Source organism: Nocardia sp. NPDC051833, from assembly GCF_040681225.1.
GTDB lineage: Bacteria > Actinomycetota > Actinomycetes > Mycobacteriales > Mycobacteriaceae > Nocardia.
Genome location: NZ_JBFAYK010000001.1, coordinates 2,111,967 through 2,223,625 on the forward strand (window position 1 = coordinate 2,111,967; position 111,659 = coordinate 2,223,625).

Here is a 111,659-nt window from a genome sequence, read left to right on the forward strand (position 1 = left end):
CGACTGTTCGATGAAGCTCTCTGCTGTACGTACCGTGGCCGCCTTGCGCACCACCGCCGTAGCTCTGACCGCCGCGCTGTCGGTGGCCGTGATCGCGGGCGGCGGCGCCGCCTCGGCCGAACCCGAGAAGCCCTCTGCCGTGTCGTCGATCGTCAAGGACGGGCGCACCTGGCACCTGAAGGTGTACTCGGCGGCCATGAAGAAGGACATCACCGTCGACGTGCAGCGGCCGGTCGACGAGTCCAAGCCCGCCCCCAACCTCTACCTCCTCAACGGCCTCGACGCCGGTGAGGGCACCGCCAGCTGGGCCGCGCAGACCAACGCGCTCGGCTTCCTGGCCGACAAGCAGGTCAATGTCATCCAGCCGGTCGGCGGCCGCGGCAGCTACTACGCCGACTGGCAGAAGGAAGACGCCCGCCTCGGCCTGAACAAGTGGAACACCTTCTTCACCCAGGAGCTGCCGCCGCTGCTCGACAGCACCCTCAACTCGACCGGCCTCAACTCGCTGGCCGGCCTGTCCACCTCCGGCACCTCGGTGCTGCAGCTGGCCGAGGCCAAGCCGGGCCTGTTCAAGTCCGTCGCCGCCTACTCCGGCTGCGCGCAGATCGCCGACCCGATGGGCAGGCAGTTCGTCAAGTTCTCCGTGGAGACCTGGGCCGGTGGCGACACCGAGAACATGTACGGCCCGGACAACGACCCGGCCTGGGTCGCCAACGACCCGGTCCTCAACGCGGAGAAGCTGCGCGGCACCAACCTCTACATCTCCAGCGGTAGCGGCCTGCCGGTGATGGAGGACGTGCGCTACTACACCGAGGGCAACGGCCCGATGGGCGTGGTCAACCTCGGCCTCGGCGTCGCGATCGAAGCCGCGACCAACGCGTGCACGCAGAACCTGAAGACCAAGCTGGACTCGCTGGGCATCCCGGCCACCTACATGTTCAACCCGGTCGGCACCCACTACTGGCCGTACTGGGAGCAGGCGCTGCACGAGTCGTGGCCGATGCTGGCCCAGGGCATGGGTATCTGATTCTCCCGTAGAACCGAAAAGGGAGGCGTCCGATCGGGCGCCTCCCTTTTTCGTCTGCTCAGGTCGTTCGGATGCTCAGGTCGGCAGTGCCGAAGGCCGGACCGAGAGCCCGGACCGGATGAAATAGGCGATCTCGTCGCAGATCTCGTCGACCGAGATCGCGTCACCGGGAACGGTGGCGTGCACCATCTCCTGCGCCAGTGAATTCACCGCGCCGATCAACGCGAGCGTGAACAGGTGCACACTGCGCGATTCCGCTTCCCCGCGCGCGGCGGCCCGCTGGGCCTCCCTGGTGAGCAGGCCGGAGACCGATCGCCGCTGCGCGCGCCGCCACTCCTCCACCGCCGGGCTCACCCCGACCACCTCGACGTAGAAAACCCTGGCCGCGCGACGATCCCGGCAGGTCACGGCGAGAAAAGCCCGGAAGCTCTCCACCACGCGCACCACCAGCGGCTGTTCGCTGGCGCGTTCCAGCGCCTCGTCGACCCGGTGCAGCGCGGCGGTGTTGAGCCGGTCGACCAGGGCGATCAGCAACGCCTCGCGGCTGCCGATGTCCTCGTAGAAACTGCGGGTCGACACATTCGCCGTCGCGCACAGGCGCTCGATCGAGGTCGACGAATAACCCTGGGTACCGAATAGTTCCAGTGCGGCATCGGTCAACCGGTTTCGCCGCATGGCTACTCGCTGCTGGCGCGACAATCCACCGTAACTACGACCACTATCGGTTTCATCCACACGCCGAACCACCCGTGCATGCTAGCGCGCACCCGGCGGGCATCCGGGCGAATCGGAAATTGGTACTGCCACGAATTCCGCTGGCACAGCGGAATTGTCGCGCCGGTAACTCAGTCCTGTTCCGGCGCCGGTTCGCCCTCGTCCAGCGGTTCGGCCAACGGCCAGCCACCGGCGGCCAGATGCGAGGCCACGCGCGAGACGTCGTCCGGCGCGGGCTGCTGCTTGGCGAAATCGGCGATCGCCGCCGCGATCTCGGCCTCGCTGATCGATTCCCGGTTCGGATTGGCCTCGATCAGCTTCTCGCCGATGACGACCACCTCGTAGTCGGTGAGGTGCCGGTGCAGAACCGCGAACAGCGCGACATAGTCCGATTGCGGGATGCCCTGCGGATATCCGGCGCGCAGCCAGCCGAGCACCCGCGAGAGCAGATTGCGCCGAACGGCGGGCGTGGGAGTCGGATCTGTCATCGCGTCCTCGCTCATGCTGTTTCCTTTCCGCATGCTCGGGCGCCCTGCGTGGTCACGCGGGCTGCCTCCTCCGGGCGCTGACCGCTCATGCGGCCCCGAACAGATGGATGCCGAACTGATGGGCGATGAAGGCCTTGGCGGTGAACAGGATTCCGGTGATCACCACCATGACGATGACGACCACGCAGATCAGCGCACCGGCCAGCGCCGGGTAGTTGCGGCGGACGCGACCGTCGGCGTCGATCGTCTCCGCCTGGGCCCACCACCGCACGGCGAAGGCGAAGACCGCGGGCACGCCGGCGCCGAAGACCAGCGCGGCCAGCACCACTTCCCACAGTGAACTCAGATTCGTGATCACGGATTGCACGATCGCTCCTTTACCCGGCGTGGTGCTGTTCGACCGACGACGGCGTCGCCGCGGGCGGCACACCCTCGGGCCACTCGTTGACATTGTGGGTGCCGACCGGGTCGCGGCGCGACCGCAGATAGATGCCGAGCGCACCGCCGATCAGGATCGCGAACACCACCAGCACGCCGGGCAGGCCACCGATGAGGTGCGCGATGGCCCAGCAGATCGCGCCGACGATGCCCGCCATCGGCAGCGTCAGCAGCCAGGCGACGGCCATCCGGCCCATCACCCGCCAGCGCACCTCGGCGCCCTTGCCGATGCCGGTGCCGAGGATCGAGCCGGTCGCGGTCTGCGTGGTCGACAGCGGCAGGCCGAAGTGCGCCGAGGTGAGGATGATCGCCGCCGAGGTGGACTCGGCGGCCATTCCCTGCGGCGACTCGATCTCGACCAGGCCCTTGCCCAGGGTCCGGATGATCCGCCAGCCGCCGAGGTAGGTGCCGAGGGCGATCGCCACGGCACACGCCGCCATCACCCACAGCGGCATGTGGTCGTCCTTGTCGAGCGTGCCGTAGGCCACCAGCGCCAGGAAGATGATGCCCATCGTCTTCTGCGCGTCGTTGGTGCCGTGGGCTAGCGAGACCAGCGACGCCGACCCGATCTGGCCCCAGCGGAAGCCCTCGTTCGCCTTGTCCTCGTCGACGCCACGGGTGATCCGGTACACCAGGAAGGTGGCGATGGCCGCGACCAGCGCGGCGATCACCGGGGCCAGGATCGCGGGCAGCACGATCTTGATCAGCACACCCTCCGAGCCCGACGCCCAGATCACGCCGTTCCAGCCGAGCGCGGCGATCGTGGAGCCGATCAGGCCGCCGAACAGCGCGTGCGAGGAACTCGACGGCAGCCCGAGCAGCCAGGTCAGCAGGTTCCACAGGATGCCGCCGACCAGGCCGGCGAAGACGATGACGAGCAGGTCCTGCCCGCCCACGTCGTTCAGCTGCACGATGCCCTTGGCCACAGTCGCCGCCACCGATACCGACAGGAAGGCGCCGATCAGATTCAGCACGCCGGAGAGCGCCACCGCCACGCGCGGCTTCAGCGCCCCGGTGGCGATCGAGGTCGCCATGGCATTGGCCGTGTCGTGGAATCCGTTGGTGAAGTCGAATGCGAGAGCTGTGACGATGACGATCAACAGGACCATTAGTTCGGCGCTCACCCGAACAGTGTGTCGTATGCCGATACCGGATTGCCAAACTGTTGCAGGTAAGTCCCCGACGGGTCAGCTCACGACCCCCAGCGCGCGCACCGCGTCGATGGTGTCGGCCTGCTCGGGCTCCTTGTCCGGCCGGTAGCGCAGCACCCTGGCGAAGCGCAGGGCGACACCGCCCGGGTACCTGGTGCTGGCCTGGACACCGTCGAGCGCGATCTCGACGACGAGCCGAGGGCGCAGGAACACGGCGTGCCCGTCGGTGTGGGTCTGGTGCCGGGGGAACTCCGCGGTCTGCCAGCGCAGCAGCTCGTCGGTGAGGCCCTTGAACGTCTTGCCGACCATCACCGGCTCGCCCGTCTCCGGGTCGCGCGCGGCCAGGTGCAGGTTCGACAGGAACCCGGTGCGCCTGCCGTAGCCCCACTCCGCGCCGATCACCAGCAGGTCGAGGGTGTGCGCCGGTTTGATCTTCTGCCACGCCTTGCCGCGCCTGCCCGCCGCGTACGGCGCGTCCAGCGCCTTGACCATCACGCCCTCGTTGCCGACGGCCAGCGCGTCGTCGTAGTACTCGGCGGCCGCCTCGGCGTCGGGGGCGACCAGCGCCGGGATGACGTGCTCGCCCGCCACCCCGGCCAGCGCGGCGCGGCGGGCCCGCAGCGGTTCGTCGATCAGGTCGACGCCGTCGAGGTGCAGGCAGTCGAAGAAGTAGGGGTGCAGCAGCAGGTCCCTGGCGTCCTCGCCGACGGTCGCGAACCGGCTCATCGTCTCCTGGAACGGGCGCGGCCTGCCCGCGTCGGTCAGGGCGAGGGTCTCCCCGTCCAGGACCACGCTCGCGCAGTCGAGGCCGGCGACCAGCTCGACCAGCTCGGGCACGCTCGCGGTGATGTCGCGCAGCGTGCGGGTGAAGACCCACACGCGCTCGCCGTCGCGATGCACCTGGATCCGGGCGCCGTCGAGCTTGTGCTCGACGCTCACCTGTGGGCCGAGTTCGGCCAGTACCTCGTCCAGCGAGCCGCCCGGTGACGCGAGCATCGGCGCGACCGGCCTGCCGACCTCGAGCCGGAACGCGGTGAGCGCCGCCTCGCCGCCGGTGACCGCGGCGACGGCGGTCGCGGGCAGCTGACCGGACAGCATGTGCGCGCGCCGCACCACCTCGGCCGGGATGCCGGTGGCCCGCGCGAGCGCCTCGACGACGACCGCGGTGAGCGCGCCCTGGCGCAGTTCCCCGGTGAGCAGCCGGATCAGGAAGGACTGTTCGTCCTCGGTCGCGGCGGTGAACAGGGCCGTGAGCAGTTCCCGCCTGCGCAGCGTCGAGCCGGTGCCGCTGAGCCCGGTGAGTTCGGTGAAGACGCCGTCGACCTCGCCGACGGTCAACCGCGGCGCGGCGCTCGGTGGCGTCTCCAGGCCGGCCACCGTGCGCCACCCCGCGCCGATCCGGCCCTGCACCAGGTCACCGGAGAGCCAGGCGACGACGGTCCCGATCTCCGCCGGGCCGGCGGCGGCGAAGAGCTCGGCCAGCGCGGCGATCTTCGCCTTGCGCGACCTGGTCGCCCGCACGGCCGCCGAGGCCGCGACGACATCGCTGAACAGCACCCGACGACGGTAGCGCGACGGTGTGACACATCGCTCAGCCCACGCTGTTAAGAATCCATTGGCAAGGTTGCGAAACCGCCCATAAACTGGACATATGGCCAAGACCTATGTCGGTGCGCGGCTGCGCCAGCTGCGGACCGAGCGCGGGCTGAGCCAGGTCTCGCTGGCCCAGAAGCTGGAGATCTCGGCCAGCTATCTCAACCAGATCGAGCACGACGTGCGGCCGCTGACGGTGCCCGTGCTCAAGCGGATCAACGAGGTCTTCGGCGTCGATCCGGCCTTCTTCTCCGCCCACGACGACACCCGGCTCATCGCCGAGTTGCAGGAAGTCGTGATGGACGCCGAACTCGGCATCGAGGCCGACACCCAGGAGATCGCCGACATGGTCTCGGCGCATCCGAGCATGGCGCGCGCCCTGGTCGCCATGCACAACCGGTACCGCAACACCAGCGCCCAGCTGGCCGCCGCCACCGAGGACCGGTTCTCCGACGGTTCCGGCAGCGCCGCGATCAGCAAGCCGCACGAAGAAGTGCGCGACTACTTCTACCAGCGCCAGAACTACATCGACGAACTCGACACCGCGGCCGAGGACCTCACCACGCGCATCCGGTTCCACGGCGGCGAGGTGAGCACCGAGATCGTGCGGCTGCTGCGCGCGCACGGCGTGCGGATCGTCGAGCGGATCGACCTCGGCGAGGGCGTGCTGCACCACTACGACCCCGAGACCAAGCAGCTCGAGATCTCCCCGCACCTGTCCGGCGGACAGCGCACCTTCAAGCTCGCCGCCGAACTGGCCTATCTCGAGTGCGGGCCGCTGCTCGACAAGCTGGTCGAGGAGGGCAATTTCGCCTCCGAGGCCTCGCGCAAGCTGGCCATGCTCGGCCTGGCCAACTACTTCGCCGCGGCGACGGTGTTGCCCTACACCCACTTCCACGAGGTGGCCGAGGACTTCCGCTACGACATCGAGCGCCTGTCGGCCTTCTTCTCGCAGAGTTACGAGACCATCTGCCACCGGCTCTCGACGCTACAGCGGCCGAGCCTGCGCGGCGTGCCGTTCTCCTTCGTCCGCGTCGACCGCGCGGGCAACATGTCGAAACGCCAGTCCGCCACCGGTTTCCACTTCTCCGCCAGCGGCGGCACCTGCCCGCTCTGGAACGTCTACGAGACCTTCGCCTACCCCGGCAAGATCATGACCCAGATCGCCCAGATGCCCGACGGCCGCAAATACCTCTGGGTCGCGCGCACCGTCGAACGCCGCGCCACCCGCTACGGCCAGCCCAGTAAGACCTTCGCCATCGGCCTCGGCTGCGAACTCCGCCACGCGGGCCGCGTCGTCTACGCCGACGGCATCGACCTCGGCGAAGCCACCGCCACCCCGATCGGCGCGGGCTGCCGCGTCTGCGTCCGCTCCAACTGCCCCCAGCGCGCCTTCCCCCCACTCGGCAAAGCCCTCGACATCAGCGAACACCGCAGCTCGGTCTCCCCCTACCTGATCAAGTAGGTCAGAAGGCCTCCTCCGGGATGGACATGATGTCGTTGTCGAGGGTGGCGAGGATGTTTCTGGTGGCGGTGAGTTCGGGGAGGACGTTCTTGGCGAAGAAGCTCGCCGCGGCTACTTTGCCCTGGTAGAAGGGGCGGTCCTTGGGGGCGGTGTCGGCGGCGAGGGCCGCGGCGGCGATGTCGGCCTGGACGAGCAGGCGCCAGGCGATGAGCAGGTCGCCGACCGACATCAGGAAGCGGACCGAGCCGAGGCCGACCTTGTAGAGCTCGGTGGGGTCGGTCTGGCCCGCCATGGCGTAGCCGGTGAGGGTGGACGCCATCGCGCCGATGTCGGCCTGGGCGGTGCGCAGCAGGGCGCGCTCGGTGGCGAAGCGGCCGGTGTCGCTGTCGAGGTAGGCGGTGATCTGCGCGTTCACGTGCCCCAGCGCGGCGCCGCGATCGCGAATGATCTTGCGGAAGAAGAAGTCCTGGGCCTGGATCGCGGTGGTGCCCTCGTAGAGCGAGTCGATCTTGGCGTCGCGGATGTACTGCTCGATCGGATAGTCCTGCAGATAGCCGGAGCCACCGAAGGTCTGCAGTGATTCGGTGAGCAACTGATACGCCCGCTCCGAGCCGACGCCCTTGACGATCGGCAGCAGCAGGTCGTCCACCCGGTGCGCCAGCTCCGCGTCGGCGCCGGAGACGAGCTGTGCCACGTCCTCGTTCTGATGCGCGGCGGTATACAGATACACCGCGCGCAATCCTTCGGCGTACGCCTTCTGCATGGCCAGCGACCGCCGCACATCGGGGTGATGGGTGATGGTGACGCGCGGCGCCGCCTTGTCCGCCATCTGCGTCAGGTCCGCGCCCTGCACGCGGGTCTTGGCGTACTCCAGCGCGTTCAGGTACCCCGTGGACAACGTCCCGGACGACTTCACGCCGACGGTCATCCGCGCGTTCTCGATCACCTTGAACATCTGCGCGATGCCGTTGTGCACGTCGCCGACGAGCCAGCCCTTGGCGGGCACCGCGGTGCCACCGAAGGTGAGCTCACAGGTCGGCGAGGACTTGATCCCCATCTTGTGCTCGACCCCGGTCACGTACACGCCGTTGCGGTCACCGAGATCGAACGTCTCGGGATCGAAGAGGAACTTCGGCACGTAGAACAGCGACAACCCCTTGGTGCCGGGACCGGCGCCCTCCGGCCGGGCGAGCACCAGATGGAAGACGTTCTCCGCGATCTCACCCACGTCACCACCGGAGATGAACCGCTTCACGCCCTCGATGTGCCACGATCCGTCGGGCTGCGGCACGGCCTTGGTCCGGCCCGCGCCGACGTCGGACCCGGCGTCGGGCTCGGTGAGCACCATGGTGCCCTGCCAGCCGCGCTCGAATCCGCCCCGCGCCCAGCGCTTCTGCTCCTCGGTCCCGACCTCGTAGAGCACCGAGCCCATCAGCGGGCCCATGTTGAAGAAGCTGGCCGCCGGATTGGCGCAGATGACGAGCTCGTTGATCGCCCACATCAGTACGTTCGGGGCGGCGGTGCCGTCCATGCCCTCCGGCATGCCGAGACGGAACCATCCCGCCTCCTGCACCGCGGCCACCGTCTTGCGTAACGGTTCGGGCACGGAGATGTCGAAGGTGTCCGGATGGAAGACCACGGGGTGCCGGTCGGCGTCGGCGAACGAGTCCGCGATCGGCCCCTCGGCCAGCCGTTCGACCTCGGCGAGAATCTGGCGCACCGTCTCGGAATCCAGGTCGCCGTAGGCGCCGGTATCCAAGAGCTTGTCGAGGTTGAGCACCTCGAACAGGTTGAACTCGATGTCCCGAACGTTCGCCTTGTAGTGCCCCACGTGGCGCCTCCTCGACTGACCACACACGGCCCGAGTGCCGCGTGTTCCGGCTGTTCGACGTCGTACGAATTCGAAGCGTGCCGCACCGTGGCGTCCCTACGCAACCGTAGGCGCGCAGCCGCCCGCACCCGCCGCCGAGCAATTGTTCACATGGATGAAACAGACGAAACGGACACGTGACCGAGAGATATTCCGGTGCAACAAGTTCCCTCTACTGTTCCGCTCACGAATACAGCCGCTGTATACAACTCGGTGTACATCCAGTCACCGGGGCAGACCGCGGTGGTGTTCGTTGTGGCGCGTGTGGCGCCGCCGTTACACCTGATGAGGAGAACCGCCCCATGTATCGATCCCGTTTGGCCAAGGCACTCGCGGTGCCCGCCGCGGTGGCCGTCACCGGCCTGTTGCTCACCGGTTGCGGTGCCCGTGACGACGCGTCGTCCGGCTCGACCGCCGCCTCGTGCGTCGACACCACCAAGGACACCATCAAGGTCGGCTCGCTGCACTCGCTGTCCGGCACCATGGCCATTTCCGAAGTCACCGTGGCCAATTCGACCAAGCTGGCGATCGACCAGATCAACGCCGCGGGCGGTGTGCTCGGCAAGAAGATCGAGATCGTCCTCGAAGACGGCGCCTCCGACCCGAAGACCTTCGCCGAGAAGGCGGAGAAGCTGATCAGCTCCGACTGTGTCGCCGCGGTGTTCGGCGGCTGGACCTCGTCGAGCCGCAAGGCCATGAAGCCCAAGTTCGAGAGCCTGAACTCGCTGCTCTACTACCCCGTGCAGTACGAGGGCCTGGAAGACAGCAAGAACATCTTCTACACCGGCGCCACCACCAACCAGCAGATCATCCCCGCGCTGGACTACCTGAAGCAGAAGGGCATCAAGTCCCTCTACCTGGTCGGCTCGGACTACGTCTTCCCGCAGACCGCCAACCGCGAGATCAAGGCCTACGCCGCGGCCAACGGCATCGAGATCAAGGGCGAGGACTACACCCCGCTCGGCTCGACCGACTTCTCCACCATCGTCAACAAGGTCCGTAATGCCAAGGCGGGCGCGGTCTTCAACACTCTGAACGGTGACTCCAACGTCGCCTTCTTCCGCGAGTACACCAACGCGGGCCTGAAGGCCGCCGAGATGCCGGTGGTCTCGGTGTCGATCGCCGAGGAAGAGGTCGCCGGCATCGGCGCGCAGAACATCGCGGGCCAGCTGACCGCCTGGAACTACTACCAGACCGTCGACACCCCGGTGAACAAGAAGTTCGTCGCCGACTACAAGGCCGCCTTCGGCGCCGACAAGCCCACCTCGGACCCGATGGAAGCCGCCTACGCCTCGGTCTTCCTGTGGAAGAACACCGTCGAGAAGGCCAAGTCATTCGCCGTGGCCGACGTGCAGGCCGCCGCTGACGGCGTCAGCTTCGAAGCCCCCGAGGGCACCGTCACCATCGACGGCTCCAACCACCACATCACCAAGACCGCCCGGATCGGCGAGATCCGCCCGGACGGCCTGATCTACACGGTGTGGGACTCCGGCAAGGCGATCACCCCGGACCCGTACCTGAAGTCCTACGACTGGGCCAAGGGCCTCAAGTAAGTAGCCCGACAGGTGTGGGACGCGCCGTCCTCGGCGCGTCCCACACCGCCCCATTTCCAAGGAGTCCGCTGCAATGGACGTGCTGATCGGCCAGCTCTTCACGGGGTTGAGCCTGGGATCGATTCTTCTGCTCGCCGCCCTCGGTCTGTCGCTGACCTTCGGTCAGATGGGCGTCATCAACATGGCGCACGGCGAATTCATCATGGCCGGCTGTTACACCACCTACGTTGTGCAGCAGGTCTTCTCGTCGGCGGGCGTCTCGCTGGTCGTCTCGTTGTTCATGGGCTTCCTGATCGGCGGCCTGCTCGGCGCCGCCCTGGAAATGGGCCTGATCCGCTACATGTACGACCGTCCGCTGGACACGCTGCTGGTCACCTTCGGTGTCGGTCTCGTGCTGCAACAGGCCGCGCGTGACATCTTCGGCGCGCCCGCCAAGAACGTGCTGGTGCCCGAATGGCTCAGCGGCGGTATCACCATCGCGGGCGCGGTGGTGCCCAAGACCCGCATCTTCATCCTGGTGCTGGCGATCGTCGCGGTGACCGCGCTGGCCGCCGTGCTCAAGACCACCCCGATGGGTCGTCGCATCCGCGCCGTCGTGCAGAACCGCGGCCTGGCCGAAACATCGGGTATCTCTTCGCGATTCACCGACATCAGCACGTTCTTCATCGGGTCCGGCCTGGCCGGTGTCGCCGGTGTGGCGCTGACCCTGATCGGCTCGACCAGCCCGACCATCGGCCAGAGCTATCTGATCGACGCGTTCCTGGTTGTCGTCATCGGTGGCCTCGGCCAGATCAAGGGCACGGTGATCGCGGCGTTCGCGCTCGGCCTGCTCAACTCGTTCATCGAATACTCGACCACCGCGTCCATCGCGAAGGTCATCGTGTTCGTGCTGATCGTCATCTTCCTGCAGGTCCGCCCGCAGGGCCTGTTCACCGTGCGGACGAGGAGCCTGGCATGACCGCACTCACCGAACGCCTCCGGGCGTACCCCCGGCTGACCCCGCTCGCCGGCTTCGCCATCGCCGCCTTCCTCCTGTTCGCGGTGGCCCCGGCGGTCCTGAGCGACTTCCGCCTGAACCTGCTCGCCAAGTTCCTCTGCTTCGCCATCGTGGCGGCGGGCATCGGATTGGCCTGGGGCCGTGGCGGAATGCTCACCCTCGGCCAGGGCGTGTTCTTCGGCATCGGCGCCTACATCATGGCCATGCACATGCAGCTCGCCGACGCCGCTCGCCTCGGCAACGACGTCCCGGAGTTCATGGAGATCTCCGGCATCAGCGAACTGCCGGGGTTCTGGCAGCCGTTCACCTCGGCGCCGGTGGCCATCCTCGCCATCCTGGTGCTGCCCGCGCTGGTGGCCGCCGTGCTCGGCTACGGCGTGTTCAAGCGCCGGGTGCGTGGCGCGTACTTCGCCATCCTGAGCCAGGCGCTGGCCGCGGCACTGGCCATCCTGCTCACCGGTCAGCAGGCCATCGGCGGCTTCACCGGCCTGTCGGACTTCCGGTCCTTCTTCGGGTTCCGGCTCTCCGACCCGGCCAACCGACAGATGCTGTTCTTCATCGCCGCCGGCACGCTGCTGCTGGTCGTCGCGCTGATCCGCCAGCTCAACCGCAGCCGCTACGGCGAACTGCTGGTCGCGGTGCGCGACGCGGAGGAGCGGGTGCGCTTCCTCGGCTACGACCCGGCCAACATCAAGATCGTCGCCTACGTGGTGGCGGCGTTCCTGGCCGGTATCGCGGGTGCGCTGTTCACCCCGATCGTCGGCATCATCTCCCCCGCCGACATCGGTGTCGTCCCGTCCATCGCGTTCCTCATCGGGGTCGCGATCGGTGGCCGCACCACGCTGCTCGGCCCGGTCCTCGGCGCGATCGGCGTCGCCTGGGCGCAGACCTCGCTCTCGGAGTCGTTCCCGTCGGGCTGGACCTACCTGCAGGGCGTGCTGTTCATCGTGGTCGTCGGGTTCATCCCCGCCGGGCTCGCCGGGCTGTGGCCGCTGTTCAAGGGCTGGTGGCAGAGCCGGAAACCGGAACCCGCACCCGCACCGGCGCCGGCCGAACCCGCCGTCGTCACCGAGGAGAAGGTGGAAGCGCGATGACCACACACGAGCCCAAAGCGGGCGGCAACGCGGGCATGGACAGCGACTACCTCGAAATCCGTGGCCTCTCGGTGAGTTTCGACGGATTCAAGGCGGTCACCGATGTCGATCTGACGGTGCTGCAGGGCGACCTGCGGTTCCTGATCGGTCCCAACGGCGCGGGCAAGACCACGCTCATCGACGCCATCACCGGCCTGGTGCCCGCCACCGGCTCGGCCCAGAAGTCGGGCACCGAGCTGCTCGGCAAGAAGGTGCACCAGATCGCGCGGCTCGGCGTCGGCAGGACGTTCCAGACCGCGAGCGTGTTCGAGCAGCTCAGTGTGCTGCAGAACCTGGATATCGCGGCGGGTGCGGGCCGTTCGCCGCTGTCGCTGCTGCGGGCGCGCAAGTCGGTGCTGCCGAGCATCGAAGAGGCCCTGGAGACAACGGGTCTCACCGCGCTGCGGGACAAGCCCGCCGGGGTGCTGGCACACGGGCAGAAGCAGTGGCTCGAGATCGGCATGCTGCTGGTGCAGAACGCCTCGGTGCTGCTGCTCGACGAACCCGTCGCGGGCATGAGCGCCGAGGAGCGCGAGGAGACCGGAAACCTGTTGCGCCGCATCGGCGGTGACCGCGTGGTGGTCGTCGTCGAGCACGACATGGACTTCATGCGCTCCTTCGCCACCTCGGTCACCGTCCTCGCGGGCGGCAAGGTGCTCAGCGAGGGCAGTGTCGAAGAGGTGCAGGCCGATCCGAAGGTGCAGGAGGTCTACCTCGGCACCGCGGCACTGGCCGGGGACGCGACGAACAAGGAGTCGGCCGATGCTTGAACTACACGACATCCACTCGGGCTACGGGCGCACCGAGGTGATCCACGGCGTCAGCCTGACCGTTCCGGACGACAGCGTGGTCGCCATCATGGGCCACAACGGCGCGGGCAAGACGACGCTGCTGCGCACCGCGGTCGGCCTGCTGCCGACCAAGTCGGGCACGATCACCTTCGACGGCGACAAGATCACCAAGCTGTCCCCGTCGCAGCGGGTCAAGCGCGGCATCGCCTACGTGCCACAGGGGCAGCAGAGTTTTCCCCAGCTGACCACAGCCGAGAACCTGCAGGTGGTCGCCGACGGGCGCAAGCGCGGCAAGGCGCTGATCGAGGAATCGCTGGAACTGTTCCCCGCCCTGCGTGAGCTGCTGACCCGCAAGGCCGGGCTGCTCTCCGGCGGTCAGCGCCAGCAGCTGGCCATCGCCCGCGCCCTGATCACCGAGCCCAAGCTGCTCATCCTCGACGAGCCGACCGAGGGCATCCAGCCCTCGGTGGTGGCCGAGATCGAGCGCACCATCATCGATCTCACCCAGCGCGGTGGCCTCAGCGTGCTGCTGGTGGAGCAGCACATCGGCTTCGCGCTGCAGGCCGCGCAGCACTACTACGTGCTGCATTCGGGGCATCTCGGCTCGTCGGGCGAGGGCGGTGCCGGTGCGGAATCCGCGGTCCGCGCGGCGATGGCGATCTGACCGCAGGCCATGAACCGCAGGGGGCGGGTGTCTCTGGCCGAGCGCGTCTACCTGGCGCTGCGCGACGACCTCGCCACCGGGACCGTCCCGCCGACCGAACGACTACGCGCCGAACGGCTGGCCCAGCGGTACGGCGTCTCGCGCACTCCGGTGCGCGAGGCGCTGGCCCGGCTCCAGGCCGACGGGCTGATCCAGCGCCACCAGGACGGGCTCTATCTGTACCGGCCGCGCCTTGCCGAGCTGGACGAGCTCTACGAGCTACGAATAGTGCTGGAGGCCCGTGGTTTCCAGCGCATCGATGCCGCCGACTCGGTTCAGCCGCACAGTCCCGCCTCGCACGATCTGCCCGCCGTGCGCGCGGAACTGGAACGCTGGCGCGAGTACCGGGACACCCCACCGGAACCGGGGCCGGAGCTGGTGGCGGCCGACGAGCGATTCCACACCGAACTACTGCGGGCAGCGGGCAATTCGGCCCTCGCCGACGCGCTCACCGCGGTCTATGTGCGGGTGCGCCCGGTCCGCACCATGGACGTGCCGACCGCCGAGCGGGTCGCGGCGATGACGGCCGAGCACATCACCATCGCCGAACAGGTCCTGGCCGGCGCGGGCGAGGCGGCCCTGCACACCCTCACCGCGCACATCGATTCCTCCCGCGCGCATGTCCGGGTGCGCGCCGAGCAGGCGATCGCCTTCACCAAACTCGGTCGCGCCGTGCGGGATTGAGCGCTCAGCAGCCGTTCTGGAACGGCCAGCACTCGACCGGCCGCTGACTGGCCGGCGTCGAGGACGGCGCCCTGGTCGTGCTCTGCGAGGTGTCCGAGCTGGGGCGCGGCTGCGGCGAGTCCCGCAGCAGGGCCTGGCCGACCACCAGGAACACCACGAACACCCCGAGCACGGCCACGGCGAACAGGATCAGCCCGACCAGCTTCCCGCGCTCGGCAGGCTGGGCGGGCGGCGGCGGCTGGATCGGTTCGGTGAACCTGCGCGGCTGCGGCGGGAGCGGCGTCGGCGCGGGGCGGCTGCCCGCGAAACCGTCGGCGGCCAGCTCGGCGCGCGGCGGTGTCAGGGTGCCGACGCCCAGCGCGGTGCAGGTGGTGAGCACCCGGTCGATGGTCCAGGCCGGGGGCCCGGCGGAGAAGCCCTCGAGGTAGACCCGCAACTCGTGCGCGTCGACGGTATTGGCGACCAGCACGTCCAGCCCCGGTCGCAGCGCGGTGCGCGCCGGCCGTACGACCACGCCCCGGTACGGCACCATCACCACCGCGCCGCTGACATGCCTGCTGTCCTGCAGCGCCTGCTCGAGCGCGACGCGCACGGCGTGGATCCCGTGTTCGAGCCGGTCGGTGAGGCCGCCCGAGGGGTCGGCGTCCAGGTCGAGCGGGCTGTCGCTGATCGTCCACTCGCCCGCCGCCGAGACCGCGAGCAGGCCGCTCTGCCGTCGCCGGAAGCCCTTCACCTCGATGACCGTGATCCCCCGTGGCGTCACGACCACCGCGCCGAGCCTGCGATCGCCCACCCGGCAATCCACCAGCGCGAGCCCCGTGCTCGGATAGGCGCGCAGGCAATCCACGAACTCCCGCTCGGCGCCGGTGAGCTCCGCATCCGGCCTGATCCGAACCAGCATTCCGATGTTCCCCTACCAGTGCTGCGACCTCACACCGCCGCTGCGCGCTGCGGTACCCACCGATCATGACGCGCAACTGTTGCGAAAACCACTGGAAACCAAAGAAAACCGGCACGACTACCGCAGTCGCCGTCAGGATCCCGTACCGGCGAGTACGCTGCGAACCGGCCGGGCGAGCACGAGCAGACAGGTGGAGATGTGATGGATCCAGCGCCCCTACCACGGGTTTCCCCGGGACGGTTCGCCGAACTCGGACCGATCAACTGGGTTGTCTGGCAAGTGCTTTCCCGCGCGTCGGGCACCGACGACGCGCACCTGTTCAGCACGCTCGGGCGCACCGGCGGGCTGTTCCGCGGCTGGCTGCACTTTTCCGGCAAGCTCATGCCGGGCGGGCGGCTGCCGCGCGCCGAGGCGGAGCTGGTCATCCTGCGGGTCGCGCATCTGCGCGCCTGCGACTACGAGACCGACCATCATCGCCGTCTCGGCCGCAGGGCCGGGCTGACGGCCGTGGAGATCGACCGGGTCGCCGCCGGACCGGACGCGGAGGGCTGGACGCCACGGCAGCGGGCGCTGCTCACGGTCGTCGACCAGCTGGTGACCGGCCGCGATGTCGACGACGCCGCGTGGGCCGGGCTCGCCGCCCACTACGACGAGCGGCTGCTCATCGAGATCGTGCTGCTGATCAACCAGTACGAGGGTCTGGCCGCCACCATCACCACGCTGCGGATCGACCGCGACAGCTTCTGACCATGTGACGCAGGTCATACAGCGAAACCGGCGACCTCCTCGCCATCGTTAAAGGCGTACAACGTACGGAGTTCAACACCGAGGAGAACCCATGCAGATCACCGGCTCCGCCATCTCGCTCAATGTCGCCGACCCGCAGGCCTCGGCGACCTTCCTGATCGACCACCTCGGCTTCACCGAGCAGATGGCCGCCGACGGGTTCGTCTCGCTCCAGCGACCCGATGCCGGGATGAACGTCATCTACCTGCGCACCGGCCTGAGCACGTTCAAGCCGGCGCGCATCGCGGGCAGCGCGGGCGACGGCACGCTGGTGGTGTTCGTCGTCGACGACATCGACGCCGAATACGAGCGTCTGCGCACCGCGGGCGTCCCGATCGAGACGCCCATCGAGACCGAGGAGTGGGGCGAGCGCTACTTCCAGCTGACCGACCCGAACGGGATCGTCATCCAGCTGGTGCAGTGGGTGTGATCAGCGGCGCGCCACGCGCAGCGCGGCCACGATCATCGGGATCTGCAGCGGCAGCCGCGCCAGCACGCCTGCCTTGAACAGGCCGGGCGCCTTCGGGTTGCCCACCACGTCGACGGCCATCTGGATGTTCGCCGGGAAGACGCCGATGAACAGCGCCGCGGCCAGCCAGCCGCCGAGGCGACGGGTGCGCGGCACCGCGAGCGCCGTCGCCACGCCGAGCTCGGCGACCCCGGAACCGTAGGTGTAGGTCCGCGGGTTGCCGGGCAGCTGCGGCGGCACGATGCCGTCGAAGGGCTTCGGCGCGACGAAGTGCAGGACGCCCATCACGAACAGCAGCCCGCTCAGGTAGGAGTGCGTGCGTCGACGGGGAGTTTCGGTAGCCACACCCGAACTCTGCCACACGGCTCCCCGTCGGCCCACCCCCGGAAATCAGCCGAGGATGGCGCGGAACGCCTCGGCGGGCGGGGTCACCGGGCGGCCGAGGAGCTTGGCCAGATCACCCGTGCGGACCTCGAGCAGGCCGTCGGCGATGCCCGAGTCGGCGTCGGCCAGCGCCGCGGCCACCGGCGCGGGCAGGCCCGCCTGACCGAGGACGGCCGCGTAGTCGGCTTCGGCGAGATTCTCATAGCGCACCGGGGAGCCGGAGACCTCGGTGAGCACGGCGGCGATGTCGGCGCCGCTCAGGGCCTCGTCACCGCCGAGCTCGTAGACGCGGCCCTCGTGGCCGTCGGTGGTGAGCACGACCGCCGCCGCCTGCGCGTAGTCGGCGCGCGGAGCGCCGGAGACCTTGCCCGCACCCGAGGCGCCTGCCAGCACCCCGGTCTGCGTGGCATGCGCGGCGCCCGCCGCGTAGTTCTCCCAGTACCAGCTGTTGCGCAGCAGGACGGTCGGGATCGACGCGGTGGCGAGTACTTCCTCCGTGCCGCGGTGCTCCTGCGCGAGGATCATCCGGTTGCCGTCCGCGACGGGAATGCTGGTGTAGGCGAGCAGCCGGACACCGGCGCGCTCGGCGGCCCGGAGGACAGTGGTGTGCTGGGCGACCCTGGCACCGAATTCGTTGCCGGAGACCAGCAGCACCCGGTCGACGCCGGCCAGCGCGGCGTCGAGCGCGGCGGGGTCGTCGTAGCTCGCCTGCCGGACCTGCGCGCCACGTTCGGCCAGGTCGGCGACCTTGGCGGGATCGCGCACGATCGCCACCGGCTGTTCGCCCGCCGCCAGCAGGGCTTCCACGACGAGCCTGCCCAGCTGTCCACTCGCTCCGGTCACCGCGACAGTCATGATCTACCTCCAGGGTTGGTTCCGATTTTCTAGTACTAACTATTAGTAAGCACTATGCATTCCGCAAGCACTCTGGTCAAGAGCGGTACGATCGGCGGTATGAGCACGCAGCCCTCGTCGACCGACGACGATCAGGCGCTGGAAGCCGACGTCTTCGCGCGCAATTGCGAGTCGCGGCCGGTGCTGCAGAATGTCGCAGGCCGATGGGGCGTGCTGGCCCTGGTGGCGCTACGCGAAGGCCCCTACCGGTTCAGCGCGCTGCGCAGGCGGGTCGACGGCGTGAGCGAACGGATGCTGTCGCAGACCCTGCAGGGGCTCGAACGCGACGGGATGGTGCATCGCGAGGTACTCGAGGCCATCCCGCCCCGCGTGGAATACACGCTCACCGAGCTCGGCGCGCAGGTGGCCGAACGCCTGGAATCACTGATCGTGGTCCTGGAGACCAACATGGACACCGTCCGGGCGGCCCAGGCGAGCTATCACCGCTCCGCCGCTCCGCCCGGCTAGGCGGGCGCTCGCCGCAGCAGGTCGGACACGGTGGTGAAGTCGTAGCCGCGCGCCCGCAGGCCGGACACGATCTCCGGGAGCGCGGCGGCGGATTCGCGGCCGTGCATGACGTGCAGCAGCACGATCGAGCCGGGTTTCGTCTGCGCCAGGGTGTCGTCGACGATGGCGGCGCGGGTGGCGCCGCCCGCGGAATCGGGTTCGACATCCCAGGTGACCGTGGTGCGGTCGTGCTCGGCGAGATAGCTCGGCAGCGCCCAGAGCTTCTTGCCGTAGGGCGGGCGGAAGGTGATCGGGCCCTGGTAGCCGGTGCGGCGGATCTCGGCGTCGGTGCGCTCGATCTCCGCGCGCACCGTGTCACCGGAGATCAGCACCATGCGGCGGTGCGAGTACGAGTGGTTGCCGATCTCGTGGCCCGCCGCCGCGATCGCGACACCGTAGTCGGGCTGGGCGGCCAGATCGTCGCCGATCAGGTAGAAGGTCGCCGGGACCCGCAATTCGGCGAGCGTGCGCAGGATCTCGGGGGTGCGTTCGGTCGGCCCGTCGTCGAACGTCAGGGCGACCAGCTTCTCGTCGGTGTCGACGCGATCGACCAAGCGGCCGGTCAGCTGGTAGGTCCGCGAGTTCATGAGCACGTACAGCCCGGCGACGACCACCAGCAGCAGCGCGACCGCCGCGGCCCCACCGATCAACCACTTACGCACTGCTGTTCCGCCTCTCCGCGTATTCAGGCCAGACTAAAGCGCGGGGGGCGTGAGCGTCGGCGGGCGGCGGCGGTTCACCGGGTCGGGTCAGCCCGTGCCCGGTGAGTTACCCATGTTCGTTCGTTCGGGCGTTGCTCAGTCGATGACCTGGGTGATGTCGCCGGGGTTCAGGTAGTCGAAGAAGCGGTGGGCGCCGTCCTCGGTCATCCGCACACAACCGTGCGACTTCGAATTGACCGGGCCGACATGGAATGCCATGTCACCGTTGAAGAAGGTGGCCCAGCGCATCGGCGCGTTGTGCATCGTGCTCCAGTGGAATTCCCGCTTGAAGGAAATCCGGGTGACGGCGGGCGGAGTTTCGTATCCGGCCATCCCGTGCGAAATCGGCGTCGGGCCGAAGATCACCCGGCCGTTGTCGACCAGCCACGCCTCGTTCGTCGACAGCCGCATGCACGCCCTGGCCTCGACCACCGGGCACGGGGAGGCCGTCGGGAGGATGGCGGGAACGCCGGGAACGTCGGGGCCACCGGGGAAAAGCGGTTCGGCCATCGCGGGTGCCATGGTTCCGAATCCGGCCACCGCCACCAATGCCGCAGCACGAGCTACCCAACCGAGAATTCGCATACGAGTCCGTTACCTCTCTGTCCGCCTCCCCGCGACTCTTGCCGGTCGTCGACAAGTCGAAAATCAGGGCGCCGGGCTGGCGGTCACGAGGAAGTCAGCTTGCGGGCGTGCCCGGCGAGTTACCCATGTACTCACGAGATCAGGTGTAGCGACTGACAAGCGAACGAAGAACTACACGGATCATCGTGGACGGCCCCCCAATTCGCCAAATCAACGCCCGCAATATTGGCCGAAAAGAAATACACGGAATTCGTGTCGCCGACACGACCGAGGGGCGGTCGCCCGGCGACCGCCCCTCGTGTCCTCGAAAGATCAGAAGTTGATCATGTGGCCCGCGAGGCCGTGGATCGCTTCCTGCAACGCTTCGCTGAGCGTCGGGTGGGTGTGCACGTTGCGCGCGAGCTCGTTGACCGTGAGGTCCCACTTCTGGGCCAGGGTCAGCTCGGGCAGCAGCTCCGAGACGTCGGGGCCGATGAGGTGGCCGCCGATGAGCTCGCCGTGGGTCTTGTCGGCGATCAGCTTCACGAAGCCGGTCGGGTCGGCCAGACCGTGCGCCTTGCCGTTGGCGGTGAACGGGAAGGTCGCGACCTTCACGTCGTAGCCCTCGTCGCGGGCCTGCTCCTCGGTGAGACCGAAGCTGGCGACCTGCGGCTGGCAGAAGGTGGCGCGCGGCATCATCCGGTAGTCGCCCAGGGTCAGCGTCTCGGCACCGGCGATGGTCTCGGCGGCGACCACACCCTGCGCCTCGGCGACGTGCGCGAGCTGCAGCTTGGCGGTGACGTCACCGATCGCGTAGATGCCGGGCACATTGGTGCGCATGTACTCGTCGATCTCGATGGCGCCACGGTTGGTGAGGGCGACACCGGTGGTCTCCAGGCCGTAGCCATCGACGCGGGGCGCGAAGCCGACGGCCTGCAGCACCTTGTCGACGGTGACGGTCTCGACCGCGCCGGACTTGTTGTCCTTGATCTGGACGGTGACCTTGGAGCCGTCGTCGTCGATCGTCTGCACGGCGGCACCGGTGGTGATGGTGATGCCGAGCTTCTTGTACTGCTTGGTGATCTCCTTGGAGACGTCCTCGTCCTCGTTGGGCAGCGCGCGGTCGAGGAACTCCACGATCCGCACGTCCACGCCGTAGTTCTTCAGGACGTAGGCGAACTCCATGCCGATCGCGCCCGCGCCGACGATCAGGATCGAGCCCGGCAGGTCGCGGGTGAGGATCTGCTCCTCGTAGGTCACCACGTTGGCCGAGAGCTGGGTGCCCGGCAGCAGCTTGGTGGTGGTGCCGGTGGCGATGATGACGTTGTCGAACGTGATCGTCTCGACGCCGCCCTTGGTGAGGGCCACGTCCAGCGAGTTCGGGCCGGTGAAGGTACCGAGGCCGTCGAACTCGTCGATCTTGTTCTTCTTCATCAGGAAGTGCACGCCTTTGACGCGCCCGTCCGCCACCTTGCGGCTGCGGTCGAACGCCGCGCCGAAATCGAAGCTGACCTCACCGGAGATGCCGAAGGTCTTGGCTTCCTTGTGGAAGATATGGGCCAGTTCGGCGTTGCGCAGCAGTGCCTTGGACGGGATGCAGCCCACGTTCAGGCACACGCCACCCCAGTATTTCTGCTCGACAATCGCTGTTCGCAGGCCGAGTTGAGCGGCACGGATCGCGGCGACGTATCCGCCGGGACCAGCGCCGAGAACGACGACATCGTAGTGGGAAGTCACGACCCCGAGCCTAACTCTGTTCCGGGGAGTTCACCCACCCGTCCCCCACTTCGGTGAGGTGCGCGCGAGCGGGCGCTACGGGCCGCCGAGCACCTTGCGCAGAGTGACGGCCACGGCCTCGAGTTCGGCGGCGCTCACGTTGGCACCGAGCCGACGTTCGATGCCGGCCAGATAGTGCGGCGCGGCCTCCCGGAACCGCTGCCTGCCGAGGTCGGAGATGGCGACGAGCGCGGACCGGCCGTCGTCGGGGTTGGACTCGCGACGCAGCAGGCCGTTCGCCTCCAGTTCCGCGACGAGGCGGCTGACCCTGGTCCGGCTGAGGACGACCTTCTCGCCGAGGTCGCTCATCCGCATCGGTCCGGCCGCGTCGAGTTCCAGGAGGACGTCGTACCAGGTCAGCGGCAGTCCGGTGGCCCTGCGGAGTTCGGCGTCGAGCTCGGGGACGAAGGCCGCGTGCACCTGGAGCAGCGCGGCCCACGCGGCGACCGCGGCACGACGGGACGGCTGATCGGTGGGCACCGGACCAGCTTAGCCACTTGCGTGCGTGCGCACACAACTAGTAGCGTGTGCACGCACATAAATTTCCTCCGAACGACCGAGGTGGACCCATGACCGCACTCATCACCCGCGACGAACTGGCCGCGGAGATCGCGGCGAACACCGTGACCGTGCTCGACGCGCTGCCGCCGGACTACTACGCCAAGGCGCACCTGCCCGGCGCCCTCAACCTGGTCGAGGACGACGTCGCCGACCGCGCGCCCGACCTCCTCCCCGACCGCGACGCGGCGATCGTGACCTACTGCTCGAACGCGGCGTGCGGCAACAGCCAGGTCGTCGCGAGCAAGCTGGAGGCCCTCGGCTACACCAATGTCCGCAAGTACCGCGAGGGCATCCAGGACTGGTCCGAGGCGGGCCTGACGGTCGAAACGTCGGCCTGACCCCTCGGCGTTCGCCCGGTCACCGTGGCCGGGCGAACGCGCACCGGCCCCTTCGCGTCGGCACAGTAGGGTCGCAGAGGTGAGTGGTGTTGCGGCGGAGGGGATCGGTAGCCGCCTCGACGGCACGGTGTCCACCCACCTCCTCCGGCTGCTCCTGCGTGCCGCGCGGGCCGCGGGCGTCGCCGAGGACCAGCTGGCGCGCGTTCCCGGCACCGACGAGGTGATCCTGAGCGGCGAGCTCAACCGGATCCCGATGACCTCGCTGCTGCGCCTGTGGGAACTGATCGCGCAGGCGCGACCCGGCGCCGGGTCGGGGGCGGCGATCGCCGCCGCCGCCCCGCTCGGCTCCCTCAACACCTGGGACTACCTGGTGACCACCGGTGCGACACTGGCGGATTCGCTGCGCGCCGCCCAGCCGTATCACCGCCTGGTCACCGCGGCCACCGAGGGTTTCGACCTCACCGGCGACGGCGATCTCACCATCGGCTACCGGACCTCGGCGGGCGATCCGGCGGTGGCCGCGGTGGTCAACGAGTACGTCCTCGCCTACTACCTGCGCCGCGCGGGCGAAGCGCTCGGCCGACCGCTCGTGCCGACCCGGGTCAGCTTCGGCCACGCCGCACCGGCCGACCGCACCGGCCTGATCGCCGTATTCGGTACCGCCGACATCGAATTCGACGCGGAGTCGGACGCGATCACCTTCCACGCCGACGACGCCACCGCCCCGCTCGCGCGCGCCGACCCGATGCTGTCCGACCTGATGCGCAGCCACGCCGACCTGGTCCTGGCCTCCGCCCGCCCGATCGCGGGCCCACTCGACGCCTTCCGCATCGCCCTGGGCGCGGCCCTGGACGCGGGCGACCCGGCCCTGCCCCGGGTCGCGAAAAGCCTCGCCATGAGCCAGCGCACCCTGCAACGCCATCTCGCCGAGCACGGCACGTCCTGGCGCGACGAACTCGACCTGCTGCGCTACGAGCGCGCGCGAGCCCTGCTCGACCAGGGCCACAGCACCTCGACCGTCGCGCAGCGCCTGGCCTTCACCGACGACCGCGCCCTCCGCAAGGCCTTCCACCGCTGGACCGGCGCCTCGCCGACGACGAGCCGCTAGTCGGGATCGCCGGGCCGCAAGGTCTTTCCGATCTCGTCGGCGAGCAGGAAACTCGCCAGGCCGTGGCCGTGCTTCTCCCGGCGCACGAGCGAGATGATGTTCACGTCGAAGGCGTCGCGGACGTGCCGGAAGGCCAGCCGACCGTCCCGCAGTTCCTCGGCGACGTCGAATTCGCTGAGAAAGGCGATGGCCTCGCCGGACATCGCGAGCCGTTTCATCGTCTCGATCGAATTGGTGTGGAACGCGGGATGGATATCGAGACCGGCGTTGGCGAAGGCCTCGGCGACGATGCCGTGGATCACCATCGAGCGGTCGGCGAAGATCAGCGGAAACGGCGTGCACTGCGCGAGCGGAATCGTCTCCATCGGGGCCAGTGGATGCTGCGGCGAGACGACGACGCCCAGCCGCGTGTTCATCTGCCAGCAGACCTCGAGCTGCGACGACGGCGGGATGTTGAAGCCGAGGCCGAGGTCGGCCTCGCTGTTCTCGATCGCCTGCACGATGTCGAGGGTCGACATGGTGCGGATCGAGATCCGGATCTGCGGATGCCTGGCACGAAAGGTCGTGGCCGCGGTGGCGACGACGCTGCTGGCCAGGCCGGTCATGGTGGCGATCACGACCTCACCGCTGCCGAGGGCGCGCAGATCACGGATGTCGGCCACGGTCTCGCGATACTGCCGCAGCGTCTGCCGGATGTGCACGAGCAGCGCCTCCCCCGCCGGGGTCAGGCGCATGCCGCGCGGCAGCCGTTCGAACAGCGGCTGGTCGAGTTCGGCCTCCAGCAGCAGGATCTGCCGATTGATCGCCGAGGGTGCGACATGCAGCCGGGCACCGGCCGCGCGGATGGACCCGAGCCGCGCCACCTCGTCGATGTACTGCAGCAATCGTGAATGGAGCACCGCTCACCTCCCGGAATTAGTGTACGAAAATTTAGTACACCTCGTGCGAAAACGAATGCTTGTGGGCAACGGTACCGATCGCGTCCAATCGATACACGCACCCGACAGTGCGGGAATATCGAGGTGAGGACCGCTATGCCCCAGCAGAATTCGACGACCGACGCACCCTCGGCGACCGAGGTTTCCACCCAGGACGATCACGTCCGCAGTATCTTCGCCATCCTGGAAGGCGAGCAGGAAGCCGACCTGCTGCTGCGCAATCTGCACATTCTCGATGTGCACAGCGAAACCGTGTACCCCGGCACACTTCTCGTCCACGGCGGACGCATCATCGCGCTCAGCCCGGACGAATCGATCGTGCGTTTTCGCGAATCCTTCGACGGCGAGGGGCTGTACGCGATTCCCGGCCTGATCGACGCGCATCTGCACTTCGAATCCCAGCTCGCGCATCCGGCGGCTTTCGGGGAGGCGATCGTGCCGAGCGGCACGACGACGGTCTTCGGTGAGACCCTCGATTTCGCCAGCGCCGCAGGCGAGGAGGCCGTCGAGGCCGCACGGGCACTGTTCGCCGATCACGACAAACTCCCCTACCGCCTCTATGCCTTCGCTCCGGGAAAGAAGACCTCGCCCGAGGTGACCGAGGCGATGCTGGCGATGGATCCGGTGATCGGTCTCGGCGAACTGGCCCACCTGTCCTATATGACCGGCAATGCCGACGATTTCCGCAAATCCGCGCTCGGCCGCGCGAATGCCGGATTCGTGAACTGCCACTGGGGCGTCACGTCGCTGTCGGACATGCTGCTCAATTACATGCCGGCGATCGGCGTCGACAACAACCACGACGTGTGGAACGAAGCCGATATCGAGAAGAGCATCCGCTACGGCCTCAACACGCAGATCAAGTTCGGCGTCGGTAGTCCCGAGGTCATTCGAACGATGTTGCGCGCCATCGTGAAACGTCGCTGGCCCGCCGAGAACTTCCAGCTCTGCGCCGACAATATCTCCGTGGACCGGGTCCTGCGGCAAGGCCATATCGACTGGGTCGTCTCGCTGGCCGTGGAGATGGGGATGCCGCCGATCAAGGCGATCAAGATGGGCACGCTCTATGCCGCGCGCTCGTTCCACAAGGACCGTGATCTCGGCTCGCTGAGCCCGGGCCGATTCGCCGACATCGTGCTCACCGACAGCCTGTCCAAGATCAACCCGCGCTACGTCTTCAAGGGCGGCAAGCTGGTGGCCGCGGACCGGCGGCTGCTGGAGCCCGTCGGCATCGACTACTCGGTCCTGGCCAAGCGGCCCCGGCCCGGACTCGGCGACCTGCGGCCCGAATCGCTCGAGCTCACGCCGATCGAGATCTCGGCCGACGGCACCCTGGCGAAAGTGCTGCTCTTCGACGTCTACGGGCGCGGGCATCTCAAATTCGCGCAGGAGGTGTGGGTTCCGTATCGCGACGGCGCGGTCGTCCCCGAACACGACGGGGCGCGGCTCAACCGGATCTCGATCGTGCAGCGCTACGCCGACGGCCCGCGGCACATCGTGAACGGCCTGTTCCAGGGCGTGTCGATCGATCGCGGCGCGGTCTCCACGTTCTGGCCGGCGCCGTCGGCCTACTTCGTGGTGGTCGGCGCCGACAGCACCGAGATGTGCGACAACCTGCACCGGCTGGACGGTCTCGTCGGCGGCTGCGTCGTCACCGAGGACCGCGAGGTGAGGGCCATGCTGCCGCTGGACTTCTACGGGGTCATGGCCGATATGGACCTCGCCGAACTCGTCGAAGCGACCAGGTCGATCGACGACGCGCTGCTGAAGCTCGGCCATCACAACGAAGGTGAACCGGTCGTCAACAAGCTGCTGACGCTGTTCATCTCGCTCGACCGCTTCGGCTTCATGAAATAGCCTCGGCTACCAGAGCAAGGGATCCACCGCTATGCAGCACGACAACAACGCGGCAGTCATCGACAACGGAAACAAGGTGCGCCGCTGGATCACCTACGTCGCCGGCATCTACATCCTCACCCTCGGCCTCAGCCTGGCCATCAGGGCAGGGATCGGCATCTCCCCGCAGAGCAGCCTCACCCGCACGATGACGCTGGTGTTCACCCCGCTGAGCCAGGGCAACTACAACCTCATCCTCGAGATCATCATGCTCGGCCTGACCTTCCTGGTCAGACCGAAGGCCTTCAAGGCGAGCTACCTGCTCTCGATGATCCCGGCGCTGGTGCTGGCCCTCCTGCTCGATCTCAACCTGTGGCTCACCGATTGGATCCACCTCGAGCCGTACGTGGCCAACCTGGTCCTGCTGGTCTTCGCCGACGCGATGCTCGCCCTCGGCCTGTTCCTGATGATCCGCGCGAACCTCATCCTGATGCCGATCGACCTGTTCGTGAACACGATCCAGCAGAAGACCGGGCGCAAGTGGGGCAACATCAAGACCGTGTTCGATTGCACGCTGCTGGCGATCTCGGCGTTGATCGGCCTGGCTTTCCTCGGCGCACCGCATTTCATTCGCGAGGGCACGATCATCAACGCGATTCTCGTCGGACAGTACGTGAAGGGGTACTTCTTCCTGGTCGAGAAGTTCTCGGCGCGCAAGCGCCCGGCCGTGCCGGTGCCCGTCGCCGACTAGCCGACCCCGTCACCGCCCGGTCCTGTCGTGAACGGACCGGGCGGTGGCGTCCGCGGACCTGGGAGCGCGGGCACGGCCGCCATAACGTAGTCGGCACCGGAGAAAAACACCGGCTGACCTCGAAAGAAGGCTCGATCATGTCGAACTCGACCAGCGCCGCGCAGCCCACCACCACCCGGGAGATCCACCTGGCCGCCCGGCCGGACGGTGCTCCCGTCGCCACCGATTTCGCCTTGGTCGAGCGCCCGCTGCCCGAGCTCGCCGACGGCCAGATCCTGGTCCGCAACACCTGGATGTCGGTCGACCCGTACATGCGCGGCCGGATGGACGACAGGGAGTCCTACATCCCGCCGTTCGAACTCGGTGCGGCACTGGACGGTTCGGCCGTCGGTGAGGTGATCGCCTCGCGCTCGGCCGAGATCGCGGTGGGCGCCACGGTCTCGCACTTCGCGGGCTGGCGGGAGCACGCGGTCGTCGACGCGGCCACCGCGACGCCGATCGACCCGGAACTGGCCGCGCCGCAGCAGTTCCTGAGCGTGCTCGGCACGACCGGCCTGACCGCCTACGCCGCGCTCACCGATGTCGCCCCGGTGCGCCCCGGCGACACGGTGTTCGTCTCGGCCGCGGCGGGCGCGGTCGGCAGCGTCGCGGGGCAGCTCGCCAAGGCGCTCGGCGCGAAGCGGGTGATCGGCTCGGCGGGCGGGCCGGCGAAGACCAGGACGCTGCTCGACGAGTTCGGTTTCGACGCCGCCATCGACTACCGCGCGGGCGATCTCGCCGGGCAGCTCGCCGCGGCCGCGCCCGACGGCGTCGACGTCTACCTCGACAGCGTCGGCGGTGAGCACCTGAAGGTCGCCATCGAGGCGCTCAACCAGCACGGCCGGATCGCACTGGTCGGCGCGATCAGCGGCTACAACGGCGCGGGCGCCCAGCAGATCCCGGACCTCTACCTGGCCGCGACGAAGGAGGCGACCCTGCGCGGCATGCTGGTGACCAGCTACTTCCCGCTCTTCGGCGAGTACATCGGCAAGGCGGCGGGCTGGCTCGCCGACGGCACCCTGCGCACGACCGAGACCGTCTACGAGGGCCTCGACCAGGCCCCCGCCGCCTTCCTCGGCGTCCTCACCGGCGCCAACACCGGCAAGATGCTGGTGCGCCTGGGCTGAGCAACCCGCCCGGGGCACCGGCCTCGCGCGCATCGGCCCGCACCCGGCTCGGTGACTCGCCACCCCGCGAGGCACCGAGCCGACGCGAGATCACCCGAGGGCGTCAGTCGCGCCAGACCTGCCCCGCGACTCTGGCGAAGTTGCCGCCGAAGATGGCGGCGCGCTCCCCCGCGTGGAACCCCCGGTCGGCCAGCAGCTCGTCGAGACCGGGGGCACCGGATTCGCCGAGCAGGTCCTCCGGGGGAACCCATTGGAGCGGGCCCCATTTCGTGTACGACTCGGAGAAGGCGCCGGGGTTGGCGCGGATCTCGTCGTTGAACTCCTCGCCGTCGAAGGAGTAGTCCGAGCCGACGCCGATGTGGTCGAGCCCGACCAGGTCGACGCCGTAGCGGATGTGGTCGGCCATCGCGGCGAGGCGGGCGGCGTGGTCACCGGGGGCGTTGTGGCCCAGGAAGATTCCGACGCCGTTGATGCCGATCACGCCGCCGGTCTCGGCACAGGCCCGGGCCTGATCGTCGGTGATGTTGCGCGGATGTTCCCACAGGGTGGCGAAATTGGAGTGACTGTAGATCATCGGGACGGCGGTGTGGGTCGCGATGTCGAGGCCGGTGCGCCAGGAGCAGTGCGAGCCGTCGGCGAACATGCCGACCTCGTTCAGCTTGCGCACCAGGTCTTTTCCATAACCGGTGAGGCCGGTGTCGGCGGTGTCGAGGCAGCCGCAGCCCGCCGCGTTGGCATGGTTGTAGCTCGGCAGCAGCGAGCGCACGCCGAGCCGGTAGAACAGCTCGACATTGTCGAGGTCGCCGCCGAGCGGGCCGGAGTCCTCCAGGTCGAAGGCCAGCGCGATCGCGTCGTCGGCGCCGATATCGGCACGCCGCTCGACCAGCCGGAAGCGCGGATCGGCCGCCGCCTGGTCACGGAACCGGTGCACCAGTTCCAGCGAATCCGCGGTGGTCTGGGCCGAATACCCGACATTGACCGAGAGATGCGACCCGAGCGGATACCGGGCGAGTTCGCCGATGCGCGCCGTGTGATGCAACGGCAGACAGCAGTGCTGCTCCCACAGGAAGGGCGCCATATTCACCTCCGGTCGTTGTTCGTGACCTGCGATCCTACGTTTCGCAACACATCCGGAACCGGAGCGACGCTAACGCGATGTCTGATTAGTCCGATTAATCAGTACCTTCCTCCCACTGCCCGAAGGCGGTGCGACATGCGTCGCTTCCTCGTCCTGTTCACCACGCTCGCGGCCTGCGCGAGCCTGTGGACCCTCCCCGCTGCCGCCGCCCCGTCCTCCTGCGGCATCACCTGGGGCTCGCTCGACAAGTCCAGCGCGAACTACTCCACCGCGACCGTCGGCGCTGTCCGATCCGGCCGCCACGACTGCTTCGACCGGATCGTCATCGATCTGTCGGGCCCGCGGGCCGGCTACCGCGTCGGCTACGTCGACACCGTGACGATGGACGGCTCCGGCGCCACCGTCGCGTTGCGCGGCGGCGCGTACCTCCAGGTGATGGTGCAGGCCCCGGCCTACGACGGCGCGGGCAACAGCACCTACCACCCGGCCGACCGCACCGAACTCGTCGACGTGCGCGGCTACCCGACCTTCCGCCAGGCGTCCTGGGCCGGCTCGTTCGAAGGCCAGACCACCCTCGGCCTCGGTGTCCGCGCCCGGCTGCCGTTCCGGGTCACCACCCTCGACGGTCCGGCGCGCGTGGTGATCGACGTCGCCCACGCCTGGTGACGGCGCTCCAGCGGCCGGACGACCCCCGGGCGGTGAGCTGGCGGAGGATGCGATCCGCCACATCGGCAACAATGTGGGGATGAGCGGCGTTGAGCAGGACGTGACGGATCCCTATCTCTGGCTCGAGGATGTGACCGACGAGGCCGCGCTGGACTGGGCGCGGGCCCGCAACGAGGTCGTGGCGCGACGGTTCGCGGCGACGGAGCGCTTCACCGCGCTCGAGCAGCGCGTCCTCGCGATGCTCGACGACGACACCAAGATCGCCTACCCCGGTCGGCGCGGACCCTGGCTGTACAACTTCTGGCGCGACGCCGAGCACCAGCGTGGCCTGTGGCGCCGGACCACCTTCGAGTCCTACGCGACCGATGATCCCGAGTGGGACGTGCTGATCGATGTCGACGCGCTCGCCGAGGCCGATGGCGAGAACTGGGTCTGGTCGGGGGCCGCGGTCCTGCGGCCCAGCCAGGAGCGCGCCATCATCCACCTGTCCCGGGGCGGCGCCGACGCGACCGTCGAGCGTGAATTCGACCTGACGACAAGGGAATTCATCGCACCGGCGGACGGTGGGTTCTACCTGCCGGAGGCCAAGTCCCGGATCGGCTGGATCGACGCCGATACCGTCTATGTGGGAACCGATTTCGGACCCGGCTCGCTCACCGACTCCGGGTACCCGCGCATCGCCAAGCGCTGGCAGCGCGGCACCGAGTTGTCCGCGGCGGAGACGGTGTACGAGGGCAAGCCGGGCGATGTCTCGATCGGCGCGGGCTACGATCGCCACCCCGGCTACGAGCGACACTATCTGCACCGGTCGACGGACTTCTTCAACAGCGAGGTGTCCCTGCTCGACGACGGCGAGTGGCGGTTGATCGAAACACCGACCGACGCCGACGTCGACTGGTACCGCGACTGGCTCCTGGTGCGCCTGAAGACCGCCTGGACACCGGGCGCGATCACCTACCCGCCCGGCGCCCTGCTGGTCACCGACGTGAACGACTTCCTCGCCGGCGCACGCGAATTCGAGGTGCTGTTCACCCCGGACCCGCACACCTCACTCGAGACCTGGGGCTGGACCGAGAACCACCTGATTCTCACCACCCTGCACGATGTGCAGACCGGGCTGCGCGTGCTCACTCCCGGCCCCGACGGCTGGACCAGCGCCGAACTCGCCGACTCCCCCGCCATGTCCTCCACGTCGGTGAACAACCTCGACCCGCTCGAGGGCGGCGACGAATTCATGCTCACCACCACCGGTTTCACCACGCCGACAACACTGCTCAGCAGTGCCATCGGCGATCAGGCCACCGTACTCAAGCAGGCGCCCGGCTACTTCGACGCCACCGGCATCGAGACCGAGCAGTTCTTCGCGACCTCCGACGACGGAACGGCCGTGCCCTACTTCGTGATTCGTCACCGTGACCGTCGCGGCACGCCGAGCCCGACCATCATGAACGGCTACGGCGGCTTCGAGATCTCCAAGACCCCGCAGTATCTCGGCTCGGCGGGCATGGCCTGGCTGGAGCGCGGCGGCACCTATGTGATGACCAATATCCGCGGCGGCGGCGAATACGGCCCCGAATGGCACACCGCGGCGCTGAAAGAGCACCGGCACCGCGCCTTCGAGGATTTCGCCGCGGTCGCCCGCGATCTGGTGACCCGCGGCATCACCACCCCGGACCGGCTCGGTGCCATCGGCGGCAGCAACGGCGGCCTGCTGATGGGCGTGATGCTCACCCGCTACCCGGAGCTGTTCGGCGCGATCGTGTGCCAGGTGCCGCTGCTGGACATGCGGCGCTACCACCTGCTGCTGGCAGGCGCGTCCTGGGTGGCCGAGTACGGCGACCCGGACAAGCCCGAGGAATGGGCCTACATCAGCGAATACTCGCCCTACCAGAACACCGACACCGACCGGCAGTACCCGCCGATCCTGCTCGCCACCTCCACCCGCGACGACCGCGTGCACCCCGGGCACGCGCGAAAGATGGCGGCGCTGCTGGAATCCCAGGACCGGACCGTCTGGTACTACGAGAACGTCGAGGGTGGGCACGGCGGCGCGGCCGACAACAAGCAGTCGGCCTATCTGTCCGCGCTGGTCTACGAGTTCTTCACGCAGATGCTGATGGAGGGCAGGCGCTCGGCGTAGGCGCTAGCGATCGCGCAGCCACTTCTCGACGACGTCGACCGTGGAATCCGGATTGGTGATCCAGCCGTTGTGCCCCAGCGCTTCCGGCTGGAACCACCGGGTCACCGGCGCCGCGGGCAGTTTGCTCAGCAGGTGGTCGGCGGAGGTCTGCGGGGCCAGGTCGTCGCCGGCCACCGTGATCGACAGGACCGGGAACTTCAGCCGCGAGATCCGTTCCTCGTAGTCGATATCGGCGCCGACGGGCACGAAGCGCCCGGTCCGGGCCAGCCGCGCCCAGTCCGACATGAGCACCTTGGACTGCCTGCCGTAGGCACGGCGGCCGAACATGTCGCCCGGCCAGAAACCGGCGAGATTCGAGGCGACCGCCACCGCGGCCGTGCCGACCAGCACGCCGGGACCGAACACCCCGCGATAGCCGCGGAAGTACGGCGTGCCGGAGGCGACCAGGATCAGCCCGGCGATCCGGCCGCGCGCCCTGGCCGCGTACAGGACGGCGAGCTGCCCGCCCATGCTGTGCCCGAGCAGGTACGGCGTGCTCCCGGGGAACCGGTCGCGCACGGCCTGCAACATCGCCGGGAAGTCGACGGCGGCCAGTTCGTGGTAGCCGTAGGCGCTGTCGGCGTCCGGGCGGTGGGTGCTGTCACCGTTGCCGCGCAACTCGCCGATGGCCACGTCGAAGCCGCGCTGGGCCAGCCGGTCGCCGAAGTATTCGTAGAACTCTCCTGGCACGGCGAGGCCGGGCACGATGACGACGACCGGCCGCGGCGCGTCCGGGGTCACCGGATGTCGATGCGGGCCACGGGCCGGGATGAGCCGCACGGGCAGGGTGGTGCCGTCGGGCACCTGGATCGGGACGACCTCGACCCGGGGCATCAGGCCCCTACCGCACCGAGGATCACCCGGCTCAGCACTTGGATCACATCGTCGAGCGGCGGCCGTGGCTCGGAGCCGCTCCAGCCGTCGACGACGTAGTTGACCGCGCCGATGATCGCCAGCACGCGCAGCTCGTAGTCACCGGACGGGATCTCGCCGTGCATGGCGGCGTCCTCGGCGGCACTGGCCAGCAGCGAGCCCCATACCCGGCGCAGCTCCAGCCGGAACTTCTCCACCTTGGGACCCGCGCCGACCACCTCGACGAGCGCCACCCGCGCCTTGCGCGGATCGGCGCCGATCGCCTCGACGTAGGCGCGCACGGCGGCGTCGATCTGCTCGAGCACCGTCGCGTCGGTCTTCGCTTCGAGAGCAGTGGCGACCGCTTCGCGCGATTGCCGATCGATCTGCTCGTACAGTTCCAACAGCAGCGACTCGCGGCCGGTGAACTCCTCGTAGAACTGACGGGACGAGAGTCCCGCGTCCTTACAGATGGCACCGACCGAACTGTTGGCGTACCCGTCGCGCGCGAAGACCGTCAGGCCTGACTCCAGAAAACGCGCACGCCGCTGGCGTTGCCGGTCCTCTACGGGTTGCCCGGCATACATTCGTCCCGTATTCGCATCCTGTGACATTGTCGCTGACAATACCGAAGGGCCCGATCCCCTCGTCATGGATCGGGCCCTTCGGCCGCCCTTCCGGCTTACCGCGCGTTAGCCGAAAGTTGGCTACAGTCTGCTCAGTTGCCCGAGGCCTGCGCAGAACCGGTGCTGAGCGAGCTGGTGAGCAGGCCGAGCAGCAGGCTCAGGATGTTGCCGTCAGAGCTGTCATCGGTGATGTTGTAAAGCATGTGTCACTCCAAGTTGGTGCTTTGTGACTACGTTGTCACTGGCCATTTGCCGTCTCGGACGATACCGAGGCAAATGTGAACAGGGAGTGTTTTAGAGGAATTTCGTAGAACTTTTTTGTCACTTGGCACAAGCCCCAGGAACTTCCGGCTCGCCCATCGATCCGGACCGTCGCCCCGCCGCCGCGCATCGTCGGCGCGCTGGGACAACCAGAATGTGAAACGAGATTGTACCGACGCGCGGCAGTGGCAGCCGTCGAACCGCGAAGTACTCGCCATCGCCCGAATTCGGCAGCGCGGCCGCGACCTTCGCCGCTGCGCGGGTACGTGGCGGCCGAGGGGCTTGCCGAGGCCGGTCGGGCGAACCATCCTTACCGGATGAGCGAGAAGCCGCCGGAGGTCGAGACATTCGTCGGATCGGCGCGCGAGTACTGCGCGGTCGTCGAGGGGCTCGGCGGCGAATGGGAGCCGGCGGCACTGGCACGGGTGCTCGTGCCGGTGCTGGCCGGGCTCGTCGCCGCCGGGTGCGCGCTACCGCAGGTGGAACCGACCTCGACCGCGGTGCCGGATTTCATCAGCCGCGAGCGGTGGTTCGAGCGCTTCGAGCGGCTGGGCGAAGTCCTCGGCCGCACCGATCACTACTGGTCGAATCTCGACCTGACCTCCGAAGCTCCGGTGAGCGCGGGCTCGCTGGCCGACGACCTGACCGACATCTGGCGCGACCTGCGGCACGGTCTCGACGCGCTCGACACCGGATCGAATTGGCGTGACGTGGTATTCGAGTGGCGGCTGTCCTTCATCGCGCACTGGGGCAGGCACGCCGTCGACGCGCTGCGTCCGCTGCACGCCGCCCTGCGCGCCGACCTCCTCCGGAAATAGGGGCCGCCCCCTGGCATGCTCTCCCGCATGACCGCGAACGAGGACGACGACACCGACTACGTGCGGGTGGTGTTCCGGCTGCCGGAGGACCCCGCGGGCTGGCACGTGTTCAGCACGGAGCGGATGTGGGCGGTGCGGCTCGACGAGCGGCGGGTTCGGCTGGACAACATCCCTTTTCACGCGCGGGCCGTCGCGCTCGGCGACGTGGTCGCGGTCGAGGCGGACGACGAGGGTGTGCTGTGGGCCGGTGACGTGCTCGAGCCGTCGGGGAACTGCACGATCCGGGTCATCCCGGCCGAGGGGTGTCTGCGCGCCGAGGTCCGCCAAGCCGTGCTCGACGCCTTCGAACCGCTCGGCGTCGAGGGCGAGGGCAGCGGCACCGGCCTGGTCGCCCTGAACGTTCCCGCGCGCAGCGACCTCGAGGAAACCAAAGCCACCCTCGCCCAGGGCCACGCCGACGGCCTGTGGATCTACGACATCGGCGCCGCCACCGAGCAATGGCGCACCGCAACACCGGCACTCGCCGACCGCAACCCGAGCGACCCGCCCCCGGCGTCCTACGGCCTCGCCTTCCCCGCCGACCTCGCCGCCTTCGTCTACAACACCGTCGCCACCGGCGAACGCCCCGCCCTGGTCGTCGTCCGCGACCCCGACGGCGAATGGATCATCGGCGACGGCTCCGACGCTCCCCTCGCCGCCGACACCGCCACCGTTCTCCCCATCCAGCACGTCACCGACACCGACTCGTCCGTCCTCGAACTGGCCGCCCTCCCACCAGCCAAACTCGCCTGGCGCGACCACCCCACCGACCCCTGGACCATCGAGGACTTCACCTACACCGACGAGGACACCGACCACCCCGAGTAGCGGCGGACTCTCGTCGACCGGGCTCGAACCGGCGTCCACCCGGTCCGAGCCGGGCGCTCTACCACTGAGCTACGACGAGACCTCCGCCTGTGCTGTCGACCGGGCTCGAACCGGCGTCCGCCCGGTTAGGAGCCGGGTGCTCTACCGCTGAGCTACGACAGCTCCGCGATCGTGCCCCATCAGAGGTGCGAGTGTCCACCGGATTCCGCGGACAGTTCGGCGGCGTAGCCGGCCTTGACCGGCTTGCCGCTGAACGCGCCTGCGCTGCGAAGCAGCATGGCCCACAGCGGATCCGCGACTTCGACGCCGTGCACCAGCTCCGGTGTCGGGCGGAAGGTGCCGACCCGGCCCGGTGGTTTCGGTGCCGTCCAGCCACCACGCTCCGGATCGACCGCGGCGGCCGCGCAGGCCGCGCGGACGTCGGCCGCGGTGCAGGCGGCCCGGCCCGCGAGCACCTCCCACGGCAGTGGCAACGCCGCCCAGACCCGGGTATCCGGGTGCGGGCCGGATCCGGCCGCTTTGTGCCACGCCGCCAGGTCTCCCGCGATCAGCATCATCGCCTTGCCGGGACAGACGGTGTCCAGCAGACCGGTGGCGCCACTCGCCGCGAGGCAGGACAGCCAGGCGGCGCGGGCCGCGTTGTACGCACCGCACAGCAGATTCCAGGTCGAGGAGTCGTTGCCGCGGCGCACCACCATGCCCTGCCGGTCGAATTCGCTGGAATTCCAGACCTTTTCGAGCATCTCGGCCGTCGCGCGGAGCACGGCGGACCACCGGCCGACCAGCAGTCCCCGCTGTTCGTCGGTGAGGTGATCGAGCACCTCCGGCGTCGCGTAAGCCTGGGCGATCATCCACCAGTCGGTGTTGCCCTCCCGTCGGCAGCGCGCGAACAACAGCTCGGCGATCTCGTCGAACGGATTCTCCCGCCCGGAGAGAGTGAACTCCCGACGGAGCTTGCGCTTGGCCGTGTAGTAGGCGACGAAGCAGGCCGCGTTCGGGTCGGCCCGGAACCGGTCGAGCGTGAGTTCCGCGGCGAAACCGGCGCGCGCCCGCACCGCGAGCTGCCTCTTGCGCTGCTCGGCCGCCAGCTTCGCCGTCTTGGCGGTCAGCCTGGTCAGCGCCCGGAATCGGCGGTTGTACTGGCGCTTGGAGATATCGATGCCCGCGTCGACACGCTGCTGCCGGTTGAGCCGATCGGCCAGGAAGTCGGTGCGGCGCGGGTCGAATCCGATCTCGGCACCGATCGACTCGGCGAAGGCCAGGAGCGAGGCAGGGGTGTCGGCATCGACCTTCGCGGTGACATCGAAGAGCCTGCTGGTCGCCGCGATCTGGTGCGCGCCACCGACCGGACGCGCGAAATCCTCTGTCATGGAACTCAATCCGTCCCATCGCCGCGCCGCCCCCGCGACCCCGGCCAGCCGAGTGTGCTCATCGCTGCACAGATCCCGTTTCAGGCAGTACAACGCGAGCAGCGCCACACTCTCCGGCCGGTACCGCGCGTCCAACGACCGATGCAACTCGACCAGCGCCTCATCCCGCCCCATCGTCATGCGGTCGATCATCACAAGCCCCGGCGTCGCGCTGCAACGCCAATTCGGCGGGTAGGTGATCGACCATCGTTATGGTTGCAATGACCACTACCGTGGTGGCAGGATGGCCCGCACATGGAGCGGGATATGGATAGTGCTCGGGACAGCCTCGAAGGGTTGTCGGTGGGGGATGCGTTGGGGGCACAGTTCTTCGTGCCCGGTCGGTCGGTGGCCGACCTCCTGGGCGGGCGGGTGCCCGCTGGGCCGTGGGAGTGGACCGATGACACCGAGATGGCGTGTTCGGTGTTCACCGAGATCCGGGCGCGGGGGCGGATCGATCGGGACGCGCTGGCGGCCGTGTTCGCCGATCGGTGTGAACCGTATCGGGGGTACAGCGGCGGGACAGTCGCTGTGCTGCATCAGATTCGGGATGGTCGGCCGTGGTCGGAGGCCGCGGGGGCGCTGTTCGACGGGCGGGGGTCGTGGGGGAACGGTGCGGCGATGCGGGTGGGGCCGCTCGGGGCGTATTTCGCCGGTGACCTCGATCGGGCCGCGGCGGAAGCGGCGTCGGCGGCCGAGGTGACGCATCGACACCCCGAGACGATCGTGGGAGCGATGGTTGTCGCGGTGGCCGCGAGCTGGGCGGCGGCGAGTCGCGGAACGGACCGTGCGCCGGAAGAACTCCTGGCGGCGGTGGAGCCGTACCTGATTCCCGGGCGGACGGCGAGTGGGGTGCGGCGCGCCGGGGAACTGCTCGGGCGGTCGGTCGCCGAGGCCGCGTACGAGCTGGGCAACGGCGCGCAGGTGAGCGCACAGGACACGGTCCCGTTCACACTGTGGGCGGCGGCGAGTCACCTCGACGACTATCCGGCCGCGATCACCGCGTGCGTCGAGGCCGGTGGTGACGCGGATACCACCGCGGCGATCGTCGGCGGAATCGTGGCCGCGCGCACCGGGATCGGGGCGCCGGGCGGTGTGCCCGAGGACTGGCGGGCAGCCAGGGAAGCGCTGCCGGCCTGGGTGGGGTGAAGGCGCGGCGTGACGACGCCCGCACAGGCCGGGGGCGGCGGCGAAAAATCCGACCGGGGGCGGAGGGTTCGCGGGTCGACGATGCCTATGCTGTGCGTGACAGACCGTCACACCCATCCCGGAGGCACCGTTGCCGAACAATCTCGAAGCCAGCATCGACATCGCCGCAGCGCCGGAGAAAGTGTGGTCGATCCTGGCCGACCTGCGCCGCGTCTCCGAACTCAGCCCGACGACGCTCAAGATGATCGCCCTCGGCGGCGTCCGTGACGGCGCGTTCACCGTCAACGTCAACAAGGTCGGCTGGAAGATCTACCCGACCACCTCGCGCATCGTGTCCTTCGAGCCGAACAAGTCCTTCGCGTTCCGGATGAACGAGAACCGCACGGTGTGGCGCTACGACCTCGTGCCGACCGCCACCGGCACCCGGGTGGTGGAGACCCGCACCGTCGACGCCAAGGGCCTGCCCGGCTGGCTGCGCGGGACCATCAAGGTGGCGATGGGCGGCGAGCAGAAGTTCGAGGCCGACCTGGTCGCCGGGATGCGGGAGACGCTGAGCAAGGTCAAGGCCGCCGCGGAGCGCTGACCCGCACGACTCCCGAGAGCCCGCCGGATGATCCGGCGGGCTCTTCGTCGTTCGCGGGGTCAGAGGTCGGCGCGGATCTCGTCGAGCGCCTCCGCCGTGCGGGTGAGCAGGGCCGTGACCGCGGCCAGTTCCGCGGCGGTGAACCGCGCGGCGAGGTCGCGTTCCACCGCGACGGCGCGGACGTCGGCGGCCGCGGTCACCTCCCGGCCCGCTTCGGTCAGCCGGGTCTCCAGCACGTTCTTGTGCCATTCGTGCGGTGTCCGCTCGACCAGGCCGCGGTCCTGCAGGTTGGTCAGCACGGTGTTCATGGTCGGCGGCGTCACCCCGGCCAGCCGGGCCAGCGCCGCGGCGGAGATGCCGGGGTTCTCGGCCAGGTGCAGCAGGGCGCTGTACTGCGGAACGGTCAGCCCGGCCGGCTTCAGCGCGGCGGTCTTCGCCGCGATCAGGGACTGCTCGGCGCGCTTGATATACGTGCCGAGCCTCTCGGCGGCGGGCATGGACGTCATGGGTGCATGCTATCCGCCCATCATCTCGTAATGCCCTTGACGATCATTAGAACTCTAACTTACATTCCTGCCTATCATTTGATGTCTGGCATTACATCACTGAGAGGCTTCATCATGATCAGGACCAGCGCCACCCTCGCCCTGGCCGTCGCCTGCCTGTCCGTCACCGCGTGCGGCACCGCCGCCACACCCCGCCTGAGCACCGCCTACGAGCTGCCCGGCAGCGCCGTCTATCCCGAGGGCATCGCGGTGGACGCGCGCTCCGGCGACAGCTATGTGGGCTCGTTCGCCGACGGCGCCGTCTATCGGGCCGCCCCGGGCGCGACGCGAGCGGAGGTGTTCCTGCCCGCGGGCGCCGACGGCCGCAAGACCACCAACGGCCTGCGGGTCGACCGGAACGGCAGGCTGTGGGTGATCGATTCGAGCGTCGGCGTCGCCGTGTACGACACCGGGTCGCGCGCGCTGCTGGCCTCGTTCGCGGTGCCGGACAGCACGCCACGATTCGTCAACGATCTCGACTTCGGCGCCGACGGCACCGCCTATCTGACCGACAGCGTGCGCAATGTCGTCTACCGGGTGAGCCCGGACCGGGTATCGAAGGGCAGCGGGGACTTGGACATCGGTTACGACCTGAGCCCGGTACTCGGTCCGCGCGATCCGCAGGTCTACGAGCTGAACGGGATCGTCGCCGATCCGGCGGGCGGGTACCTGCTGGTCGTCGCGATGTCGGCGGGCGAGCTGTACCGGATCGATCCGACCGGCGCCGAGCCGATCCGCAAGGTCGCGCTGACCGGTGGCGACGTCCGCCACGGCGACGGCATGGAACTGCGCGACGGCACCCTGTGGGTGGTCCACAACACCGAGAACACCCTCAGCCGGTGGACCGTCGCCGACCACGGTGCCACCGCGACGCGAGTCGCCGAATTCCACGATCCCGCACTGGCTGTCCCCACCACGATGGCGCACGTCGGCGATCGGGCGCTGGTCGTGTCGTCACAGTTCGACAAGGGCGGACCGCTGGGCAGCGCCGGGACGCCGGGGACCTTCGTGGTGACGGCGGTCGACGGGTTCTGATCAGGTCTCGGCGACGAATTCCCGCAGTACCGCGACGAATTCGTCCGGCTGCTCGACCTGCGGGGAGTGCCCGGCGTGTTCGACCAGGTGGGTGCGCGCGCCCGCCGCGGCGTAGCGGTCCAGGGTGGCGGTGCTGTCGTAGAGGTGGTCGTGGCGGCCGTGGATCGCCAGGACCGGCAGGGCGAGGGCGGCGGCCCGAGCGTCGAGGGGACGCGCGGCGAGGTCGTCGCCCCGGGGACCGGCGGCGTAGGCCAGGCCGGCGGGCACGGCCGCGCGGAAGTCGCGCACCACCGCGTCGGCCAGGCCGGGCGCGGAGTCGTAGCGGAAGCGCGGCGCGAACGCGGTCCGGTTCGCCAGCCGAACCACCAGGGCCGGTGTCCAGCGCTGCGCCAGCCGGACCGTCCACGGGCGGACCACCCAGGTCGCCACCGCCGGGATCGCGGCGATGCGGTAGTCCGGCGCCTGGCCGACGACCACGGCCCTGGCCACCCGCGGGGACACCGCGGCGAGCTCGAGGGCGATCTCGGCGCCGAACGAATGCCCGACCACCGTGACCCGGTCGAGGTCCAGCTCGTCGAGGAGTTCGACGAGCGGCGCGGTCCGGACGGCGGCCGTGAAATCACCGGAGCCGGCGCCCTGATCGTGGACGTCGACGCGAATCACCCGGTACTCGCGCGCCAGCCGCTCGGCGACCGCCGCGAACCAGTCGACCGAGCCGGGGATGCCGTGCACGAACACGATCGCCGGGCCGGTCCGGGGGCCTTCGTCCAGAAACAGCACCTGTCCAGACTATCGAGACCGATCGGTTCGATCCCTGCCCCGTTCAGTCAGCGTGGCGCATCCTGCGCTCGGCACGGGCCATCATGCGCGGGACCAGCCTGCGGTGCCCGATGCCGACGATCGTGAAATACAGCCGCCCCAGCGGATTTCGATAGCGCACCAGCGTGGTGAGGGTGACCCGGCCGTCGACCACGCGCACCGAGGCGACGAAGTCGAGCATCGGCATGGCCTTGCCGGTCAGGTGTTCGGTGTCCGACACCGCCCGCTCGGGAAAGGCGTTGCGGCCGAAGATCGCCCGGGTCCAGGCCGCCGGATCAGTGGTGGCGCCGGGCGGCACGTCGACGGAGTAGGCATCGGCGTAGTCGGGGTCGGCGATGGCCGCCTCGGCCAGCGGCGCCGCGGTGACGATCGGCATGGGCAACCTCCATACTGTCCCGTATGGATTCGACCATACGGTAGCGTATGTGAATGCCGCAAGAGGAGAACGCGAAGTCGGCGGGGCGCAGGCTCACCGCCGACGACTGGGCACAGGCCGCGCTCGAAGCCCTCGGTGAGGGCGGCCTGGCCGCGGTCGCGGTCGAGCCGCTGGCGAAGCGCCTCGGCGCGACCAAGGGCAGCTTCTACTGGCACTTCAAGGACCGGGCCGCGCTGGTCGACGCCGTTCTCGCGCGGTGGGAGCTGCGCGGCACGCAGGACGTGATCGACGAGCTCGAGCAATTGCCCGGGCCCGCCGAACGATTGCAGCAGCTGTTCACCCATGTCATCGACTACGCCGCGCACGGCAGGGAAGACCTCGCGCTGCTGGCTTCGGTGGAACAGCCCGCCGTCGCCGCCGCGATGAGCCGGGTCGCCGAACGCCGGATCGCCTACGTCGCCGCGCAATTGCGGCTGCTCGGGGTGCCCGATCCGCAGGCGGCCACCCGCGCGGCGGTCGCCGTCAGCATCTATCACGGGTTCAATCAGCTGGCCAGGGTCGCGCCGGGGACGCTGCCCGCCACCGACGAACTGGTCGACGCCGTGCTGCTCCGGCTGCTCGATCCGGCGGCTCCGAATCAGTCGGATTGACAGCGCGTTCACCCCGCGTAGCAGCCGATTTCGGGATCGAGGCGACGATTGTCGATGCACCAGTGGCGGTATTCGGCCTCGTCGAATACGCTTCGCCGCGGATGAAAACGCCTCATGGAGGGACGAGTGATCACTCCGAACAGGGCGGAGGACGTAGCCGAAGCCCGGCATACCGTGCCGTTGACCCAGCTGATACACCTGATGGCGGAGTATCAGCACCTCGGCGCGCACCGTGACACCTTCCTCGCGACCCCGGCCGACGACACGTTCGTGCGCGGCTGCGGCATCGTCGCGGGGAGCATCGCCACCATCGGCGTCATCTGCACGGCCGTCGGCGCCTGGCAGGGTGGTGTCGCGCTGCTGACGATCGCCGCGGTCCCGGTGCTGCTGGCGTTTCGCCGCGGCATCCTCAACCGGCAGAACCGCGCCGCCCGCATCGACCTGTTCGACCACGGCGTCACCGTCTACCGCTCCGGCCAGCGCGTCGCCGGATTCCGCTGGGACAGCACCGAAGTCCGCCAGCAGATGATCCCGTTCCACGACACCATGCCGGTGTCGTACTACCTGGAGCTCAGTGGCCCCGGTGGCGTCGAGGCCACCGTCGACGAGGAGGGCTTCGCCCGCGCCCGCGAATGGGCCAGGGCCATCCAATCCGCCGTCACCGCAACCCAACTCCCCGCCGCCGTCGCCGCCATCGACAACGGCGACACCGTCGCCTTCGGCGAGCTCGCCCTCTCCCTCGACGCCCTCACCTACAACGGCGAGGCCTTCCCCTGGGAGAACATCCAGCTCATCGACGCCCGCAGCGGTCACATCCGCATCAAACTCGCCGGCATGTGGATCTCCCTGACCCCCGTCAGCACCATCCCCAACTTCTACATCTTCAACGAACTCGCCGAAAGACTGCGGTTGACCCCGGTGGGGTGAGGGCTTCACCGCACCACCGGATTACCGAGCCGGGCCCTTCTTCGCCAGGTCGATCAGAGCTGAGCAGCCTGCCCACAGCAGGACTGCGCCGATCGCGACCTTGACCCCGTCGATCACATTGTTGAAGAACTTCACGTCGGAGTAGTTCGCACCGGATTTCGACATCGAGCAGCCGTCGCCGGGGTTCATGTCCCCCACACCCCCGAGGCTAGCCGACCCGCCGGTGCGGAGCCTGCGCCGGACAGGCCGAAGGCCGGTTCACTCGGGGAGTGGACCGGCCTTCGGTGACTTGCGGGAACAAGTGATCCGGGGGGATCAGAAGTCCATGCCGCCCATGCCGCCGGTGGGGTCGCCCGCGGGGGCGGCCTTCTCCGGCTTGTCGGCGACGACGGCCTCGGTGGTGAGGAACAGGGCCGCGATGGAGGCCGCGTTCTGCAGGGCCGAACGGGTGACCTTGACCGGGTCGGCAACGCCGGCGGCCAGCAGGTTCTCGTAGACGCCGGAGTCGGCGTTCAGGCCCTCGCCCTCGGGGAGGTTGGAGACCTTCTCGGCGACGACGCCGGGCTCGAGGCCGGCGTTGAAGGCGATCTGCTTCAGCGGGGCCGACAGCGCGACACGCACGATGTTGACACCGGTGGCCTCGTCGGCCGACAGGCCGCTGAAGCCGTCCAGCGCGGGGGCGGCCTGGAGCAGGGCCACGCCACCACCGGCGACGATGCCCTCTTCGACGGCAGCCTTGGCGTTGCGCACGGCATCTTCGATGCGGTGCTTGCGCTCCTTGAGCTCGACCTCGGTGGCGGCACCGGCCTTGATCACCGCGACACCGCCGGCCAGCTTGGCCAGGCGCTCCTGCAGCTTCTCACGGTCGTAGTCCGAGTCCGAGTTCTCGATCTCGGTGCGGATCTGCGCCACGCGGCCCTTGATGGCCTCCGCGTCGCCCGCGCCCTCGACGATGGTGGTCTCGTCCTTGGTGACGACGACCTTGCGGGCCTGGCCCAGCAGCTCCAGACCGGCGGTCTCCAGGGAGAGGCCGACCTCTTCGCTGATGACCTCGCCACCGGTCAGGATGGCGATGTCGGCGAGCTGCGCCTTGCGACGGTCACCGAAGCCCGGGGCCTTGACGGCGACGGACTTGAAGGTGCCACGGATCTTGTTCACGACCAGGGTCGACAGGGCCTCGCCCTCGACGTCCTCGGCGATGATCAGCAGCGGCTTGCCGGCCTGGATGACCTTCTCCAGCAGCGGCAGCAGGTCCTTGACGGTCGAGATCTTCGACGACACCAGCAGGATGTACGGGTCCTCGAGGACCGCTTCCTGACGCTCGGGGTCGGTCACGAAGTAACCGGAGATGTAGCCCTTGTCGAAGCGCATGCCCTCGGTGAGCTCCAGCTGGAGACCGAAGGTGTTGCTCTCCTCGACGGTGATGACGCCTTCCTTGCCGACCTTGTCCATGGCCTCGGCGATGAGCTCACCGATGGACGCGTCGCCGGCCGAGATACCGGCGGTGGCAGCGATCTGCTCCTTGGTCTCGACCTCCTTGGCGGTGTCGAGCAGCTTGGCGGTGACGGCCTCGACGGCCTTCTCGATGCCGCGCTTCAGGCCCAGCGGGTTGGCGCCGGCCGCGACGTTGCGCAGGCCCTCACGCACGAGCGCCTGGGCGAGCACGGTGGCGGTGGTCGTACCGTCGCCGGCGACGTCATCCGTCTTCTTGGCGACTTCCTTGACCAGCTCGGCGCCGATCTTCTCGTACGGGTCCTCGAGGTCGATCTCCTTGGCGATGGACACACCATCGTTGGTGATCGTGGGGGCGCCCCACTTCTTCTCGAGCACGACGTTGCGACCCTTCGGGCCCAGCGTCACCTTGACAGCGTCGGCGAGGGCGTTCAGACCCCGCTCGAGACCGCGACGGGCCTCTTCGTCGTACGCAATTGTCTTGGCCATTGCGTTGAGATCCTCCACATGTCTATGGCTGACACACGAGACGACCACAGGTTGGATCGCCCCAAAGTACGCTGGCCAGGTGCGGTGCCCGCGACGGACGACCGAGGGTGTCGATGGATCCCGATCTCACCGTCCCGACCTGGCACTCAACAGACGTGAGTGCCAAAGCCATTTTTAGCACTCGGGTAGTGAGAGTGCAAGGTCGCGCCCGACGGGAGGACCGCGCCGGGCGCGTCCGCCGCCTCAGGACTCGTACTCCGCCGCGGCCAGGAACTGGTTCAGCAGCTCGACGAGCTCGGCTTCTACCACAGCCTTGTCCAGGCCGAGGCCGCTGAGCACGCCCGTGCCGTTCTCCTGCTCGAGCAGCGCGAGCAGGATGTGCTCGGTGCCGATGTAGTTGTGACCGAGGCGCAGCGCTTCGCGAAAGGTCAGCTCCAGCGCCTTCTTGGCGTCACCGTCGAACGGGATGAGCGCGGGGATGTCGTCGGTCGCGGGCGGCAGCGCGGCGAGGGCGGCCGCGCGGACCGCGTCCAAACTCACGCCCCTGGCCACGATCTCCTTGGCCGCCAGGCCCTCGGACTGATCGATCAACCCGAGAATGAGATGACCGAGGGTGATCTGGTTGTTGCCCGCGGACCTGGCCGATTCCTGGGAGCCGACCACGACCTGCCGCGCCCGGTCGGTGAACTTGGCGAACCCGGCCTGCGGGTCCATCGCCGCCGCGTCACCGGGCTGCTTGGGCACGAAGCGTTTCTGGGCGGCCTGCTTGCTGACGCCCATGCTGACGCCGATGTCGGTCCAGGAGGCGCCGGAGCGGCGGGCCTGGTCGACGAAGTGGCCGATGAGGTGGTCGGCCACCTCGCCGAGATGGCCGGCGGCCACCACGGCGTCGGAGAGCTGGTCGAGAACGTTGTCGGGACGGGCCTTCTTGATGCCGTCGATCAGGTCGTCGAGGCGAATGTTCGAAGTGCTCATGCGTCAACTCTAAGTTGACGATTCACTCTCGTCAACCATTGGTTGACGACATGTCGATGGCACCATGTCCGCATGGGGAGATTTCGGCGCACGGCCCGGTGGGCGCTGCGCATCGTGGGGATCGTCGTGACACTGGCCTGTGTGATCGGCCTCGGCCGGTTCCTGTGGCCGCAGCCGGGCATCGACGCGCAGCCCGGGTCGACCGAGCGGCAGCTGGCGTTCCTCCGGGACGCTCTCGACGACGGGGCGGATGTCGCCGCGCAGAGCCAATTTCCGGAGGGGCACTTCTTCCTGAACGCGCTCTACGGGCTGTCGTGGGTGCAGGCCGCGCGCACCGATCCGGGTCTGCGCGAGCAGGCGTTGCGCGAATCCCGCTGGGCACTGCGACGAGTGGAGTCGGCCGACGGGCGGGCGGTGTTCAGCCCGGCACTGCGGCCCGCGTACGGGGTGTTCTGGGCGGGGTGGACCAACTGGTTGCGCGGGGCGATCCTGTCGCTCGATGCCGGCGATCCCGCCGAGGTGCAGCGGTTCGCCGCGCACAGCGCGGAGATCGCGGCGGCGTTCGAGGCGTCGGAGACACCGTTCCTGCAGGCCTATCACGGGCAGGCGTGGCCGGTCGATTCCACCGTGGCGGTCGCGTCGCTGCGGTTGCACGACAGGCTGTTCGGCGAGCGATTCGGCGCGGTGACCACCCGGTGGCTCGCCGCGGCGCGGGCGCACCTCGACCCGGCCACCGGTCTGCTGCCGCACGACGTCACGCCGGACGGAACCCAGCTCGACGGTGCGCGGGCCACCTCGCAGACGGTGATCCTGCGGTTCCTGCCGGAACTCGACGCCGACTTCGCCCGGGACCAATACCGCCTGTTCCGCGACCAGTTCCTCACCTACCCTGGCGGATTCGGACCCGCGCTGCGCGAGTACCCGCGCGGCGTGGACAAGCCGGGCGATGTCGATTCGGGGCCGCTGGTCGCCGGGATCAGCCTGTCCGCCACGGTGGTCGGGCTCGGGGCCGCCCGGGTCAACGGCGACCACGAGCTGGCCGCCGCGCTCGGCGCCGAGGGCGAACTGCTGGGACTGCCGGTGGATCTGCCCGGCTCCAAGCGGTACGCCTTCGGGCTGGTGCCGATCGGGGACGCGTTCGTGGTGTGGTCGTCGACCGCTCGACCGCTCACCACGGAACCAGCCGCGGGCGAGCTGGATCTGCGCTGGTGGTGGCGGGTGCCGTGGCTGATCGTGCTCGGCGTGCTCGCTGTCGTCCCCTGGATCGGGTCACTCGTCGGAGCACTCAGGAGGAACCCTGCCCCACTCGGACGCTCGGGCGGCCGCGAAGGGACACCTCAGACCATCTCGTCGTAGTGGAACATCCCAGGCCGATCCCGTGACGAGAGCCCATCGGCATCCGAGCACGATCGGGGGCGGACAAACGGCTCCGCCCCCATTCGCTCAGCGCAGACCGGCCGCTCGGCCCGCGATGCGGACGATCCGCTCCTTGACCCAGGCACCGGCGCGCCCACGGACGACACGGTTCGCCGGGCTGTCGTCGGCGTCGAGGAACTGGATGACGGCATCGTGGCGGCCCAGGCTGATGCACTGCAACTGGTAGCGGAAGGTCATCGGTTTCGGCTCGGCGCCGCCCGCCCTGGCGACGATCGCCGTGGCGACGTAGGAGCCCGCGGGCAGGGCGGTCGCGCAGGCCATCCGGAGGGGGCGGTCGCCGGGGCCGTCGATCAGCGCGGCGTCGCCCGCGGCGTAGACGTCGGGGTGGGAGATCGAGCGCAGGGTCGCGTCGGTGCGGATGCGGCCCTGTTCGTCGACGGTGAGGCCCGCACGGCAGGCCAGGTCGGGCACGGTGAAACCGGCGGTCCAGACGACGGCCGCGGCGGAGAGCACGGTGCCGTCCACCAGGCGGACACCGTCGGGCAGCACCTCGCCGACCTTGACGCCGGACCGGATCTCGACGCCGAGTCCGGTCAGCGTGGTGCGGATGTGTTCGGCGGCCTTGGTCGACAGCCAGCCGCCCGGCTCCTCCGAGCCCAGCAGCGTGACCCGCGAATCCCGCTGCGACTCCGCCAGTTCGGCCGCCAGCTCGATGCCGGTCGAGCCGGCACCGACGACGATCACCGGACCGGCGGGCAGTGCACGCAGATCCTCGGGCGTGGCGACGGAGTGCGCGTATTCGGCGACGCCCGGCACGCTCGTGCGGTCGGCGGCACTGCCGAGGGCGTAGACGAGGGTGTCGTAGCCCATCGACCATTCACCGTCGAGCCACACCCGCTTCGCGTCCGGATCCAGGGCGGTGACCCGCGCCCGCACGAACTCGACGCCCTTGCGCTCCAGCAACTCCCGCAGGTCCCAGCGCCCGATCGACTGGCCGGCGGCCGCCTGGTGCAGCCGCACCCGTTCGACGAACTCCGCGCGCGTATCGACCACCGTGATCGTGGTGTCGCGTGCCTTGCGCGCCAAGCGGCGGGCCGCGCTGAGTCCCGCGTAGCCCGCGCCGAGGACGACGATTCGCTGCTGCTGCCCGGTCATGGTGTGGCTCCTCTCGACAATGCCGACACCCTCCAGACCGGACAGCCCGCGATTTCCTGACAGGTCGAGGACGTGATCCGGGTCACGCCTCGGCAGCGACCAGAAAGCCCAGCTTGTCGGGATTGACGACGATGCGGATCGCGTCGACCCGGCCGTCGGCGTCGAGCTCGAAGAGCATGACCGAGCTCGCGACGACCCCGTCCGCGCGCACCACCAGCGCGGGTTCGCCGTTGATCTCGTCGACCGAGAACGAGCTCGCCGGGGTGAGGAACTTGTTCAGGCCGACGAGGTAGCGCGCGACCGGATCGCCGCCGTGCACCGGGCGCCGGGCCGCGGTGATCTTGCCGCCGCCGTCGGCGGTGGAGACCACGTCGTCGGCGAGCAGCGCGCGCAGGGCGGTGAGGTCACCGGTCGAGGCGGCGAGCAGGAACCGGTCGATCAGCGTGCGGGCGTGCGCGGCGGGCACGGCGAAGCGCTGCTTGCCCGTGCGCACCCGCCCACTCGCGCGGTGCAGGATCTGCTGGGAGTTGGCCTCGGTGAGGTCGAGCATCGCGGCGATCTCGGCGTGCGGGTAGCCGAACGCCTCGCGCAGCACGAAGACCGCGCGCTCGATCGGGCTGAGCCGTTCCATCGCGGTGAGCAGGGCCAGCGAGATCGACTCGCGGGCCTCGACCGTCTCCAGTGGGCCGAGGGCGCCGCGACCGGTCGGGACGGGTTCGGGCAGCCACGGGCCGACGTAGGTCTCGCGGCGGGCGCGGGCGGAGACCAGCGCGGTGCGGCAGAGATTGACCGTGACGGTGGTCAGCCAGGCTTCGGTGTTGCCGATCTCGGCGCGGTCGGCGGCGGCCCAGCGCAGATACACCTCCTGCACCACGTCCTCGGCCTCACCGGCGGCGCCGAACATGCGATACGCGAGCGCGAACAATCGCGCCCGGTGCCCGAGGAACTCCTCGACCTCGTCGGAATCCACGCTTCCCCCTTCATCTCCGCCGCCATGGCGACGCACCCACCGATGCCGGATTCGGCGCGGTATCCCGCTCCCCGGATACCGCGCCGACAGCCGACAACCTCGCGGCCCGCGGGCCGCCGAAACTCAGTCCCGCGGACGACGCAACCGCAACCGGGCCGACCCGCGGATCGCCGGACGCCGGATCTGCGGGATCCGGCTCTGCGCGCGCCGCTGAGCCCGCCGCTCGGACGGCTTGTGCTGCCAGGTCTCCGGCCGCGCCGCGACCCAGCGCGCCGAGCGCCAGGCGAACGGGATGTGCGCCAGGTAGAGGCCGACCAGGATGAGCAGCAGCACGATCGGGTAGGTCACCAGCAGGGCGGCGGCCAGCGCCACCAGCACCAGCAGACCCGCGGCCGCCTGCGGGGCGACCGAGACCGACTTCATCGCCAGCGTCGGGATGGTGCTCACGCACAGCAGCGCGGCGAAGATCGTCCACGCGGCGACGAAGGCGAAGCCGTCCCACCAGCCGTCCCCGAACTGCACCTTCAGCGCGATCGGGACCAGGGCGATCAGCGCGCCCGCCGGCGCGGGCACGCCGACGAAGTACTCACGCGCCCAGTTCGGGCGGGAATCGTCGTCGAGCAGGGTGTTGAAGCGGGCCAGGCGCAGCACCAGGCTCACCGCGTACAGCAGGGCGACGATCCAGCCCGCGCTGTAGCCGTCGAGCAGGGTGACATAGAGGACCAGCGCGGGCGCCACACCGAAGGAGATCGCGTCGGAGAGCGAGTCCAGTTCGGCGCCCATCTTGCTGGTCGCGTCGAGCATCCTGGCCAGCCTGCCGTCGAGGGTGTCGAGCACGGCGGCGGCGCCGACCATGGCCAGCGCCACGTCCAGCTCGCCGTCGAGCCCGAACTTCACCGCGGACAGCCCGGCGCACAGCGCGAGGATGGTGACGACGCTCGGCAGCAACCGCACCGAGCGCGGGCGCTTGCGGCGGGCGGCCTGTTCGATCATCCCAGCACAGCCAGGACTGTTTCGGCCCCGATCGTGCGCTGGCCGGGGGCGACCAGCAATTCGGTGCCCACCGGGAAGTACGTGTCGACCCGCGAGCCGAACCGGATCAGGCCGTAGGTGTCGCCGATGGTGAGCACGTCGCCCGCGCGCGCGTCGCAGACGATGCGCCGCGCGAGCAGACCGGCGATCTGCACGACCACGACCTGCTTGCCGTCGGCGGTGTCGATCACCATGCTGTTGCGCTCGTTGGCGTCGCTGGCCTCGGGCAGGTCGGCCGAGAGGAACTTGCCCGGCTGATGCAGCACCTCGCGCACGGTCCCGGACACCGGGACGCGCTGCACGTGCACATCGAGGACCGACAGGAAGATGCTGACGCGCGGCAGCGGCTGATCGCCCAGGCCGAGCTCGGCGGGCGGCACCGCGGTGTCGACGAGAGCGACCTCACCGTCGGCGGGCGCGACGACGACGCCCACCCGGTTCGGCGGCACCCGGTGCGGATGCCGGAAGAACGCGGCGCAGGCGGCAGCGGCGGCGAGACCGGCCCGGCGCACCCATTTGTTCCGTCCGCCGACGACCGCGACCGCGAGCGGCGCCGCGACGAACGGCAGACCGGCGGGGTGTAGCGGAGGTACAGCGGCCCGCACCAGGTCGACGACATGGCCGACGCCGGTGGTTTCGGGCGTGCCGGGCGGAGTGGGGCGGCGTGCCACAGGCTCCCTCTTTCGTGGTGTGACGACAACGCAAGCGTTCACACCTTACGGGAACCCCGCCGCATCCACCCGTGGTCAGTGTGCCGCTTTACGCCCTGTGAACAGCTTCACCAGGAACAGCAGGACGCAGGCGCCCGCCAGACAGGTGAAGAAACTGAAGATCCAGCCCGCCCCCTCGACATCGACGCCGAAGAGACTGAGGACGAATCCGCCGAGCAGACCCCCGACGACGCCGACGACGATGTTGAGCAGGATGCCCTGCTGCGCGTCGGTCTTCATGAACTTGCTCGCAATCCAACCGGCGAGGCCGCCGATGATGATCCAACTGATTATCCCGAGTCCAAGCATGGTGTCCTCGTTCCCTCGATGGGTCGGCGAGCAATCGCCTTGTCTCCAAGGTATACCCCGGACCAGTTGTGACATAAGACACGAATCGGCCGAGCGAACGCGCTAATATGAGGAAGCCTCATGTCTGCCCGTTCACATGTTGTCCACGCGGGAGTCATGGGCGATGAGCGACGGATTTCGATGCTTCGGGTACACCCAGCGGTGCGACCGCAGGTTGACAGGTACATAGGAGACGCAACATGGCTGCTCGAATCGCCCAGACGACTGGGGCTGAGCACACCGCGATTCTCGGGTTGGGCGTCTACCGCCCGGCTCGGGTGGTCACGAACGACGAGGTCGCGGGGCCGATCGACTCGAGCGACGAGTGGATCCGCACCAGATCGGGGATCAAGACCCGGCGCTTCGCCTCGGCCGAGGAAACCATCCAGACCATGAGCGTCGCCGCCTCGCGCGACGCCCTGGCCGCGGCGGGCATGGCGGCCGACGAGGTCGACTGCGTCATCGTCGCGACGTCGACCCATCTGCTGCTCACCCCGGCCATCGGACCGCAGATCGCCACCGAACTCGGCATGACCGGCGCCGCCGCCTTCGACATCTCGGCGGGCTGCGCCGGGTTCTGTCACGCCCTGGCGCTGGCCTCGGATCTCGTGCGCGCGGGTACCTCGAAGAACGCGCTGGTGATCGGCGTGGAGAAGCTGACCGACACGGTCGACTTCACCGATCGCTCGACGGCGTTCCTGTTCGCCGACGGCGCGGGCGCGGTCGTCGTCGGCCCGGCCGAGGACCAGGGCATCGGCCCGACCGTCTGGGGTTCGGACGGCACCCAGCACCACGCCATCCGGCAGAACAAGGACTGGATGGAGTTCTTCGCCGAGATCGACGAGAAGGGCACCGACGCGGTGCGCCCCTACCTCGCGATGGAGGGCACCGCGGTGTTCCGCTGGGCGGCGCACTCACTGGAGAAGGTCTGCCGGGACGCGATCGACCGGGCCGGTCTCACCACCGAGGACCTGAACGCGATGATCCCGCACCAGGCCAACGGCCGGATCATCGAGATCATGGCCAGGGTGCTCCACCTGCCCGCGGACTGCGCGCTGGCCAACGACATCGAGGACTCCGGCAACACCTCGGCAGCGTCGATCCCGCTGGCCATGGAGGCGCTACTACGCAAGGGCGAGTCGAAGCCGGGCGACACCGCCCTGCTGATCGCCTTCGGCGCCGGACTGTCCTACGCCGCACAGGTTGTCACGCTGCCCGACTGGCGCTAGCCCGACCAGCAACTTCGCCCACCGCGACGGTGGTCTGCCCCCGCGCAGGCCACCGAGCGGTGGGCTCGCCGTGTCCACGCTGTCCCGCTTGCACCAACTCGGACATGCTGGCAAACTCTTCGCTAATCGCCGTTGCTGATCGACGATGCTCAGCTCCCAGCGTTCCCGTCGTCAACTCGAGGTGATCGGCCGTGAAAATGCGCTCCTTCCTGCCACGCAGGCACACCAACGACGTCCCGCTGCTGCCGACCATCGAGCCGGAGGACGGCTCCGCGCTGCGCGCCGCCCTCACCCGCCGCAAACGCGACGAACGCCTCGAACGCCTGCTCACCCCCAGCGAACTGGATCTGGTGCTGCACAACCAGCTCTGACCGCGCGCGACGGCGCGGCACCGCCGCGGAGGGGGATACTTCTCTGGTGAGCACTCCAGCGGTAACCAAACCGGCCATTCTGAGCGTCGACGACGATCCCGGGGTCTCCCGGGCGGTGGTGCGTGATCTGCGCCGCCGCTACGGCGCGGACTACCGGATCCTGCGGGCCGAGTCGGGACCGCAGGCGCTCGAGGCGCTGCGGGAGATGAAACTGCGCGGCCAGCCGGTCGCGGTGCTGATCGCCGACTACCGGATGCCGGGCATGGACGGCATCGAATTCCTGGAGCAGGCGATGGACCTGCATCCCTACGCGCGCCGCGTCCTGCTGACCGCCTACGCCGACACCAACGCCGCGATCGACGCGATCAACGTCATCGATCTGGACCACTACCTGCTCAAGCCGTGGGACCCGCCGGAGGAGAAGCTCTACCCGGTGCTCGACGGCCTGCTCGACGCCTGGCGCAGTGCCGAGCAGCGCCCGGTGCACGAGACGAAGGTGGTCGGCGATCGCTGGTCGCCGCGCTCTTCGCAGGTGCGGGAGTTCCTGGCGCGCAACCAGCTGCCGTATCGCTGGTACCCGGTCGACGAGCCGGAAGGCGCGCGGCTGCTCGAGGCGGCGGGCGCCGATCCGCTGGCCTGTCCGGTGGTGATCACCGCGGCGGGCACCGCCCTGATCCAGCCCAGCGACAGCGAACTCGCCGAGAACGTCGGCCTGACCGTGCAACCCAGCGGTGACTTCTACGACCTGATCGTGGTCGGTGGCGGCCCGGCCGGGCTCGGCGCCGCCGTCTACGGCGCGTCCGAGGGACTGCGCACGGTGCTGGTGGAACGCACCGCGACCGGCGGCCAGGCCGGGCAGAGTTCGCGGATCGAGAACTACCTGGGCTTTCCCGACGGCTTGTCCGGCGCGCAGCTGGCCGACCGGGCACGGCGGCAGGCCACCAAGTTCGGCGCGGAGATCATCACCACCCGCGATGTCGTCGGGCTCGAGGTCAACGGCTCGGCGCGCACGGTGCGCTTCGCCGACGGCGGCACGCTGTGCGCGCACACGGTGCTGATCGCGACCGGCGTCGACTACCGGCGTCATCCGGCCCCCGGCGTCGACGAATTCACCGGTCGCGGCGTGTACTACGGCTCGGCGATGACCGAGGCGGCCGAGTGCGCCGAGCAGGACGTCTACATCGTCGGCGGCGCCAACTCCGCCGGGCAGGCCGCGGTGTTCCTGTCGCGCAACGCCCGTCGCGTGCACATCGTGGTCCGCGGCGACGCGCTGGAGAAATCGATGTCGCACTACCTGATCCAGCAGATCGCGCAGATCCCGAACATCGTGGTGCACACCGAGACCGAGGTGGTCGGCGTCGACGGCGACGATCACCTGGAGCGGATCGTGCTGCGCGACAACCGCAACGGCACCGAGGACAAGGTCGAGGCGCAGCGGTTGTTCCTGTTCATCGGCGCCGCGCCGCAGACCGGCTGGCTCGACGGCGTCGTCACCCGCGACAACGCGGGCTACGTGGTGGCCGGACCCGACCTGATGGTCGACGGCGCCCGCCCGCCGGGCTGGGAACTGCCCCGGCCACCGCATCACCTGGAGACCAGCGTCCCCGGCGTCTTCGTGGCAGGCGACGTGCACGCCGAATCGGCCAAGCGGGTCGCCTCCGCGGTCGGCGAAGGCGCCATGGCGGTCATGCTCGTCCACCGGTATCTGGCATGAGAGGACAGCGCGAATGACCGACAGCATGCTGATCTGCGATCCGAACGAACTGCGCACCCTGTTCCTGTTCGAGAAGCTCGACGACGACCAGCTCGCGCAGCTGTGCGAGGCGGGCCGGATCGAGTACATCGACCCGGGCCCGGTCTACCGCGAGGGCGAGCCGGCGACCTGCTTCTACGTGCTGATCGACGGCGCGGTGCGGCTGACGAAGCTGTCCGGCGGCATCGAGATCGAGATCAACCGCACCGACCACCGCGGCGTGTACGCGGGCGCCTGGATGGCTTACCTCGGCGACAAGGTGAGCCAGGACTACGCGGGCTCGATGTACGTCGAGCGGCGCTCGCGGTTCCTGGTGCTGGCGGCCGCCGATTTCGCGCGGATGGTCAAGGACTGGTTCCCGATGGCGGTGCACCTGCTCGAGGGCGCGTTCTACGGCGGGCAGAAGTCCAGCCAGCGGATCGCCGAGCGGGAGCGGCTGCTCGCGCTCGGTTCGCTCTCGGCCGGGCTCACCCACGAGCTCAACAACCCGGCCGCCGCCGCGGTGCGGGCCACCGCGGGCCTGCGCGAACGCGTCGCGGGCATGCGGCACAAGCTCAAGATGATGGCCACCGGCAAGTTCCCGCCCGAGGCGCTGGTGCACCTGGTCGACCTGCAGGAACAGGCGGCCGAGCGGGTCGCCAAGGCCCCCGATCTGTCACCGCTGGAGGCCGCCGACCGGGAGGACGCGCTCGCCGACTGGTTCGACGACCACGGCATCGCCGACGGCTGGAACCTGGCGCCGACCTTCGTCCAGGCCGGCCTGGACATCGACTGGCTCGAGGGCGTGCACGCGACCCTGGAGGCGTGCCAGGCGCAGGTCTTCGAGGGCGCGATCCGCTGGCTGAACTACACCATCGAGACCGAGCTGCTGATGAACGAGATCGGCGACTCGACGGCCCGCATCTCCACCCTGGTCGGCGCGGCCAAGCAGTACTCGCAGATGGACCGCGCGCCCTACCAGGTGGTCGACCTGCACGAGCTGCTCGATTCCACGCTGGTGATGCTCAACCGCAAGCTCGGCGACGGCGTCCAGGTGGTCAAGGACTACGACCGCGCGCTGCCGCCGGTCCCCTGCTTCGCCGCCGAACTCAACCAGGTGTGGACCAACCTGATCGACAACGCGGTCTACGCGATGGGCGGCGCCGGCACCCTGACGGTGCGCACCTACAAGGAGAACGATTGCGCCGTCGTCGAGATCGGCGACACCGGGCCCGGCATCGCGCCCGAGGCCAAGGGCCGGATCTTCGAGCCGTTCTTCACCACCAAACCGGTCGGTGACGGCACCGGACTCGGCCTCGACATCTCGTTCCGGATCGTGGTCAACAAGCACAACGGCGACATCCGGGTCGAATCCGAACCGGGCGACACCCGTTTCATCGTCCGCCTGCCGCTCGATCCCCAGGCGGACAACGACAGCACCCCGTCGAACACAGGAGATCAGTGATGGCCGAAGAGTTCGAAGGTATCGATACCAGCGTCCCGCCGAGTGGCGCCGGTTGTCAGGAGTGCGACGCCGCGCGGGGCTGGTGGGTGCATCTGCGCCGCTGCGCCGAATGCGGGCACGTCGGCTGCTGTGACAGCTCGCCCAGCCAGCACGCGTCGAAGCACTTCGCCTCGACCGGGCATCCGTTCATGCAGAGCTACGAGCCCGGCGAGGACTGGTTCTACAACTTCACCACCAGCGAGATGTACAGCGGTGGTCCCGAACTCGCGGCGCCGACCAGTCACCCGATCGGCCAGTCCGTGCCTGGACCGGCCGACCGGGTGCCCGCGAACTGGCAGTCACTGGTCCACTGAGCAGCGCTACGGCGTGATCCCGGCGGCCTCGGCGACGGTCTTGTCGGCGTTGCCCGGCGCGAGGCAGACCAGCTTCGCGGTACCGAGTGCCACATTCGGGCTGCCCTCGAAGGGGCTGCCCGGGTTGGCCGCCAGGATCTGCTCGATCGCCTGCTTCTCACCGTCGGTGTCGAGTTCCTTGAACTGACCGCAGGTGATCTTCGCGCCGGTGGCGGCGGCGGTGGGTGCGGCGCTCGACGTCGTCGTCGCGCCCGCCTTGGTCGTGGTGGTGGCACTCGCGCTCGCGCTCGAGGTCGGTGTGCCCTTGCGCAGCCCGCTCGCGTCGGCGGTGTCGTCGGAACCGCATCCGGCCACCGTCAAGCACAACGCCCCAGCAGCCAGGACGACGAGGGAGATTCGATTCATCTGCAGCTTTCCCCGGTGGATCGCGGCGCCGGCACCTCCGGCGCGTCCGGTGCAGCGTACCGGCTGGTTGCGGTGGTTCGTCATGTCAGCCACTTTCGCCCCTCGACCTTGCGGTCTGCCAAAGGATCGCTCATCGCCGGAGCGAATTCGCCGGGACGCGGCAGAATGGCACAGTGGCTGAACTCTCGCTGACCGCCCGGCTCAACCCTTCGGCGGCCGATGCCCGGCGCGGGGTGGTGCGCCTGCACCCCGAGACGTTGACCGCGCTCGGCCTGCGCGAATGGGACGGCATCGGCCTGACCGGCGCCCGCAGGACGGCGGCGGTGGTGGCCAAGGCCCCGGCGGGCACCCCGCCCGGCGTGGCGCTGCTCGACGACGTGACGCTGTCGAATGTGGGGCTGCGGGAGAACGCCGCGGTGACGGTCGCGCCGGTGACGGTCTACGGCGCCAAGCAGATCTCGCTGAGCGGATCGGCGCACGCGACGGCCAGTATTCCGGCGGCCACGCTGCGCCAGGCCCTGCTCGGCAAGGTCGTGACGGTGGGCGACACGGTGTCGCTGCTGCCGCGCGATCTCGGCCCCGACATCAGCTCGGCGGCCGCCACCCAGGCGCTCTCGCGCGCCTTCGGCATCGCCTGGACCACCGAGCTGCTCACCGTCACCGCGATCGATCCGATGCCGGGACCGGTGAGCGTGCAACCCAATTCGGCCGTCGGCTGGGGCCGGGGCCCGGCCGCGATCATGCACGCGATGGAACGCGACGCCGATCCGGGCCAGAACGGCCTGCCCTCGGACGTGGTGTCGGTGAGTTCGGGCAGCGCGCCGATCCAGGTGGAGGAACTGGCCGGGGTGCAGGGGCAGGCGGCCAAGCTGTCGGAGTGGCTGAGCCTGGCCCTCGACGAGCCAGAGCTGCTGAAAACGCTGGGGGCACCGGCGCATCTGGGTGTGCTGGTCACCGGACCGGCCGGGGTCGGCAAGGCGACGCTGGCCAGGGCGGTGGCGGCGCCGCGCCGGGTGGTGGAGCTCGACGGGCCCAGTGTCGGCGCGATGGAGAGCGGCAGCAGGCTGCGCGAGGTCGCCGAGGCCGTCGGTGACGTCGCCTCGGGTCAGGGCGGCATCCTGCTGATCACCGATATCGACGCGCTGCTGCCCGCCGAAGCCGAGCCGGTCGCCACGCTCGTCCTCGATCAGCTGCGCGCCGCGATGCGCGCGCCGTGCGTCGCCCTGCTGGCCACCACCGCCCATCCGGCACAGGTGGATTCGCGCCTGCGCGCGCCGGATCTGTGCGATCGCGAACTCGCCCTGCCGCTGCCGACGGCGGTGGTCCGGCGCGCGCTGCTCGAACAGCTGCTGCGCAAGGTGCCCGCCGGCACGCTCGACCTGGATCTGATCGCCGCACGCACACCGGGTTTCGTCGTGGCCGACCTGGCCGCGCTGTGCCGGGAGGCCGCGGTGCGCGCGGCCGGGCGGGCCAGCCGGGAGCAGACCGAGCCCGAACTCGCGCAGGACGATCTGATCGGCGCGCTCGACGTCATCCGGCCGCTGTCGCGTTCGGGGACCGAGGAATTGGCGATCGGCTCGCTCGACCTCGACGACGTCGGCGACATGGTGGAGACCAAGCAGGCGCTCACCGAGGCGGTGCTGTGGCCGCTGCGGCATCCCGATTCCTTCGCCCGGCTCGGTATCGACCCGCCGCGCGGCGTATTGCTCTACGGTCCGCCCGGCTGCGGCAAGACCTTCCTGGTGCGGGCGCTGGCCGGGACCGGTCAGCTCAGCGTGCACGCGGTGAAAGGCGCCGAGCTGATGGACAAGTGGGTCGGCTCCTCCGAGCGGGCGGTGCGCGAGCTGTTCCAGCGCGCCCGCGATTCGGCGCCGTCGCTGATCTTCCTCGACGAGGTGGACGCGCTGGCGCCACGGCGCGGGCAGAGCAGCGACTCCGGGGTCTCCGATCGGGTGGTCGCCGCACTGCTCACCGAGCTCGACGGCGTGGAACCGCTGCGCGATGTGGTGGTCCTCGGCGCGACGAACCGGCCCGAGCTGATCGACCCCGCCCTGCTGCGGCCGGGACGGCTGGACCGGCTGGTGTTCGTGCCGCCGCCCGACGCCGCGGCCCGGCTCGACATCCTGCGCACCGCGGGTCGCTCGGTGCCGCTGGCGGCCGACGTCGATCTGGCCGCCCTGGCCGAGGACCTCGACGGCTATTCGGCTGCCGACTGCGCGGCCCTGCTGCGCGAGGCGGCGCTCTCGGCGCTGCGCCGCGATATGGCGGCCGCCGACGTCACCGCCGAGGACGTCGCGACCGCGCGGGCGAGCGTGCGGCCGTCGCTGGATCCCGAACAGGTCGAGTCGCTGCGCCGGTATGCCGAGAGCCGGGCCTGACCGATCCCGAATCGTCGACAACGTCGCAGCTAGACGGGCCTTTCGGCGAGTATCGTCGAACTGTGCCCACGTTCGGGGATGGTGTGGATGCGGTCACGGCGTTCGCAGGTGCCGCGATCGCGGGAATCGCGCTGTTCGTGCCGTTCACCTCCCGCTCCAGCACGGTGATCGACACCCCCTATCAGGTCGCCGGGTGGGCCAACAGCGTTCCCCGCGCGACCACCCTCGGACTCATCGTCGCCGTCGTCGTCGCCGCGCTGATCCGGCCCGGACTCGACTGGCTGGTCGCCGCCTGCGCCGCCGCGGCGCTGGGGTTCAACTACTTCGTCGGCCACACCATGGACTCGGCCGAGGTGCTCACCACCCAGAACTATGTGAACGCGCTGTTCGGCGGCGTGATCTTCGGCGCCCTGTGCCTGTGTTCGCTGCGCTTGCGCTGGGCCGCGGCCGGTTTCGCGCTCGGCTCTGTGGTGGTGTTCGTGTACGGCGAGGTGATCGCGCTGGTCACCGAGAACATGCTGACGACGACGGACCGGGCGGTGCACAGTCCGTCGGGGCTGATCATCGCCGCCGTCGTACTGCTCGCCGTGAACACCGTCCGGCACCGGCACACCATCAAGCCACCCGCCGGGCCGTCGGCCACCGCCGAGCTGCCGATGATCCCGATCGTGGCCGCGACGGTCCTGTCGCTGTCGCTGCTGCTGGCCACCGAATGGCTGCAGCGGGAGTTCGCCGAGGGACCTCAGGGGTTCTGGCGGATCGCGCTCGCGGTGACGGTCACGGTCGTCGCCGCGTTCGTCGCGGCCACCCTGCTGCCCGGCCGCGACGGTGCGGGGGTGCTGGTCGCCGTCAGCCTGGCGGCCGCGGGCGACTCGGTCATCGACGGCCCGAGCCTGGGCTGGAAGATCGTGCTCGTGCTCGGCGCGGCGGCGGCGGGCATCCTGGCCGGGCAGCGGTGGGCCTCGCCGTGGGCCGCGCTGTGTTTTGTCGCCGCCATCTGCGTGTTCGTCACGTTCTCCGCCCGCCTGCCGTGGACGTTCGCCTGGACGGCAGGCGCGCTGGCGCTGGCCGTGGTCGCCGGGTACGTGTTCGGCTCGATCCGGGTCGCCCACGGGCCCAGCGCCGTGCTCGGCCTCGGCGCGGTGTACCTGCCGTCGATCCTGTGGTCGATTCCCACCGGTCTGCGGAACTGGCCGACCGGCGCCGCCCCGGTGTCCGAAGCCACGGCGGGCCGGGTCGCGCTGGCCATCACGATCGGCGGCGCGGCCGCGCTGCTGGTGCTGTACCGGATCCGGTCGGACGAGCCGGCGCCCACCGCCACGCCCTAGCCGTACCGGCGATCCGATCGTGATATCCCAGGTGGGACGGCGTTCACCGGTATCGTCGAAGAGGTGCCCAAGATCCGGGATGGTCTGGACGCGGTGACGGCGTTCGCCGGGGCCGCGGCGGCGGGAATGTCGCTGTTCCTGCCGTTCACCTTCGGCGCCGAGTCGGTCGACTCGCCGTACCGGGTCACCAGCCTGATCAACAGCGTGCCGCGCGCGGCGGCGCTCGGGCTCATCGTCGCCGTCGTCGTGGCGGTGCTGGCCCGGCCGATCACCCGCCCCGGACTGGTCTGGCTGGCCGCCACCTGCGGGGCGCTGGCCCTGGCGATCAACTATTTCGTCGGCCGGACGATGACCTCGACCGACGTGCTCACCACACAGAACTACATCGATTCGCTCTGCGGCGGCGTGCTGTTCGGCGCGCTCGGCATCTGCGCGCTGCGCTTGCGCTGGCCCGCGGTCGGCTTCCTGCTCGGGGTCGTGACGGTGTTCGTCTACGGCGAGGTCGTCGCCGTGTTCAGCTCGAACACCTCGGCCACGGCAAGCAAGTCGGTGCACACCCCGGCCTGGCTGGTGATCGCCGCGGTCGTCCTGCTGACGCTGAACACCCTGCGGCACCGGCACGGCATGATGCCCGGTATCCCCCGCCTCGCCGCCGACCTGCCGATCACCCCGATCGTGGCCGCCACCGTGCTCGCGCTGACGCTGCTGGTCGCCACCGACTGGCTCGATCGCGAATTCGACGACCTGAACGGCAACACCTGGCAGATCACGCTGGCCGTGGTGGTCACCCTGGCCGCCGCCTTCGCCGCCGCCACCCTGCTGCCCGGCCGCGACGGCGCGGGCGTGCTGATCGCGGTCAGCCTGGGCGCCGCGGCCGACTCGCTGGCCGACGCGACGAGTCTCGGCTGGCATCTGCTGCTCGTCCTGCTCGTCGCCACCGCCGCCATCCTGGCCGGGCTGCGCTGGTCGAGCCCGTGGGCCGTGCTGCTCGGCGCGGCCGTGATCTGCCTGTTCGCCACCGTGGCCGAGCGGTTCCCGTGGGCGTTCGCGTGGACGGCGGGTTTGCTCGCGCTGACCGCCGTCGCGGGCTTCGCCGCCGGTTCGCTGCGGGTCGGCTACCTGCCCAGCGCCGTGCTCGGCCTCGGCGCGCTGTACCTGCCGTCGATCCTGTGGTCCATTCCCACCCGGCTGCGGCACTGGCCGACGGGCACGACCTCCGTCGACGAGAGCATTCCCGGCTGGGTCGCGCTGACCATCACGATCGGCGCCGCCGCCGGGCTGGCCGTGCTCTACCGAATCCGGCCCGCCGAAACGGAATCCGCGCCGCGGCGATAGCCGAGCACCCGGCGACATGGCCGACGCGACAGCGCCGGTGCCGCGAAACCCGGCACGATCGCCCGTAGGATCGGGGCGCACTACTCGACCGCCACCGAAAGACGGAGGAGGAGTTGCTCGCCGTTCTACTCGCCCACGCGCTGGCCGCACTGGTGGCCCCGCTGTGTGTACGAGTGCTGGGCCGCAACGCTTTCTACCTGCTCGCCCTGGTTCCGCTCGGCAGTCTGGGCTGGGTGCTCGCGCACTGGGGCACGACCGTGCGCACGCATGTGCAATGGGCGCCGCAGATTTCGATGGACATCGACCTGCGCTTCGATTCCCTCGCCGCGGTGATGTGCACGCTGGTGCTCGGCATCGGCGCGCTGATCCTGGCCTACTGCGGCCGCTACTTCGATCGCGACGAGGTCAGGCTCGGGGTCTTCGCCGCCGAGCTGATCGGTTTCGCCGGTGCCATGTTCGGCCTGGTCACCAGCGACAACATGCTGCTGCTCTACGTGTTCTGGGAAATCACGACCGTGCTGTCGTTCCTGCTGGTCGGCCACTACGCCGAGCGGGCGGTGAGCAGGCGGGCGGCGATCCAGGCGCTGCTGGTGACCGGTGCGGGCGGGCTGGCGATGCTGGTCGGGATCATCGTCCTCGGCAACCGCTACGGCAGTTTCCTGCTGTCGGATCTGCTCGCGACCGCGCCGCCCGGCGGGACGGCGGTCTCGGTCGGGATCGGGCTGGTACTCATCGGCGCGATCAGCAAATCGGCGATCGTCCCGCTGCACTTCTGGCTCCCCGGCGCGATGGCAGCGCCGACCCCCGTCAGCGCGTATCTGCACGCGGCCGCGATGGTGAAGGCGGGCATCTATCTGGTGGCCCGGCTCGCGCCCGCCTTCGCCCAGACCCCGCCCTGGCACGCGATGCTGCTGCCGCTCGGCCTCGTCTCCATCCTGCTGGCCGGCTGGCGGGCGATGCAGGTGTACGACCTCAAGCTGGTGCTGGCGTTCGGCACCGTCAGCCAGCTGGGCCTGCTGATGACGATGATGGCGATCGGCACGCCGGACGCGGCGCTGGCCGGGATCACCCTGCTGGTGGCGCACGCGCTGTTCAAGGCCTGCCTGTTCATGGTGGTCGGCATCATCGATCACGGCGCGGGCACGCGCGACCTGCGTGAGTTGTCCGGGCTCGGGCGGCGGGCGCCGTGGTTGTGCGCGACCGCCGTCGTCGCCGCGCTGAGCATGGCCGGCATCGCGCCGCTGCTGGGCTTCGTCGGCAAAGAGTCTGCGCTGACCTCGGTGTGGTCGGCGGAGGTGCTGACGACCCCGGTCAAGCTGGCCGAGCTGGCCGGCATCGCGATCGGCTCGGCGTTCACGGTGGCCTACAGCACCCGGTTCATCTGGGGTGCTTTCGGCAAGACCGCGGATCCGGCCCGCCCGATGTCCTGGCACGCCCCCGGTCCGCTGCTGCTCGCCCCGCCCGCGGTGCTCGCCGCAGCGGGCGTCGCCGGTGGTCTGGACACGACCGACGTCGACCGCTGGCTGAGTCCCTACGCCCAGACGCTGCCCGGCGAGCTCGACGCCCATCTCGCGCTCTGGCACGACCTCACCTGGCCGCTGGTGCTGACGCTGTTCATCATCGCCGCCGGTGTCGCGCTGTTCCTGATCCGGGGCCGGATCGACGAACCGGTCCATCCGCGCCTCGGCAACGCCGACCGCGCCTACGACGCCGCGCTGCGGGCGATGGACCGGCTCTCGCTGAAGATCACCGGCACCGTGCAGTCCGGCTCGCTGCCCGCCAGCCAGGCCACCATCCTCGGCACCCTGATCGTGCTGCCGACGGTGCTGCTGGCGCTGGGCACCCGGACCGGCGTGGAACTGCGGCTGTGGGATTCGCCGCTGCAAGCCGCGATCGGGGCGATCATGATCGCGATGGCGCTGGCCGCGACGGTGCTGCGCAACCGGTTGGCCAGCGTGCTCGTCGTCGGGGTCACCGGGTACGGCTGCGGCGTGATCTTCGCGCTGCACGGCGCGCCCGACCTGGCGCTGACCCAATTCCTGGTCGAGACGCTGACGCTGGTGATCTTCGTGCTGGTGCTGCGCGCGTTTCCCGCCGAGATCGCCGAGGACCAGGCGACCGCCTTCAAGGTCCGCCGGGCGCTGCTCGCGATCGGCGTCGGGATCACCGTCGCGGTGCTGGCCGCGTTCGCCACCGCCGCGCGGCGCGCCGAACCGATCTGGCAGGCCATCCCGGACGCCGCCTACCGGATCGGCGGCGGCAAGAACGCGGTGAACGTGCTGCTCGTCGACATCCGCGCCTGGGACACCCTGGGCGAGATCTCGGTGCTCGTCGTCGCCGCGACCGGCGTCGCCTCACTGGTGTTCCGCAGCAGGCGCTTCGGCAGCGCGCCCCGCGCGGCCGACGCGCCGAACTACGATCCCGACGCGGTGAGCTGGCTGCCCGCCGCCCGGCTGGTCGATCGGCGCTACCGCTCGATGGTCCTGCAGATCACCACCCGGCTGATCTTCCCCACCATCATGGTGCTGTCGGTGTACTTCTTCTTCTCCGGACACAACGCGCCCGGCGGCGGCTTCGCGGGCGGCCTGGTCGCCGGGCTCGCGCTGACCCTGCGCTACCTGGCGGGCGGACGCTACGAACTGGGCGAGGCGCTGCCGGTCGACGCCGGGCACCTACTCGGCGCCGGGCTCACCCTGGCCGCGGGCACCGCGACCGCCTCGCTGCTGCTCGGCGCGCCGCCGCTGTCGTCGGCGATCATCGAGGTGACGCTGCCGGTGCTCGGCCACATCAAGCTGGTCACCGCGATGTTCTTCGACCTCGGTGTCTACCTGGTCGTGGTCGGCCTGGTCCTCGACGTGCTGCGCAGCCTCGGCGCCCGCCTGGACAAGGAACTCGTATGAGCGCGAACCTGATTCTGCTGATCACCATCGGCGCGCTCACCGCGTGCGGGGTGTACCTGCTGCTCGAGCGGGTGGTCTCGAAGATGCTGCTCGGGATGATCCTGCTCGGCAACGCGGTGAACCTGCTGATCCTCACCATGGGCGGCCCCGACGGGCGGCCGCCCATCCTCGGCAGTTCCGACACCGCGCACCAGGGCATGGCCGATCCGCTGGCCCAGGCCATGGTCCTCACCGCCATCGTCATCACCATGGGGCTGGCCGCGTTCGTGCTCGCGCTGGCCTACCGCTCCTACATGCTGACCACCAGCGAGGACGTCGACAACGACCCCGAGGACGCGCAGATCGCCGCCCGGCGGGAACAGGAGGATCCCGAACAGTGACCCTGTCCCCGGATCTGCTCCCCGCCCTCGCCGCGCTGCCGGTGCTGGTCCCGCTGCTCGGCGCCGCGGCGACCCTGGTGTTCGGCCGCCGCCCGCGGCTCCAGGCGATGATCTCGCTGAGCGCGCTGACGTGCGTGCTGGTGATCAGCGCGCTGCTGCTGTACCTGGCCGATCGCGACGGCACCACCGCGGTCCAGGTGGGCGGCTGGCCGTCGCCGATCGGGATCACGCTGGTAGTGGACCGGCTCTCGGCGGCGATGCTGCTGGTGTCGGCGTTCGTGCTGCTGGTGGTGTCGATCTACGGTGCGGGGCAGAACATCTCCGACGGCGACGAGCACCAGCCCACCTCGATCTACCGGCCCACCTACCTGGTCCTGACCGCGGGGGTCTCGACCGCGTTCCTCGCCGGCGACCTGTTCAACCTGTTCGTCGGCTTCGAGGTCCTGCTGGTCGCCTCGTTCGTGCTGCTCACCGTCGGCGCGACCGAGGAGCGCATCCGCACCGGCATCGCCTATGTGATGGTGTCGATGGTGTCGTCGCTGATCTTCCTGATCGGCATCGGCATCACCTACGCCGCCACCGGAACCCTGAATCTGGCGCAGCTGGCCGTGCGCCTGGACGCCACCCCGAGCGGCGTGCGCACCGCCTGCTACGCGGTGCTGCTGGTGGCGTTCGGGATCAAGGCGGCGGTGTTCCCGCTGTCGAGCTGGCTGCCCGACTCCTACCCCACCGCGCCCGCGCCGGTGACCGCGGTCTTCGCCGGTCTGCTCACCAAGGTCGGGGTGTACGCGATCATCCGCACCCACACCCTGTGGTTCCCCGACGGCGCGTTCGACAACATCCTGCTGGTGTGCGGACTGGCGACGATGCTGGTGGGCATCCTCGGCGCGATCGCGCAGACCGATATCCGGCGACTGCTCTCGTTCACCCTGGTCAGCCACATCGGCTACATGGTCTTCGGCATCGGCCTCGCCACCACCGCGGGGCTGACCGGCGCGGTCTTCTACGTCGCCCACCACATCCTCGTGCAGACCGGGCTGTTCCTGGCCGTCGGTCTGATCGAACGCCAGGCGGGGTCGGTCTCGCTGCGCCGGATCGGCGGGCTGGCCACCGCGAGTCCGCTGCTCGGCGTGCTGTTCCTGGTCCCCGCGCTGAATCTCGGCGGCATTCCGCCGTTCTCGGGGTTCATCGGCAAGGTCGCGCTGCTGGAGGCGGGCGCGGCCGACGGCAGCGTGCTGGCCTGGGTGCTGGTCGCGGGCTCGGTGATCACCAGCCTGCTGACGCTGTACGCGGTGGCGCGGGTGTGGAGCAAGGCGTTCTGGCGGCCGCGCGAGGAGGCGCCGGAGGGTCATCTCACCGCGGCGAAACCGCCCACCCTGGTGGAGGATTCCACCGATGTGCACTACGAGGACCGCACCGACCCCGGCCGGATGCCCGCGCTGATGGTGCTGGCGACCGCGAGCCTGGTCACCGCAGGGCTGGCGCTGACGGTGCTGGCCGGACCGATTCTCGGCATCGCCGAACGGGCGGCCGCCGACCTGGACGACCCGGCGGTCTACATCGGTTCCGTGCTCGGATCGGAGCCGCGATGACGCTCGGGCGGCTGGTCAACCGCGACAACGTGCTGCGGATCGGGGTGCTCGCGTGGCTGACCGCGGTCTGGGTCGCGCTCTGGGGCGACCTGAGCGCGGCCAATGTCGTGGCGGGCTTCGTCGTCGCGCTGATCGTGGTCTTCGCGCTGCCGCTGCCCATGGTCCCGGTGACCGGCCGGTTCCATCCGCTGTCGTTCCTCGAATTGATCGTGGTCAGCGCCTATTACGCGCTCGAGTCGAGCGCGCAGGTGGCCTGGTTCGCGATCCGGCCCGCCGGTCCACCGGTCTCCGGTGTGCTGCGCGTGCACCTGGGGATCCAGTCCGACCTGGTCCTGGTGATGGCCACCGACCTGCTGAACCTGATTCCCGGCACCATGGTGCTCGAGCTGGACCGGCCGCGGTGCGTGGTCTACGTCCACGTGCTCGACGTGGGCAGCGAGAAATCGGTGCTGAAGTTCTACCGCACCACCCGGCGATTGGAGCATCTGCTGATCAACGCCTTCGAACGGCCGAGCGAACGCCGCAGGCTCGACCCCGGCCCGGAGGTGCGGTCATGACGGTCGTCGCCGTGCTCGCCGGCATCCTGCTGACCGCCGCCGCGGTGATCACCAGCTACCGGGTGCTGGCCGGGCCGAGCACCCTGGACCGGGTCGTCGGGATCGACTCGCTGATGGCCATCGCCGCGTCCGGGCTCGCGGTCTGGGCCGCCTACAGCAACGACACCACGGTGATACCGGCCATCGTGGCGCTGGCCCTGGTCGGCTTCCTCGGTTCGGCCGCGGTCTCGCGCTTCCGCGTCAGGGACGACCGATGACGGCGTGGGAGTGGGTCTCGGCCGTGCTCATCCTGACCGGCTGCGTGCTCGCGGTCACCGCCGCCATCGGCATCGTGCGCTTCCCCGACACCCTCACCCGCATGCACGCCGCGACCAAGCCGCAAGTGGTCGGGCTGGTGCTGGTGATGATCGGCACCGGCATCGACATCAGGGGCGACGTCAACGTCTGGATGCTGGTGCTGACCGGCCTGTTCACCATCATCACCGCGCCCGTCATCGCCCATCTCCTCGGCCGCACCGCCTACCGCGAACAGCGGCACCGCGACGGCCTGCTGCGGATCAACGAACTCGGCCGCGACGCCGACGACTAACCGGCCACCGGCGCGAGCTCCCGCCGCGGCGCCGCCGCGAACCAGGTCGCGTGGAACGCCGCGGCCACCGCCGCCAGCAGCCCGAGGACGACGGCGCCCGCGAGCACCGGGTATTCGGCCATCGGCACCGCGAGGTACCGGAACGACAGCAGCAGCCCGGCGAACACCACCGCGCCGAAGCCGACCATCCGCACCCGGAACGCGCCCCAGCCGCGTTCGGGCGCCCGCAGCGCCGACTCGACGGTCAGGCACAGCACCGCGCCAGCCACCAGGTCGACGCCGTAGTGGTACCCGAACCCGAGCGTGGCGGCCACGGTCGCGGCCAGCCAGAACGCGCCGCCCCAGCGCAGCCAGGCCGGCGCCCGCGACCCGTCGACATCGCGACGGGTGTGGATGAACAGCGACAGCGCCCAGGCGGTGTGCATCGACGGCATGCAGTTGCGCGGGGTGAACGCGTCGAACGGCAGCGCGGCCGGGTTGTGATCGATCGGCGGCAGCAGCGAGGGCCAGAAGTTGCCGACCTGGAAGCCGTGCCCGTCCGCGCCGAACGCGAACATCGGCCCGACGACCGGGAACAGCACGTAGAACAGCGGACCGACCAGCCCGAGCACCAGGAACGTGCGGACCAGGTAGTGCGTCGGCCACTCCCCCGTCGGGACGACCCGGCGCAACTGCCACACCGCGACCACGATGGCCGCCACCGGCAGCTCGATGTAGACCCAGTGCAGCACGCCGTACACCTCGGGCCCGAGCACCTCGAGCACCCGGCCGAGTACCCAGGACGGGTCACCGAGCGCGTGATCGGCGAGGACCAGGTATTCGTCGAGCACCGAGGGCCGCACCGCCGAGGTGACGTGCAGCCACACATCGCCCACCTTGGTCGCGAGCACCAGCAGCGCGCCCAGCGCCGCCGCCTTCAGCGCGTCGGTGCGTTCGCGCCCACGCCAGCGCACGGCCGCCACGATCACCAGGCCGGTCAGGACGATGGTCGGTCCGTTGCCGACGGTGAACGGCTTGCCGTCGAGCAGCCGCAGCGCGACGTAGATCGCGTCGATCCCGATCGCGGCGGCCACCGCGTACAGCCGCCTGCGCGCGTTCACCCCGACGAGGGCGAGCAGCAGACCGGCCCACGGCACCGACATCGATTTCGGCGTCCCGATGTAGTCGCGCGCCAGGCTCGCGAGCGGGCCGTCGAACCCGCTGACCCAGGCGGCGATCTGCAATCCGACCAGCAGCGCGAGCACCGCCGACACCGCGACGACGGCGAGGGTGCGTGGCTCACGCAGACGGCTCCGTTGGGTGGCACCCCCCGCATCGGTGCGCGGATGTTCGACAAGCATCCAGCCATCGTAAACGGCGGGTTAACGCCACCCCGCCGTGCAGCTGAACGCTACTGATCCAGCTCCCGCACCAGCGAATCCACGACGGCGACAAGATCACCCTGCGATTGCGCCGCGACTCGGCGTTGCCGCTGGTAGGAGGCACCGTGGCGGGGAATGTCGGCGACCGAGGCCAATTCGTCCGAGCAGCCCAAACGCTTGGCGGTCGGCTCGAGTTTGTTCAGCAGTTCCATCAGATCGTCTGTGACCAAACGCTCATTGCTGGCGTCGTCGACGATCACGATCGCGTCGAGCCCGTAGCGCGCGGCGCGCCATTTGTTCTCCTGCACGTGCCACGGCGGCAGCGTCGGCAGGTCCTCGCCCGCGTCCAGCCTGCGTTCCAGATCGACGACGAGGCAGTGGATCAGCGCGGCCACCGCGGCCAGTTCGGCCCGGCTGGACAGCCCGTCGCACACCCGGATCTCGATGGTGCCCCACTTGGGCGCGGGCCGGATGTCCCAGTGCATGCCGCCGAGCTGTTCGAACACACCGGTTTTGAGCTGGTCGTGCACGAAACCCTCGAACTGCGGCCAGTTCTCGAACTGGAACGGCAGCCCGGCGGTCGGCAGCTGCTGGAACATCAGCGCGCGGTTGCTGGCGTAGCCGGTGTCGTCGCCGGACCACATCGGCGAGGAGGCCGAGAGCGCGAGCAGATGCGGGTACGACAGCAGCAGCGAGTTCAGGATCGGAAAGACCTTGTCCCGGTGCGAGACTCCCACGTGCACGTGCACGCCCCAGATCAGCATCTGGCGGCCCCACCACTGGGTGCGCTCGATCAGCTCGTCGTAATGCGGTGAGCGGGTGAGCTGCTGGGCCGACCACTGCGCGAACGGATGGGTGCCCGCGCAGAACAGGTCGACGCCGAGCGGATCGGCCGCGCGGCGCACCGCGTCCATGGTGCCGCGCAGGTCCTCGACCGCGCCGCCGACCGTGTCGTGCACACCGGTCACCAATTCGACGGTGTTGCGCAGCAATTCCTTGGTCACCTGGGGCGTGCCGTCGTGGGCACGCCGGTCACCGACGGCGTCGAAGACCGCCGAGGCGGTGTTGGACAGATCGCGCGTCACCTTGTCGACGAGCGCGATCTCCCATTCGATGCCGATGGTGGGCCGGGGCGAACCTGGGAAGGGTACCGACTGGATTGCCCCGGCCATGTGCGTCTCGCTAACCGACCACGCCGCAGGCGACCCGGGAGCCCGCGTCACCGGTGGACAGCGTGGTCTCGTCGGGGCCGGTGCCACCCTCGCGGGTGTACCGGGACGGGATGTTGCCGAAGTTGTCGGCGCCGGAGTGCACGATCAGCGCCTTGCCCTTGATGTTGTCCAGGGTGACGGTGTCGGTGCGGGTGACCAGCTTGGCGGTGCCGTCGGCACCGACCTGCAGCGAGGTCAGGTCGCCGCTGGCCGGGTGCGCGTTGGCCGCGCCGACCTGCAGATGACCGCCGGCCGAGGTGAAGTCGCCCTCACAGGTGCCGTTCTGGTGGAAGTGCAGGCCGTGGAAACCCGGGGTGAGGCCCTGCGCCTCGACGGTGACCACCAGGTGGCTGCCCTCGGTGACGAAGGTCGCGGTGCCGACGCTCGCGCCGGAACCCGACTTGAGCTCGGTCTTCAGGCCGCCGGCCGCGGGCGCGCCGTGGTCGCCGCCGCCGTGGTTCGCGGTCGTCGGGGTGCCGTGGCCGCCGCCGTGCTCGGTACCGGAACCCGCGGGCGCGGGCGAGCTGGTCCACACCGGCGGCGTGGTTCCCTTGACGTCACTCGACTCCTGGCTGTTGGAGCAAGCGGCGAGCCCGAACGCGGCAACCGCCAGCACCGGGGTCACAATGCGCCAGGACGGGCGACGAGTTGTCGACGTGGCCATCAGGGAACTCCTTTACGAGTACCGAGTTTAACGAGTAAAGCTGGGTGGACAGGGGCTGTACCGCTCAAGATGATGCCACAGCGCACGTTCCCCACTCGGCACCGCGTGCCGAGCCTCGTTCAGCGACCGGTCAGTACGACGACCACGCCCGGCGAGGTGTCGCCGGTCTTCGGCGCGACGGTCCCGCCGATCTCCGCGGCGATCTCGGTGGCCGCGGCCTTGTCGCCCGCGCCGCCGCCGTAGAACACCGTGGTGGTGGTGAGGTTCTCGCCGCTGTAGTTGCCGGTGCTCACGTTGCTCCAGCCCGACGAGGTCAGCTCGCCCGCGGTGCGCGCGGCCAGGCCGGCGACCAGGCTGTTGTTCAGCACCCGCACGGGCACACTCTGGTCGACCGTGGCCGCGGGCGCGGTGCTCGGCGCCGCCGTGGTGGTCGGCGCGACCGTCGTCGTGGTGGTCTTGGCGGTGGTCGGGGCAGCGGCCGCGCTGGTGGTCGTCGCGACGGCCGTGGTGGCCGGCGCCTGCGCGACCACGCTCGACGTCGTCGTCTCGGTCGGCTCGGCCGAATCGGCGGAGTCGGCATCGGAGTTCGACAACGACATCGCACCCAGACCCGCGAAAACGATGGCCAGGGCGATCAACACCATCGCCAGCGCGCGCAGCGGCGGGCCGCCGGGGGTGGGATTCGGGTTGCTCACCCGCGCAACCCTAGTCGCAACCGGTGCTGTGTGGCCCTCATGTCAGACCTGGAAACCGAGTCGGCGTGCTGCGCGAGCCTTCTGCCTGCTGGCCCGCAGCCTGCGCAGGCGCTTGACCAGCATCGGGTCCGCCGCCAGCGCCTCGTCCTTGTCGACGACCGCGTTGAGCACCTGGTAGTACCTGGTGGCCGACATGGCGAACAGCTCGCGGATCGCGTCTTCCTTGGCGCCCGCGTACTTCCACCATTTGCGTTCGAAGTCGAGGATGTCGAGCTCACGGCGACTCAGCCCGCTGCCTTCGTCGGGGGCCGTGTCCTGTGTGGTTCCCGCCTCGATGTTGCGAGCCGCTGCGCCGTCCATCTTGCTCCCTCGCCGAGTATCACGAGATGAAAATGACGCTTGCACGTCGCGGATCATTCAACCACGCAGGAGCCGGATCCTCCGAGCGATGTCCCGGCGTGTTGACTACGGGCCAGTAGGGGTGTCGTACCCCACAGGGGCCGCCGCTCACCCACGCGCGCGACCGGCGATAATGGCGCTCATGGCAATTCTCCCGATCGTGATCGTCGGTGACCCCGTCCTCCACAACCCCACCGCACCGGTGACGGAGACGCCGGCCGAGCTGGCCGACCTGATCGCGGACATGTACGACACCCTGGAGGAGTCCAAGGGTGTCGGCCTGGCGGCCAACCAGGTCGGGGTCGGCAAGCGGCTGTTCGTCTACGACTGCCCCGACTTCGACGCCGCGGGCAAGCCGATCCGCCGCAAGGGCCTGGTGATCAACCCGGTGCTGGAGACCTCCGAGATCCCGGAGACCATGCCCGATCCCGACGACGACGAGGAAGGCTGCCTGTCCGTGCCGGGCGAGCAGTTCCCCACCGGTCGCGCCGACTGGGCCAGGGTCACCGGGACCGACGAGAAGGGCGAGCCGGTCGACATCGAGGGCACCGGCTTCTTCGCCAGGATGCTCCAGCACGAGGTGGGCCACCTCGACGGCTTCCTCTACGTCGACGTGCTGATCGGCCGCAACGCCCGCGCGGCGAAGAAGGCGATCAAGCGCAACGGCTGGGGCACACCGGGTCTGAGCTGGATCCCCGGCACGGTGCCCGACCCGTTCGGCCATGACGACTGAGATCCCCCTCGGCCGCCGCGTCGTCATGCGGTACCAGCTCCCCGAGGGCTATCCCCAGCCGCTCACCGATGTGATCGGCGAGCTGGTGTCGCTGAGTCCGCCGTCGGTGCGGACCGCCGAGGGCGAGCTGGTCTCGGTGGCGCCCGATCGGGTCGTCGCGCTGAAGGCCCTGGGGCCGAGGCCGATTCGCACCAAGGAGATCCGCTCGCTGGAGACCGCGGCGGCCGCCGCCTGGCCCGGCAGCGCGCATCTGTGGATCGACGGCTGGCTCGCGCGGGCGGGCGACGGTTACACCGGGCGCGCGAATTCCGCTGTGCCGCTGGGTGAGTCCGGCGTGCCCGCGGTGCTGTCGATCGACACCATGCACAAGATCGCGGACTGGTACACCGCCAACGGACTGCCGCTGCTGCTGCAACTGCCCGATCGGCTGGCCCCGGTGCCGCCGGGCTGGAACACCTGGAGCGAGACCGTGGTCCTCGGGCTCGACATCGCGAATTTCGTCCTGCCGCAGGGCCCGTCGATGGTCAAGATCACCGGCGCGCCGAGCGAGAGCTGGCTGCGCACGCACCGGTATCGCGGCGAGATCCCGCTCGATCCCGCCGTCCGGGAACCGGACGTCGCGGTGCTCACCTCGGTGATCGACGGCACGCTCGGGTTCGCCTCGCTCGGCCTGCCGGAGGCGCTGGCGATCGGCCGCGGCGCGGTCACCACCGCGCCGGACGGCAGACGCTGGGTCGGGCTGACCTGTGTCGCGGTGGCGACCGCGCACCGGCGCAACGGCCTGGCCTCGCTGCTGTGCGCCGAGCTGATCCGCTGGGGCGCCGAGCACGGCGCCACCCATGCCTACGTGCAGGTGGAGGTAGGCAACGCCACCGGACTCGCGCTCTACCGCGAGCTCGGCTTCCTGGAACACCACAGCTACCGCTACGCCGCGCCGCCGAGCGCGTCGTAGGAAAGGACCGCGACCCGTGCGTCTCGCCACCTGGAACGTCAACTCGATCCGCTCCCGCGTCGATCGGGTGACCGCCTTCCTCGACCGCCACGACATCGATGTCCTGGCGATCCAGGAGACCAAGTGCCGCGACGACCAGTTCCCCTACGAGCAGTTCGACCAGGCGGGCTACGAGGTCGCCCACGTCGGGCTGAACCAGTGGAACGGGGTCGCGATCGTGTCCAGGGTCGGGCTCACCGACGTCGAGACCGCGTTCTCCGGGCAGCCCGGTTTCGACAAGAACGCCGGTGACTCGCTGATCGAATCGCCGGTGGTTGAGGCCAGGACGATCGGCGCGACCTGCGGCGGGGTGCGGGTGTGGAGCCTGTACGTGCCCAACGGCCGCGCGCTCGACGATCCGCACTACGCGTACAAGCTCGACTGGCTGTCGACCCTGCGCGAGCGGGCGACCGACTGGCTGACCGAGGACCCGGCGGCGAAGATCGCGCTGGTCGGCGACTGGAACATCGCCCCCACCGACGACGACGTGTGGGCCCCGGAACTCTTCGAGGGCAAGACCCACACGTCCGCGCCCGAGCGGGCCGCGTTCCAGGGCATGCTCGACACCGGCTTCCGCGATGTCATGCGCCCGTTCGCGCCCGGCCCCGGCGTCTACACCTACTGGGACTACACCCAGCTGCGTTTCCCCCGCAAGGAGGGCATGCGCATCGACTTCATCCTGGCCTCCGCCGCCCTCGCCGACCAGGTGAAGGACGCCTCGGTCGACCGGGAGGAGCGCAAGGGCAAGGGCGCCAGCGACCACGCCCCGGTCATCGCGGAGTTCTCCGACTGACCCGTCTCGTGTCGCCCGAGCGGTACCGTGGATGACAGGATCATCCGACCTGCGACGTAGCGGGAGGTGTGCTTGTGGCGTTCTATCGGCAGCTCGGGTCTGTGCCACCGAAGCGGCATACACAGCATCGGGATGGGAGCGGCAACCTCTATTACGAGGAGCTGATGGGCGAGGAGGGCTTCTCCGGTGACTCCTCGCTGCTCTACCACCGTGGCCTGCCGCCCGCGATCGTCGACTCGACCGTGTGGCAGCTCCCCGATCAGTCGCTGACGCCGAATCACCCACTGCGCCACCGTCATCTGCGCCTGCCGGCGCTGTTCCCCGGCGACACCCCCGCCAGGACCGACCCGGTGACCGGCCGCAGGCTGCTGCTGGCCAATGCCGACGTGCGCATCTCGTACGTGGTCGCCAAGGGCGCGTCCCCGCTGTACCGCAATGCCATCGGCGACGAGCTGGTCTACGTGGAATCGGGTGCGGCCGCGGTCGAGAGCGTGTTCGGCGCGGTCCCGGTCCGGCAGGGCGATCAGCTGATCATGCCGCGCGCGACCACCCATCGCTGGCTGCCCACGGGCGAGGAACCGTTGCGCGCGTATGTGATCGAGGCGTCCAGCCACCTCACCCCGCCCAAGCGCTATCTCTCGAAATTCGGCCAGCTGCTGGAGAATTCGCCCTACTGCGAACGTGACCTGCACGGTCCCGCCGAACCACTGCTGGCCACCGGCACGGAGGTGGAGGTGCTGGTCAAGCACCGGCCGGGCGCGGAGGTGGTCGGCACCAGGATGATCTACGCGACGCACCCGTTCGATGTGGTCGGCTGGGACGGCTGCCTGTATCCGTACACCTTCAACATCGCCGACTTCGAACCGATCACCGGCCGGGTGCATCAGCCGCCGCCAGCGCATCAGGCGTTCGAGGGGATCAACTTCGTGGTCTGCAATTTCGTGCCGCGCAAGGTGGACTATCACCCGCTGTCGATTCCGGTGCCGTACTACCACTCCAATGTCGACTCCGACGAGATCATGTTCTATTGCGGCGGAAACTACGAGGCGCGCAGGGGTTCCGGGATCACCCAGGGTTCGGTGTCGGTGCACCCCGGCGGTTACGCGCACGGCCCGCAGCCCGGTGCCTACGAACGCAGTATCGGCGCCGAGTTCTTCGACGAACTGGCGGTGATGGTCGATACCTTCCGACCACTACAGCTCGGGGAGGGCGCGCTGGCCTGCGAGGACCCGGCCTACGCCTGGACCTGGTCGGGCCGCGGACCGGGGCTGCGATGAGCGGGCGGCTGCTGCGGGTGGAGGTGGCGCCGGACTCGCTGTTCGGGCCGGAGAACCTGCCCTACGGCGTCTTCGCGCCGCCAGGGGGCGGCTTCCGGGTCGGCGCCCGGCTGGGCGATACCGTGCTCGACCTCGTCGCGCTGCTCGGCGATCCGGTCTTCGCCCAGCCGTCCATGAACGCCTTCCTGGCCGCCGGGCCCGACCACTGGCGGACCGTGCGTGACCGGCTGCGGGAGCTGGCCGACACCGAGCTGCCGATCGAGGCGGTGCACCCGGTCAACGGCGTGGAGATGGCACTGCCGGTCCACATCGGCGACTACGTCGACTTCTACGCGAGCATCGACCACGCCACCAATCTCGGCAGGCTGTTCCGGCCGGACAGCGAACCGCTGCTGCCGAATTGGCGGCATCTGCCGGTGGGTTACCACGGCCGGGCCGGCACCGTCGTGGTGTCGGGGACGCCGATCATCCGGCCGCTCGGCCAGCGCCGCACCGATTCGGCCACAACGGATTTCGGGCCGTCGCGGCGGCTGGATATCGAGGCCGAGCTGGGCTTCGTGGTCGGCACCGGGTCACCGCTCGGTGTTCCGGTGCGCGTCGACGAATTCAGCGACCACGTCTTCGGCGTCGCCCTGGTCAACGACTGGTCGGCCCGTGACATCCAGGCTTGGGAGTACCAGCCACTCGGCCCGTTCCTCGGCAAGTCGTTCAGCACGTCGCTCTCGGCGTGGATCACCCCGCTCGCCGCGCTCGCCGATGCCCGCGTCCCGCTGCCGCCACAGGACCCGCCACCCCTGCCCTACCTGCGGGGCAGCGACGAGCACGGCCTCGACATCGACCTGGCCGTCAGCTGGAACGGCGAGGTGGTCGCGCACCCGCCCTATGCGCGGATGTACTGGTCACCGGCGCAGATGCTCGCCCATCTCACCGCCAACGGCGCCTCGATCCGGCCCGGTGACCTCTACGCCTCCGGCACGATCTCCGGACCGGAGACCGATCAGCGCGGGTCGTTCATCGAATTGTCCTGGGGCGGTGCGCAACCCATCGCCGTCGGCGACGAATCGCGGACCTTCCTCGCCGACGGTGACACCGTCACGATCACCGCAACCGCGCCGGGCACCGCGGGCCGCCGCATCGGCCTCGGCGAGGTCAGTGGACGAATCCTGCCCGCCCGCGATACGTGATCCAGGACGTCTTCGCCCTGTTGCGGCAGGCCCTGTTCGGCGGTTCGTCCACACCGTAGCGAGCAGCGGGCAGGTACTCGACAACCGCCCAGGGGCGGAGATGGTAGTGGTACAACCTCCACCTTGGGGTGGTATCGAGCATATTTCTTTGCGGGATACGGTGACTTCCGACGATCCCTAGCAGAGAGCTCGACGATGTTGACGAGAATCGCCCGCGCCGCCGTGGCCCGACCACGACTGGTCGTCGCGGTCGCCCTGTTGCTGATGATCCTGAGCGGCGCCATCGGCGCCACCGTGCACTCGCACATGAAGTCGGGCGGATTCGTCACCGATGATCTCGACTCGGTGCAGGCGAGCCAGTACCTGAGCGACCATTTCCCCGGCTCCGAGCCGAACTACGTGCTGCTGGTGACCGCCGAGGACGGCGCCGATTCGCCGGCCGCGCGCGCCGCCGCGGACACCGCGATCGCCCAGCTGCGCGGCCACTCCGACATCGTCAGCGGGGTGCAGTCGTACTGGACCTCGCGCCCCGATCTCCAGCAGGCGCTGCGCAGCAAGGACGGCAAGCGGGCGCTCATCCTGGCCAGCATCGAGGGCGACGACGCCCAGCTGCCGGACCGCGCGGGCAAGCTCAGCGAGGAACTCCGGGTCGACAGCGGGCCGGTGACGGTCGAAGCGGGCGGGCTCGCCGCCTCGTTCTCCGATATCAACACCCAGATCAGCAAGGACCTGGTGATCGCCGAGGCCGTCGCCATCCCGGTGACGGGCCTGCTGCTGGCCCTGGTGTTCGGCAGTGTCGTGGCCGCGGCGCTGCCCATCGCGATCGGTCTGTTCGCCATCGCGGCGGCGCTGGGCATCCTGCGCGTGCTGACCGCCGTCACCGACGTGTCGATCTTCGCGCTGAACATGACCACCGCGCTCGGACTGGCGCTGGCGATCGACTACAGCCTGTTCATCGTCAGCCGGTACCGCGAGGAGCTGACCGCGGGCGCCACCCCGGCCGCCGCGGTGCAGCGGGCGATCCAGACCGCGGGCCGCACGGTGGTCTACTCGGCGCTGGTCGTCGCGCTGTCGCTGTCGGCGCTGCTGGTGTTCCCGCAGTACTTCTTCAAGTCGTTCGCGTACGCGGGTATCGCGGTGGTCGCCGCCGCCACCGCCGCCGCGGTGATCGTGCTGCCCGCGCTGCTCATCCTGGTCGGTGACCGGATCGACGCGATCGACCTGCGCGCACCGCTGCGCAGGCTGTTCCGGCGGCCGCCGCGCGTGGACAAGCTGCCCCAGCAGACGTTCTGGTATCGCCTGGTCACCGCCGTGATGAAGCGGCCGCTGCCGATCGCGCTGGCGACCACCGCGTTCCTGCTGCTGCTCGGGTCGCCGTTCCTCGGCGTCCAGTTCGGCTACCCCGACGACCGGTCGCTGCCCACCGGCGTGGCCAGTCGCGAGGTCGGTGACGTGCTGCGCACCGAGTTCGACGCCGACATGGCCGCGAGCGCGACCATCGTGCTGCCGGAGTTCCGCGGCACCCCCGCCGAGCTGGACGGCTATGCCCTCGCCCTGTCCAAGGTGCCGGACGTGCCCGCCGTGCTCAGCAGCGCCGCCGTCTATCGCAACGGCTGGCGGGTGGCCTCGGGCGTGCCGGAGATGTCGGACCCGTCGGCGGGCGCGTACCTGTCGGTCGCGACCACGCTCGATCCCTATTCCGACGCGGGCCGGATCCAGCTCGACGCGATCCGGGCCGTCCCCGCACCGTCGGAGGCCCTGGTCACCGGTCCCGCCGCGCTCAATCAGGACTCCGTCACCGCGATCACCGGCAAGCTGCCGCTGGCCGGCGCGCTGATCGCGATCACCACCCTGGTGCTGCTGTTCCTGTTCACCGGCAGCGTGGTGCTCCCGGTGAAGGCGCTGGCGCTGAACATCCTGTCGCTGGCGGCGACGTTCGGCGCGATGGTGTGGATCTTCCAGGAGGGCAACCTGTCGGGGCTGCTCGGTTTCACCTCCACCGGCACGCTCAACCTGGCCATGCCGATCCTGATGTTCAGCCTGGCGTTCGGCGCCTCGATGGACTACGAGGTGTTCCTGCTGTCCCGGATCCGGGAGGAATGGCTGGCCGGGCCCAAGACGACCGAGGGCAATACCGAGGCCGTCGCCATGGGTGTGGCCCGCACCGGCCGCATCTTCACCGCCGCCGCGCTGCTCATGAGCATCGTGTTCCTCGGCGTGGCGACCTCCGGCGTGTCGATGATGAAGCTGTTCGGTCTGGGCTGCGCGCTGGCCGTGATCAGCGACGCCACCGTCATCCGCGGCCTGCTCGCGCCCGCCCTGATGCGGATGATGGGCACCTGGAACTGGTGGGCGCCCAAGCCGCTGGTGCGGCTGCACGACCGGTTCGGGCTGCACGAGGCCGACGAGCCCACCGTCGACAAGGTCGACCGGCCCGAGCCCACCCCGGTCTCGGTCTGAGCCGAGCGCGGCCCGCGCGGGACTTCCCGAGCGGGCCGCGCACCATGGCGGGTATCGTCGGCCCGGAAAATTTCACACACGCCAACGGGGGCTCGCACCAGCGGGCTGAGAGGACGGCTAGCCCATTTCTCGGGCGATCAGGGCCGTCGACCGTATGAACCTGACCGGGTAATGCCGGCGTAGGGAGGAATCACCATGGGCACAGCCACGTCTTCGACCGGGGCGGTCGACACCGTCACCACCGGACCGATCCAGGGCAGCGTCAAGCACTACCAGGAGGTCGACGGCCTGCGCATCCCGGTGCGCCGGATCAACCTCACCAACGGCGAGCACTTCGACGTCTTCGACACCTCCGGCCCGTACACCGACGACAACGCGGTGATCGACCTCGAGGCCGGACTGCCGAAGCTGCGCGACGAGTGGGCCGAGCCCGCCGTCGACGGCCCGCCGACCCAGCTCGCCTGGGCCCGCCAGGGCATCATCACCGCGGAGATGCGTTTCATCGCCGCCCGCGAGGGTGTCTCGCCGGAACTGGTGCGCGACGAGGTCGCCGCCGGTCGCGCGGTGATCCCGGCCAACCACAAGCACCCGGAGCTGGAGCCGACCATCATCGGCAAGAAGTTCCTGGTGAAGATCAACGCCAATATCGGCAACTCGGCGGTGACGTCGTCGATCGCCGAAGAGGTCGAGAAGATGGTGTGGGCCTCGCGCTGGGGCGCCGACACCATCATGGACCTGTCGACCGGCAAGAACATCCACGAGACCCGCGAGTGGATCCTGCGCAACTCCCCCGTCCCGATCGGCACCGTGCCGATCTACCAGGCGCTGGAGAAGGTGAACGGTGATCCCACCAAGCTCACCTGGGAGATGTACCGCGACACCGTGATCGAGCAGTGCGAGCAGGGCGTCGACTACATGACCGTGCACGCGGGTGTGCTGCTGCGCTACATCCCGCTGACCGCCAAGCGGGTCACCGGCATCGTCTCGCGCGGTGGTTCGATCATGGCCGCGTGGTGTCTGGCCCATCACCAGGAATCGTTCCTGTACACGCACTTCCGTGAGCTCTGCGAGATCCTCGCGAAGTACGACGTCACCTTCTCCCTCGGCGACGGTCTGCGTCCCGGCTCCATCGCCGACGCCAACGACGAGGCCCAGTTCGCCGAGCTGCGCACCCTCGGCGAGCTCACCAAGATCGCGAAATCCTATGGCGTGCAGGTGATGATCGAAGGCCCCGGCCACGTGCCGATGCACAAGATCGTCGAGAACGTGAAGCTCGAGGAAGAGCTGTGCGAAGAGGCGCCGTTCTACACCCTCGGCCCGCTGGCCACCGATATCGCGCCCGCCTACGACCACATCACCTCGGCCATCGGCGCCGCGATCATCGCCCAGGCGGGCACCGCGATGCTCTGCTACGTCACGCCCAAGGAGCATCTGGGCCTGCCCAACCGCGACGACGTCAAGGTCGGCGTGATCACCTACAAGATCGCCGCCCACGCCGCCGACCTCGCCAAGGGGCACCCGCACGCGCAGGACCGCGACAACGAATTGTCCAAGGCGCGTTTCGAATTCCGCTGGCACGACCAGTTCGCGCTCTCGCTGGACCCGGACACCGCCCGCGAATACCACGACGAGACGCTGCCCGCCGAGCCCGCCAAGACCGCGCACTTCTGCTCCATGTGCGGTCCGAAGTTCTGCTCCATGCGGATCTCCGCCGACGTGCGCGAGTACGCCGAGAAGCAGGGTCTGACCGACGTGGCCGCCATCGAGGCGGGCATGGCCGAGAAGTCGGCCGAGTTCGCCGACCAGGGCAACAAGGTCTACCTGCCCGTCGTCTGATTCCGAGGTCCCCGGGACCGGCACGGCTGCGCCGCGCCGGTCCCGGCCCTTTCCGGGGCTAGCATTGTTCCGGCACAGAGCACCTGTGCGCAGCCTTTTCTGCACCGACCGGAAAGGGATCACTCGCATGTGCACTTCGTTCACCGTCACCGCCGCGGACGGTTCGGTCACCGCCGGACGGACCATGGAATTCGCCTTCGACCTCGAATCGCGCTTGCTCGTCTTCCCCCGGGGCATGTCCTACCAGGCCAAGAGCCCCGACCCCGACGCTCCCGGCTATTCCTGGCGCGGCTCCTACGGCACCGTCGGCATGAATCTGCTGGACCGCGACTGCCTGCTCGACGGCGTGAACGAAGCCGGTCTGTATTTCGGCGCGCTGTACCTGCCGAACTTCACCGAATACCAAGCGGTGCCGGTCGGCCGCGAATCCGAGTCGATGTCGCAGATCCACGATGTCGGCAACTACCTGCTGTCCACCTGCGCGTCGGTGAGCGAGGCGGCGGCCGCCCTGGAACGGGTGCTGGTGTGGGGCCAGCCCGATCCCGGCACCGGGCAGCCCATCGAACTGCATTACACACTGCACGACGCGAGCGGCAATTCGCTGGTCGCCGAATACATCGACGGCGAACTCCGGTTGCACGACAATCCGCTGTCGGTCCTGACGAATTCGCCCCCGTTCGAATGGCACCTGCTCAACACCGGCAATTACGTCAATCTCTCCGCCGTCAATGTCCCCGACCTGCCGCTGTCGGGATACGACGTGAGCGCCCTCGGCCAGGGCAGCGGAATGCTCGGCCTCCCCGGCGATTTCACCCCGCCCTCCCGCTTCGTCCGCGCGGTCGCCCTCACCCAGGCCGCCGAACCGGCCCCCGACGCACCCGGCTCCGCCATCGTCGCCGCCCACATCCTGGACAGCTTCGACATCCCCAAGGGCTTCGTCCGCGCCGGCGACAGCGGCCCCGACTCGATCGAATACACGGAATGGTCGGTCATCGCCACCCTCGCCGCCGACCACCGCCGCTATCTCGTCCGCTTCTACGACAGCCCGGTCTGGTGCGCGGTCGACCTGGCCGAACTCGACTTCGACCAGGCCGGGGTCACCACCGTCGACACCGGAGCGGCCTGGTGCGTCGACATCACACCCTCGACCTGACCCGGGTCCGGGGCGTGAAGGCTCACCAGTCGTCGAGGTAGTAGAGGGTCAGGGAAACGGTGCCGTCGGGAAGCTCCCTGAGGCTGATGCTGGTTTCGTGGCGGTCCAGGGGCCAGCCTTCGATGGGGCACTCGCCCCACCAGTAGCCGTCGGTGGGGGTGGTTCCGCGGTTGTGTTCGAAGGCGCAGGAGCGGGTGTCGGTGAAGTGGCCGCGGAGGCGGTCGGTGATCTGGGCGGAGGTCGCGTCGGTGGCGCCGATGGCGAATTCGCGGGTGCAGCTGCTGTTCGACGAGAGGGAGGCGCAGTAGCCCGGCGCGGTCGAGCGCACGGAGAGTTCGGCGGGCAGCGGCTGGATCGCGTCGGCGGGCGGTATCCAGGACCAGCGGCCCATGAGGGTGAACATCGGGACGATGTACACCATCGCCAGCACCACCACGACGCAGCAGACATTGCTGATCACGTAGCTGATTCGCCGACGGGTCGCAGTGGCCGGTGCCTCGTCTTCCACCTCGTCCTCGACCGACGGACCCGCCACCAGCACGGCGATCGTCAGGCACACCAGGGCGGCCAGCATCGTGGCCTGTCCCTCGTAGAAGACCCACCGGCTGATCACCGCGTACTGCGCGAACGCGAGCGCGCCGAGCACCCCGAGCCCGATCAGCAGGCCCCGCCGGGTCGCGGCGATCAGCGGCCAGAGCACCAGCGGCAGGAAGAGCAGACTGAACCACACCACAAGGCGACCGTATTCGAGGGGCTCGGTGGTCCGCATGCGATAGCGGCGCGGCTACCCGCGCCCGGCGCGACCTGACGGGCAGGTGCCGTCCTATCGACTTTCGTAGGGGGTGACAGCGCCGTTCGGCGGATTCGCCGGGGTGGGCCGGATACCTAGGTTCGTGGCATGGGAAGCAGAGCGAGGGTGTTGGCGGTGGTCGCCGGGGCGGTCGTCGGGCTTGTCGTGCCAGCCGTAGCGGGGGCAGAGCCGGAACGGATCACTGTGTCCGCCACTGCTTTCGACGACTATCTCGCCAACTCGATGCGCGATACCGGACTGCCGGGACTGTCGGCGGTGATCACCCGGAACGGGGAGATCGTGCACGCGGCGGGCTACGGGCGGGCCTCCACCGGGGCGGCGATCACCGCGCGCACGCCGATGCGGATCGCCTCGCTGACCAAGGCGTTCACCGCGACGGCGGTGATGATGCTGGTCGAGGACGGAGCGATCGGGCTCGACCGGCCCGTGACCGAGCAGCTGCCCGGGTTCCGCACCGCCGACGCGCGCTCGGATCGGATCACGGTGCGGCAGTTGCTGAATCAGACCTCCGGGTTCGCCGATCGGACCGTCGACATCCGCGCGACGGAGTCCGCCGATTCGCTGGAGCACTACACCGCGACGCTGCGGACCGCCCGGCTCGCCGCCGAACCGGGCACCCGATGGGCGTACACGAACGTCAACTACAACCTCGCGGCGCGGCTGGTCGAGGTGGCGAGCGGGTCGAATTTCGGAGAGTTCCTGCGGCAGCAGATCTTCGACCCGCTCGGCATGCCGGACAGCGCCCTCGGCGACGACATCATCACTCCCACCGCCGGTTTCAACTCCCTGTTCGGCCACTGGACCGCCCGCGCCGAACTGCGGGGCTTCCTCGACGACAGCGGCAGCGGCGGGGTGGTCACCTCGGCGGCGGATATGGGCCGGTGGCTCATCGCCCAATCCGGCGACGGCCCACCGCTGGTCGGCGCCGACAGCCTGGCTCTGATGCACGCGCCGACCCCGGTGCGCGATTACGGCATGGGCTGGGGCCTCGACACCGAGCACGGCGCGCCGCTGCTGACCCACTCCGGCAATCTGTTCACCTACACCTCGGCGGCCGCGCTCGACCCGGCCACCGGCTACGGCTTCGCGGTCCTGGCCAACAGCGCCGCCCTCCACGACGACACCTATGCGATCCTCACCGGCCTGGTCGCGCTGGGCCGGGGCGAGCCGCCCGAACCGCTCGTCGACGCCAGGCTGCGCATCGAGGCCGCGCTCGCGGTGGTCATGGCGGGCGCGCTCGGACTGGGCGTCGCCGGCGTGGTCCGCTCCCGGCGCTGGGCCGAACGGCGTGGGGGCGGCCGGTGGTGGTGGATCGTGCTGCGCTGCGTGCCCGCCGCCCTGCCGATCGCGCTGTTCGCGAGCTGTCCCCAGGCGATGTCGGTGCTGTTGAACGGGCGGACCGTCACCTGGGCGCAACTCACCTATTTCCCCGCACCGCTCACCATAACCCTGCTGACCTGCGCGTTCGCCGGATCAGCGGTCCTGATCGCCCGGCTGTCGCGGCTGCGCTCACTAAGCTCGAGCCGATGAGGAATTACGCCGGACTCGCGCTGCTCGCGGGCGTGTGCGCGCTCAACGGGTTCTTCCTCGACGCGCTGCCCGCCTGGCGGCAGGCCGTGTTCGCCGGGCTCGCGGTCGCCGCGTACCTGTACGGCCGCCGGGTGCCGGTCGCGCGGGGCTGGCTGGTGCAGGCCGTGGTCGCGGCGCCCGGCCTCGGCTACTGCGCGGTGGACTTCTCGATCGGGCTCGGGGCGATCCTGAGCCAGACCGTGTTCGTCGTGCTGCCGTGGCTGGCCGGACGATTCCGGCGGCAGCAGGCCGCGCTGATCGTGGCGGGCCGGGACCGGGTGGCCCAGCTCGAGCAGGAACAAGCTCTGATCGCCGAGCGTGTCGCCCTGCGCGAGCGCGCCGCGATCGCCGCCGACATGCACGACTCGCTCGGGCACGACCTCGCCCTCATCGCCCTCCAAGCCGGGGCGCTCGAACTGTCCACCGATCTCACCGAGCCGAATCGGGCTGCCGCGCAACGCCTGCGGGCCGCGGCGGTGGCGGCGACCGATCGGCTGCGCGGCACCGTCGCGGTCTTGCGGGACGGCACCGCGCCGTCCGCACCCCACGACGAACCCGTCGTCGTCTTGGTGCAGCGCGCGATCGACGCGGGAATGGCGGTCGAGCTACATCTGCCGAACGACGGTGAACCGTTGCCGCCCTTGCTCGACCGCGCGATCTACCGGGTGGTCCAGGAATCCCTCACCAACTCGGCGCGCCACTCACCCGGTGCCCCGGTGACGGTCACCCTCGAACAGACATCGGCGCGAGCGACAGTCACCATCGCCAATCCCCTGCGCGACAACATCACCCGGCATCCATCGCGCGGCGGCGGTGGCTCGCCCGCACGACCCGACCGGAAGGACGCGGGCGACGGCAGCGGACTCGACGGCCTGCGTGCACGCGCGCGCCTCGCCGGTGGCACGATGACGGCGGGCGTCGAGGGTGCCATGTTCGTGGTGCGCGCTCGATTTCCCACGGCGACAACGTGATCCGGGTCCTGCTCGCCGACGACGAGGCGATGATCCGCGCCGGGATCCGCTCGATCCTCAGCACCGACCAGGGGATCGAGGTTGTCGCCGAGGCCGCCGACGGCCGAGAAGCCGTCGACCTGACCATCGCGCACCGACCCGATGTCGTGCTGATGGATGTGCGGATGCCGCGCATGGACGGACTCGCGGCCGCCGCGGCGATCCAGGCGGTGGCACCCGAGATCGCCGTCGTCGTCCTCACCACCTTCGACGAGGACGACTACGTGACGGCGGCGCTCGACGCGGGCGCGGCCGGTTTCCTGCTCAAAGCCGCCGATCCGCGCGAACTGCTGCTCGCCGTGCACGCGGTCGCCGACGGCGGCGCCTACCTGTCACCGCGTATCGCGAAGAAGGTGATCGCGCGCTGGGACGGTGGCGGTTTCGCGACCAAGACCGCGGCTCGGGCCCGGATCGCCGAACTCACCGACCGGGAGCGGGCGGTCCTGGCGGGCGTCGGCCGGGGGCTGGCCAACCAGGACATCGCCGCCGAACTGTTCGTCGCGGAGTCCACGGTGAAGGCCCACGTCAGCGGCATCCTGCGCCGCCTCGGCCTGACCAACCGGGTCCAGGCCGCCATCCTCGCTCACGAGGCGGGGCTGACCGGGCACTGAGCGAGCCCAGGATTTCGGGGGCTTTCCCCGTGCGCCCCGGTCAGTAGGGTACTGACATGCAAGCTCGCACGAAACGCTTCGTCGCCGGCGCCGCCGCGGCCGCCGCCCTGTCCCTCGCCGCCCCGCTCGGCACCGCCCAGGCCGCGACCCCCGTCGCCGACTCCGGCTCCGCGTCCCTCGGCTGCACCTCGACGGACATCAATCCCTGCCCCATCCGCCCCCTCCTCGATCTCCTCACCGCCCTGACCACCGGCTCCGCCGGAGGCGGGCAGTAGCCTGCGGTAGCGTCGGCAATATGGCCGATGCGTTCTATCTTCCCGATCCCGCGGACCCGAACCGGTTCGAGTCGACCGAGCTCACCCGCGGCCCCTGGTCGCCGGACGCGCAGCACGCCGGCCCTCCGTCGGCGCTGCTCGGACATGTGATCGAGCGGTGCGAGCCGCGCGAGGGGTTCCAGGTGGGGCGGGTCGCGGTGGAGATCCTCGGGCCGGTGCCGCTCGCGCCGCTGACCGCGACCGCCGAGGTGGTGCGGTCGGGGCGGAGCGTGGAGCTCATCCAGGCGATGTTGTCGTCGGAGCGGGGGCCGGTGATGCAGGCCAACGCGTGGCGGCTCAAGCGCAGTGAGCCCGCGCTCGATCTGCCGGTCGAATTCCTGCCGAGCGGCACGCGTCCGCTGCCGACGGCGACCGAACCCGAGGTGTTCCCCTCCGATCAGGCGATCGGATTCCACACCGGCATCGAATACCGTTTCGCCGCAGGCTCTTTCGGGCGACCGGGGCCCGCGGTGTGCTGGATCCGGTTGAAGTACCCGATCGTCGCGGGCACCACACCGAGCCCGCTGGAGCGAACGCTGGCCGCGGCCGACTCGGGCAATGGGGTGAGTTCGGTGCTCGACTGGGCGAAGTACCTGTTCATCAACACCGACCTCACGGTCACCCTGCACCGGCAGCCGGTCGGCGAATGGGTGTGCCTGGACGCGGTGACCCATCCGCAGCCGCACGGCATCGGCCTCGCCGAATCGGCGTTGTTCGACGAGACCGGCCCGATCGGACGCAGCACGCAAACCCTGCTCATCGCGCCGCGCGGCTGATCAGCGCAGGGCGTCCAGGTTCACCAGGTCGTCGTTGCCGTGCTTGCGCAGTTCCGATTCCGCGGTGCTGGTGCGGCGGAACGGATCGCCCTGGCCGGTGGTGAGCAGGCCGCGCAGGCTCGTGGTGATGTAGGCGCCCCAGGCGTTGGAACACACCTCGTAGCATTCGCCCGCGGGCACCAGACCCCGATGGGTGAAACGGATTTCGGTGCCGTCGGCGCCTTCGGTGATATCGAAGACGACGTCGGTGTCCTCCCATTCGGTGGTGTCGGCGATGAACGCGAGGTGCGAGTCGGTCACGTGCCAGACCAGGCGTCGGCCGGGCACGGACTCGGTGGTGGTCATGGTGCAGCGGTGGATGCCGGGAACCTCGAACAGGTAGCTGTCGCCGACGGTGCCGGTGCTGCCCTCGATGGTCTCCGACCACCAGGACCAGACATCGTTGACGGCGGCGAAGGCCTCGTCGGGGGTCTTGTCGACGGTGATGGTGACGGTGAAATCGGTGTCGCTCATTGCTTTTCCTTTCGGCTCAGCCGTCCAGGTGACGGCGGAGCGCGTCCAGTGGGCCGTCCCAGTCGCGCGCCAGCGCGGCCAGGAACTGTTGGGCCACTCGCATGGGTGCGGAATCGAGGCGATAGCGCACGCGCCGCCGTTCGCCGGGTTCCGCGATCACCAGGCCCGCGTCTGCCAGCAGGGCGAGGTGTTTGGCGATCGCCTGCCGCGTGATCGGCAGGCGATCGGCGAGGTCGGTCACGGTCGACGGCCCGTCCGCGGCGAGGGCGGCCAGGACCGACCGCCTGCTCGGATCGGCCAGCGCGACGAAGACCCGTTCGGCGGTGGCCTCCAGCTCAGGCCGCATCGAGGTACTCGACGAGCTCGCCCAGCTCGCTCTTCCAGCCACCGGTGTTGCCCTCGAACGCCTCCTTGTACTGCGCGTCGGGCAGCTGAGCGAAGCCGGCCTCGATCACGGTCAGCCTGGTGCCCGCGCCGACCGGTTCGAGGGTGAACTCCACGTAGGTGCGCCGCGGGTCGTCATCGGGCAGGCCGTAGATCTGCCAGGTGTAGCCGAAGACGTTCGGCTCCTCGACCCGCTCGACCCGCATATTGGCCACGTGACCTTCCTTCCAGGTCATCTTGGCTTCCCCACCCGGGCGCAGGTCGATGGTGGCGGTGTTGCCGAACCAGCTCGCCAGCCCTTCGGCGGTGGTGAGCGCCGCCCACACCTTGGCGGGCGGATGGGCGAGCTCGACGGTTCGCACGATCTGATCAGGGAATCCCATGATGTTCTCCTCGTCAGTAGCAACCAGTTGGTTGCAACTCAGAGTATGGCAACCAACTGGTTGCGTCAATGGTCAGTGCCCGCCGGTGACCCGGAACCCCCGCGGGACCAGCCACACCGCGCCGACCGCGACCAGCGCGACGACCACCGCGGAGATGTACGAGGTCGTGGTGAGCGCGGTGTCGAACGCATGGCTCGCGGCGTCGACGAGCTGGGTGTGCGCGGGTTCGGGCAGCTCGGTGGCCACCTCGTAGGCGCCGCCGACCGAGCCGCTGGCCTGCTCCACCTTGTCGGCCGGGACCGGCGGGTTCGCCATGTGCTGACTGAAGATCCTGGCGTGCAGACTGCCGAGCAGCGCGACGCCGAAACCCACCCCGACCTCGTAGTTGGTCTCCTCGACCGCACCCGCCTGACCGGCCCGATCGGCGGGCACGGCGCCGACGAGGACGGCCGCCGCCGCGGTCACCGCCATGCCGTCACCGAGCCCGAACGAGACGAGCACCAGCGCGACCACCGGATAGGTCGTCGGCTCCGGGCTCACCGCCAGCAGCAGGAACCCCAGCGACACCGCGCCGAGGCCGACCCCGAGCACCGCGCGGACGCCGAACTTGTCCATGAGCATCGGCGTCAGCAGCGAGGCGGTGAGCAGCGTGAGGGCCGCGGGCAGCATCCGGATGCCGGCCTGCGACGGGCTGTAGCCGTGGACGTATTGCAGCCACAGCGAGACCAGGAACATGGCCGCGCCGATGGCCATCATGGCCAGCAGGGTCGCGACGGCGGCCGCGGTGAACGCGCCGTTGCGGAACAGGCGCACGTCCAGCAGCGGGTCGTCGGCGGTGAGCTGGCGGCGGACGAACCAGTACATCGCGCCGATGCCGACGAGCAGGATCACCCAGTCGACCGGCCCCGCTTCACCTTTCGCGAGATGCTTGATGCCCCAGGCCAGGCACACGATGCCGATCATCGACAGCGCCGCCGCGAACCAGTCGAGGCTGCCCGCCTGCGGCGCCCGGTATTCCGGCAGCACCCACAGTCCGACCACCACCGTCACCAGGACCACCGGCACATTCAGCCAGAACGCCGAGGACCAGCCGAAGTGCTCGACCAGGAAACCGCCGATGATCGGCCCGACCGTGGCGCCGACGCCGGCGACCGCGGCCCAGATCCCGATGGCCATCGTGCGCTCGCGCGGGTCGGTGAAGATATTGCGGATCAGCGACAGCGTCGATGGCATCACCATCGCGCCACCGATCCCGAGCAGCACCCGGCCGCCGATCAGCTGGGCCGCGCTGCCCGCGGTCGCCGCGACCACCGAGGCGATGCCGAAGAGCACGAAACCACTGATGAACAACAGCTTTCGGCCCACTCGGTCACCGAGCGCGCCCGTGGTGATGAGCAGGCCGCCGAGCACCAGGCCGTAGATGTCGATGATCCACAGCTGCTCGAGCGGACCCACCTGGAGATCGTCGATGAGCGAGGGCAGCGCGACATTGAGAATGGTGGCGTCCATCGCGACCAGCAACAGGCTGGCGCACAGCACCCCGAGCATCACCCACCGGATGGCACCGTAGGTCTTCGTCGTCTCGCTCACCATGCCGCCTCACCGCCGATTCCTGGTCGTGACCGGTTTCCGGATCCGTGGCGCTCGATCCGCTGCTCAACCTACCGAGTCGGCTCCGGTTCCGGCCGGAGCGAGCGCGGCGGCGCAGCGCACGCTCAGCGTTCGGGCAGCACCGCGTCGACGAGGGTGCGCGCGGCCCGGCCGGTGCGCTCCCGGTCGCCGGTGATCACCCGGTCCTGAATGATGCCGCGCAGTCCCGAGACGAGCAGGGTGGCGACCACCTCGGGATCGCCCGCCAGGCCGGACCGGCGCAGCGCGGCGGCGAGTTCGGCGACGAAGGTGGCGATGGCCGCGTTCGCGTAGTCCTGATACGGCGATTCCGGCGCGCACGCCGCGCCGAGCACCTGGAGCAGCACCCGCACGCTGTCGGCCTCGGCGCCGTCGGTGTTCAGGTCGAAGAAGCCGAGGAGCCGGGCGCGCAGCCGCGTCACCTCGGTGACGTCGGCGAAGACCGCGGCCAGGTCGGGGCGCTGCGTCGCCAGTGCCTGGACCAGCAGTTCCTCCTTGGTGTCGAAGTAGTAGATGAGCATGCGCGAGCTGGTGCCGAGCGCGGCCGCCAGCGGGCGCAGCGACAGCTCGGCCAGGCCGTGCGCGGCGATGTACGCCACGACGCCGGCCAGCAGGTCGGCGCGTTTGCGGTGGTCGAGGGGACGGGCCATGGGTTGACTGTAGCGACTGCTACAGGTATTCATGACGGCGTGACTGTACCGATCGCTTCAGAAACTCGGGTCGGCGTCGTGGTGACCGCGTACGCGGCGACCACCGCCCTCGCCGACACCATGGACGAGACCTGGTCGCGCCTGCTGCGCGGGGAGAGCGGAATCCGCGCGCTGGCACCGGAATTCCTCGCCGAGCACGACCTACCGGTCCGGATCGGCGGACCGCTGGTCACCGCGCCCGACGCCGAGCTCACCCGGATCGAACAGCGCAGGCACTCCTACGTCGAGCGGATGGCCTTGGTCCTCGGCCGACAGGTCTGGCAGGCGGCGGGCGCGCCGGAGGTCGACCCCGAGCGGCTGTCCGTGGCCATCGGCACCGGGCTCGGCGGCGGTGACGCGCTGATCGACGCCGTCGACGCGATGCGGGCGGGCGGCTACCGCAAGGTCTCGCCGCTGGCCGTCCCGATGGTGATGCCCAACGGCCCCGCGGCCACCGTGGGACTCGAGATCGGTGCGCAGGGCGGCGTTTTCGCGCCGGTCTCGGCCTGCTCGTCGGGGTCGGAGGCGATCGCGCACGCGTGGCGGCTGATCAGTACCGGCGAGGCCGACGTGGTGGTCACCGGTGGGGTCGAGGGCCATATCGACCCCGTTCCCATCGCGGGTTTCGCCATGATGCGGGCGATGAGCACCCGCAACGACGAGCCGGACCGCGCCTCGCGTCCGTTCGATCGCGACCGCGACGGCTTCGTCTTCGGCGAGGCGGGCGCGCTGCTCGTGCTCGAATCCGAACAGCACGCGCGAGCCCGTGGGGCGCGGATCCACGCCAGGGTGCTCGGCGCGGGCATCACCTCCGACGCCTTCCACATCGTGGCCTCGGATCCGGCCGGGGCCGGGGCGGCGCGCGCGATGCGCAAGGCGATTCGGACCGCGGGCCTGCGGGATTCCGACATCGATCACGTGAACGCGCACGCGACGTCGACCTCGGTCGGCGACGCCTCCGAAGCCACGGCCATCACCGCGGTCACCCCCGACGCCTCGGTGTACGCGCCGAAATCGGCGCTCGGTCATTCGATCGGCGCGGTGGGCGCGCTGGAGTCGGTGCTCACGGTCCTGAGCCTGCGCGAGCAGATCGTCCCGCCCACACTGAATTTCGACCACCCCGACCCGGCGGTCGAGCTCGACATCGTCGCGGGCACGGCCCGCCCGCAGCGCATCGACTACGCGCTCAACAACTCGTTCGGCTTCGGCGGGCACAACGTCGCCTTGGCGTTCGGAAAAGCGTAGCGGCGCGGTGGCGACTACGCCTTGTCGAATCTGGTGTCGACGAAGGACGCGAAGTCGACCTTGCCCGGGATGGCCTTGGCCGCGGTGAAGGCGTCGGCGATCTCCTGCTCGGACGCGATCACCTGGTCAGTGAGCTTGATCGGCTCCTTGATCGAGCGGGTCCAGGTGGTGCGGGACGCGTCGACGCTGATCTGGGTGAGTTCGGCGTACTTGGTCGACCAGGTGTCGAGATTGTCCGAGGACCACTTGGTGGCGGCGGCGTAGCGCTGGAAGAAGTCCGCGATCGCGGCCGACTTACCCGCGTCGGCCACGGCGTGCTTGCCCGCAGCCCAGAAGTTGTAGCCGTTGGCGGCCTGATCGGCGGTGGCGATCGGCTTGGCGCCGATCTCCTTCTCGGCGATCGCGGTGTAGGGATCCCAGGTGGCCCAGGCGTCGACGTCGCCGCGGGTCAGCGCGGTGTAGCCGTCGGCGGGCGCCAGGTAGACCGGCTCGATGTCGCCGAGCGACAGGCCCGCCTTCCGCAGCTGCAGCAGCAGATTGGCGTTGGCCGAGCTGCCCTTGTAGACGGCGACCTTCTTGCCCTTCAGCGCCGCGACGGAGCCGATCGAGGAGTCCTTGCCGACCAGGATCGCGTCGCCCTTGCCGGTTGCCGAGAGCGCGCCGACGATCTTGATATCGGCATCGGACGCCGCACCGAAGATCACCGGGGTATTGCCCGTCTGCGCGATGTCGATGCCACCGGCACTGGCCGCCTCGACCAGCGGCAAGCCCGCGGTGAAGGTGGAGAACTCGATCTTGTAGGGCAGGTTCTCCAGCTGACCGGAGGCCTTCAACAGCACTTCGATCGAAATCGCCTTCTGGTCACCGACTTTCAGTGTGACGGTGCTCAGGTCGACCGGGCCCGACGGCACGGCGTCGGTCGCCGCGTCGTCCCCGCAGGCGCTCAGCGAGAGCGCGGCGACGACGGCGAGGGCGAGCCCGGCCAGGCGGGACTTCGGAGTGCGTTTCACGGGAACAACTTTCGTGCGGGGGTGGAAATCTCAGTGGGTGACGCCGAGCAGGGCCAGCAGGCGCGTCGCGTACTCGGCGACCTCCGGCGCGGCCGCGGTGCGCGGTCGCGGCAGCTCGATGGCCACCTCGGCGGCGATGCGGCCCTCGTCGAGGACCAGGACGCGGTCGGCCAGGGTGATGGCCTCGAGCACATCGTGGGTCACCAGCAGCACACCGAACGCGTGCTGGGCGTGCAGGCCGAGCAGCAGCTCGTGCATGGTCAGGCGGGTGAGCGCGTCGAGGGCGCCGAAGGGCTCGTCGAGCAGCAGCAGGGTCGGCTCGGCCACCAGCGCGCGGGCCAGCGCCGCGCGCTGGGCCTCGCCGCCGGACAGGGTGAGCGGCCAGGCATCGGCGCGCCCGGCCAGGCCGACCTCGGCGAGCAGATCGCGCGCGGCCCGCTCGTCCGCGCGCCGGTTGCGCGGCTTCGGCCTGCCCAGCGCGACATTGCGGACCACCGGCTGCCATGGGATCAAGCGCGGTTCCTGGAACACGATCGTCGGCCTGCCCGCGCCGGAAACCGCACCGCGACCGGCGGTATCGAGCCCACCGAGGATGCGCAGCAGCGTGGACTTGCCCGAGCCGCTGCGCCCGACCAGCGCGACGATCTCACCCGCACCGATCTCGAGGTCGATCCCGTCCAGCACGGTCCGGTCACCGAATTTCTTGCCCAGACCGGCGATTCGGGTGGCGGGGGTACGGTCGGCGGCCTTGGCCGAGATGGGTGTGACTGCGGCGGCGGTCATGACGGGATCCTCGCGGTAGAGCGGCGGCGGGTGGCGGGCCTGCCGAGGGCCGAGACGGGGTGGGTCCGGCGATCGGCGCGGGGAGCGGGGGCGGACATCAGCGATGGACCGCCGGGCGCCAGCGCAGGGCGCGGCGTTCGAGCAGGCGCACGATGGAGTCGGTGGCCAGGCCGAGCAGGCTGTAGATCACCAGGCCGAACACCACGATGTCGGTGCGCAGGAATTCGCGGGCGTTGTTGACGACGAAGCCGAGACCCGCGCTGGCATTGATCTGTTCGGCGACGATCAGCGAGAGCCAGGCGATGCCGAGGCTCTGCCGCACGCCGACCAGGATCTGCGGCAGCGCGCCGGGCAGGATCAGCAACCGCAGCCGTTCGACCACGCCGAGTCGCAGGGCGCTGCCGAGCTCGAGCAGCTTGGGGTCGAGCTGGCGGATGCCGGCGAAGGTGTTGAGATACAGCGGGAAGAACACACCGAGGGCGATCAGGTAGACCTTCGGTTCCTCACCGATGCCGAACCAGATGATGAACAGCGGGATCAGGCCGAACAGCGGGATCGTGCGGATCATCTGCAACGGCGGATCGACCGCGTACTCACCGATCTTGCTCAGCCCGGCCAGCACGCCGAGGGCCAGCGCCAGCACCGCGCCGAGCACGAAGCCGTAGAGCGCGCGCTGGCCGGAGACCAGCAGCGCTTCCCCGAGCTGACCCGAGCGGAAGGTCTCCAGCCCCGCGTCGAAGACGACCGAGGGGGCGGGCAGCTTCTTGGCCGGAATCCAGCCGCTGGTGCTGCCGATCTGCCAGATCAGCAGCAGCACGACCGGCGAGAGCGCGCGCAGGAAGCCGGAGCGGCGGTACAGCGGGATCCGTCGCTCGTCGGTTTCGGTGGGGCTCGCCAACAGCATTCGTGCATGGTGCCCGGCCGCACGGGTCGCCCGACAGGGTTCGGATCAGCTCGAGGATTTCTCGGCCCGCGCCGAGATCTGCTGGACGGCCCAGCCGTTGCCGTCGGGATCGCTGAAGAAGACGAAGCCGACATTGTCGAGCGGATGCGGTGTCGGCCTCGGGTTCTGACCGAGCGACTGCACCTCGGTGACCTCGACCCCACGGGCCACCAATTCGGCGTGCGCCCGCTCGATGTCGGGCACCACCAGCTGGAGCCCCTTCAGCGAACCGGGCGGCATCTCGGGCACCGCGCCCTTGCCGATGACGATCGAGCAGCCCGAGCCCGGCGGGGTGAGCTGCACGATGCGCACGTCGTCGGAGATCACGGTGTCGTGGTCGACGACGAAGCCGAGCTGATTCGCGTAGAAGTCCTTGGCCCGGTCGATATCGGAGACCGGGACGATGACGACTTCCAGGGTCCAGTTCACGGAGTGCCTCCCGAGGAGTGGTTCGGTCACGCAGTGGTGCCGAGTCTGCCATCGGCACCGGCTCGACGCGGGCTGAACAGGCTGTTCACGGCCTGCGCTCCCAGCGCCAGGCGTATTCGCCCTCGGCGGGCGGCGGGCCGGGCAGGTCGCCCTCGGCCGTCATGCCGTCGAGCAGCAGGGCCAGCACCCGCTGGCGCAGCTGCGCGGTGCGCACCGGATCGGGCATGGTCACCGCGGCGCACGCCTCCAGCAACAGCCCGACGTCCTGCGGATCGAAATCGGCCCGCAACCGGCCACTCGCGTGTGCCCTGCGCACCAGCTCCGCGCCCGCCTCACCCGCGTGGATGACGTCGGGCAGCATCGAATCGTCGGGGGTGAAGGTGCCGGCGAGCTTCACCGTCAGCGAGTGCACGTCGGCCTCGACCACCCGTTCCAGGAAGCCGACGAAGCCGCGCCAGCCGTCCGGATCCGCCAGTGCCGCATCGGCTTCGGCGTTGAACCGGCGCAGCCCCTCGTGGCACAGCGTGCGCAGCAGCACCTCCTTGCTCGGATAGCGGCGGTAGAGGGCGCTGATGCCGACGCCAGCGCGGTCGGCGACGGCCGCGATCGGCGCGGTCGGATCGTCCAGGAAGACGGCGCGGGCGGCGTCGAGGATGAGTCCGTCGTTGCGCGCGGCCTGTGCCTTACGGCCGGACAGGCGGGGCTGAGCTGCGGTTTCGGTCTGGTTCGGCATGAATCCCAGAATACCACTTGAAACGGAATGATCCGTTCTGCTACGTTTGGAACAGAACGAAGCATTCCGTTTCGAAAACAAGGAGTCGACATGACCGCCACGGCCACCATCACCCCCTTCCGCATCGACGTGCCCCAGGCGAAGCTCGACGACCTCGCCGCCCGCCTGCGTGGCGCCCACTTCCCGGACGAGCTGCCCGGCGTCGGTGACGCCTACGGCGTCCCGGCCAACCGCGTCCGCGCCCTCGCCGAGTACTGGCTCGAGGAGTTCGACTGGCGCGCACTGGAATCCGAGCTGAATGCGTACCCGCAGTTCACCACCGAGATCGAGGGCGAGAACATCCACTTCCTGCACATCCGGTCCTCGCGGGCCGACGCGACGCCGGTGATCCTCACCCACGGCTGGCCGGGCTCGATCCTCGAGTACCTCGACGTGATCACCCCGCTCACCGAGCCGGAATCAGCCGCGGATCCGGCCTTCCACCTGGTCATCCCGTCGCTGCCGGGCTTCGGCTTCTCCGGCCCGACCCGCAGCACCGGCTGGAACCGCTACCGCACCGCCCGCGCCTGGGCCGAGCTGATGGCGCGCCTCGGCTACGAGCGCTACGGCGCCATCGGCAACGACGGCGGCTCGATGGTCTCCCCCGAGCTCGGCCGGATCGCGCCCGAGCAGGTGCTGGGCGTGCACGTCACCCAGCTGTACTCGTTCCCGTCCGGCGATCCGGCCGAGTTCGAGGGCCTCTCGGAGGCGGATATGGCCGCGCTGGCGCACCTGCAGTGGTTCCACGAGAACAAGATGGCCTTCAACACCCTGCACAGCCAGCAGCCGCAGACCCCGGCCTACGCCCTGGCGGATTCGCCGGTCGGGCTGCTCGGCTGGAACGCGCAGCTGTTCGGCGAGTCGATCGACGCGCGGTTCGTCGTCGCGAACATCGCCCTGTACTGGCTCACCGGCACCTCGGGCTCGTCGCTGCGGTTCTACTACGAGGACGCCCACGCCACCGAGCACCCGACCGAGCCGACCACGGTGCCGACCGGGCTGGCCATGTTCGCCGGTGACTTCCAGTCGATCCGCCGGTTCGCCGAGCGCGATCACAGCAATATCGTCAGCTGGAATTCCTACGACACCGCCGCCGCGACGGGCGGCGCGAACGACGCGGCCGGACACTACGCCGCGCACGAGGCGCCCGAGGTGCTGGTCGGCGACATCCGCCGATTCTTCGCCGGCCTCGCCTGATCCGGCTTCGGTGCCGCGGCCCACGCTCCCCTCATCGGTGCGTGGGTCGCGGCCCATTCGAATCATGCACCAGCGCAGTGTTATACGCGCACCAAAGAACGCAATCAGTGATGCTCGTGCAGGTCGCCCCAGGCCGGGAAGGGATCGGCGAAGCCGGCCCACCCGGCCGGACCAGCGGCGAACTCCGCGTCGGTGAGCAGCGCGGCGTCGAGGGCACGCCGGACCGCGGGCGCGTCCAGGCGCACGCCGATGAACACGATCTCCTGACCGGCGGGCACGTCCAGCGACGACCACCACGCGCCCGGCTCGAAGGTCAGGTTCGGACCGGCCTGCGACCAGATCGCGGCCAGCTCGGGGCGGCTGGCGATCCAGCAGAATCCCTTGCTGCGCAACATCCCCCGCAGCCCGGACAGCGCCTCGGCCAGCCGGTCCGGATGGAACGGGCGATCGACGGTGTAGGTGAGGCTGCTGATCCCGTATTCCTCGGTCTCGGGCGTGTGACCGCCGGCCAGCTCCTCGGCCCAGCCCTCGGCCTCGGCGGCCACCACCGGATCGTACCGGCCGGTGGCGAGCACCTCGTCCAGCTCGACCACGCCCTTCTCGGTGCGCAGGATGTGCGCCCTCGGGTTGAGCCTGCGGACGGTGGCCTCGACGGTGGCCGCCGCGTTCGCGCTCACCAGGTCGGTCTTGTTGATCAGCAGCACGTCGGCGAACTCCACCTGGTCCACCAGCAGATCCGCGATCGTGCGCGTATCGCCCTCGCCCGCTTCGAGTTCCCGCTCGGCCAGCGCCTGCCCCTTGACCAGCTCGGCCAGGAAGGTCGACGCGTCGACCACGGTCACCATGGTGTCGAGGCGGGCCAGCTCGCCGAGGCGGAAGCCGTCCTCGAACTCCCAGTCGAAGGTCGCGGCCACCGGCATCGGCTCGGAGATACCGGTGGACTCGATCACCAGCTGGTCGAACCGGCCGTCGCGGGCCAGCCGGGCGACGGCCTCGATCAGGTCCTCGCGCAGCGTGCAGCAGATGCAGCCGTTGGTGAGTTCGACCAGTTTCTCCTCGGTCCGGTCCAGATGACCCTGGCCCGCGACGAGCGCGGCGTCGATATTGACCTCGCTCATGTCGTTGACGATGACCGCGACCCGGCGGCCGTCCCGGTTGGCGAGGATGTGGTTGAGCAGCGTGGTCTTGCCCGCGCCGAGGAACCCGGACAGGACGGTGACGGGCAGGTGCGCGGTGGGAGCGGAGTTGGTCACGAGTTAATGATAATGGTTTTCATTTGCCGTTCGCGGGTGGGGTCTCCGAACGGCGCGCCCGGTCGTAGGGTTGGGGCGTGAAGATGTTGCCGCTGACCCCCGATGGCCAGACCCCTGTTCGCGCGCTCACCATCGCGGGTACCGACTCCGGCGGCGGCGCCGGTATCCAGGCCGACTCGCGGACGATGGCGCTGTGCGGCGTGCACGCGTGCGTGGCGGTGGCGGCGGTGACCGTGCAGAACACGGTGGGCGTCAGTGGATTTCACGAGATCCCGCCGCACATCGTGGCCGACCAGGTGCGGGTGGTCGTGCGCGATATCGGGATCGGCGCGGCCAAGACCGGCATGCTGGCCTCCACCGCGATCATCGAGGCCGTCGCCGAGGTGTGCCGTGAGGTCGGGATCGGGCGCGACGCGGCCGTGCCGCTGGTCGTCGACCCGGTCGCGGCGTCGATGCACGGCGACCCGCTGCTGCACGCCGAGGCGCTGGACGCGGTGCGCAACACCCTCATCCCGCTGGCCACGGTCGTCACCCCGAACCTCGACGAGGTCCGCCTGATCACCGGCATCGAAGTGGTCGACGACGCCACCGCCCGCAAAGCCGCCGAGGCGTTGCACGAGCTGGGCGCGCAGTGGGCGATCGTCAAGGGCGGGCACCTGCGCTCCTCGGAGTACAGCACCGACCTGCTCTACGACGGCGACACCTTCCGCGAGTTCACCGCGCCGCGCATCGCCACCGGCAACGATCACGGCGGCGGCGACACCCTGGCCGCGGCCATCGCCAGCGCGCTGGCCAACGGCTATCCGGTGCCCGACGCGGTCGCCTTCGCCAAGGAGTGGACCTACCGCTGCCTGGCCGCGTCCTACGATCTCGGCGCGGGCCACGGGCCGGTTTCGCCGCTGTGGCGGCTGCACACCGACGCCTAGCGTGGCGTCGCGAACTTGTCGGTGGGTGGGTTCATACTGAACCCATCGCACCCACCACCGGTTCCAACGACGCAGCCGGCGAGAACAACGGAGTTCGCCTCGGGCGCGAAGACTTTCAGCCGACGACGAACGCGTCGCGCAACGGCCGCGACGGATCGATCACGACTCCGTTGAACCGTGCGTGCGCCAGGGCCAGCGCCGAGATGCTCTCGGCCAGATAGTCGACGAATCGCTCCACCGGCATCGCCGAGACCTCGCGCTGATTCGCGCCGAGCCACCAGTCCGTGGCCGAGGCCACCGCGCCGAAAATCGAATAGTTCACCAATTCGATCCCCGCCACGTCGATCGATTCGGTCGGCAGCAGATCGGCGAAGAATTCCGCGGCGCGGCGTGCCGATTGCCTGGCCGCGACCAGCGCCCGTTCCGTTTCCTTGGCCTGCTGGCTGAAATGGCTGTGCAGCATGAACCGGAAGACGTTCGGATGCTCGGAGACGACGGCCACGTATTCGGCGGCCGCGCGCCGGACCAGGTCGGCGACGGAATCGTCGGTGAGATTCACCCCGCTGAGCACCCGCTCCCACAGCATGTCGCGGACCCGGTCGACGATCGCGTTGTAGAGATCGGTCTTGTCCTCGAAATGCCGGTAGAGCTTCGGTTTGGCCGCTCCCGCCTCCTTGGCGATATCGCCCATGCTCACATCGGGGCCGACCCGATCCAGCGCGCGGAACGCGGCATCGACGAATTCGATCCGGACCTGCACCCGGTGTTCGCGCCACCGTTCCGTCCTGGCGTCGACACGACGGACCGGCTCGTCTGCTTTCCGGTAACCGCGTGTCACGGTCAGCAGCTTATTGGCGTGGTCGGCCTGGGTGCTGCGCGGGGCGACATTTGCCGAACCGGCAACCTTTCTTGCGGAATTGTCGCGGGTGCCCGCACCATCGAATCGTCTACGCGTCCGCCGACCGACAGGAGCCCCGATGACCGAGACCGCGCCGACCCCCGAACAGTTCTGGGAGGACTTCTACCGCGAGCGGGACCAGATCTGGACCGGCAACGCCAACAAGACCCTGGTCAGCGAGGCCACCGAGCTGACGCCGGGCACCGCGCTCGACCTCGGGTGCGGCGAGGGCGGCGACGCGATCTGGCTGGCCGGGCAGGGCTGGGAGGTCACCGCGGTCGATGTCTCCGCGACGGCGCTGGAGCGGGGCGCGCGGCACGCGGCCGACGCGGGCGTTCGCGTCACCTGGGAACGCCACGACCTGCAGACGAGCTTCCCGGCGGGCACCTTCGACCTGGTCTCCGCACAGTTCCTGCACTCCCCGGTGGAGCGCCCCGACGAGCGCGCGACCATCCTGCGCCGGGCCGCGGCCGCCGTCGCACCGGGTGGCTCGCTGGTGATCGGCAGCCACGCGCACTGGCCGACCTGGGTCACCACCCCGCCGCACGACGTGTCCTTCCCGACCATCGAGCAGATGCTCGCCCAGCTCGACCTCGGCCCCGAGTGGCACGTGGCGACCGCGGGCCTGATCACCAGTCCGTCGAAGAGCCCCGACGGCGTCGAGGGTGAGCGCGCCGACAGTGTGTTGCGCGTGCGGCGCGGCTAGCCGACGGCCGCCTTGGGCAGCGCGTCGCCACCGCTTCGGCGGGACAGCAGATAGAGCACCCACATGACGATCGGCAGCAGGATGTCGGTCCACAGCGGGACGCCGATGTTGTACGGCTTCGTGTTGTCCTCGGCGATCCAGAAGTAGATGTGCCCGGCCGCGTCGCCCCAGTACTGAATGGTCAGGACGACGATCGTGCACAGCCAGAAGTGGCCGCGGAACCAGTAGGCCATGATGCCGACCACGCCGATGGCCAGATCGCCCATCGCGTTCTCCCATTGGAAGCCGCCGTCGCCCCGGGTGTAGCCGATCTGCTCGGCGACATTCGCGCCGTCGAAGATGTGCGCGGCGGCGCCGAGCACCGAGGCCACGCCGACGACGGCCACCATCCACCAGACCAGGTGGATATCGACCGCGCGGCGGCCGGGCTGACGCCGGCTCTGGACGAACGCGCCGACGAGGGCGACCAGCACCGCGATGATGGTAGGCATCGCAACGCCTCCGACTCGGTAGTCGAGCACTGTTCCAGCAGGTAGTCGAGCCTTTCCAGTGTAGCGGCCCGGATCCCCAGGAACCTCCCAGCTCTGTCCCAGCTCGGTGGCAGCGCCGCCGTCGAGGGTAGGTTCCATGACCCAGACCGAGGCCGAGCCACAGCCCACGCAGAGCCGCCGCGCGCCGGTGCTCGACGTGGTGATTCCCGTCTACAACGAAGAAACCGACCTGGGCGTGTGCGTGCGCAGGCTGCACGCCTACCTGCGGGACGGGTTCCCGTTCACCGCCCGGATCACGATCGCCGACAACGCCAGCACCGACGCCACCCTCGCGGTCGCGCGGCTGCTGGCCGCCGAGCTCGACGGCGTCGGGGTGCTGCACCTGGACGCCAAGGGCCGCGGCCGGGCGCTGCGGGCGGCGTGGGCGGGGTCGGACGCGACGGTGGTCGCGTACATGGACGTCGACCTGTCGACCGATCTGAACGCGCTGCTGCCGCTGGTCGCGCCACTGGTGTCCGGCCATTCCGACCTCGCGATCGGCACCCGGCTCGACGCGTCCTCGCGGGTGGTGCGCGGACCCAAGCGCGAGATCATCTCCCGCTGCTACAACCTGCTGCTGAAGACCACCCTGCGCGCACACTTCTCCGACGCGCAGTGCGGTTTCAAGGCCGTGCGCACCGATGTCGCCCGTGAGCTGCTGCCGCTGGTGCGCGACGGGGAGTGGTTCTTCGACACCGAGCTGCTGGTCCTGGCCGAGCGCGCCGGCCTGCGCATCCACGAGGTGCCCGTCGACTGGATCGACGATCCGGACAGCCGCGTCGACATCGTCGACACCGCCCGCAAGGACCTGCGCGGCATCTGGCGGCTGACCAGGGCGCTGGCCACCGGCGCGCTGCCGCTGGACGAGCTGCGCGCCGCCGTCGGCCGCGAACCGCTGGTGGCGGGCGTGCCGCTCGGGATGGTCGGGCAGCTGGTGCGGTTCGCGATCGTCGGTGTCCTGTCCACGCTCGCCTACGTGGTGCTGTATCTGCTGCTGCAACCCTTCTTCGGCGGGCAGGGCGCGAACCTGGTGGCGCTGTTGGTGACCGCGGTCGGCAATACCGCCGCCAACCGGGCATTCACCTTCGGGGTGCGGGGACGTGGTGACGCGATGACGCACCAGTTCCAGGGCCTGGCAATCTTCGTGTTCGGCCTGGCGATCACCAGCGGTTCGCTGTTCGCGCTGCACCGCTGGGCGCCCGAGGCACCCGTCGCGGTGGAACTCACGGTCCTGATCGCCGCCAACCTGCTCGCGACCCTCACCCGATTCGTCGGACTGCGCTGGGTATTCCGGAACGCGACCGGCGAGCCCGTCCCCGAGGCGGCGCGGCTCGTCACCGTGGAGGCGAAACGATGAGCACGACGCCGTCCCCGGTCGCCAACGCGTCGACCGCCCGTCGCTCGTCCCCGCACGCGATCACCGAACCCATCACCCGCATCGGTGATTTCGGGTCCGACGGCGCGGCCGTCGCCGCCGATCGCGCGGATTCGGCACCGCGCCCCGATACCTCGGAGGTTTCTCGATGACCGCCACGATCGCGTCACCGCGGACGGCGAGCACCGTGCCCGGCCCCGCGCCTCGACCCCGCTGGGAACTCCCGGCTTTGGCGGTTCTGCTGCTCGGCACCGCCGTTGCCTACCTCGTCAACCTCAGCGCCAACGGCTGGGCCAACGACTTCTATGCCGCTGCGGTGCAAGCGGGTTCGCGATCATGGGAGGCGTTCTTCTTCGGCTCCTCCGACGCCGCCAACTCGATCACCGTGGACAAACCACCCGCCTCGCTGTGGGTGATGGAACTGTCGGTGCGGCTGTTCGGGCTAAACAGCTGGAGCATGCTCGTCCCGCAGGTGCTGCTCGGCGTCGCGACGGTCGCGGTGTTGTGGGCGACGGTGCGCCGATCCTTCGGCCCCGCAGCGGGTCTGATCGCGGGCACGGTGCTCGCGGTGACACCCGTCGCGGTCCTGATGTTCCGGTTCAACAACCCCGACGCCCTGCTGGTCCTGCTGATGACCGCGGCGGCCTGGGCGATGACCCGCGCCGTCGCCGACGGGCGCTGGCGGTGGCTGCTGCTCACCGGCGGCCTGATCGGCTTCGGCTTCCTGGCCAAGCAATTGCAGGTGCTGCTCGTCGTGCCCGCGCTGGCGCTGACCTACCTGTTCGCGGGCCCGCCGCGGCTGGGCAAGCGGATCGCGCAGCTCTTCGCCGCGGGCGCCGCGATGGTGGCCGCCGCGGGCTGGTGGCTGCTGACGGTGGAGCTGTGGCCCGCCGACCAGCGACCGTGGATCGGTGGGTCGCACGAGAATTCGATCATCGAACTGACCCTCGGCTACAACGGGCTCGGCCGGTTGAACGGCAACGAACGCGGCAGCGTCGGCCCCGGCGGTGAACTGCCCGCCGGTGGCAACGGCATGTGGGGCAGCACCGGGATCACCCGGCTGTTCGAGCCCGCGCAGGGCGGTCAGATCGCCTGGCTGATCCCGGCCGCGCTGGTCGCCCTGGTCGCCGGACTGGTGCTGTGCGGGCGGGCGCCACGCACCGACCGGCGCCGGGCCGCGCTGATCCTGTGGGGCGGTTGGCTGCTCGTCACCGGCCTGGTGTTCAGCTACATGGCGGGCATCTTCCACCAGTACTACACGGTGGCCCTCGCACCCGCCGTCGCCGCGCTGGTCGGCATCGGCGCCGCGCAGCTGTGGGGTGCACGGGATCGGCTGTGGGTGCGTCTGACCTGCGCCCTCGCCATCGGCCTCAGCACCGCCACCGCATGGGTGCTGTTGTCGCGCAGCGCTTCCTTCCAGCCCTGGTTGCGCTGGACCATCCTGGCCCTCGGCGTCCTCGCGACCATCGCGGCGGCCTTCCCCTTGGCCCGCAGGCAAGCGCTGATCGCCGCCATCGCCGCCACCTTCGTCGGCCTCGCCGGGCCCGCCGCGTACTCCATCGACACCCTCGCCACCGCGCACTCCGGCGCGATCCCGTCGGCCGGGCCGAATGCCGGTGGGATGCACGGGTTCGGGGGTCGTGGTGGGCCTGGTATGCGGCCAGGGGGTGATGGACGGATGGGCGCGATGCCGGGGACCGACGGTGCGAATTCGTCAGGTGGTGGCGCCGCGCAGGGGGGTCAGCTGCCGGGTGGCGCGAACACTCAGGGCGGCTTGCCGCCGGGCGGCGCCAACACTCAGGGCGGTCTGCCGCCAGGCGGCGCCAACACTCAGGGCCGTCAGCTGCCGGACGGTGCCAACGCACAAGGCGGTCTGCCCTCGGGCGGCGCGAATACGGAGGGCGGCGGTATGCCGTCGGGTGGAGCTCCGGGTGGCGGTACGCAGTCGGACGGTGGTGCGGCCCAGCAGGGTGGTGCCGGTGACCAGATGATGGGTGGGCCCGGTGGGCTGCTCGGTGGCTCGCGTCCGAGCGAGCGGATCGTCAGCCTGCTCGAGCACAACGGCGAGGCCTACACCTGGGTCGCCGCGACGGTCGGTTCCAACAGCGCGGCCGGATACCAGCTGGCCACCGAACTACCGGTCATGCCGATCGGCGGCTTCAACGGCAGCGACCCCTCCCCCACCCTCGAACAGTTCAAAACCTATGTCGCCGAGGGTAAGATCCACTACTTCGTGGCGGGCGGCCGGGGTGGCCTCGGCGGAAACAGCGAGTCGACCAGCTCGGCCATCACCGCCTGGGTGACGGCGAACTACACCGCGACCACCGTGGACGGCGTGACGCTGTACGACCTCACCCAACCGAAGTAGCGGCAGGCCGAAAGCCCACAGCCGCAGGCACACTCGAGGCAGGGTCGGTCGGATCACAGCGATCCTGCCGACCCTGCCTGGATGCCGAGTCGACCCGCCCAGCCTCGGTACCGAGTCGTCGGACCAGGTTTCACCGGCCGCAGGCGAGTCGGCCCCTCCAGCGTCGCCCGGCAGAGATGCCGAGCCGACCGGCCGGGCTTCGCCGGTGCCGCCCGCAGCGGGGTCGGCGTCGAGGATCCGGCGCGGCCGAGAAACACGCCGCCCTGCGAGGCAAGTCGGCTCGCCCAGGTCACCGCCGGAACCGGCAACGGCTCAGCAGTCGGTCGCCGTGCGGTACTGCGCTTCACCCGGCGACGGAAGGCTCGCTCGCGGCGACCCATTCGGCGAAGGTCGGGCCCGCGAGGGTGGCGTGGGCGGTGGGCAGGAGGGCGCCGTTCTCGAACTGGTCGCGGTCGGGGTTGTCGTTGTCGGAGACCTCGATGACCTGGCGGGTGTCGCCGCGGGCGGCGAACAGGGCGGTGGCGGCGGTGGCCATCGTCTCCGGCTGGGGGCCTGCGATCTCGGGGAACGGGATGTCCTCGGCCGGAATCGGATTCGTCGCGAGGTCGACCAGTGCCTCGGCCACCGTGCGGGCGGCGACCAGCTGGGTGCGCATCGCGGGCAGGTAGGCGACCGCACCCTGGGTGCCCCACTGCGCCATCACCTCGACGAGTTCGTGGAACTGCGCGGCGCGCAGGATCTGCACGGGCACAGCACCCTTCAGCAGCTCCTGCTCGTGGGCGAGCTTGGCGGCGTTGTACCCGGCGAGGGAGCCATCGATGCCGATGATGGAGACCACGACGAGCCGCTCGACCCCGGCCCGCTCGCCCGCGGCGTGCAGGTTGCGGGCGGAGGCGGTGAAGAACTCCGTCGCCACCTGCTGGTCGGCCGACGGGGTGCTGGAGGCGTCGATCACGAGGTCGACGCCGGTCAGCGCCGCGTCGAGCCCGGCGCCGGTCTCGATGTCGACTCCGTTCGCGCGGGAGAACGCGACCACCTCGTGGCCGCGCTCGGTCAGCACGTCCACCACGTGCTTGCCCAGCCTGCCGGTCGCCCCCGCCACCGCGATCTTCTTCCGCTCACCCATGATCCGCTCCTTCTTCGCTTCTTTCGCGTTCACAGAGACGACGAAGCGGGGGCGGGGAGTGTGACATCGGGTCAGGACGTGCCGAGACTCCCGCGCGGCGCGATCCAACGATGGTTCAAATCGACGACAGCGGCGACCGTCTCGAAGTCGGCGTCGTAGTGGAAGAGCACGAGCCGATGCTCCACCGCCAGTACCGACGCGAGCAGGTCATGGATTCCGACGGCCCGATGACGACCGGACCGGGCGAGTTCACGCTGGATCGCGAAGGCGCTCTGCCAGTGTTCGTCATTGGTGTGCAGGTACTCGAACAGTGCGCGCCGGTCTGCTCGCACCTGCTCGTACTCGACCGGCGTGCGTGCGCTGTAGAGCACCTCGGCATCGATGGGTGCGCAGGTCGCGACGACACCCGCCTCGATCAGCGGAACGAGTTGGGCGGCGACTTCCGGGTGGCGCATCCGCGCCAGCGCGCTGGTATCGACGAGGTAGCGCGCCGTTATCGCCATACTTCGTCGCGCCGATCCTTGTCGGCCATCTCTTCCATTCCGCCGTTGATCAACCATTCGACATGGCGTGCGCGGGCAGCCGCCACCGTCGCCGAACGAAGCGCCGCCCGGACCGTGTCGGAGACGCCCGAGGTTCCGAGCGCGTCCTGCGCGGACTCGAGTAGCTCGTCGTCGATCTCGATCAGCCGCTTGGTCATGCCGCAATCCCTCGTTATATATTCCCCCATGCGAGGAATATATACTCACCTCTGACCAGCGTCAATGGCGAAATCCTGCGGCTCAGCGTGGCGGGTTCAGCGCCGAGTGCAAGGTCACCGCCCACTGGTCGACGATCAATTTCCGTCGCGCCGAGTCATCGGTGAGGACATCGGCCAGCCCGAGCCCACGGGCCAGGTCGAGGGTCGCCTGGACCAGGTGATGGTTGACCGGATCGGAGTCGTCGACACCGAGCGCTTCGACCGCACGCCGGTGCGCGATCCGGCCGAACCTGGCCTCGAGCGGGACGATGCGTTCGCGCAGCGCCGGGTCGGCGGCGGCGTGCGTCCACACCTGGAGGGCCGCCTTGAACAGCGGCGAGGTGTAGGACTCGACCAGCCCGGAGACGACGGCGCGGGTGCGGCCGACACCCTCGGCGACCTCGCTGATGGCGGCGGCCTCGGCGGCCGACTGATCCATCCTGGTGTCGAACATGTACTCGAGCGCGCCGGTGATCAGGTCTTCCCTGGTGGGAAAATGGTGCTGGGCGGCACCGCGCGACACCCCGGCCCGTTCGGCGACCACCGACACGGTGGCGGCTGCCCAGCCGGTCTCGGCCAGGCAGTCGATGGTCGCCTCGAGCAGCCGCTGCCGGGTGGCCCGGCTGCGGTCCTGCTTGGGTTCGTGGGGTGTCGCCATCGGACTATTGTGCCCAGCTGGGCGGGCGCTTCTGGAAGAAGGCGGTCATGCCCTCGATCACCTCGGGCGTGCCGAAGAAACCGGCCGATCGCTGCGCGAGCTCCTCGGCCTCGGCGTCGAAGCGCGCGAGCAGGGTCGAATTGACCAGCTTCTTGGACTCGGCCAGCCCCTGCGGCGAACCCTTGCGCAGCTCGCCACACAGGCGCTTCACCTCGGCGGCGGCATCGGCGGCCGCGATGGTGACCAGACCGATCTCCCGCGCGGTCGCGGCGTCGAACTTCTCGCCGGTCAGGAAGTAGCGGCTCGCCGAGCGCTGGTCCATGCGCGGCACCAGGGTGAGCGAGATCATGAACGGCGCCATGCCGATGCGTACCTCGGTGAGGGCGAAACTGCTGGCGGGCCCGGCCACGACGAGATCGCAGGCGCCGATGATGCCCATGCCGCCTGCCCGGACATTGCCCTCGATCTGGGCGACGACCGGTTTGGGCGAGGCGAGAATCCCGCGCAGCACGTCGATCATCACGCGGGTGCGCTGATCGGCCGCGGTCGCCGGATCGGCGGTGCTCGCCTCCTTCAGGTCGGCGCCCGCGCAGAACGTGTCGCCGGTGTGTGCCAGCACGATGCCGCGAACGGCGGGATCGGTGTTCGCCGCGTCCAGTCCGGCCAGCAGCTCGCGCACCAGCTTGGACGAGAGCGCGTTGCGGTTGTGCGGGGAATCGAAGGTCAGCGTGGCGAACCCGTCGACGACCTCGTAGCGGACGAACGGTGTTTCCGTCGCGTCACTCATCGGGACTCCTGTTCATCCGGAGGAACGGCGGCCGCCCACCCGGGCGGCCGCCGGAGGGCCTAGTACGAGCGTGGGAGACCGAGCGAGTGCTGGGCCACGAAGTTCAGGATCATCTCCCGGCTGACCGGCGCGATGCGCGAGATGCGCGCGGCCTGCAGCATGGCCGCGAGCCCGACCTCGCGGGTCAGACCCGAACCGCCGTGGGTCTGGATCGCCTGGTCGAGCGCCTTGATGCTGGCTTCCGCGGCCGCGTACTTAGCCATATTGGCGGCCTCGGCGGCGCCGAACTCGTCACCGGCGTCGTAGAGCACCGCGGCCTTCTGCATCATCAGCTTGGCCAGTTCCAGCTCGATCTTGACCTGGGCCAGCGGATGCGAAATGCCCTGGTGCGCACCGATCGCCGACTTCCAGACCGTGCGCTCCTTGGCATATTCCACCGCCCGGTCGATGGCGTAGCGGCCGAGGCCGACCGCCATGGCCGCGCCCATGATGCGCTCGGGATTCAGGCCGGCGAACAGCTGGGCGATGGCGGCGTCCTCGGACCCGACGAGGGCATCGGCGGGCAGGCGCACGTCGTCGAAGAACAGCGTGAACTGGTTGTCCGGCTCCACGATGTCCATCTCCTGGACGTTCTTCACCAGGCCGGGCGCGTCGACCGGCACGATGAACAGCGCGGGCTTGAGCTTGCCGGTCTTGTGGTCCTCGGTGCGCGAGACCACCAGGATGGCCTCGGCCTGATCGACACCGGAGATGAAGATCTTGCGGCCGTTGAGGATCCAGTCGCCGCCGTCACGCCGGGCGGTGGTGGTGATCTGGTGCGAGTTGGAGCCGGCATCGGGCTCGGTGATCGCGAAGACCATCTTCGACGAGCCGTCGGCCAGCTTGGTCAGCCACGTCTGCTTCTGCGCGTCGGTGCCGTACTTGGTGATGATGGTGCCGCAGATCGCCGGGGAGACGACCATCAGCAGCAGCCCGGCGCCCTGCGCCGCCAGTTCCTCCTGCACCAGCGCCAGCTCGTACATGCCCGCGCCACCGCCGCCGTACTCCTCGGGCAGGTTCACGCCGAGGAAGCCGAGCTTGCCCGCCTCGTCCCACAGCTCGGTGAGCGGCTCGTTCTTGCGCGAGAGCGGCAGCACGTAGTCGCGGTAGTTGTACTTCGACGCCAGCGCGGCGACCGCCGCGCGCAGCGCCTTCTGCTCTTCGGTTTCGTGGAAGCTCATGCCTGCTCCTGCTCCTGCTCTTCTTCCTCGACGACGGCGAGGACGGTTCCGACCTCGACCTGCTGGCCGACGGTCACGTTCAGTGCGCTGAGAACGCCGGTGGCCGGCGCGACGATCGTGTGCTCCATCTTCATGGCCTCCAGCCACAGGATGGGCTGACCCTGGGTGACCTGGTCGCCCTCGGCGGCGCCGAGGCGGATCACGCTGCCGGGCATGGGCGCGAGCAGCGAACCCGCCGCGACCTGCTCCGACGGGTCGGTGAAGCGGGGCAGCCTGCGCGCGGCGACCGGGCCGAGCGGCGAGTCGACCGCGACGAGGTCGCCGTAGCGGGCGATCTCGAACTGGCGGCGCACCGGACCACGCTCGCCCGGCACCGCCAGCACCACGCGCTCGGGCGTCAGCGAGATCAGCGCGAGGCCGTCGTGGCCGTCGACCTCGATGTCACCGGCCCTGGTGAACCGGTACCGCACCTCGTGCGTGCCGCTGGTACGGCTCTCGTAGGACTTGCGCTGCGGCTGCGAGGCCAGGTTGCGCCAGCCGCTCGGAGCGAGCTTGGCGAACCGGTTCGTGGTGTGCGCCAGCGCCGCGTCGGCGAGGGCGGCGGCCACGATCGACAGCGCTTCGTCGGCGTCCGACACCAGCGGCGCGGACAGCGCGGCCAGGTCGTGGGTCGCGAAGAACGCGGTGTCGGTGTCACCGGCCAGGAACGCGGGATGCCGCAGCACCCGCACGAGCAGGTCGCGGTTGGTCACCAGGCCGTGGATCTTGGCCCGCTGCAATGCCGTGGCCAGCAGATGCGCCGCCTCGGCCCGGGTTTCGGCGTAGGAGATGACCTTGGCCAGCATCGGGTCGTAGTGCACACCGACGAGCGAGCCGTCGACGACACCGGTGTCGAGCCGCACGCCCGCCTGCTCGAGGACGGTGAACTCGCCTGCGGTGAACGGGATCTCGATCCTGTGCACCGGACCGCTCTGCGGCTGCCAGTCGTGCGCGGGGTCC

Annotated in this window: 116 protein-coding genes, 2 tRNA genes and 1 riboswitch (1 of these 119 only partly in view); of the genes, 60 read left to right on the forward strand and 58 right to left on the reverse strand. The window is 69.6% G+C overall.

Features of this window, described 5'->3' with window-relative positions:
• Positions 1-10 precede the first annotated feature (10 nt).
• Positions 11-1,027, forward strand: a complete 1,017-nt coding sequence (locus AB0L91_RS09405) for an alpha/beta hydrolase family protein (RefSeq protein ID WP_355274214.1) — start codon at positions 11-13, stop codon at positions 1,025-1,027.
• A 75-nt stretch (positions 1,028-1,102) separates the two neighbouring features.
• Here the strand turns inward: AB0L91_RS09405 and AB0L91_RS09410 are convergent, their stop codons facing one another.
• From AB0L91_RS09410 to AB0L91_RS09430, 5 genes are all read right to left on the reverse strand, one after another.
• The gene (locus tag AB0L91_RS09410) at positions 1,103-1,687 is read right to left on the reverse strand and encodes a TetR/AcrR family transcriptional regulator (protein ID WP_365008595.1); all 585 of its coding nucleotides are present in this window, start codon (positions 1,685-1,687) and stop codon (positions 1,103-1,105) included.
• A gap of 185 nt (positions 1,688-1,872) precedes the next feature.
• Entirely contained in the window at positions 1,873-2,244 is a 372-nt protein-coding gene (locus AB0L91_RS09415; RefSeq protein ID WP_357342433.1) for a DUF3349 domain-containing protein, read from the reverse strand.
• Between the two features lie 70 nt (positions 2,245-2,314).
• The gene (locus AB0L91_RS09420; protein ID WP_365008598.1) at positions 2,315-2,596 is read right to left on the reverse strand and encodes a hypothetical protein; all 282 of its coding nucleotides are present in this window, start codon (positions 2,594-2,596) and stop codon (positions 2,315-2,317) included.
• Between the two features lie 10 nt (positions 2,597-2,606).
• Complete coding sequence (locus AB0L91_RS09425) at positions 2,607-3,791, reverse strand: inorganic phosphate transporter (protein WP_357342429.1); 1,185 nt, start codon at positions 3,789-3,791, stop codon at positions 2,607-2,609.
• Between the two features lie 63 nt (positions 3,792-3,854).
• On the reverse strand, positions 3,855-5,375 hold the full coding sequence (locus tag AB0L91_RS09430; protein WP_365008600.1) for an ATP-dependent DNA ligase: 1,521 nt from the start codon (positions 5,373-5,375) through the stop codon (positions 3,855-3,857).
• A gap of 94 nt (positions 5,376-5,469) precedes the next feature.
• Here AB0L91_RS09430 and ramB point away from each other — a divergent pair, with 94 nt between their 5' ends.
• Positions 5,470-6,876, forward strand: coding sequence for an acetate metabolism transcriptional regulator RamB (ramB, locus tag AB0L91_RS09435; RefSeq protein WP_365008603.1), 1,407 nt, complete (start codon positions 5,470-5,472; stop codon positions 6,874-6,876).
• A 1-nt stretch (position 6,877) separates the two neighbouring features.
• On the opposite strand, the gene AB0L91_RS09440 is transcribed toward ramB, so the two are convergent.
• Positions 6,878-8,707, reverse strand: a complete 1,830-nt coding sequence (locus AB0L91_RS09440) for an acyl-CoA dehydrogenase (protein WP_365008606.1) — start codon at positions 8,705-8,707, stop codon at positions 6,878-6,880.
• Between the two features lie 341 nt (positions 8,708-9,048).
• Here AB0L91_RS09440 and urtA point away from each other — a divergent pair, with 341 nt between their 5' ends.
• From urtA to AB0L91_RS09470, 6 genes are all read left to right on the forward strand, one after another.
• Positions 9,049-10,299, forward strand: coding sequence for an urea ABC transporter substrate-binding protein (gene urtA / locus AB0L91_RS09445; RefSeq protein ID WP_355274241.1), 1,251 nt, complete (start codon positions 9,049-9,051; stop codon positions 10,297-10,299).
• Positions 10,300-10,372: 73 nt separating this feature from the next.
• Positions 10,373-11,257 carry an urea ABC transporter permease subunit UrtB gene (gene urtB, locus AB0L91_RS09450; RefSeq protein WP_357342424.1) on the forward strand — a complete coding sequence of 295 codons (885 nt, stop codon included), beginning with the start codon at positions 10,373-10,375 and terminating at the stop codon, positions 11,255-11,257.
• A complete protein-coding gene (gene urtC / locus AB0L91_RS09455; RefSeq protein WP_365008610.1) occupies positions 11,254-12,390 on the forward strand; it encodes an urea ABC transporter permease subunit UrtC in 1,137 nt (378 codons plus the stop codon). The genes urtB and urtC overlap by 4 nt, the downstream gene beginning before the upstream one ends.
• Entirely contained in the window at positions 12,387-13,199 is an 813-nt protein-coding gene (urtD, locus tag AB0L91_RS09460; RefSeq protein WP_365008613.1) for an urea ABC transporter ATP-binding protein UrtD, read from the forward strand. Before urtC ends, urtD begins: the two co-directional genes overlap by 4 nt.
• Positions 13,192-13,884: an urea ABC transporter ATP-binding subunit UrtE gene (gene urtE / locus AB0L91_RS09465; RefSeq protein ID WP_189025293.1), complete on the forward strand. Its 693-nt coding sequence runs from the start codon at positions 13,192-13,194 to the stop codon at positions 13,882-13,884. Before urtD ends, urtE begins: the two co-directional genes overlap by 8 nt.
• Positions 13,885-13,893: 9 nt before the next feature.
• Positions 13,894-14,607 carry a GntR family transcriptional regulator gene (locus AB0L91_RS09470; protein WP_357342418.1) on the forward strand — a complete coding sequence of 238 codons (714 nt, stop codon included), beginning with the start codon at positions 13,894-13,896 and terminating at the stop codon, positions 14,605-14,607.
• 4 nt (positions 14,608-14,611) lie between these two features.
• On the opposite strand, the gene AB0L91_RS09475 is transcribed toward AB0L91_RS09470, so the two are convergent.
• Positions 14,612-15,508, reverse strand: a complete 897-nt coding sequence (locus tag AB0L91_RS09475) for a nuclease-related domain-containing protein (protein WP_357342417.1) — start codon at positions 15,506-15,508, stop codon at positions 14,612-14,614.
• Between the two features lie 201 nt (positions 15,509-15,709).
• Between AB0L91_RS09475 and AB0L91_RS09480 the strand changes: the two genes are divergently transcribed.
• A complete protein-coding gene (locus tag AB0L91_RS09480) occupies positions 15,710-16,255 on the forward strand; it encodes a carboxymuconolactone decarboxylase family protein (protein WP_365008616.1) in 546 nt (181 codons plus the stop codon).
• A gap of 91 nt (positions 16,256-16,346) precedes the next feature.
• Positions 16,347-16,724: a VOC family protein gene (locus tag AB0L91_RS09485; RefSeq protein WP_357342415.1), complete on the forward strand. Its 378-nt coding sequence runs from the start codon at positions 16,347-16,349 to the stop codon at positions 16,722-16,724.
• Here the strand turns inward: AB0L91_RS09485 and AB0L91_RS09490 are convergent, their stop codons facing one another.
• Complete coding sequence (locus tag AB0L91_RS09490) at positions 16,725-17,048, reverse strand: hypothetical protein (protein WP_365011231.1); 324 nt, start codon at positions 17,046-17,048, stop codon at positions 16,725-16,727.
• A 105-nt stretch (positions 17,049-17,153) separates the two neighbouring features.
• Positions 17,154-18,002 (reverse strand): SDR family oxidoreductase, encoded by an 849-nt coding sequence (locus tag AB0L91_RS09495; RefSeq protein WP_365008618.1) that lies wholly within the window; start codon positions 18,000-18,002, stop codon positions 17,154-17,156.
• A gap of 99 nt (positions 18,003-18,101) precedes the next feature.
• Here AB0L91_RS09495 and AB0L91_RS09500 point away from each other — a divergent pair, with 99 nt between their 5' ends.
• Positions 18,102-18,509: a helix-turn-helix domain-containing protein gene (locus tag AB0L91_RS09500; RefSeq protein WP_365008620.1), complete on the forward strand. Its 408-nt coding sequence runs from the start codon at positions 18,102-18,104 to the stop codon at positions 18,507-18,509.
• Here the strand turns inward: AB0L91_RS09500 and AB0L91_RS09505 are convergent.
• From AB0L91_RS09505 to AB0L91_RS09520, 4 genes are all read right to left on the reverse strand, one after another.
• Complete coding sequence (locus tag AB0L91_RS09505; protein ID WP_365008622.1) at positions 18,506-19,210, reverse strand: polysaccharide deacetylase family protein; 705 nt, start codon at positions 19,208-19,210, stop codon at positions 18,506-18,508. The genes AB0L91_RS09500 and AB0L91_RS09505 overlap by 4 nt on opposite strands.
• Before the next feature lie 135 nt (positions 19,211-19,345).
• Positions 19,346-19,759: a L,D-transpeptidase gene (locus AB0L91_RS09510; protein ID WP_355274273.1), complete on the reverse strand. Its 414-nt coding sequence runs from the start codon at positions 19,757-19,759 to the stop codon at positions 19,346-19,348.
• A 387-nt stretch (positions 19,760-20,146) separates the two neighbouring features.
• A complete protein-coding gene (gene lpdA, locus AB0L91_RS09515; RefSeq protein ID WP_357342409.1) occupies positions 20,147-21,550 on the reverse strand; it encodes a dihydrolipoyl dehydrogenase in 1,404 nt (467 codons plus the stop codon).
• Positions 21,551-21,625: 75 nt separating this feature from the next.
• On the reverse strand, positions 21,626-22,069 hold the full coding sequence (locus tag AB0L91_RS09520; RefSeq protein ID WP_355274277.1) for a MarR family transcriptional regulator: 444 nt from the start codon (positions 22,067-22,069) through the stop codon (positions 21,626-21,628).
• Positions 22,070-22,158: 89 nt separating this feature from the next.
• On the opposite strand from AB0L91_RS09520, the gene AB0L91_RS09525 reads away from it, so the two are divergent.
• Both AB0L91_RS09525 and AB0L91_RS09530 read left to right on the forward strand, forming a co-directional pair.
• Positions 22,159-22,488 (forward strand): rhodanese-like domain-containing protein, encoded by a 330-nt coding sequence (locus AB0L91_RS09525; RefSeq protein WP_357342407.1) that lies wholly within the window; start codon positions 22,159-22,161, stop codon positions 22,486-22,488.
• A 79-nt stretch (positions 22,489-22,567) separates the two neighbouring features.
• Positions 22,568-23,596 (forward strand): AraC family transcriptional regulator ligand-binding domain-containing protein, encoded by a 1,029-nt coding sequence (locus AB0L91_RS09530; RefSeq protein WP_365008626.1) that lies wholly within the window; start codon positions 22,568-22,570, stop codon positions 23,594-23,596.
• On the opposite strand, the gene AB0L91_RS09535 is transcribed toward AB0L91_RS09530, so the two are convergent.
• The gene (locus tag AB0L91_RS09535; RefSeq protein WP_365008629.1) at positions 23,593-24,495 is read right to left on the reverse strand and encodes a LysR family transcriptional regulator; all 903 of its coding nucleotides are present in this window, start codon (positions 24,493-24,495) and stop codon (positions 23,593-23,595) included. The genes AB0L91_RS09530 and AB0L91_RS09535 overlap by 4 nt on opposite strands.
• On the opposite strand from AB0L91_RS09535, the gene AB0L91_RS09540 reads away from it, so the two are divergent.
• From AB0L91_RS09540 to AB0L91_RS09550, 3 genes are all read left to right on the forward strand, one after another.
• Entirely contained in the window at positions 24,487-26,391 is a 1,905-nt protein-coding gene (locus AB0L91_RS09540; RefSeq protein WP_365008631.1) for an adenine deaminase C-terminal domain-containing protein, read from the forward strand. The two genes, AB0L91_RS09535 and AB0L91_RS09540, sit on opposite strands and share 9 nt — an antisense overlap.
• A gap of 31 nt (positions 26,392-26,422) precedes the next feature.
• Positions 26,423-27,121, forward strand: a complete 699-nt coding sequence (locus AB0L91_RS09545) for a DUF6198 family protein (protein WP_357342401.1) — start codon at positions 26,423-26,425, stop codon at positions 27,119-27,121.
• 137 nt (positions 27,122-27,258) lie between these two features.
• Positions 27,259-28,287 (forward strand): NADP-dependent oxidoreductase, encoded by a 1,029-nt coding sequence (locus AB0L91_RS09550; RefSeq protein ID WP_365008633.1) that lies wholly within the window; start codon positions 27,259-27,261, stop codon positions 28,285-28,287.
• Positions 28,288-28,390: 103 nt separating this feature from the next.
• Here AB0L91_RS09550 and AB0L91_RS09555 read toward each other — a convergent pair whose 3' ends face one another.
• Positions 28,391-29,365, reverse strand: coding sequence for a membrane dipeptidase (locus tag AB0L91_RS09555; protein WP_365008635.1), 975 nt, complete (start codon positions 29,363-29,365; stop codon positions 28,391-28,393).
• Between the two features lie 135 nt (positions 29,366-29,500).
• Here AB0L91_RS09555 and AB0L91_RS09560 point away from each other — a divergent pair, with 135 nt between their 5' ends.
• Both AB0L91_RS09560 and AB0L91_RS09565 read left to right on the forward strand, forming a co-directional pair.
• Positions 29,501-30,031: a hypothetical protein gene (locus AB0L91_RS09560; RefSeq protein WP_365008638.1), complete on the forward strand. Its 531-nt coding sequence runs from the start codon at positions 29,501-29,503 to the stop codon at positions 30,029-30,031.
• 79 nt (positions 30,032-30,110) lie between these two features.
• A complete protein-coding gene (locus AB0L91_RS09565; RefSeq protein ID WP_365008639.1) occupies positions 30,111-32,171 on the forward strand; it encodes a prolyl oligopeptidase family serine peptidase in 2,061 nt (686 codons plus the stop codon).
• Between the two features lie 3 nt (positions 32,172-32,174).
• Here the strand turns inward: AB0L91_RS09565 and AB0L91_RS09570 are convergent, their stop codons facing one another.
• Together AB0L91_RS09570 and AB0L91_RS09575 are read right to left on the reverse strand one after the other, a co-directional pair.
• Positions 32,175-33,044, reverse strand: coding sequence for an alpha/beta fold hydrolase (locus AB0L91_RS09570; RefSeq protein ID WP_357342393.1), 870 nt, complete (start codon positions 33,042-33,044; stop codon positions 32,175-32,177).
• Complete coding sequence (locus tag AB0L91_RS09575; protein WP_365008642.1) at positions 33,044-33,676, reverse strand: TetR/AcrR family transcriptional regulator; 633 nt, start codon at positions 33,674-33,676, stop codon at positions 33,044-33,046. The genes AB0L91_RS09570 and AB0L91_RS09575 overlap by 1 nt, the downstream gene beginning before the upstream one ends.
• 590 nt (positions 33,677-34,266) lie before the next feature.
• Between AB0L91_RS09575 and AB0L91_RS09580 the strand changes: the two genes are divergently transcribed.
• On the forward strand, positions 34,267-34,767 hold the full coding sequence (locus tag AB0L91_RS09580) for a DUF5063 domain-containing protein (RefSeq protein ID WP_357342392.1): 501 nt from the start codon (positions 34,267-34,269) through the stop codon (positions 34,765-34,767).
• A 27-nt stretch (positions 34,768-34,794) separates the two neighbouring features.
• Positions 34,795-35,634, forward strand: a complete 840-nt coding sequence (locus AB0L91_RS09585) for a DUF4265 domain-containing protein (protein WP_365008645.1) — start codon at positions 34,795-34,797, stop codon at positions 35,632-35,634.
• A gap of 8 nt (positions 35,635-35,642) precedes the next feature.
• Here AB0L91_RS09585 and AB0L91_RS09590 read toward each other — a convergent pair.
• The 3 genes from AB0L91_RS09590 to AB0L91_RS09600 form a co-directional block, all read right to left on the reverse strand.
• A tRNA-OTHER gene (locus AB0L91_RS09590) sits at positions 35,643-35,713 on the reverse strand.
• Positions 35,714-35,724: 11 nt separating this feature from the next.
• Positions 35,725-35,796 (reverse strand) — tRNA-Arg (locus AB0L91_RS09595).
• A 17-nt stretch (positions 35,797-35,813) separates the two neighbouring features.
• The gene (locus AB0L91_RS09600; protein WP_365008647.1) at positions 35,814-37,004 is read right to left on the reverse strand and encodes a hypothetical protein; all 1,191 of its coding nucleotides are present in this window, start codon (positions 37,002-37,004) and stop codon (positions 35,814-35,816) included.
• Positions 37,005-37,310: 306 nt separating this feature from the next.
• On the opposite strand from AB0L91_RS09600, the gene AB0L91_RS09605 reads away from it, so the two are divergent.
• Together AB0L91_RS09605 and AB0L91_RS09610 are read left to right on the forward strand one after the other, a co-directional pair.
• The gene (locus tag AB0L91_RS09605) at positions 37,311-38,192 is read left to right on the forward strand and encodes an ADP-ribosylglycohydrolase family protein (protein WP_365008649.1); all 882 of its coding nucleotides are present in this window, start codon (positions 37,311-37,313) and stop codon (positions 38,190-38,192) included.
• Between the two features lie 130 nt (positions 38,193-38,322).
• Complete coding sequence (locus AB0L91_RS09610) at positions 38,323-38,775, forward strand: SRPBCC family protein (protein WP_365008652.1); 453 nt, start codon at positions 38,323-38,325, stop codon at positions 38,773-38,775.
• A gap of 59 nt (positions 38,776-38,834) precedes the next feature.
• On the opposite strand, the gene AB0L91_RS09615 is transcribed toward AB0L91_RS09610, so the two are convergent.
• Complete coding sequence (locus tag AB0L91_RS09615) at positions 38,835-39,281, reverse strand: MarR family transcriptional regulator (RefSeq protein WP_355274315.1); 447 nt, start codon at positions 39,279-39,281, stop codon at positions 38,835-38,837.
• A gap of 114 nt (positions 39,282-39,395) precedes the next feature.
• Here AB0L91_RS09615 and AB0L91_RS09620 point away from each other — a divergent pair, with 114 nt between their 5' ends.
• Entirely contained in the window at positions 39,396-40,355 is a 960-nt protein-coding gene (locus AB0L91_RS09620; RefSeq protein WP_365008654.1) for a superoxide dismutase, read from the forward strand.
• Here AB0L91_RS09620 and AB0L91_RS09625 read toward each other — a convergent pair whose 3' ends face one another.
• Together AB0L91_RS09625 and AB0L91_RS09630 are read right to left on the reverse strand one after the other, a co-directional pair.
• The gene (locus AB0L91_RS09625) at positions 40,356-41,135 is read right to left on the reverse strand and encodes an alpha/beta hydrolase (protein ID WP_365008656.1); all 780 of its coding nucleotides are present in this window, start codon (positions 41,133-41,135) and stop codon (positions 40,356-40,358) included.
• Between the two features lie 43 nt (positions 41,136-41,178).
• A complete protein-coding gene (locus AB0L91_RS09630; protein WP_365008659.1) occupies positions 41,179-41,550 on the reverse strand; it encodes a DUF2867 domain-containing protein in 372 nt (123 codons plus the stop codon).
• 53 nt (positions 41,551-41,603) lie between these two features.
• On the opposite strand from AB0L91_RS09630, the gene AB0L91_RS09635 reads away from it, so the two are divergent.
• Together AB0L91_RS09635 and AB0L91_RS09640 are read left to right on the forward strand one after the other, a co-directional pair.
• On the forward strand, positions 41,604-42,200 hold the full coding sequence (locus AB0L91_RS09635; protein WP_365008660.1) for a TetR/AcrR family transcriptional regulator: 597 nt from the start codon (positions 41,604-41,606) through the stop codon (positions 42,198-42,200).
• Positions 42,201-42,326: 126 nt separating this feature from the next.
• Positions 42,327-43,127: a DUF6585 family protein gene (locus tag AB0L91_RS09640; protein ID WP_365008662.1), complete on the forward strand. Its 801-nt coding sequence runs from the start codon at positions 42,327-42,329 to the stop codon at positions 43,125-43,127.
• 21 nt (positions 43,128-43,148) lie between these two features.
• Here AB0L91_RS09640 and AB0L91_RS09645 read toward each other — a convergent pair whose 3' ends face one another.
• From AB0L91_RS09645 to AB0L91_RS09655, 3 genes are all read right to left on the reverse strand, one after another.
• Complete coding sequence (locus tag AB0L91_RS09645) at positions 43,149-43,325, reverse strand: hypothetical protein (RefSeq protein WP_365008665.1); 177 nt, start codon at positions 43,323-43,325, stop codon at positions 43,149-43,151.
• Positions 43,326-43,442: 117 nt separating this feature from the next.
• Positions 43,443-45,068 (reverse strand): chaperonin GroEL, encoded by a 1,626-nt coding sequence (gene groL, locus AB0L91_RS09650; RefSeq protein ID WP_355274330.1) that lies wholly within the window; start codon positions 45,066-45,068, stop codon positions 43,443-43,445.
• 243 nt (positions 45,069-45,311) lie between these two features.
• Positions 45,312-46,043 (reverse strand): Clp protease N-terminal domain-containing protein, encoded by a 732-nt coding sequence (locus AB0L91_RS09655; RefSeq protein ID WP_355274333.1) that lies wholly within the window; start codon positions 46,041-46,043, stop codon positions 45,312-45,314.
• A 72-nt stretch (positions 46,044-46,115) separates the two neighbouring features.
• Here AB0L91_RS09655 and AB0L91_RS09660 point away from each other — a divergent pair, with 72 nt between their 5' ends.
• The gene (locus AB0L91_RS09660) at positions 46,116-47,399 is read left to right on the forward strand and encodes a hypothetical protein (protein ID WP_365008667.1); all 1,284 of its coding nucleotides are present in this window, start codon (positions 46,116-46,118) and stop codon (positions 47,397-47,399) included.
• A gap of 87 nt (positions 47,400-47,486) precedes the next feature.
• On the opposite strand, the gene AB0L91_RS09665 is transcribed toward AB0L91_RS09660, so the two are convergent.
• From AB0L91_RS09665 to AB0L91_RS09685, 5 genes are all read right to left on the reverse strand, one after another.
• Positions 47,487-48,575 (reverse strand): FAD-dependent oxidoreductase, encoded by a 1,089-nt coding sequence (locus tag AB0L91_RS09665; protein WP_365008668.1) that lies wholly within the window; start codon positions 48,573-48,575, stop codon positions 47,487-47,489.
• 82 nt (positions 48,576-48,657) lie between these two features.
• Positions 48,658-49,545: an RNA polymerase sigma-70 factor gene (locus AB0L91_RS09670; protein ID WP_365008670.1), complete on the reverse strand. Its 888-nt coding sequence runs from the start codon at positions 49,543-49,545 to the stop codon at positions 48,658-48,660.
• Positions 49,546-49,668: 123 nt separating this feature from the next.
• The gene (locus AB0L91_RS09675; RefSeq protein ID WP_355274344.1) at positions 49,669-50,538 is read right to left on the reverse strand and encodes a phosphatidylcholine/phosphatidylserine synthase; all 870 of its coding nucleotides are present in this window, start codon (positions 50,536-50,538) and stop codon (positions 49,669-49,671) included.
• On the reverse strand, positions 50,535-51,248 hold the full coding sequence (locus AB0L91_RS09680) for a phosphatidylserine decarboxylase (protein WP_365008671.1): 714 nt from the start codon (positions 51,246-51,248) through the stop codon (positions 50,535-50,537). Before AB0L91_RS09680 ends, AB0L91_RS09675 begins: the two co-directional genes overlap by 4 nt.
• A gap of 75 nt (positions 51,249-51,323) precedes the next feature.
• Positions 51,324-51,596: a GlsB/YeaQ/YmgE family stress response membrane protein gene (locus AB0L91_RS09685; RefSeq protein ID WP_355274349.1), complete on the reverse strand. Its 273-nt coding sequence runs from the start codon at positions 51,594-51,596 to the stop codon at positions 51,324-51,326.
• A gap of 239 nt (positions 51,597-51,835) precedes the next feature.
• Here AB0L91_RS09685 and AB0L91_RS09690 point away from each other — a divergent pair, with 239 nt between their 5' ends.
• The 5 genes from AB0L91_RS09690 (at position 51,836) to AB0L91_RS09710 (ending at position 56,785) form a co-directional block, all read left to right on the forward strand.
• Positions 51,836-52,864 carry a beta-ketoacyl-ACP synthase III gene (locus AB0L91_RS09690; protein ID WP_365008674.1) on the forward strand — a complete coding sequence of 343 codons (1,029 nt, stop codon included), beginning with the start codon at positions 51,836-51,838 and terminating at the stop codon, positions 52,862-52,864.
• 191 nt (positions 52,865-53,055) lie between these two features.
• Positions 53,056-53,235, forward strand: a complete 180-nt coding sequence (locus tag AB0L91_RS09695) for a hypothetical protein (protein ID WP_355274354.1) — start codon at positions 53,056-53,058, stop codon at positions 53,233-53,235.
• A 46-nt stretch (positions 53,236-53,281) separates the two neighbouring features.
• Positions 53,282-54,949 (forward strand): FAD-dependent oxidoreductase, encoded by a 1,668-nt coding sequence (locus AB0L91_RS09700; protein WP_357342369.1) that lies wholly within the window; start codon positions 53,282-53,284, stop codon positions 54,947-54,949.
• A gap of 13 nt (positions 54,950-54,962) precedes the next feature.
• Positions 54,963-56,432: an ATP-binding protein gene (locus AB0L91_RS09705; protein ID WP_357342367.1), complete on the forward strand. Its 1,470-nt coding sequence runs from the start codon at positions 54,963-54,965 to the stop codon at positions 56,430-56,432.
• Positions 56,432-56,785 carry a UBP-type zinc finger domain-containing protein gene (locus tag AB0L91_RS09710; RefSeq protein ID WP_355274360.1) on the forward strand — a complete coding sequence of 118 codons (354 nt, stop codon included), beginning with the start codon at positions 56,432-56,434 and terminating at the stop codon, positions 56,783-56,785. The genes AB0L91_RS09705 and AB0L91_RS09710 overlap by 1 nt, the downstream gene beginning before the upstream one ends.
• Before the next feature lie 6 nt (positions 56,786-56,791).
• Here the strand turns inward: AB0L91_RS09710 and AB0L91_RS09715 are convergent, their stop codons facing one another.
• On the reverse strand, positions 56,792-57,190 hold the full coding sequence (locus tag AB0L91_RS09715; protein ID WP_357342364.1) for a hypothetical protein: 399 nt from the start codon (positions 57,188-57,190) through the stop codon (positions 56,792-56,794).
• Between the two features lie 173 nt (positions 57,191-57,363).
• Between AB0L91_RS09715 and AB0L91_RS09720 the strand changes: the two genes are divergently transcribed.
• The 9 genes from AB0L91_RS09720 to mnhG all read left to right on the forward strand — a co-directional run bounded on the left by AB0L91_RS09720 (position 57,364) and on the right by mnhG (position 68,249).
• On the forward strand, positions 57,364-59,568 hold the full coding sequence (locus AB0L91_RS09720) for an AAA family ATPase (protein WP_365008681.1): 2,205 nt from the start codon (positions 57,364-57,366) through the stop codon (positions 59,566-59,568).
• 62 nt (positions 59,569-59,630) lie between these two features.
• Entirely contained in the window at positions 59,631-60,896 is a 1,266-nt protein-coding gene (locus AB0L91_RS09725) for a hypothetical protein (RefSeq protein WP_365008683.1), read from the forward strand.
• Positions 60,897-60,959: 63 nt separating this feature from the next.
• Positions 60,960-62,231, forward strand: coding sequence for a hypothetical protein (locus AB0L91_RS09730; protein WP_365008686.1), 1,272 nt, complete (start codon positions 60,960-60,962; stop codon positions 62,229-62,231).
• Positions 62,232-62,344: 113 nt separating this feature from the next.
• Positions 62,345-65,131 (forward strand): Na+/H+ antiporter subunit A, encoded by a 2,787-nt coding sequence (locus AB0L91_RS09735; RefSeq protein WP_365008688.1) that lies wholly within the window; start codon positions 62,345-62,347, stop codon positions 65,129-65,131.
• Positions 65,128-65,511 (forward strand): Na(+)/H(+) antiporter subunit C, encoded by a 384-nt coding sequence (locus AB0L91_RS09740; protein WP_365008689.1) that lies wholly within the window; start codon positions 65,128-65,130, stop codon positions 65,509-65,511. The genes AB0L91_RS09735 and AB0L91_RS09740 overlap by 4 nt, the downstream gene beginning before the upstream one ends.
• The gene (locus AB0L91_RS09745; RefSeq protein ID WP_357342355.1) at positions 65,508-67,103 is read left to right on the forward strand and encodes a Na+/H+ antiporter subunit D; all 1,596 of its coding nucleotides are present in this window, start codon (positions 65,508-65,510) and stop codon (positions 67,101-67,103) included. Before AB0L91_RS09740 ends, AB0L91_RS09745 begins: the two co-directional genes overlap by 4 nt.
• A complete protein-coding gene (locus AB0L91_RS09750) occupies positions 67,100-67,660 on the forward strand; it encodes a Na+/H+ antiporter subunit E (protein ID WP_355274378.1) in 561 nt (186 codons plus the stop codon). The genes AB0L91_RS09745 and AB0L91_RS09750 overlap by 4 nt, the downstream gene beginning before the upstream one ends.
• Positions 67,657-67,917, forward strand: a complete 261-nt coding sequence (locus tag AB0L91_RS09755; RefSeq protein WP_355274380.1) for a monovalent cation/H+ antiporter complex subunit F — start codon at positions 67,657-67,659, stop codon at positions 67,915-67,917. The genes AB0L91_RS09750 and AB0L91_RS09755 overlap by 4 nt, the downstream gene beginning before the upstream one ends.
• A complete protein-coding gene (gene mnhG, locus AB0L91_RS09760) occupies positions 67,914-68,249 on the forward strand; it encodes a monovalent cation/H(+) antiporter subunit G (protein WP_355274383.1) in 336 nt (111 codons plus the stop codon). The genes AB0L91_RS09755 and mnhG overlap by 4 nt, the downstream gene beginning before the upstream one ends.
• On the opposite strand, the gene AB0L91_RS09765 is transcribed toward mnhG, so the two are convergent.
• From AB0L91_RS09765 to AB0L91_RS09785, 5 genes are all read right to left on the reverse strand, one after another.
• The gene (locus AB0L91_RS09765) at positions 68,246-69,589 is read right to left on the reverse strand and encodes a DUF5933 domain-containing protein (protein WP_365008693.1); all 1,344 of its coding nucleotides are present in this window, start codon (positions 69,587-69,589) and stop codon (positions 68,246-68,248) included. The two genes, mnhG and AB0L91_RS09765, sit on opposite strands and share 4 nt — an antisense overlap.
• 50 nt (positions 69,590-69,639) lie before the next feature.
• The gene (locus tag AB0L91_RS09770) at positions 69,640-70,782 is read right to left on the reverse strand and encodes a glutamate--cysteine ligase (protein WP_355274388.1); all 1,143 of its coding nucleotides are present in this window, start codon (positions 70,780-70,782) and stop codon (positions 69,640-69,642) included.
• A gap of 10 nt (positions 70,783-70,792) precedes the next feature.
• The gene (locus AB0L91_RS09775) at positions 70,793-71,485 is read right to left on the reverse strand and encodes a superoxide dismutase family protein (protein WP_357342350.1); all 693 of its coding nucleotides are present in this window, start codon (positions 71,483-71,485) and stop codon (positions 70,793-70,795) included.
• A 119-nt stretch (positions 71,486-71,604) separates the two neighbouring features.
• Positions 71,605-72,180, reverse strand: a complete 576-nt coding sequence (locus AB0L91_RS09780; RefSeq protein ID WP_357342349.1) for a LytR C-terminal domain-containing protein — start codon at positions 72,178-72,180, stop codon at positions 71,605-71,607.
• Between the two features lie 42 nt (positions 72,181-72,222).
• Positions 72,223-72,540, reverse strand: coding sequence for a DUF3263 domain-containing protein (locus tag AB0L91_RS09785; protein WP_355274395.1), 318 nt, complete (start codon positions 72,538-72,540; stop codon positions 72,223-72,225).
• A 181-nt stretch (positions 72,541-72,721) separates the two neighbouring features.
• Between AB0L91_RS09785 and AB0L91_RS09790 the strand changes: the two genes are divergently transcribed.
• From AB0L91_RS09790 to AB0L91_RS09825, 8 genes are all read left to right on the forward strand, one after another.
• Positions 72,722-73,312, forward strand: a complete 591-nt coding sequence (locus AB0L91_RS09790) for a peptide deformylase (RefSeq protein ID WP_355274398.1) — start codon at positions 72,722-72,724, stop codon at positions 73,310-73,312.
• Positions 73,302-74,264, forward strand: a complete 963-nt coding sequence (locus AB0L91_RS09795) for a GNAT family N-acetyltransferase (protein ID WP_357342346.1) — start codon at positions 73,302-73,304, stop codon at positions 74,262-74,264. The genes AB0L91_RS09790 and AB0L91_RS09795 overlap by 11 nt, the downstream gene beginning before the upstream one ends.
• Before the next feature lie 16 nt (positions 74,265-74,280).
• Positions 74,281-75,096 carry an exodeoxyribonuclease III gene (locus AB0L91_RS09800; protein ID WP_365008696.1) on the forward strand — a complete coding sequence of 272 codons (816 nt, stop codon included), beginning with the start codon at positions 74,281-74,283 and terminating at the stop codon, positions 75,094-75,096.
• Positions 75,097-75,170: 74 nt separating this feature from the next.
• Positions 75,171-76,373 (forward strand): homogentisate 1,2-dioxygenase domain-containing protein, encoded by a 1,203-nt coding sequence (locus tag AB0L91_RS09805; protein ID WP_365008698.1) that lies wholly within the window; start codon positions 75,171-75,173, stop codon positions 76,371-76,373.
• On the forward strand, positions 76,370-77,557 hold the full coding sequence (fahA, locus tag AB0L91_RS09810; RefSeq protein ID WP_365008700.1) for a fumarylacetoacetase: 1,188 nt from the start codon (positions 76,370-76,372) through the stop codon (positions 77,555-77,557). Before AB0L91_RS09805 ends, fahA begins: the two co-directional genes overlap by 4 nt.
• Positions 77,558-77,752: 195 nt before the next feature.
• On the forward strand, positions 77,753-80,017 hold the full coding sequence (locus tag AB0L91_RS09815) for an MMPL family transporter (RefSeq protein ID WP_365008702.1): 2,265 nt from the start codon (positions 77,753-77,755) through the stop codon (positions 80,015-80,017).
• A gap of 74 nt (positions 80,018-80,091) precedes the next feature.
• A riboswitch (TPP riboswitch) is annotated at positions 80,092-80,220 on the forward strand.
• Positions 80,213-81,853, forward strand: a complete 1,641-nt coding sequence (gene thiC, locus AB0L91_RS09820) for a phosphomethylpyrimidine synthase ThiC (protein WP_365008704.1) — start codon at positions 80,213-80,215, stop codon at positions 81,851-81,853. Its footprint overlaps the riboswitch before it by 8 nt.
• Before the next feature lie 127 nt (positions 81,854-81,980).
• Entirely contained in the window at positions 81,981-83,006 is a 1,026-nt protein-coding gene (locus AB0L91_RS09825; protein ID WP_365008706.1) for a choloylglycine hydrolase family protein, read from the forward strand.
• A gap of 22 nt (positions 83,007-83,028) precedes the next feature.
• On the opposite strand, the gene AB0L91_RS09830 is transcribed toward AB0L91_RS09825, so the two are convergent.
• Complete coding sequence (locus tag AB0L91_RS09830; protein ID WP_357342336.1) at positions 83,029-83,739, reverse strand: hypothetical protein; 711 nt, start codon at positions 83,737-83,739, stop codon at positions 83,029-83,031.
• Positions 83,740-84,000: 261 nt separating this feature from the next.
• Here AB0L91_RS09830 and AB0L91_RS09835 point away from each other — a divergent pair, with 261 nt between their 5' ends.
• The 5 genes from AB0L91_RS09835 to AB0L91_RS09855 are packed head-to-tail and all read left to right on the forward strand — an operon-like array spanning position 84,001 to position 88,097.
• A complete protein-coding gene (locus AB0L91_RS09835; RefSeq protein ID WP_365008709.1) occupies positions 84,001-85,347 on the forward strand; it encodes a serine hydrolase domain-containing protein in 1,347 nt (448 codons plus the stop codon).
• Positions 85,344-86,357 carry a histidine kinase gene (locus AB0L91_RS09840; RefSeq protein WP_365008712.1) on the forward strand — a complete coding sequence of 338 codons (1,014 nt, stop codon included), beginning with the start codon at positions 85,344-85,346 and terminating at the stop codon, positions 86,355-86,357. Before AB0L91_RS09835 ends, AB0L91_RS09840 begins: the two co-directional genes overlap by 4 nt.
• The gene (locus AB0L91_RS09845) at positions 86,354-87,007 is read left to right on the forward strand and encodes a response regulator transcription factor (RefSeq protein ID WP_365008714.1); all 654 of its coding nucleotides are present in this window, start codon (positions 86,354-86,356) and stop codon (positions 87,005-87,007) included. The genes AB0L91_RS09840 and AB0L91_RS09845 overlap by 4 nt, the downstream gene beginning before the upstream one ends.
• A 56-nt stretch (positions 87,008-87,063) precedes the next feature.
• Positions 87,064-87,282 carry a hypothetical protein gene (locus AB0L91_RS09850; protein ID WP_355274430.1) on the forward strand — a complete coding sequence of 73 codons (219 nt, stop codon included), beginning with the start codon at positions 87,064-87,066 and terminating at the stop codon, positions 87,280-87,282.
• Positions 87,283-87,302: 20 nt separating this feature from the next.
• Entirely contained in the window at positions 87,303-88,097 is a 795-nt protein-coding gene (locus tag AB0L91_RS09855) for a thioesterase family protein (RefSeq protein ID WP_365008716.1), read from the forward strand.
• Here the strand turns inward: AB0L91_RS09855 and AB0L91_RS09860 are convergent, their stop codons facing one another.
• The 5 genes from AB0L91_RS09860 to AB0L91_RS09880 form a co-directional block, all read right to left on the reverse strand.
• Positions 88,098-88,610 (reverse strand): SRPBCC domain-containing protein, encoded by a 513-nt coding sequence (locus AB0L91_RS09860; protein WP_357342328.1) that lies wholly within the window; start codon positions 88,608-88,610, stop codon positions 88,098-88,100.
• Positions 88,611-88,626: 16 nt separating this feature from the next.
• Complete coding sequence (locus AB0L91_RS09865) at positions 88,627-88,956, reverse strand: metalloregulator ArsR/SmtB family transcription factor (protein ID WP_365008719.1); 330 nt, start codon at positions 88,954-88,956, stop codon at positions 88,627-88,629.
• Entirely contained in the window at positions 88,946-89,377 is a 432-nt protein-coding gene (locus AB0L91_RS09870) for an SRPBCC domain-containing protein (protein WP_357342326.1), read from the reverse strand. The genes AB0L91_RS09865 and AB0L91_RS09870 overlap by 11 nt, the downstream gene beginning before the upstream one ends.
• Positions 89,378-89,449: 72 nt before the next feature.
• Complete coding sequence (locus tag AB0L91_RS09875; RefSeq protein ID WP_365008721.1) at positions 89,450-90,970, reverse strand: MFS transporter; 1,521 nt, start codon at positions 90,968-90,970, stop codon at positions 89,450-89,452.
• 122 nt (positions 90,971-91,092) lie between these two features.
• On the reverse strand, positions 91,093-91,656 hold the full coding sequence (locus AB0L91_RS09880) for a TetR/AcrR family transcriptional regulator (protein ID WP_365008723.1): 564 nt from the start codon (positions 91,654-91,656) through the stop codon (positions 91,093-91,095).
• Positions 91,657-91,695: 39 nt separating this feature from the next.
• Between AB0L91_RS09880 and AB0L91_RS09885 the strand changes: the two genes are divergently transcribed.
• Positions 91,696-92,940: a KasA/KasB family beta-ketoacyl-ACP synthase gene (locus tag AB0L91_RS09885; RefSeq protein WP_365008726.1), complete on the forward strand. Its 1,245-nt coding sequence runs from the start codon at positions 91,696-91,698 to the stop codon at positions 92,938-92,940.
• 14 nt (positions 92,941-92,954) lie between these two features.
• On the opposite strand, the gene AB0L91_RS09890 is transcribed toward AB0L91_RS09885, so the two are convergent.
• From AB0L91_RS09890 to AB0L91_RS09910, 5 genes are all read right to left on the reverse strand, one after another.
• Positions 92,955-93,950: an ABC transporter substrate-binding protein gene (locus AB0L91_RS09890; RefSeq protein ID WP_365008728.1), complete on the reverse strand. Its 996-nt coding sequence runs from the start codon at positions 93,948-93,950 to the stop codon at positions 92,955-92,957.
• Between the two features lie 30 nt (positions 93,951-93,980).
• Positions 93,981-94,733: an ABC transporter ATP-binding protein gene (locus AB0L91_RS09895; RefSeq protein ID WP_365008730.1), complete on the reverse strand. Its 753-nt coding sequence runs from the start codon at positions 94,731-94,733 to the stop codon at positions 93,981-93,983.
• Positions 94,734-94,830: 97 nt separating this feature from the next.
• A complete protein-coding gene (locus AB0L91_RS09900; protein WP_365008731.1) occupies positions 94,831-95,637 on the reverse strand; it encodes an ABC transporter permease in 807 nt (268 codons plus the stop codon).
• 45 nt (positions 95,638-95,682) lie between these two features.
• Positions 95,683-96,105 (reverse strand): VOC family protein, encoded by a 423-nt coding sequence (locus tag AB0L91_RS09905; protein ID WP_355274459.1) that lies wholly within the window; start codon positions 96,103-96,105, stop codon positions 95,683-95,685.
• An 85-nt stretch (positions 96,106-96,190) separates the two neighbouring features.
• Positions 96,191-96,838, reverse strand: coding sequence for a helix-turn-helix domain-containing protein (locus AB0L91_RS09910; RefSeq protein WP_365008734.1), 648 nt, complete (start codon positions 96,836-96,838; stop codon positions 96,191-96,193).
• A 90-nt stretch (positions 96,839-96,928) separates the two neighbouring features.
• Between AB0L91_RS09910 and AB0L91_RS09915 the strand changes: the two genes are divergently transcribed.
• Complete coding sequence (locus AB0L91_RS09915) at positions 96,929-98,074, forward strand: epoxide hydrolase family protein (protein ID WP_365008736.1); 1,146 nt, start codon at positions 96,929-96,931, stop codon at positions 98,072-98,074.
• A gap of 104 nt (positions 98,075-98,178) precedes the next feature.
• Here AB0L91_RS09915 and AB0L91_RS09920 read toward each other — a convergent pair whose 3' ends face one another.
• The gene (locus AB0L91_RS09920; RefSeq protein WP_365008738.1) at positions 98,179-99,327 is read right to left on the reverse strand and encodes a GTP-binding protein; all 1,149 of its coding nucleotides are present in this window, start codon (positions 99,325-99,327) and stop codon (positions 98,179-98,181) included.
• 77 nt (positions 99,328-99,404) lie between these two features.
• On the opposite strand from AB0L91_RS09920, the gene thiD reads away from it, so the two are divergent.
• The gene (thiD, locus tag AB0L91_RS09925; RefSeq protein ID WP_365008740.1) at positions 99,405-100,253 is read left to right on the forward strand and encodes a bifunctional hydroxymethylpyrimidine kinase/phosphomethylpyrimidine kinase; all 849 of its coding nucleotides are present in this window, start codon (positions 99,405-99,407) and stop codon (positions 100,251-100,253) included.
• 115 nt (positions 100,254-100,368) lie between these two features.
• Here the strand turns inward: thiD and AB0L91_RS09930 are convergent, their stop codons facing one another.
• On the reverse strand, positions 100,369-101,091 hold the full coding sequence (locus AB0L91_RS09930) for a TetR/AcrR family transcriptional regulator (RefSeq protein ID WP_365008742.1): 723 nt from the start codon (positions 101,089-101,091) through the stop codon (positions 100,369-100,371).
• Positions 101,092-101,230: 139 nt separating this feature from the next.
• Between AB0L91_RS09930 and AB0L91_RS09935 the strand changes: the two genes are divergently transcribed.
• Positions 101,231-101,857 (forward strand): class I SAM-dependent methyltransferase, encoded by a 627-nt coding sequence (locus AB0L91_RS09935; protein WP_365008744.1) that lies wholly within the window; start codon positions 101,231-101,233, stop codon positions 101,855-101,857.
• Here AB0L91_RS09935 and AB0L91_RS09940 read toward each other — a convergent pair.
• A complete protein-coding gene (locus AB0L91_RS09940) occupies positions 101,854-102,348 on the reverse strand; it encodes a DUF6790 family protein (RefSeq protein WP_365008746.1) in 495 nt (164 codons plus the stop codon). The genes AB0L91_RS09935 and AB0L91_RS09940 overlap by 4 nt on opposite strands.
• 136 nt (positions 102,349-102,484) lie before the next feature.
• On the opposite strand from AB0L91_RS09940, the gene AB0L91_RS09945 reads away from it, so the two are divergent.
• From AB0L91_RS09945 to AB0L91_RS09955, 3 genes are read left to right on the forward strand one after another with little or no spacing between them, the layout of a single operon-like run.
• Complete coding sequence (locus tag AB0L91_RS09945; RefSeq protein WP_365008748.1) at positions 102,485-103,744, forward strand: bifunctional glycosyltransferase family 2/GtrA family protein; 1,260 nt, start codon at positions 102,485-102,487, stop codon at positions 103,742-103,744.
• Positions 103,741-103,914 (forward strand): hypothetical protein, encoded by a 174-nt coding sequence (locus tag AB0L91_RS09950; RefSeq protein ID WP_365008751.1) that lies wholly within the window; start codon positions 103,741-103,743, stop codon positions 103,912-103,914. The genes AB0L91_RS09945 and AB0L91_RS09950 overlap by 4 nt, the downstream gene beginning before the upstream one ends.
• The gene (locus tag AB0L91_RS09955; protein WP_365008753.1) at positions 103,911-106,130 is read left to right on the forward strand and encodes a glycosyltransferase family 39 protein; all 2,220 of its coding nucleotides are present in this window, start codon (positions 103,911-103,913) and stop codon (positions 106,128-106,130) included. Before AB0L91_RS09950 ends, AB0L91_RS09955 begins: the two co-directional genes overlap by 4 nt.
• Before the next feature lie 343 nt (positions 106,131-106,473).
• Here AB0L91_RS09955 and AB0L91_RS09960 read toward each other — a convergent pair whose 3' ends face one another.
• The 7 genes from AB0L91_RS09960 to AB0L91_RS09990 form a co-directional block, all read right to left on the reverse strand.
• Complete coding sequence (locus AB0L91_RS09960) at positions 106,474-107,256, reverse strand: NAD(P)H-binding protein (RefSeq protein ID WP_365008755.1); 783 nt, start codon at positions 107,254-107,256, stop codon at positions 106,474-106,476.
• 71 nt (positions 107,257-107,327) lie between these two features.
• The gene (locus AB0L91_RS09965; RefSeq protein WP_355274487.1) at positions 107,328-107,759 is read right to left on the reverse strand and encodes a PIN domain-containing protein; all 432 of its coding nucleotides are present in this window, start codon (positions 107,757-107,759) and stop codon (positions 107,328-107,330) included.
• Positions 107,750-107,956 (reverse strand): DUF2191 domain-containing protein, encoded by a 207-nt coding sequence (locus tag AB0L91_RS09970; protein ID WP_355274490.1) that lies wholly within the window; start codon positions 107,954-107,956, stop codon positions 107,750-107,752. Before AB0L91_RS09970 ends, AB0L91_RS09965 begins: the two co-directional genes overlap by 10 nt.
• 82 nt (positions 107,957-108,038) lie before the next feature.
• Complete coding sequence (locus AB0L91_RS09975) at positions 108,039-108,653, reverse strand: TetR/AcrR family transcriptional regulator (protein WP_355274491.1); 615 nt, start codon at positions 108,651-108,653, stop codon at positions 108,039-108,041.
• Between the two features lie 4 nt (positions 108,654-108,657).
• A complete protein-coding gene (locus AB0L91_RS09980) occupies positions 108,658-109,440 on the reverse strand; it encodes an enoyl-CoA hydratase family protein (protein WP_365008757.1) in 783 nt (260 codons plus the stop codon).
• 59 nt (positions 109,441-109,499) lie between these two features.
• A complete protein-coding gene (locus AB0L91_RS09985; protein WP_357342295.1) occupies positions 109,500-110,660 on the reverse strand; it encodes an acyl-CoA dehydrogenase family protein in 1,161 nt (386 codons plus the stop codon).
• A protein-coding gene (locus tag AB0L91_RS09990; protein ID WP_365008760.1) for a biotin carboxylase N-terminal domain-containing protein crosses the window boundary here: on the reverse strand, positions 110,657-111,659 show its 3' portion. 1,001 nt of this gene lie beyond the right edge of the window; the window shows 1,003 of its 2,004 coding nt (coding positions 1,002-2,004); the start codon falls outside the window, past its right edge; it ends in the stop codon at positions 110,657-110,659. The genes AB0L91_RS09985 and AB0L91_RS09990 overlap by 4 nt, the downstream gene beginning before the upstream one ends.

Bases quoted from the DNA above. Each gene is read 5' to 3' on its own strand.
- AB0L91_RS09405 (WP_355274214.1), top strand. From the start codon at position 11: ATGAAGCTCTCTGCTGTACGTACCGTGGCCGCCTTGCGCACCACCGCC.
- AB0L91_RS09415 (WP_357342433.1), bottom strand. From the start codon at position 2,244: ATGAGCGAGGACGCGATGACAGATCCGACTCCCACGCCCGCCGTTCGG.
- ramB (WP_365008603.1), top strand. From the start codon at position 5,470: ATGGCCAAGACCTATGTCGGTGCGCGGCTGCGCCAGCTGCGGACCGAG.
- urtA (WP_355274241.1), top strand. From the start codon at position 9,049: ATGTATCGATCCCGTTTGGCCAAGGCACTCGCGGTGCCCGCCGCGGTG.
- urtB (WP_357342424.1), top strand. From the start codon at position 10,373: ATGGACGTGCTGATCGGCCAGCTCTTCACGGGGTTGAGCCTGGGATCG.
- urtC (WP_365008610.1), top strand. From the start codon at position 11,254: ATGACCGCACTCACCGAACGCCTCCGGGCGTACCCCCGGCTGACCCCG.
- urtD (WP_365008613.1), top strand. From the start codon at position 12,387: ATGACCACACACGAGCCCAAAGCGGGCGGCAACGCGGGCATGGACAGC.
- urtE (WP_189025293.1), top strand. From the start codon at position 13,192: ATGCTTGAACTACACGACATCCACTCGGGCTACGGGCGCACCGAGGTG.
- AB0L91_RS09470 (WP_357342418.1), top strand. From the start codon at position 13,894: ATGAACCGCAGGGGGCGGGTGTCTCTGGCCGAGCGCGTCTACCTGGCG.
- AB0L91_RS09475 (WP_357342417.1), bottom strand. From the start codon at position 15,508: ATGCTGGTTCGGATCAGGCCGGATGCGGAGCTCACCGGCGCCGAGCGG.
- AB0L91_RS09480 (WP_365008616.1), top strand. From the start codon at position 15,710: ATGGATCCAGCGCCCCTACCACGGGTTTCCCCGGGACGGTTCGCCGAA.
- AB0L91_RS09485 (WP_357342415.1), top strand. From the start codon at position 16,347: ATGCAGATCACCGGCTCCGCCATCTCGCTCAATGTCGCCGACCCGCAG.
- AB0L91_RS09490 (WP_365011231.1), bottom strand. From the start codon at position 17,048: ATGGGCGTCCTGCACTTCGTCGCGCCGAAGCCCTTCGACGGCATCGTG.
- AB0L91_RS09495 (WP_365008618.1), bottom strand. From the start codon at position 18,002: ATGACTGTCGCGGTGACCGGAGCGAGTGGACAGCTGGGCAGGCTCGTC.
- AB0L91_RS09500 (WP_365008620.1), top strand. From the start codon at position 18,102: ATGAGCACGCAGCCCTCGTCGACCGACGACGATCAGGCGCTGGAAGCC.
- AB0L91_RS09510 (WP_355274273.1), bottom strand. From the start codon at position 19,759: ATGGCCGAACCGCTTTTCCCCGGTGGCCCCGACGTTCCCGGCGTTCCC.
- AB0L91_RS09525 (WP_357342407.1), top strand. From the start codon at position 22,159: ATGACCGCACTCATCACCCGCGACGAACTGGCCGCGGAGATCGCGGCG.
- AB0L91_RS09540 (WP_365008631.1), top strand. From the start codon at position 24,487: ATGGAGCACCGCTCACCTCCCGGAATTAGTGTACGAAAATTTAGTACA.
- AB0L91_RS09545 (WP_357342401.1), top strand. From the start codon at position 26,423: ATGCAGCACGACAACAACGCGGCAGTCATCGACAACGGAAACAAGGTG.
- AB0L91_RS09550 (WP_365008633.1), top strand. From the start codon at position 27,259: ATGTCGAACTCGACCAGCGCCGCGCAGCCCACCACCACCCGGGAGATC.
- AB0L91_RS09555 (WP_365008635.1), bottom strand. From the start codon at position 29,365: ATGGCGCCCTTCCTGTGGGAGCAGCACTGCTGTCTGCCGTTGCATCAC.
- AB0L91_RS09560 (WP_365008638.1), top strand. From the start codon at position 29,501: ATGCGTCGCTTCCTCGTCCTGTTCACCACGCTCGCGGCCTGCGCGAGC.
- AB0L91_RS09565 (WP_365008639.1), top strand. From the start codon at position 30,111: ATGAGCGGCGTTGAGCAGGACGTGACGGATCCCTATCTCTGGCTCGAG.
- AB0L91_RS09570 (WP_357342393.1), bottom strand. From the start codon at position 33,044: ATGCCCCGGGTCGAGGTCGTCCCGATCCAGGTGCCCGACGGCACCACC.
- AB0L91_RS09575 (WP_365008642.1), bottom strand. From the start codon at position 33,676: ATGTCACAGGATGCGAATACGGGACGAATGTATGCCGGGCAACCCGTA.
- AB0L91_RS09580 (WP_357342392.1), top strand. From the start codon at position 34,267: ATGAGCGAGAAGCCGCCGGAGGTCGAGACATTCGTCGGATCGGCGCGC.
- AB0L91_RS09585 (WP_365008645.1), top strand. From the start codon at position 34,795: ATGACCGCGAACGAGGACGACGACACCGACTACGTGCGGGTGGTGTTC.
- AB0L91_RS09600 (WP_365008647.1), bottom strand. From the start codon at position 37,004: ATGACAGAGGATTTCGCGCGTCCGGTCGGTGGCGCGCACCAGATCGCG.
- AB0L91_RS09605 (WP_365008649.1), top strand. From the start codon at position 37,311: ATGGATAGTGCTCGGGACAGCCTCGAAGGGTTGTCGGTGGGGGATGCG.
- AB0L91_RS09615 (WP_355274315.1), bottom strand. From the start codon at position 39,281: ATGACGTCCATGCCCGCCGCCGAGAGGCTCGGCACGTATATCAAGCGC.
- AB0L91_RS09620 (WP_365008654.1), top strand. From the start codon at position 39,396: ATGATCAGGACCAGCGCCACCCTCGCCCTGGCCGTCGCCTGCCTGTCC.
- AB0L91_RS09630 (WP_365008659.1), bottom strand. From the start codon at position 41,550: ATGCCGATCGTCACCGCGGCGCCGCTGGCCGAGGCGGCCATCGCCGAC.
- AB0L91_RS09635 (WP_365008660.1), top strand. From the start codon at position 41,604: ATGCCGCAAGAGGAGAACGCGAAGTCGGCGGGGCGCAGGCTCACCGCC.
- groL (WP_355274330.1), bottom strand. From the start codon at position 45,068: ATGGCCAAGACAATTGCGTACGACGAAGAGGCCCGTCGCGGTCTCGAG.
- AB0L91_RS09655 (WP_355274333.1), bottom strand. From the start codon at position 46,043: ATGAGCACTTCGAACATTCGCCTCGACGACCTGATCGACGGCATCAAG.
- AB0L91_RS09660 (WP_365008667.1), top strand. From the start codon at position 46,116: ATGGGGAGATTTCGGCGCACGGCCCGGTGGGCGCTGCGCATCGTGGGG.
- AB0L91_RS09665 (WP_365008668.1), bottom strand. From the start codon at position 48,575: ATGACCGGGCAGCAGCAGCGAATCGTCGTCCTCGGCGCGGGCTACGCG.
- AB0L91_RS09675 (WP_355274344.1), bottom strand. From the start codon at position 50,538: ATGATCGAACAGGCCGCCCGCCGCAAGCGCCCGCGCTCGGTGCGGTTG.
- AB0L91_RS09685 (WP_355274349.1), bottom strand. From the start codon at position 51,596: ATGCTTGGACTCGGGATAATCAGTTGGATCATCATCGGCGGCCTCGCC.
- AB0L91_RS09690 (WP_365008674.1), top strand. From the start codon at position 51,836: ATGGCTGCTCGAATCGCCCAGACGACTGGGGCTGAGCACACCGCGATT.
- AB0L91_RS09705 (WP_357342367.1), top strand. From the start codon at position 54,963: ATGACCGACAGCATGCTGATCTGCGATCCGAACGAACTGCGCACCCTG.
- AB0L91_RS09710 (WP_355274360.1), top strand. From the start codon at position 56,432: ATGGCCGAAGAGTTCGAAGGTATCGATACCAGCGTCCCGCCGAGTGGC.
- AB0L91_RS09715 (WP_357342364.1), bottom strand. From the start codon at position 57,190: ATGAATCGAATCTCCCTCGTCGTCCTGGCTGCTGGGGCGTTGTGCTTG.
- AB0L91_RS09740 (WP_365008689.1), top strand. From the start codon at position 65,128: ATGAGCGCGAACCTGATTCTGCTGATCACCATCGGCGCGCTCACCGCG.
- AB0L91_RS09750 (WP_355274378.1), top strand. From the start codon at position 67,100: ATGACGCTCGGGCGGCTGGTCAACCGCGACAACGTGCTGCGGATCGGG.
- AB0L91_RS09755 (WP_355274380.1), top strand. From the start codon at position 67,657: ATGACGGTCGTCGCCGTGCTCGCCGGCATCCTGCTGACCGCCGCCGCG.
- mnhG (WP_355274383.1), top strand. From the start codon at position 67,914: ATGACGGCGTGGGAGTGGGTCTCGGCCGTGCTCATCCTGACCGGCTGC.
- AB0L91_RS09765 (WP_365008693.1), bottom strand. From the start codon at position 69,589: ATGCTTGTCGAACATCCGCGCACCGATGCGGGGGGTGCCACCCAACGG.
- AB0L91_RS09770 (WP_355274388.1), bottom strand. From the start codon at position 70,782: ATGGCCGGGGCAATCCAGTCGGTACCCTTCCCAGGTTCGCCCCGGCCC.
- AB0L91_RS09775 (WP_357342350.1), bottom strand. From the start codon at position 71,485: ATGGCCACGTCGACAACTCGTCGCCCGTCCTGGCGCATTGTGACCCCG.
- AB0L91_RS09785 (WP_355274395.1), bottom strand. From the start codon at position 72,540: ATGGACGGCGCAGCGGCTCGCAACATCGAGGCGGGAACCACACAGGAC.
- AB0L91_RS09790 (WP_355274398.1), top strand. From the start codon at position 72,722: ATGGCAATTCTCCCGATCGTGATCGTCGGTGACCCCGTCCTCCACAAC.
- AB0L91_RS09795 (WP_357342346.1), top strand. From the start codon at position 73,302: ATGACGACTGAGATCCCCCTCGGCCGCCGCGTCGTCATGCGGTACCAG.
- fahA (WP_365008700.1), top strand. From the start codon at position 76,370: ATGAGCGGGCGGCTGCTGCGGGTGGAGGTGGCGCCGGACTCGCTGTTC.
- AB0L91_RS09815 (WP_365008702.1), top strand. From the start codon at position 77,753: ATGTTGACGAGAATCGCCCGCGCCGCCGTGGCCCGACCACGACTGGTC.
- thiC (WP_365008704.1), top strand. From the start codon at position 80,213: ATGGGCACAGCCACGTCTTCGACCGGGGCGGTCGACACCGTCACCACC.
- AB0L91_RS09825 (WP_365008706.1), top strand. From the start codon at position 81,981: ATGTGCACTTCGTTCACCGTCACCGCCGCGGACGGTTCGGTCACCGCC.
- AB0L91_RS09840 (WP_365008712.1), top strand. From the start codon at position 85,344: ATGAGGAATTACGCCGGACTCGCGCTGCTCGCGGGCGTGTGCGCGCTC.
- AB0L91_RS09850 (WP_355274430.1), top strand. From the start codon at position 87,064: ATGCAAGCTCGCACGAAACGCTTCGTCGCCGGCGCCGCCGCGGCCGCC.
- AB0L91_RS09855 (WP_365008716.1), top strand. From the start codon at position 87,303: ATGGCCGATGCGTTCTATCTTCCCGATCCCGCGGACCCGAACCGGTTC.
- AB0L91_RS09860 (WP_357342328.1), bottom strand. From the start codon at position 88,610: ATGAGCGACACCGATTTCACCGTCACCATCACCGTCGACAAGACCCCC.
- AB0L91_RS09865 (WP_365008719.1), bottom strand. From the start codon at position 88,956: ATGCGGCCTGAGCTGGAGGCCACCGCCGAACGGGTCTTCGTCGCGCTG.
- AB0L91_RS09870 (WP_357342326.1), bottom strand. From the start codon at position 89,377: ATGGGATTCCCTGATCAGATCGTGCGAACCGTCGAGCTCGCCCATCCG.
- AB0L91_RS09875 (WP_365008721.1), bottom strand. From the start codon at position 90,970: ATGGTGAGCGAGACGACGAAGACCTACGGTGCCATCCGGTGGGTGATG.
- AB0L91_RS09880 (WP_365008723.1), bottom strand. From the start codon at position 91,656: ATGGCCCGTCCCCTCGACCACCGCAAACGCGCCGACCTGCTGGCCGGC.
- AB0L91_RS09895 (WP_365008730.1), bottom strand. From the start codon at position 94,733: ATGACCGCCGCCGCAGTCACACCCATCTCGGCCAAGGCCGCCGACCGT.
- AB0L91_RS09900 (WP_365008731.1), bottom strand. From the start codon at position 95,637: ATGCTGTTGGCGAGCCCCACCGAAACCGACGAGCGACGGATCCCGCTG.
- AB0L91_RS09910 (WP_365008734.1), bottom strand. From the start codon at position 96,838: ATGCCGAACCAGACCGAAACCGCAGCTCAGCCCCGCCTGTCCGGCCGT.
- AB0L91_RS09915 (WP_365008736.1), top strand. From the start codon at position 96,929: ATGACCGCCACGGCCACCATCACCCCCTTCCGCATCGACGTGCCCCAG.
- AB0L91_RS09935 (WP_365008744.1), top strand. From the start codon at position 101,231: ATGACCGAGACCGCGCCGACCCCCGAACAGTTCTGGGAGGACTTCTAC.
- AB0L91_RS09940 (WP_365008746.1), bottom strand. From the start codon at position 102,348: ATGCCTACCATCATCGCGGTGCTGGTCGCCCTCGTCGGCGCGTTCGTC.
- AB0L91_RS09945 (WP_365008748.1), top strand. From the start codon at position 102,485: ATGACCCAGACCGAGGCCGAGCCACAGCCCACGCAGAGCCGCCGCGCG.
- AB0L91_RS09950 (WP_365008751.1), top strand. From the start codon at position 103,741: ATGAGCACGACGCCGTCCCCGGTCGCCAACGCGTCGACCGCCCGTCGC.
- AB0L91_RS09955 (WP_365008753.1), top strand. From the start codon at position 103,911: ATGACCGCCACGATCGCGTCACCGCGGACGGCGAGCACCGTGCCCGGC.
- AB0L91_RS09960 (WP_365008755.1), bottom strand. From the start codon at position 107,256: ATGGGTGAGCGGAAGAAGATCGCGGTGGCGGGGGCGACCGGCAGGCTG.
- AB0L91_RS09965 (WP_355274487.1), bottom strand. From the start codon at position 107,759: ATGGCGATAACGGCGCGCTACCTCGTCGATACCAGCGCGCTGGCGCGG.
- AB0L91_RS09970 (WP_355274490.1), bottom strand. From the start codon at position 107,956: ATGACCAAGCGGCTGATCGAGATCGACGACGAGCTACTCGAGTCCGCG.
- AB0L91_RS09975 (WP_355274491.1), bottom strand. From the start codon at position 108,653: ATGGCGACACCCCACGAACCCAAGCAGGACCGCAGCCGGGCCACCCGG.
- AB0L91_RS09980 (WP_365008757.1), bottom strand. From the start codon at position 109,440: ATGAGTGACGCGACGGAAACACCGTTCGTCCGCTACGAGGTCGTCGAC.
- AB0L91_RS09985 (WP_357342295.1), bottom strand. From the start codon at position 110,660: ATGAGCTTCCACGAAACCGAAGAGCAGAAGGCGCTGCGCGCGGCGGTC.